Genomic DNA, 113,002 nt, shown 5'->3' with positions numbered 1-113,002 from the left:
CCGCACGTTTTTGTCCAACCGGCATGAAATCAGAACCTTGTGTCAGGCCCAATCTCAACAGCGAGGAGGACAATTCCTTCTCCGCATCTAAATCGAAGGTGATAAACACCCGCCTGAACTTATTAATCATGAAGCGAAGTAACGCTGTATTTTTCAGCGCATCCTTACCCTCGTAGGGCACAATCTCCACTTTATCTGGTATTTTGTATATGTTGGGATAATTATCTCTAAATAGCTCAAAATACTCCTTATCGATATCACCTTCTACAAGAATAACTTCTGAAGAGCTGGCTGAAAATGCTTGCTTCCAATCATGAAATTCGCTCTTTATGACACCAAGGTTCTCGGCAAATGGCGCCATCCAATCTTCGTCATCCGACTTAACTAGTATTGTTTCACGGGGCATTCTCCTGAAAAGGCGACGCTCAAGAAGAAAGTTAGCACGCGGATCACTTTGATTTAGCATATAAGGGCTATGCGTTGTTGCGACGATCTGCAGCCCAAACTCGTCAGCCAGATCATTCAGGATTTGACCAAATTCTGCCTGCGCAGAGGGGTGTAGGAAACTCTCCGGTTCCTCAACTAAAAATATAGGCGTAGACTTGTTTGTATCCGATGCAGTTTCTTTCGAATGCTGCGCGTCCAAAATTGACATGAAAACTCGAGTTCTATTTTGAGTTCCAGCCCCCCACTCCTGGAGCGCCACCTCCGAAACTTTGTCACTAAGCTTCATTTGCAGTGGAAATTTTGAAAGCTTCTCGCCACCTAGTGCGGTCAATTCAACATGAATTCGATCCTTGGTTTTTCCAAGAAGCTTGTCCAACTCCGCTTTGTGCTGTTTAGCCGCCTTTCGAACTCGGTTCTGGAGGTTCTTCTGCGCAGCCGCAATACTTTTTCGGTCGTCAATCGAAAAATGCGCTTCTAATATTTCGACAAATGAATCGCCAACGAAATAAAAACCTTTTTCATTCTTGGTAGAATTGTGGATAGTCAAATTATTTGTCGCCCGAAGCTTCTTAACAATCTCATCAGAACCTCGTTCATCTTGTGGCACGCCATCGATATAGCATGATAGTTTTACAGTTTCATCCTTTGAGAAGACAGCTCTGGACTTGAGCTCAATAGATTCTTTCTCACCCACGTCATCGCTGAAGCGTTCAACGAAACCAAATATCTCTGAGTCGTCCGACTTACTGATTAGTAGGTCTATTGAGACGTCGATGCTCTCACCGGCATCCGCCCACTGTGTGAAATCCCGATCATATTTTATCGAATTTTCTGAATTGTATGGAAAGCCATCATTAGCACCGCTTTTCAAAAAGTACTCAATTATTCGAAATACTGACGTTTTGCCGCAGTTGTTCATACCAGAAATGGCCGAATATCCCGGCCCTATTTCAAACTTGAAATCGACGAGTGTCTTAAAATTTCTAGCTGATATAGATTTCACTTGCATCAACAACCCCCGAGGACATTTCTGGATGTCGAACGGTCCACCTTCGCGACTTAAAAAACAATGCTTTGGTGAAATTTGCGTGTGGAAAATGTGGCTCTATTGTTTCGACCTGCGTGGCCGGTCCGTGTTCACTGGGGCCGGTCGGTCGGAATGCTTTATCACACCTGGAGTAATGTTTACCCGCCCCAAACGGCCCTCACATCGCGTTCCGCGCGCACCGCTGTGTGATCTTCTGCATCTCCGCTTGCTTTTCGCCAAAGGCGTCGGTCAGCTTGAGGCCGCGATTGTCGAATTCGCGTTTCATGCAGCCGCAGATTTGCGGGGCCTTGGCCTCCAGCTCAGCGGGGAATTGTGCGCGGGCGACGCATCGCGAGACGAAATCTTGGTCCAGCCGCTTGTCCACCTCCGCCCCGACCTCGTCGCTCGCGGAAAAACTGAAGGCGACCAGGAAGCCAATCACTGCGGCCCCGACTAATACCAGCCATTTCATCGTGTGTGCCCTCCCAAGCCGCTCCGATATTATGCCGGGAAGGATGCGCTGGCAAAGTTAAGATCGGGTTTGCCGGGGGCTTGCCCCGCCTTCAGGGGTTCTTCCAGTCGAACAGGTGCATTTGCTGTGCGGCGAAGCTGAACAATGCGGTGGCGCTCATCACGAACACCAGGATCACGGCCACCACGGCGTTGCCCGCGGGGGCATATCCCAGCGCCCCTGCGGTAAAGACGCCTGCGGACAGTGTCCCTGCCGACCAGGAGGTGACATTGTGCACCATCCCGATGGCGCGCCAGTTTGCCGCCCCCACCCTCAGGTAGAACAGGCCCATGGTCAGGCCGACCAGCACCATCATGCCCGCGCCCGCCAGGTGGAAGGCGAACAGGGCCTGCTGCTCGCTGGCCCCGTAATGAAGCGCGGCGATGGGGACCAGCGGGACAACCAACATGGGATAGGAGCCGATGAGCAGCGAGCGGCTGTGCATGCGGTCGGCCATGCCCACCTCGCGCCCGCCCATCACGAAGGTGAGGAATACGGTCACGAAGCCGATCAGCACGACGGCGATTTCGGCGGTAGTCAGGAAGAAATTCTCAAGCTGCATTGCGCGGCCCCCGTCGCAGGTTTGCGGCGCGGCCCTTTGTGCGATCCTATCGCTTTACGGGACGGCGTCAATCGGGGGCCTTGCAGTGCAGGCGGGGGCTACTCGGCGGCTTGGGCTTCGGGCTTGCTCGCGCGGGCCAGCATCGGCTTGAGATACTGCCCCGTATAACTCCCCTTCACCTTCGCCACATCCTCCGGCGTGCCTTGCGCGACGATCTCGCCGCCGCGCACGCCGCCGCCGGGGCCGAGGTCAAGCAGGTGGTCCGCGGTCTTGATCACGTCCAGATTGTGTTCGATCACCACCACTGAATTGCCCTGGTCAACCAGCCGGTGGAGCACTTCCAGCAGTTTGCGGACGTCTTCGAAATGCAGGCCGGTGGTCGGCTCGTCGAGGATATACAGCGTTTGCCCGGTGCTGCGCTTGGACAGTTCCTTGGCCAGTTTCACCCGCTGCGCCTCGCCCCCTGACAGGGTGGTTGCCTGCTGGCCGACCTTGACGTAGCCCAGCCCCACTTCGTTCAGCATGTGCATCTTGTCACGGATCGGGGGCACGGCCTTGAAGAATTCCTCCGCATCCTCGATCGTCATGTCCAGCACATCGGCGATGGACAGGCCCTTGAACTTCACCTCCAGCGTTTCGCGGTTGTAGCGTTTGCCGCCGCATTCCTCGCACGTGACATACACGTCGGGCAGGAAGTGCATTTCGATCTTGATCAGCCCGTCGCCCTGGCACGCCTCGCACCGGCCGCCCTTCACGTTGAAGCTGAACCGGCCGGGTTTGTAACCGCGTGCCTGCGCCTCCGGCAGGCCGGCGAACCAGTCGCGGATATTGGTGAAGGCGCCGGTATAGGTCGCCGGGTTGCTGCGCGGGGTGCGGCCGATGGGCGATTGGTCGATTTCGATCACCTTGTCGCAATATTCGAGGCCGGTGACCTTGTCGTGCGCGCCCGCGATCACCCGCGCCCCGTTCAGCGTGCGTGCGGCGCTGGCATAGAGCGTGTCGATGGTGAAGCTGGATTTGCCGCTGCCCGATACGCCGGTGATGCAGGTAAACGTGCCCAGCGGGATGGCGGCGGTTACGTTGTTGAGGTTGTTGGCCCGCGCGCCGTGCACGGTCAGCTGGTGGCCGTTACCCTTGCGGCGCTGCTTTGGCACCGAAATCTCGCGCCGCCCGGTCAGGTAATCGGCGGTCAGCGACTTCTTGGATTTGAGCACCTGTTTGAGTGTGCCCTGCGCCACCACCTCGCCCCCGCGCACACCGGCGCCGGGGCCCAGGTCGACCACGTGATCGGCCTGGCGGATTGCGTCTTCGTCATGCTCCACCACGATCACCGTATTGCCCAGATCGCGCAGGCGTTTGAGCGTTTCCAGCAGGCGGTCATTGTCGCGCTGGTGCAGGCCAATGCTGGGTTCGTCGAGCACATACAGCACGCCCGACAGCCCGCTGCCGATCTGGCTGGCGAGGCGGATGCGCTGGCTCTCCCCGCCGCTCAGCGTACCGCTGGTCCGGTCGAGGTTGAGGTAATCGAGCCCGACATTGTCGAGGAAACCCAGCCGTTCGTTGATTTCTTTCAGGATGGCCTTGGCGATCTGGCTCTGCGTGGGGTTCAGCTTGCTGTCGAGGGCGAGGAACCAGTCCTTCGCATCGGACACGCTCATCCGGGTCGGTTCGGCGATATCAGTCGGGTTGTCTTTCGGGCCGATTTTCACCGCCAGCGCTTTCGGGTTGAGCCGCGCGCCGCCGCAGGTCTCGCATGGCTGGCTGGTCTGGAACTTGCCCAGTTCCTCGCGCATCCACGCGCTTTCGGTTTGCAGAAGGCGGCGATTGAGGTTGCCGATCACCCCTTCGAACGCCTTGTGAACGGTGTATTCCTTGCGCCCGTCCTTGAACGTCAGCGGCACGCGGTTGCCGCCGGTGCCGTGCAGGATGATCATCTTCTGATCCGGCTCCAGATCTTTCCACGGAGTGGTCAGATCGAATTCATAGGCCTTCGCCAGACTGCCGAGCACCTGCATGTAATAGGGCGATGGCGGATTGCTTTTCGCCCACGGCACCACCGCGCCCTTTTTCAGGCTGAGTTCTTCGTTGGGGACTACCAGCTGCGGGTCGAACAACTGCTTTTCCCCCAGCCCGTCGCATGTCGGACACGCGCCCTGAGGGGAGTTGAACGAAAACAGCCGCGGTTCGATTTCCTCAATCGTAAAACCGCTGACCGGGCAGGAAAACCGCTCTGAAAACACGATCCGGTTGGCGGGCAGCCCGGCGCCTTTCATCTGGCCGCCGGAAGCGTCTTCATCCTCGCGCCCCGGCACCGTACCATCGGCTAGGTCGACATAGGCCAGTCCGTCGGCCAGCTTAAGCGCAGTTTCGAAACTGTCGGCAAGGCGCGTTTCCAGCCCTTCCTTTACCGCCAGCCGGTCCACCACCACTTCGATGTCGTGCTTGAACTTCTTGTCGAGCGCGGGCGCCTCCTCGATCGGGTAGAGCTCCCCGTCGATCCGCACGCGGGTGAAGCCCGCTTTCTGCCATTCGGCCAGTTCCTTGCGGTATTCACCCTTGCGGCCGCGCACGACCGGCGCAAGCAAATACAGCCGCGTGCCTTCGGGCAGTTCCATCACCCGGTCGACCATGTTGGACACGGTTTGCGCTTCGATCGGATCGCCCGTGGCCGGCGAGTACGGAACACCCACGCGCGCCCACAGCAGGCGCATGTAGTCGTAGATTTCCGTGACAGTCGCGACGGTCGAACGCGGATTGCGGCTAGTGGTCTTCTGCTCGATGGAAATGGCCGGCGACAAACCGTCAATGTGCTCCACATCGGGTTTTTGCATCATTTCCAGGAATTGCCGCGCATAAGCGCTCAAGCTCTCGACATAGCGCCGCTGCCCTTCGGCATAGATCGTGTCGAATGCGAGCGAGGATTTGCCGGAGCCCGACAGCCCCGTAATCACGATCAGCGCATCGCGCGGCAGGTCGATATCGACACCCTTGAGATTATGCTCACGAGCACCGCGGACTGAAATTTTTGTGAGAGCCATGACCTGCCAAGTGGGTATTGGGTGAGAGAGAGTCCAGTGGACTGGTGAATACCGCGCTCTTTAACCCAATGTTCTGCAAATGTTCAAGTGCTCGGCTGAGCGCTTGACGGGTTAACTTGCTTCCGTTCAGGGCAAGGAATCGGTCCGGCAACGACGCACCCGATCAGTGCGCCAACGCCTGAAGCGTGGCTGACGAACGCTGAAGCGTGGACCGATAACCCCGCCCGCCCGTTGATTAGGTGAATGTAAAGGCGGCGTTTTCCCCGGTTCGCCCATCAGGTCGCAGAACCGGACGCAACGCCCAATAGAAAGGAACACCTACATGCCATATGGCTATATCACCCCGTACCGCAGCCCATCCGACAGCCCGGAGAAACCGCAAGCCGATTCCGGTCAGGATCGGGACACAGAATTCAGGGCACCGCTTCTGGACGATGCAAACATCACCATCGAAGAGAATGCGTGATCGCCTATCCGTCAAAGACCAGATCACCAGCCCCGCAAATCCTGCCCAGATTACGGTTCGAGAACCGCCGGCAAGGTATCGCACCGCTTATTACCCGGCTGAAAGACCGCCGCAGACGCCGCCGGCAAGCCAAGCTGGCCCGCACGTTGAAAGGCGAACGGGTTCATATGCGCAAGCGCAAGATCGCGCTCGCGATGTCCGTCAGCGCAGCCGGCATACAGGCCGCAGCAAGTGGCGCGGTAGAACCCCAGTTTAGCAGCTCGGCGCCGCAGGCATGGATGATCGAGACACGCACGCAAACCGACTCCATGAGAGCCAGCGCGGAACTCAAGCGCGCCATGATGGAGGAGGAAGGCGTCCGGCACGACGTGTACCGCGATGTTGCGGGCAACTTGACTGTTGGCGTCGGCCACCTCGTGACCGCGTCGGATGGACTCAGCTTGGGCGATACTATCTCGGACGAACGGGTCATGGAACTGCTCGAAGCGGATCTCGAACACGCCGAAAAAACAGTTAGCGACCTTGTCGGCGATCTTCCGCTTTTCCAACACGAATTCGATGCGCTGGTCGATCTTGTGTTCAACGTGGGACAGGGAAGCGTCTCGCAAGAGCGTAGCCCAAAGTTGAACGAGGCTATTTCAGCCGGCGACCATCAATCCATAGCCGATGAACTGCATTATCATTCCGCAGGCGGCGCGACCGCAAAAGGCTTGATCTATCGCAGCGAAAGACGTGCAAATATCTTCCTGAACGGTTCGTATGAAGATCCGCGAATGACGGCCTGAGGCGGCCTGAAACTGGAAACAAAAAGAGGGGAAGGCAGCGACGCCTTCCCCTCTTTAGTGCAATCCGGATACGCGAAGATCAGTCTTTCTTGCCGACCGACACGCCTCTGAAAGTTGAGCGGCCGCTTGCGTCATCACGCAGCACGTCGAACACGGCACCATATTCCGCGGCATCTCTGCCGAAGAAGTGGCCCCTCATGCTGCCGCGGAACGGATCGTTTTGCTGCGTCGAACCGAAGAAGCCATTGGTGGCGATGCTACCGTCGAAAATCGCAGTGCCGATGAATGTATTGGCCGCATCAGCCTGACTCATGTCCAGCGTCATCACCAGCGAGCCAGCGGCAAAGTCGGCAGTAAGCGCGCTGGTTCCGCCGATTTCCCCGACATAGCCGGTTGCGGAGTTTTCGCCGTCACCGAACACGATGCCCGAATAGCTTGCTGACCCCGCCTTTGGCAGCGCCGCCGCAGCCGTTTCGACACCGAACACGAAGTAATAGCTTTCGTTACGGTCACCCTGCGCGCTGCTTTCCCGCAGGTTGAGCTGCGCGAACGAGGAATAGGTCAGTTCGAGTACGGGGTTGCTCGCACCCGGTGTAAAGATGAACCCTTCGACCGCAGTGTTGCCGGTCGTCCGGTAATAGGTCCGCGAAGCAGTGGATTCGGCCGCCACGATATTCGCATCGGACAGCGTGATAACCTCTTGCTCGTTCGGCGCGGCAAAGTTTTCTGTTCGGAAAACGAATTGCCCGTTGGCCGGATCGAAGGAAATACTGGCTTCGCCTTCGTAAATGCCGGCCCGCAGGCGGCGGCCCACCATGTCGAGCGGCTCAGTCGCGCCGGCCAGCGTCTGATCGCTGGAGAGGATGCTGTCATCTTCTTCACCGATGAATGTTCCGGCGGCGCGGTCAGTACCATCGCTCGCTTCCCAGGTCGCGCCGACTTCCTGTGCATCCGGGCCGTAGAACAAGCCGTCGAACGTGCCGGTGTAATTGCCCAGCCCGTCAAAGGCCAAGGTGCCGGAGAAATCGCGCGCGCTCGATCCGATTGCGCCAGTGCCGGAAAGCGAACCCGAGCCGGTAAATTGCGGGACACCGGACAGGAAAATCCGTTCCTCGAAGGTCAGCCCGCCGGACAGGTCCAGCGTCATCGAGCCGAAATCGACACGAAGGACACCATCACCGCTGATCCGGACCGGATTGGCGATGTCGTTATCGACCGCTGTTCCGCCAAAGCTGAGACGGTAAGCCGCGCTGCCGGTGGTCGGCACATCACCCGCCGGTGTCGCAAAGCCGTAGGTAAAGAAGGAATAGCGATAGTCAGGGTTTTGATCCGGGCTGAACAGGCGCCAGGCACCGGCCTGGACATAGGTCAGACCGCCAGAATCGAAACTCGCGGTATCCTGCGGGCCGAGCGTTTCGAACCGCTGGTTCTGTACCGAATACACCCCCGTGGTGTCGTCAGCGCTGAACACGAATTCGTTACGGTCTGCGTCATAGCGCAGCAGCAACGCGCTCTGCGTCACGTTCTGGGCAGAGAAACTGCCAGCTGGCTGCTGCCCGCCAACCGATCCGTTCAGTGCGAAATCAAGCACCCGTTCCTGAATCGAGAACGACTGGCTGTTGGTCAGGATGTTTCCGTTCGGGTTGAACTGGGAATTGGGCGGCGTTTCATCACGCCGGCCCATGATGGTGCCAGTGGCAACGCGGCTGTTGTCACCGTTCTGGGCCGACCATGCAGCGCCGATTTCCTCTGCCCCGGGGCCGAACAGGCGCCCGGCGATTGCACCGTCGAACTGACCGAAATCCTGCAGGGTGAATACGCCGCTGAAACTGTTGGCGCTGGCAGAAAGACTTGCCTGTCCACTGAAAGAGCTGGCTCCGTTCTGGAACGGTGCGAGCGTCAGACTGCCGATAAACACCAAATTGCCGCTGGCGAAATCAACGCTGGCCGTCCCGGTACCCGCAAGGCCCGAGACATTGTCGCCCGTGGTGATCGCGCCAATCAGGTCGATAGCATAGTCAGCAGATCCGGTGCGCGGCACGTCTGCATTGGGGGTTTCGACCCCGTAGACGATCGAATCAATCGAACCCGCACCAGATGTCGTGCCAACTTCTGTGCGCTGCCAAAACGCGCTGCCGACATATTGGTAGGTAATCGGGCCGGATGTGCCCGGCCGCGTCAGGGTCAGCGAATCCGTCCGGTCTCCATTGGTTTTCACATAAACGATCGACCCGGTGTTGCTTTGCGCATTGTCGATATCGCTGGCGGAGAAGGTAATCGTGCCGGTCGGTGTCACCAACTGGTAGCTGCTGTCGTTGGCGTTGTAGGTGATCTGCGCGGTGATCGCTTGCTGCGACACAGTGCGGTTCGTGCCGTTGACAGTCAGGGATGCGCGCGTCGCGGTGTTGGTGAAGTTCTCGCTCTGCAAAGTGCCGAGCAGGTCCGAATTGCCGCTGCTCGGTGGGGGAGTCGGTGTCGGGGTCGGGGTCGGGGTTGGCGTTGGCGTGCCACCACCACCACCGCCTGTCGGGGGCGGCGTACTGACTGTTCCGCCGCCTCCGCCGCCACAAGCAGCCAGTGTAAGCGACATTGCGCAGACCGTAGCCTGCAGTGCGACCCTGTAATTCTTCATGGTTTTTGCTCCCCAAAACCCTGGGCGGCGCAAGGTCCGCCCGCAATTATAGACCGGAAAGGATGGCATGTGCGCCGAACGCTCTGCCCCGCATTCACGGCAATTCGGTCAGTAATAGTCTGGAAAACAAGTGTCTCATTGTACCATAGCGTCATCGTTCAATCAGAATGCAGCAGCCACCCCGAATTCCGCTGCTAGGCGCTGATAGTCGTAAATTTCCACGGTCGAGAAATTCCGTTCGAAGCTCACTTTGGCGAGCGGCGCGAAGGCACCAATTCTCAAATCCCTGAACGTGCCGGACAGGCTCGCGCTGAACCGGTCATCGACCCGCCGCGTGGGATACAGGAACAGCCGCTTGTCGGCCTCGAGACGGTCATAACCTGCGCGCAGCACCGCCGTTGTCCGGCCCAATTCGCGGAACAGATAGGTGTTCAGGCTGCCGCTTGCGGTTGAGTACCCCGGATCGTTGGCGACTGCGCGATAGCCCGACAGGCCAATCCCGCCGCCGAACTTGCTGGTAAATGCACGGTCGAGACCGATTTCAAGCTGGTATCGATCGTTCGAACGCAGATCGTTCAGCCGGTCTTTCGTGCGGATCGCCGCGCCTTGCACATTGATCTGCGCCCTTTTGCCCACCGGATGCCGGTAATTGGCGGTCGCGCCATAGGACACGGTGTAAGGATCGCGCCCGAACCACCGCCAGCTGGCCGTGGCGGCGATGTCCAGACGGTCTTTCCCGATGGCAATCTGCGGCCCTGCCTGGATGGACGCGATATAATCATCGAAGTCGCCATTTTCGTAGAACCGCCCATTCGCGCTGGCCCGAACCAGCAGCTCTGCATTCTCTGCCAATCCGGCCTTGAGATAGGCCTGCCCGCGGGCAGCGATGCCGATGCCGGATTTTTCCTGCGCGTCTTCGGACAATTGGAAATCGCCGATGATCGTGCCAAGCGTATCGGACCGGGTCGCGCGGTTGATATTGCTGTCCGGCGCAATCGCGAAGTCGATATTGAACCCGAATGGCTTGCGGGCATTGAGCGCGCTGGCATAGAAACGAACCAGCCGCTCAACCTCTGGCGGGAGGCCCGCCGCCTGCGCCGCCCGCAGTTCCTTTTCTGCCGCGCCGAGATTGCCCATCATCGCCTGCATCCGTGCCAGCTCTACCCGCACACGCGCGGTATCGGGCTGTTCGTCGAGTATCTGGCGCAGCAGCACAGCCGCACCGCGATAGTCCTGCTGCTGATCGGCAAGCATCATTGCGTGCCGAAAACGCGCTTCGTTCCGCAGCGGCATATCCGGCAGTTCGGTAAGAGCGGTGTAAGCCTTCGCCGCGAGATCGAAATTCCCGGCAGCACGCGCTTGTTCTGCGAATTCGAACAGTTCCGCCGGGCTCAGCGTGTAAACGTCCTGCGCGGCTGGCGCGCTAACGCCTGCTGCCTCAGCAGCAGCGCCCCCGGAGTTTTCCTGGGCGGCAAGCGGCGGACTAATTGCACAGATTGCCGCAGCGGCAAGGCAAGGAAAAACGTTCCTGAACATATGGATGCGACCCCATGGAGAAAAACGGAGGCTCATTTGGCGGCCAAATCCGGCCTTGTCCAGCCGCGAAAAATGCTGGTTAAACAGAGCTTGGCAGCTCGTTTGCCCGTCGCGCGTAATTCAGCAGGGCGACCCCGCCCGTTCGACAAACGGCGTTCCTGCCTCGACCGACTATCCGCCTTTAGTTTGCAATTTCGGTCAATCTCCGGTTCAAGCAGTGTCAGTTATCAGGGGTTGCAATGGACCGCGCGGGGAATCCATCCCTGCTGCACCTACCCAGAAAATATGGAGAGTCAGATGAAGGCCCAACTTATGGCCGCAGTCGCTGCGAGCGCATTGCTTGCAGGATGTTCACAAGCCAACGGAGGCGACGAAATGGCCAGTGCCAACACCGCCGCACTTCCTGCAGAAAATGCCGTGCCCGAAGCGACAGGCTATTTCGCCGCTGAAAGCACTTTGCCGTTCGAAGCGCCCGATTTCAGCAAGATCTCCGATGATGATTACCGCCCGGCGTTCGAACAGGCGATGGCAATTCACAGCGCCGAGATCGATCAGATCAAGAACAATCCAGATGCACCGACTTTCGAGAACACGATTGTCGCACTGGAACAATCCGGCGCAATTCTGGGCCGCGTGGCCCGCGTATTCTTCGCGCTGACCGGTTCCAACACCAACGACACGCTCAATGCCGTCCAGACCGAGATGGGTCCCAAGCTTTCGGCCCACTCCGATGCGATAACGCTGGACCCCGTGCTGTTTGCCCGGGTCAAAGCGGTTTACGACAATCGCGCTGCGATGAGCATGACGGTTGAAGACGCGGCCCTGCTGGAAGACACCTACGAAGGTATGGTCCAGGCCGGCGCCATGCTGACCGCAGAGCAGAAGGATCAGGTCCGCGCGATCAACACCAAGCTGTCAGAAGTAACCAATGAATTTGGCAACCGCGTGCGCGAAGGCACCGTTGCCAGCGCGCTGATCGTCGATAGCGAAGAGGAGCTGGCCGGCTTGTCGCCTGCCGCGATCGAAGCCGCTGCAAAGCTGGCTGCTGAGAAGGGCATGGAAGGCAAGTATGCCATCGCGCTGCAGAACACCACGCAGCAGCCATCCTTGCCAGCGCTGGAAAACCGCACGACCCGCGAAAAGCTGTTCCGCCTCAGCGTCGACCGTAATGACCAGCCGGGTGAATACGACACCCGTATGCTGATCGCTGAAATCGCCCAGCTGCGCGCCCAGAAAGCCGCGCTGTTCGGCAAGCCCGACTGGGCCAGCTACGTCATGTATGACCGCATGGCGAAACAGCCGCAGACTGCGCTTGATTTCATGGAACAGATGGTTCCCGCACTGGCCGCAACCCAGCGCCGCGAGGCTGCGTTGCTCAACGAGAAGATCGCTGCCGAGGGCGGCGATTTCGAAGTGAAGCCATGGGACTGGTATCGCTATGCCGAAAAGGTGAAGGCTGAAAAATACGCGTTCGACGAAAGCGCGGTTGAGCCTTACTTCCAGCTCGACAAGGTACTGGAAGACGGCGTGTTCTACGCTGCAGAAAAACTTTACGGTCTGACATTCCAGAAACGCACCGATCTGCCGGTCTATCACCCTGACGTCAGCACCTACACCGTGTTCGACCGTGATGGCAGCGAATTGGGCATCTTCTATTTCGACCCATTCCAGCGCCCGTCCAAGCGTGGCGGCGCATGGATGAGCAATTTCGTGGATCAGAGCTATCTCAACGGCACCAAGCCGGTGATCTACAACGTGCTCAACATTCCGAAGGCTGCCGAAGGTGAAGTCCAGCTGGTCAGCTTCGACAATGTGAACACGCTGTTCCATGAATTCGGCCATGCGCTGCACGGTTTCTTCGCGGATCAGAAATACGCGTCGATTTCGGGCACTGCCACGGCGCGCGATTTCGTCGAATATCCCAGCCAGGTGAACGAGGTGTGGGCAACCCACCCCGAAATCCTGTCGAACTATGCCAAGCATTACGAAACCGGTGAAACCATCCCGGCAGAACTGATCGAGAAGATCGAACGCGCGGCCAAGTTCAACCAGGGCTATGATTTCGGTGAAGTCGTCGAAGCGGCTCTGCTCGACATGAAATGGCACGCGCTGAGCGCAGAAGAAGCCGCTGCGATCAAGACGCCCGAAGATGTCGACGCGTTCGAACGTAACTCGTTGGAAGAACTGGGCCTTGAAATCGGCCTGGTGCCGCCGCGTTATCGCAGCAGCTATTTCAACCACATCTTCTCCAGCCCGACCGGCTACAGCTCCGGCTATTACAGCTATCTGTGGACCGAGATGCTGGACCGTGACAGCCGTCAATGGTTCATGGACAATGGCGGTCTGACCCGTGAGAACGGCGATCACTACCGTGCCACCGTCCTCAGCCGCGGCGGGACGATGGACTATTTCAAGATGTTCGAAAATTTCGCCGGTCGTCAGCCGGACGTGACCCCGATGCTGGTTGCGCGCGGCCTGACCGGAGACGATTCTGCTGCCGACGCTGCCACCACTTCGGATGGCAAGCTGCCGACGAATACTGTTTCGAAGTAAATCAGGCTGATCCGGGCGGGCGCACCATCAGCGCGCGTTCGCCCGGACTACCGGCCCAATTTGCCGAGACATTCCAGACGCGCTCGACCACCCCGGTGGCGAGCGCGTTTTCGGGTGCACCGTCAGCGGCCAGTTTGCCGCGGTCCAGCACCAGCACCCGGTCGGCATGGTTCATCGCCAGCGACAGGTCGTGCAACACCATGATCACACCGGTTCCGGCGGCGGCTGTCTGCCTCAGATAGCTGAGCAAGGCCTGCTGGTGACCGATGTCGAGCGCGGCGAGCGGTTCGTCGGCAAGGACCCAGCGCGGCTGTCCGGCCAGCACGCGGGCCAGCAAAGCGCGCGCTTTCTCACCGCCTGAAAGTGTTGAGACCGGCCTGTTCGCATGGGCTTTGAGACCGAGCGCTTCAAGCGCTGCATCAACCATCTCGGGCGCCTCGTCACCATAAGGAAGCCGGCCCAGCGAGACGAGATTGCGAACCGATACATCCCACGCCGTCTCGCCGTCTTGCGGCAAATAACCGATGTGCTGCGCCCGTTCACGCGGGAGGCGGTTCTTCAGGTCTTCCCCATCGAGCACCGCCTTGCCTGAGGCTGTCTCGATCAATCCGGCAAGCGCCGCCAGCAGGGTCGACTTGCCCGCCCCGTTCGGCCCGCAGATGGCAGTGACCTGCCCCTCCTCGAACATGACCGAAAGTGGTTCCAGCCGGCCGCGAATTCCAAGATTATCAGCGCCCAGGCTCACAGCATTCCTCCTGCATGGCCGCGGCGCATCTTGAGCAGCAGCCACAGGAAGAACGGCGCTCCGATCAGGCTCAGCGCGATCCCCAGCCGCAGCTCGGTCACCAGCGGCAGGATGCGCACCGCGCTGTCCGCCACCAGCACCAGCAGCCCCCCGGCCAGCGCGCTCGGTATGATCAGCGAAGACGGGCGGCGGTCGGTAAAGGGGCGCACCAGATGCGGCACGATCAGCCCGACGAAACCGATAATCCCGGCCACAGAGACGCCGCTGCCCACGGTCAGCCCGACGCCGGCGATCAGCCACGCTTGCAAAACGCCCGGCCGCATCCCCATCGACCGTGCGGCGGCATCGCCCAGGATCAGCGCGTCGAGGTCTTTTCGGGCCATCCAGAAGCAGGCGATCCCGGCGGCGGTCAGCGGCGCGGCAAGATAGACCTCGCGCCAGCTGCGATCGGTTAGCGCGCCCATCAGCCACGTCACGATTTCGCTCATCGCAAAGGCATTGGGGGCTAGGCTGATGGCGAGGCTCATAAACGCCCCTGCAAGGCTCGCGATCATCATGCCCGCCAATGTGAACAGGGCGATCCCGCCCGTGCGCCCCGCGATCAGCGCGAGCAGCCCCATCGCGGCGGAAGCCCCGGCAAGTGCGAACAGCGGCAGCAGCCACGCGCTGGCCGCGTAACCGAACCAGAAACTGGCGACAGCGCCCAGCGCGGCGCCGGGGGCAATGCCGAACAGACCCGGATCGGCCAGCGGATTGCGCAGATATCCCTGCATCGCCGCGCCTGCGGAACCTAGCCCAGCCCCGACGATCACCGCCAGCAATGCACGCGGCAGCCGCAGTTCAGCGATAATAACCATGGCGTTCGGCGTGGCGGAAAAATCGAGCCAGACCCGGCCTGCAAACAGCGACAGGACGAATGCTCCGGGCAGCAACAGCAGCAGCATGGCATTGGCCCGGCTCATGAAACCTCGTCCCGTATGGCCTTGAGCCTTCGCGACGCCGCGATGATCGTCGGCCCGCCGCAATACAGCATTGAGGCATCCAGACTGGCCCGGTGCACCCCGCTCAGCCGGTCGAGCGCGGGATGCGCCTGCGAACGTTCCTGCCCTGCGATCAGCAACACGCGCGGCGGGCTTACAAGCAGCTGTTCAAGCGAGAGATAATCCGCCTGCCCCATGCCCAATGCTTGGCTATGGCTGGAGAAACCGGCGCGGCGCATCAGGTCGGCGATCAACGTCCCCTCGCCCGGCACGATACCAGACGGTTGCCACAGCACTGCGGGTATTTGCCCGTCTGCATCCCCCTGCGCGTCGGCCAGCGCAGCCTCGATACGCGCAACCAATTGGTCCCCCCGCGCCGCTTGCCCGGCGATTCCGGCGAGCGAGCGGATCTGTCCCACGCTTTGTTCCACATCGGCTGCCATGCCGAAGGTTTCGACGCGAATGCCCAGATCATCCAGCGCAGTGCGAGTGGACAGCGCAAGGAAACTGCCCGCCACAACGATGTCCGGCTGGAGCGCGATGATCTCCTCCACCGTGCCGCCGGTTACCGCGAATTGCCGCGCGCGCTTCATATCCATCGAACTCGCCGCGGGATCATGGCTGTAATGCGAGATCGCCAGCAGCTGACCCGGCTCCGTAACTTCGGCAAGAATGGCATCGGTGCACGGGTTTAGGCTGACAATCGTCGGCCCGGCGTTGCCCGCGTCCCCGATGACAGGTGCCGGCTGCGCGCACGCAGCCAGCATCATGCCAAGGAAAAGCGGGGCCAGCCGCATCAGAACCGCGTCCGCGCCCCGGCAAACGCCCCGCGTCCGGGAGAGCCGTAGCCGAGCGCTGTCTGGTAATCCTGATCGAACAGGTTTTCGACCCGGCCAAACAGCTCCACCTTGTTTCCTATCGGCAAGCTCCCGCGCAAGGTGACCAGCTGGTATCCGTCGAGCCGGTTGGAATTGCCCGCATCGTCGAAACTGTCGCTCACCATGCGCACATCGCCGCCCAGCGTGAAACCCGCAATCGGCGTCAACCAGTCAGCGGAAACCGTGACGGCATGACGCGGGCGGCGGGCCAGTGCGTTGCCCTGATTGGCGCTGCCCGGCGTGCGGTTTTCGGTGTCTGTCAGCGAATATACCGCACGAACGCCGAACCGGTCGGACGGGTTTGCCCCCAGCTCCATTTCCAGGCCTTGCGCGCGCACCTTGCCGACATTGTCATACGTGCCGAAGGGCCGGTCGATACAGATCGGGTCGGCCGATCCGAAGCAGGAGGCAAACTCGATCTGGTTTTCACTGTCGCGTTTGAACAGAGTAGCCCCGGCATAAAACCGGTCGTTTCGGTCGTTCCAGGCAATGCCTAGGTCAAAGCTGGTGCTCTGTTCGGCCTCAAGAGCCTGGTTGCCGAAATCGGAAAACAGCTGGAACAATGTCGGCGCCTTGAACCCCTCGCCCACGCTGGCGCGCAGGCGGATGTCAGGCACGATTTCATAGCTCAGATCAGCGCCGAAACTGGTCGCGCCGCCGAAACGCGCATGATCATCATGCCGGACACCCAGATGGCCCGAAATACCGCCAAACTCGATCCCCAGCTGCGTGTAGGCACCGCTGATCCTTGTATCATGCCGCAGTGCATCGAAATTGGTGATGTAGCTGGTCCACTCGCTTTCCCCGCCAAAGCTTACGATCAGCGGGCCGATCGCACGCCATTCACCGCGCAGTTCGACCCGGTCCGAATGGCCGTCGCTGGTAAAGCCGGGGGCAGTGCCGAACGCCGGATTGAAATTGCGCCTATCAGTATCGGCCAGCGAATAGGCCGCTTTCAGGAACAACGGTCCGCTGTCGTAAGATACCCCTGCAAATGCCGAATATTGGCGGGTTTTCTGGAATTCGTCAGTGTCTGTCAGGATAAAGGATGGTGCCGGGGTCCCGTCAATCTCCAGATCGCCTTCGCTGTAACTGCCGCCGGCAAACAGCGAGACTGCGTAGCTTACATTGGCCCGCCCGCGTGATGCAATCGCCCATTGCTGGAAACCATCATCCTCCGTGCCGCTGGCCGCCGAAGAGAATCCCTCGGTATCGTAAAAGCTGGCGACCACGCCGAAGCTGCCCCAGTCGCCTGACACCCCGCCCGTGGCAGATGCAGAGAGCGTTTCGCGCGATCCGTATTCAGCGCTTGCGGTGACACCGTCGAGATTGCGAGTGGTTACCGCCAGCACGCCGCCGATTGCGTCAGACCCCCAGATCGTACTGTTGGAACCGCGCAGCAGGTCCATTTTTTCAACATTTTGCGACAGCAAATTGCCAAAATCATATCCGCCCGCCGGGGATGCGGGATCGGCCACGCGAACCCCGTCGACAACCACCAGCAATTGTTCTGCCTCTGCACCGCGAACACGCACACCTGTGAAACTTCCGGCCCCGCCATTGCGGCTGAAGGTTACGCCGGGCGCACGCTCCAGCACGCGGGTCAGATCAGCGCCCTGGATATCCTCGATCTCGCTGCGATTGACAATCGTAACCGCCTGCCCGGTATCTTCGATTTCCGAACGAGTGCCGGTTGCCGTGACCGTGATCACATCTTCTGCGGCGCGGCAAAAGCCCTGCACAAACGACACCGGCTGGCCATCTTCGTAGACAACCCCGCTACACCCCTCGCCGACTTCTTGGGCTGCGGCGGGCACGGCCATCGCCCAGCCAGAAGACGACAAGGAAGCGCCTATAAACAGATATTTACGCATGGTTACTCCTATCACAAGCGAAGTCGCTCATGACGGAGGAAGCGCGCGAATTCGCACTTTCCCATCTGCCCTCGGTACACCCCGCCCGCCGGCTCGAACGACCATCATCGGCAGGTCTCCTGGCTCCCGGATCGCTGCGCTGCTTCCGCCTTCCCAGCCGCGCGAGCGTGGCCAGTGGCATTGTGGAGACAGCGCTCCCCGGTCACAGTTGCGGGGGCAGCGGATGATTTGGGGACACACCCCGCACATCCTTCCCTCTTAGGCCCGCTTTACGCGCGGCAACCCATGACGTCGCGGCCCCGATACTCCGCCGCGGTCAGCCATGCAACCAGAGCTTTCATGCTGCTGACTGCTCGGTAATCAATTATTCAGCACGGCGCTTAACTGCGTCTTGCAGCCTGTACCGCTAAGGGACGGTGCGGATTGATCCGTGGCGCAGCGCCGAGCCTGTCGGTACGCGCAAAGCGCGCCGTTTGCGCAAGGTAATCCAGGAAGCCGATTGAACGATAAGCCCGCCTTTTCTGCCGAACAGCGCACCGCGCGCTTTCAGGCGCGTATGCGCAGCAAGCGCAAGCCCTTGGCCGCGCGGGCGTGGGACCGGTTGGGCGCGCTGATCGGAACCCGGCATCGCGGACGCAGGATCGCTGCGCTGGCAGCGGCCATTGGCGTGCCCGCTTTTGCTGCGCCGGTTGACTGGAGCGAACTTGGCTCACCGGAGACGGCCGCTGAATATGCCAACATCGAACCCATGCCGTTCGAACAGGGCGGCAGCAGTTTTCCCGGCTCTGCGTTTTATTACCTCGAAGACGCTCCGCGATATGTCCCCGATCTGGGTGACAAGTCGCTGGCTCTGTTCGACATGTCGGGTACAGGCGGAACGCAGGCAGCCGAACTGGCCGCATCGCGCAATGCAGGTCCGGCTGCACGCGCGTTCCTCTCTAGCGGAGCAGGTCTGAGCAAGGCCCGTGCGCTGCAATGCCTCACCAACGCGATCTATTACGAGGCCGCATCGGAAGCGATCGGCGGCCAGCGCGCCGTGGCGCAGGTGGTGCTGAACCGGGTCGCCCACCCCAGTTATCCCAACAGCGTGTGCGGCGTTGTTTTTCAGGGTTCGGAACGCAAAACCGGCTGCCAGTTCAGCTTTACGTGCGACGGTTCGATGAAGCGCACACCGGGCGCAGGTGCCTGGGCCCGGGCGCAGCGAGTGGCGCAGGATGCCTTGTCCGGATCGGTCTACAATCCGGTCGGCCTGGCAACGCACTATCACACAGTCTGGATCTATCCGTACTGGGCGCCAAGCCTCGATCATATCGGCACGATCGGCGCGCACCGTTTCTATCGCTGGAAAGGTCTCGCCGGGAAACCCAACGCGTTCACTGCCCGCTATGCCGGGGTAGAACCTGCGGCTTCGTCGCGTGCATCCAAAGCCGCGCAAGCGGCAGATGCCGGTTCCAGCGAAGCGGCTGATCCGGTCGCTCTGGCTAAGGCCTATGAACAGGCGCGGCTTAAAGCGCTCGCTGAAAACAACGCCGGGCAGCGCGCGAAAACCCCTGCACCAACCTATTCACGCGAAGTGACCCAGCGCGGCGGAGAAGCATTGTTCGAGGCGGAGAACCTGCCTGAGAGCAGCGGCATCAAACCCGAATACGCCAATAGCGGGCGCTGGATCAACGAGCCGAAATAGGGTGAGAAAAATGCGCTCTGCCAGCAGGTTAACGCCTCCGAAACCTTGATTTCGAACCAGGCTTTAGCGCCTTGGGCGTAAAGGGCTGCCAACGCCCAAGCAAACAATTCAAGGTTTCAGCCCCGATGACCGTTCACTTTGCCGCTGCCCGAACTGCCGCGTTGTCGCCCGTTGCGCGCGCATTAACCCGCCGGGATGCGGTTTCGCCTGCAAATGACAATGGTGACACCGCCGGGAGCGACCATCTGCTGCACTCTGCCTTGCGCCATTTTGCCAAGCACGGCCTTGCCGCAGCAGCCGAAGCGCGCAAGCTGGCAGAGGATGCCTTTTTCGCCGGTGACCGGGAAACCTACGAGCATTGGCTCGGCGTTTGCCGTACGCTCGACCGGCGCATGGCAGACGCGATCGCCAAACAGCAGCAATTTCTCTAATATCATTAGAATGTTAGCGCCGTTTGCGCCTCGTTAGCCGGGCGTTAACTAAACGGTGACGTGTTCTGTCTATTGCAGACGTCATGGCAACGACTGCGCTTGTAACGGGGTTCAAGAAACTCCTCAAACGTCATCGGCGTAACGATGCGCTTTCGGAGCGCGTCCGGCGTACCCTCGTGCGTACGTTGTACACCCAGCCAACCAGCCTTGCGATCGGCGCCATCAACGGGATCGTGTCTACCGCTATTGCGGCATATGTCAGCGATTCCCCCTCGATTTTTATCGCGAGCATGATCCTCAGCGTGATCGCGATAGCGCGCGTTGTTGCAGCACTCGGCCTTTCCCCCGACGACCAAGGGCGCAGCACGCGCCAGCTCGAGGTGGTCTACGAAGTCGGCGCGTTCAGCTATGCTTTCGTAATCGGCTGCGTTGCCGCCATGACGCTGGTCATGGAAGCCGGCGCGGCGGTGGAAGTCCTGATGATCGCCAACGCCATGTGTTACGGCGTGGGAATCTGCGCCCGCAATGCAGGCCGCCCTGTCATTGCACTGGGCCAGCTATTGCTTGTCGTGTTCCCGGTGTTCGTCGCAGCACTGATTATCGGGACGTTGCCGTTCCTGTTTTTGGCCCTGAACATGCTTCTGCTGATCCCGGCCATGGCTTCCATCACCATGAACGTTTTCAAGGTTTTGCGCGATTCCATCGGCTCGGCCGAAACCAGCGCAAGGCTGGCAGAGAAAATGCGCGTCCTTGCGCGCACTGACGTAGTGACCGGCCTCAGCAACCGGGCCGGGCTCAACCATGACATGGTCGAGAAGCTGATGGATGTGGCCGACGACAAGATGCTGGCGCTGTTCTGGCTGGATCTCGACCGGTTCAAGGAAGTGAACGATCTGCTCGGTCACCCGGTCGGGGACAAGGTTCTGACAGAAATCGCTGCCCGTCTGACCGAGGTGTCACCCGATGGCGCGAGCGTTTCGCGTTTCGGCGGTGATGAATTCATCGTCTTCTGCGAAGTCGCTGACCGCCGTGAAAGCGAGCGTCTGGCAAGTGAAATTCACGCGGAAATCATGCGTCCGGTTCGTATCAATGGAGAGCGGATGGAAATCCACGCTTCCATTGGCATCGCCCTGCTGCCCGACGACGGGGTCGATGCCGATACCTTGATGCAAAACGCCGATCTGGCGCTCTATCATGCCAAGGTGAACGGCCGGAAACAGACCTGTTTCTACGACAAATCGATGAGCCGCGATCTTGCCCGCCGACGCGAGCTTGAGGCTGAATTGCGGATTGCAATCCAGCGCGACGAACTGTCGATTTTCTTCCAGCCGATTGTCGATCTCGAAACTGGCCGGATCCGCACATTCGAAGCATTGATCCGCTGGTTCCACCCGCAAAAAGGCGAATTGCGCCCGGACGAATTTATCCCCGTGGCCGAGGAAACCGGCGTGATCGTCACGCTCGGCAACTGGATTACCGCGCAGGCTGCGAAAGCCGCCGCGCAGTGGCCGGATCATGTTACGGTAGCGGTCAACCTTTCGCCGCTGCAGATTAAGGCACCCGGTGCCGCACTGGGTATCATGAACGCCCTGCGCGAGGCCAAGCTCGACCCGTCACGCCTCGAGCTGGAAGTGACCGAAAGCCTGTTCCTCGACGATCACGGTGCCACGGAAAGCTTCATTGCCGAACTGTCCTCCATCGGCGTTCGTTTCGCACTGGACGACTTCGGGACCGGCTATTCCTCGCTCGGCTACATCCAGAAATACCCGTTCAGCAAGATCAAGGTCGATCGCAGCTTCGTGTCCGGCCCCGATGTCGGCAAGAAGACGGACGCGATTATCCACGCGGTGGCCGAACTCGGCTCCAAGCTGGAAATGGAGATCGTCGCCGAAGGGCTTGAGACGATCGAACAGGTCCGCTCGGTCCGCAGTGCCGGCTGTACGCTGGGTCAGGGTTACTATTTCAGCCGCGCCGTGCCCGACTATCTGGCCGCCATGCTGCTGGCTCAGGAAGACGAAGACGGACAGGCACGCCAGGCCATCGCCTGACGGGCACATTACGCCGCACCAACCACAACTTGAGCCGAGCGCCGGGAACCTTACCGGCTGCCATGAATCCATTAGTTGAACTCGGGCCGTCCCGGCTCTGCTATTGCGCGCCCAACAGCGTGTTAATGCAATTGCGAACTATTTGCAAAGATAGTTGGCAGCTCTCCGGGATTGGCGGTTGCATTCGGCTGTTCAGCGGCCTAGTTCGGCAACCGTAATGGCCGGGCGTGACTTTCCCGCGGGACGTGGGTGCGCCATCCGGTTCGGTTCTTGAACGGTCCCGCATGGATTGAAGGACTCTTCCCTTTATGGCCCGCAATAAGATTGCCCTCGTAGGCGCCGGTATGATCGGCGGCACTCTCGCCCACCTCGCAGCGATGAAGGAAATGGGCGATGTCGTCCTGTTCGACATTGCAGAGGGCATGCCTGCGGGCAAGGCGCTGGACCTTTCGCAGTCCGGCCCCGTCGAAGGCTTCGACGCAAATCTCAAGGGTACAACCGATTACGCCGACATCGCTGGCGCTGACGTAGTGATCGTTACCGCTGGCGTTCCGCGCAAGCCCGGCATGAGCCGCGACGATCTGCTCGGCATCAACCTGAAAGTGATGAAGGCCGTTGGCGAAGGCATCAAGGCGAACTGCCCCGACGCATTCGTGATCTGCATCACCAACCCGCTCGACGCGATGGTTTGGGCACTGCGCGAATTTTCCGGTCTGCCGCATAACAAGGTGGTCGGGATGGCAGGCGTGCTGGACAGCGCGCGCTTCCGTCACTTCCTCGCTGACGAATTCGGCGTGTCGATGGAAGACGTCACTGCATTCGTTCTGGGCGGCCACGGCGACACCATGGTTCCGATCCTGGAATATTCGACCGTTGCAGGCATCCCCGTGCCGGACCTCATCAAGATGGGTTGGTCCACGCAGGAAAAGATGGACGCGATTGTTGCGCGCACCCGTTCGGGCGGCGGCGAAATCGTCAAACTGCTCGGCAACGGCTCTGCCTATTACGCCCCTGCAACCAGCGCGATCCAGATGGCGGAAGCCTATCTCAAGGACAAGAAGCGCGTTCTGCCATGCGCTGCCTATCTCGAAGGCCAGTATGGTGTGGACGGCCTGTATGTCGGTGTTCCCATCGTGATCGGTGCCGGCGGCGTTGAGCGGATCGTGGAAATCGAACTGAACGACGAAGCCAAGAAGGGCTTCCAGGTCAGCGTCGATGCGGTCGAAGAACTGCTCGAAGCGTGCAAGGGGCTGGATAGCTCGCTTGCATAAGCACTTCCGCCCCGTGTTTTCTGCAGTCGCAATTGTGTTGGCATCGTTCACCGGTGCCAGTGCTGCGCTTGCAGAAGGGGCGGAAAATGTTCCGGTGGCTGCGGTAGTGCAGGCTTTTGTCGAGAACTGCGCGGACTTGGAGGCTGAGGCAAATGTCCTTTCGGCCTTGGAAGCGAACGGATGGAGCCCTGCCGACATAAAGGGGCATGACGGACTTGCTGCAATGACAAGTCTGCATTCGGATCGCGAGGGCTACGACCTCGAAGCCGGAGCATTCGCGAAACCAGCCGTTCCTCACGTCTTTACGATGGTGAGCAGAACCAAAGCTGGCGGCGCGCATGTGCTAGATTGCCATGCGGTGACTTTCGAGCCGACAGATGACTTCCGCGGCAAAGAACTCGCCGGATTGGGCGCGAAGGCGATCCCGACCAAGGTGATCGACGAACCAGGAATGCACATGGCCATTTGGGACCCCGGCCTTTTTCCAGGCCACCGCGAGACATCGATTTCTTATCTGCCAGCGACCTCTGCTTTGCGTGACCACTTGCCTACCCCTTCGCCTTACATAATGATCTTAGGCAGATCGCCCTCACGCTCTGATGGCGCTGCTGTAAATTCTGAAGAGAGAGCCGAATAAATGTCCATTCTCGTAAACAAAGACACCAAGGTCATCACCCAAGGGATGACCGGTGAAACCGGCACGTTCCACACCCAGCAAGCGCTCGATTACGGGACTAAGATGGTTGGCGGCGTGACGCCCGGCAAAGGCGGCACCACGCATATCGGCCTGCCCAACTTCAACACCGTGCGCGAAGCCGTGGCTGAAACCGGCGCGACCGCATCCTGCATCTACGTTCCGCCTCCCTTCGCAGCGGACGCAATTTGCGAAGCGATCGATGCCGAGGTTGAACTGATCATCGCCATTACCGAAGGCATTCCGGTGCTCGACATGGTCAAGGTGAAAGCAGCCCTCGAAGGCTCCAAATCGCGCCTGATCGGCCCCAACTGCCCCGGCGTTCTGACCCCTGAAGAATGTAAGATCGGCATCATGCCCGGCAAGATCTTCCAGAAGGGCAGCGTCGGCGTTGTCTCCCGCTCGGGCACGCTCACTTACGAAGCCGTGCACCAGACCACGATGGTTGGCCTGGGCCAGACCACCGCAGTCGGCATTGGCGGTGACCCCGTCAACGGCACCAACTTCATCGACGTGCTCGACCTGTTCCTGGATGACGAGGAAACCAAGTCGATGATCATGATCGGTGAAATCGGCGGCAGCGCAGAAGAAGAAGCAGCCGAATTCCTCAAGAACGAAGCAGCTAAGGGCCGCAGCAAGCCGACAGTCGGTTTCATCGCCGGCCGCACGGCGCCTCCCGGCCGCCGCATGGGCCACGCCGGTGCAATTGTATCGGGCGGCAAAGGCGGCGCGGAAGACAAGATCGCAGCAATGGAAGCTGCGGGCATTCGCGTATCCCCCTCCCCCAGCGAACTCGGCACAACGCTCGACGCGATGCTGAAAGAACTGGCCTGATTTGATGCGGGCGCTTTCTCCTCCCCGGGAGCGCCCCATCACCTGAATTTTCATGCCGGAACTTCCGGCGGCAAAGGTGACCCCAATGGGTAACGAAAACCACGATTTCTCTCCCGGTGATCCGGCAACCGAACCGCAGGCGGGCCCATCTTGGGGCAACCCGTCATGGCTCGACACGATGGCCGGATCTGACGAGGATCTGACGCAGGCGCTCGATCCCACGCAGATGAAAATCGTGGTTGAAAAGGCCGCAGCAAAAGCGGGCAAATCGACCGACCCCAAGGCGGTCGAGGAAGCTGCCGGAGACTCCATCCGGGCGATGCTCTTGGTGCGGCTGTACCGTGTGCGCGGCCACCTTGCGGCGAACCTGGACCCGCTGGGCCTCAGCCACCGCGACACGCCCGAAGACCTGACGCTGGAATGGCACGGGTTCGCCGGGCAGGAAGACAAGGAAGTCTATGTCGGCGGCGTCTTCGGTTACGAATGGGTCAAGGTCGGCGTCCTTTATGACGTGTTGCGGCGGACCTATTGCGGCAATGTCGGCCTTGAATACATGCACATCACCGACACTGAAGAGCGGCGGTTTCTGCAGGACAAGTTCGAAAGCCCCGAAGACACGATCCAGTTCACGCCGGAAGGCAAGAAAGCGATTCTGGCATCAGTGATCCGGGGCGAGGAATACGAAAACTTCCTCGGCAAGAAATATGTCGGCACCAAGCGCTTCGGCCTCGATGGCGGCGAAAGCATGATCCCGGCACTGGAAGCCGTGATCAAGCATGGCGGCAGTGCCGGCGTGCGCGAGATCATTTACGGCATGGCCCACCGTGGCCGCTTGAACGTTCTCGCGAACGTGATGGGCAAACCGTACAAGGTGATCTTCCATGAATTTTCCGGCGGCAGTGCGACGCCTGACGAAGTCGGCGGTTCGGGTGATGTGAAGTATCACCTCGGCACCAGCACCGACCGCGCGTTCGATGGCATCGATGTGCATATGTCGCTGGTCCCCAACCCTTCGCATCTGGAGGCGGTCGACCCGGTCGTTTTGGGCAAGACCCGCGCGCAGCAGGCGATCCGCGATGACCTTGCGGCACACGCCGAAGTGTTGCCCGTCCTTATCCACGGCGATGCTGCCTTTGCCGGCCAGGGTATCGTGTGGGAATGCCTCGGCTTTTCCGGCGTCAATGGTTACAACACCGGCGGCTGTCTGCATTTCGTGATCAACAACCAGATCGGTTTCACAACCAGCCCGAAATTCGCGCGCAGTTCACCCTACCCGTCCGACGTTGCAAAGGGCGTTCAGGCACCCATCCTGCACGTCAACGGCGACGATCCAGAGGCAGTGACTTTCGCATGCAAGCTGGCGGTCGAATATCGCCAGACCTTCAAACGCGATATCGTGATCGACATGTGGTGCTATCGCCGGTTTGGCCACAACGAAGGTGACGAACCGAAATTCACCCAGCCGCTGATGTATGACGCGATCCGTTCGCACCGCAAAGTCAGCCAGATCTATTCCGACAAGCTGATCGGCGAAGGTGTAATCGAAGAAGGCACGGATACGCAGCTGCGCAAGGAATTCGAAAGCCTGCTGCAGGACGAATTCGACGCTGCGAAGACTTACGAGCCCAACCAGGCCGACTGGTTCGGCGGACGCTGGGCCGGTCTGAACAAACCCGCCGATCCGGAAAACGCGCGCCGCAACGTGGAAACCGCGATCGACAAGAAGCTGTTCGACAGTCTGGGCCGCACGCTGACCACCGTTCCGGGCGATCACGAGATCCACAAGACACTCGGCCGCGTACTCAAGGCGAAGGCCGATATGTTCGAAACCGGCGAAGGGTTCGACTGGGCCACCGGCGAAGCGCTCGCATTCGGCAGCCTCGTGACCGAAGGCTTCGGTGTCCGCCTCTCCGGCCAGGATTCGGGCCGCGGTACCTTCAGCCAGCGTCACGCCGTCTGGATCGACCAGAACAGCGAGGAGAAATACATCCCGCTGTGCCAGCTGCCGCACGGCAAGTTCGAGGTTTATGACAGCCCGCTGTCGGAATACGGCGTGCTCGGTTTCGAATATGGCTTTGCCATGGCCGACCCCAAGACACTGGTTCTGTGGGAGGCACAGTTCGGCGATTTCGCCAACGGCGCGCAAATCATGATCGACCAGTTCATTGCCAGCGGCGAGGCCAAATGGCTGCGTGCCAATGGCCTCGTGATGCTGCTCCCGCACGGATATGAAGGCCAGGGGCCGGAACATTCATCCGCAAGGCTTGAACGCTTCCTGCAGCTGTGTGCGAACGACAATATCCAGGTCTGCAACATCACCACCCCGGCGAACTATTTCCACGTTCTTCGCCGCCAGATGCTGCGCCCGTTCCGCAAGCCGATGGTCATCATGACCCCCAAAAGCCTGCTCCGTCATCCGATGGCGAAAAGCAGTGCCGATGAATTCATGGGCGAACATCACTTCATGCGGATCAAGTCGGATACGGCCGAAATCCCGGATGAGAAAATCCGCCGGCTCGTGCTGTGTTCGGGCAAGGTTGCCTACGACCTGATCGAGAAGCGCGACAAGCACGGTGTTGAAGATGTTTCGATCGTGCGTATCGAACAGCTCTATCCTTTCCCCGGCGAACCCCTCGCGGTTCGGCTGAAGCGGATGACGAACCTCAAGGAAATAGTCTGGTGTCAGGAAGAGCCGAAAAATAACGGCGCGTGGTTCTTCGTTGATCGCCTGATCGAGGAAGCCGCGCAGTCTGCCGGCAAGAACCTGCGGCCGATCTATGCTGGACGCGAAGTCGCGGCATCGCCTGCCACCGGCCTCGCCAAACGTCACGAGGCGCAGCAGGACGCGTTGACCAGCCTCGCTCTGGATCTCGCCAATGTCGGCGAAACAGCGAAAGTTACAATTTCACGCCCCAACAAATCGAAGAAGGGCTGAGGAAAACAAACATGGCTACTGAAATCAAAGTCCCCACTCTCGGCGAATCCGTCACCGAAGGTACCATCGGCGAATGGCTGAAACAGCCCGGCGACGCGGTTGCCGTGGATGAACCAATCGCCAGCCTGGAAACCGACAAGGTCGCGATCGAAGTCCCCTCCCCGATTGCCGGCGTGATGCAGGAACTGAAAGCTGAAGTCGGCGATACCGTCGAAGTCGGCGCAGTTATTGCGATTGTGACCGCTGGCGCTGCCCCTGCGGCGAAAGGCGAGGAAGCCGGGCGCAAAGAACAGCAAGCCGACGAAGGCAAGGAAGAGCGCAGCGACGCGGCGTCCAGCGATTCCTCGCAGACCCTTTCGCCTGCGGTCCGCCGCGCGGTTCTGGAACACGGGATTGACCCCTCCACCGTCAAGGGCACCGGCAAGGATGGCCGCCTGACCAAGGAAGACGTGATCGCCGCTGCGAAGGCCAAGGGCGATACTCCGGCCCCAGCGGCCAGCACTGCCAGCGAAGCCCCCGCACCCGCGCAGGCCGGTGCTCGCGGCACTGAGCGCGTCAAAATGACACGCCTGCGCCAGACCATCGCGAAACGTCTGAAAAGCGCGCAGGATACAGCCGCGCTGCTGACCACATTTAACGATGTGGACATGACCGCTGTCATCGAGGCGCGGACGAAGTACAAGGATCTGTTCGCCAAGAAGCACGACATCAAGCTTGGCTTTATGGGCTTCTTCGCCAAGGCCGCGCATCTCGCGCTGAAGGATGTTCCATCGGTCAACGCGCAGATCGACGGCGATGAAATCGTCTATCACGACTATGTCGATATCTCGGTCGCAGTCAGCGCGCCGAATGGTCTCGTCGTTCCTGTCGTTCGCGATGTCGACAAGAAGGGCTTCGCCCAGATCGAGAAAGACATTGCTGATTTCGGCAAGCGCGCACGCGACGGCTCGTTGACGATGGACGACATGTCGGGCGGCACCTTCACCATTTCCAATGGCGGCGTCTTTGGCTCGCTGATGTCGACACCGATCATCAACCCGCCGCAAAGCGCCGTTCTCGGCCTTCACCGCATCGAAGACCGCCCTGTGGTGGTGGGCGGCGAAGTGGTCGTGCGCCCGATGATGTACATCGCTCTCAGCTATGACCACCGCCTGATTGACGGGCGTGAAGCTGTGACCGCACTCAAGATTATCAAGGAAGCGATCGAAGATCCGACACGGATGCTGATCGATCTCTGAGGAAAGAATTATGGCTGAATACGATTACGATTGTCTGATTATCGGCGCCGGTCCCGGCGGCTATGTCGCCGCCATTCGCGCGGCGCAGCTTGGCCTGAAGACTGCTTGCGTGGAAAGCCGCGAGACTCTGGGCGGCACGTGCCTAAATGTCGGGTGCATTCCGTCCAAGGCGATGCTGCACGGATCCGAACTGTTCGAGGAAGCGACCGGCGGGCATTTTGCAACTTGGGGCATCGAAGCGACAGCCAAGCTGGATCTGGGCGCGATGCAGGCCGAGAAAACCAAGGCAGTCGGTGAACTGACCGGCGGTATCGAATTCCTGTTCAAGAAGAACAAGGTTACCTGGATCAAGGGCCATGCGACCTTCAAGGATGCGCATTCGGTTACCGTTGGCGGCGAAACCGTCACTGCCAAGGACATCATCATCGCCACCGGTTCCAGCGTTACCCCGCTGCCCGGTGTCGAGGTAGACAATGACAAGGGCCGGATCGTCGATTCGACCGGCGCTCTCGAATTTTCCGAAGTTCCCGAACATCTCGTCGTCATCGGCGGCGGCGTGATCGGTCTCGAGCTCGGTTCTGTATGGCGGCGCCTCGGCGCGAAGGTGACCGTGGTCGAATATCTCGACATGCTGCTGCCGGGCATGGACAAGGACATGCGCAAGGAAGCGGGCAAGATCTTCAAGAAACAGGGCATGGACCTGAAACTGAAGAGCAAGGTCACCGGCGCTACCGTCAAGGGCAAGAAAGTCACCCTGACTGTCGAGCCAGCCGCTGGCGGAGACGCAGAAACCATCGACGCGAGCCATGTGCTGGTATCGATCGGCCGCCGTCCCAACACCGACAAACTGGGCCTCGACGCGATTGGTCTTGAAACCAACAAACGCGGGCAGATCGAAACGGACCACGATTTCCGCACCAAGGTCGACGGCGTTTGGGCAATCGGTGACGTAATCCCCGGCCCGATGCTGGCGCATAAGGCCGAAGACGAAGGCATCGCCTGCGCTGAAAATGTTGCCGGACAAACCGGTATCGTGAACCACGCGGTCATTCCCGGCGTAGTCTATACGATGCCGGAATTCGCTGATGTCGGAATGACTGAAGAAGAGGCGAAGGAAGCTGGCCACACGGTCAAGGTCGGGAAATTCCCGATGATGGCCAACAGCCGGGCGAAGGCGAACCGCGACACCGACGGTTTTGTGAAAGTCGTTGCCGATGCGGAAACCGACCGCGTTCTGGGCGTGCACATCGTTGCCAGCCTAGCCGGAACAATGATCGCGCAGGCTGCGCAGGCGATGGAATTCGGCGCCACGTCGGAAGACATTGCTTACACTTGCCACGCCCACCCGACCCACGCCGAAGCCTTGAAAGAGGCGGCGATGGCGGTCACCGGCAAGCCGATCCACATTTAAGGCACAGGATATGCAAGCAAGGCCAGGACACCGCATTCCGGCCTTGCTTGCGCTCCTCCTGCCGGTGGGTGCCGGGCTGATCTATCTGGCGATTGCCGGAGCTCCGCAAACCTACATCATCACGAACAGCGTTGCGCTCATCATGGGCGGCATCTGGATAATGGTGGGGCGCGCTCCAGCAGGGTCCAGACTGCGCCGAATTCTCATTTGCGCTCTGCTATTCGCGCTGTTCATACCTTTGATCAGCGGCCCCTATGTGAACGGGATTGCGCGCTGGCTTCCAGCCGGTCCGTTTACGCTCAACGCTGGCGCACTGCTGTTTCCGGCGATCGCCGTGCTTGCCGCGCAGGACGATGATTTTGCCCCGCCCATGCTTCTGGCGGCCCTGCTGGCAGCAATGCTGCAACCCGATGCTGCATTGGGTTTTGCCGTCGTCTTTGCCGCGGTTGGCCTGCACGATGCCGCACGTGACTGGCGCATTGGCGTGACCTGCATCATCGGTTTCCTCGCCAGCATCGTCATGGCCCTGCGCGGCGAATTGCCGCCGCAACCCTTTGTCGAAAGGGTGCTGGTAACCCTGGCGCAGACGGGATCCCTGATTGCCCTGCTTCTGTTTGCGGCCTTGCTGGCAAGTTTCTGCCTGATGCTGTTTGCATTACCCCAGGACCGGCGCAGCAGAGCCGCACTGGCGGGATCCCTGTTCGGCTTTTCGATCATGTCCGTGCTGTCCCATTACCCGAGCGTACTCATCGGATACGGTGCCGCGCCCATCCTGGGATATGCGTTGGCACTTGGGCTTATCCCTCGCATCGGGGATGCCGCTCGAGCCAACTGACTCAGCCTCTCAATTTCCCCGCTTTGCGCGCAAGGCAAGTCGTGCCACGATGGCGCGACAAATGGGGAGAGGACCATGGCATACCCGAAATTGACACAGGAACCCGGCGCTCTTGAACTCGCAGCGATGATCGCACGATCCGAATTGTCGCCGCTCGAAGCGGTCGACGCAGCCATATCGCGGATCGAAAAGCTGGACGAAGCGATCAATGCCGTTCCGGTGCGTGATTTCGACCGCGCGCGAGAAACAGCGAAATCTCTGTCGGGCAGCTCGCCCGGCAACGCGCAGCCTCTGTTCGGCGTACCCATGACGATCAAGGAGAGTTTCGACGTTGCCGGCTTGCCAACGACCTGGGGCCATGAACAATTCGCGGGCAACATTGCGAAGCGCGATGCAAAGGTCGTCACGCAGCTCAAATCGGCTGGTGCAATCCTGCTCGGCAAAAGCAACGTCCCGCCGGACCTGTCGGATTGGCAGTCAAACAACCCGGTCTATGGCCGTGCACGCAATCCGCATGACACCGCGCGCAGCCCGGGTGGATCCTCTGGCGGAGCCGCAGCAGCGGTCGCAGCCGGGATGGTGCCGTGCGAATATGGGACGGACATTGGCGGATCGGTTCGCGTGCCTGCACATTTCTGCGGTGTGTGGGGCCACAAATCTAGCTGGGGCCTGATCAGCAAGCAGGGGCACGACCACCCGGCAATGGCGGGAAAGGATGCCCATGATGGAGTCCTTTCCATTGCCGGGCCAATCGCCCGCAACGCTGGCGATCTGGACGCGCTGCTTCGTCTGACAGCGACGCTGCCGCTGAAAGAGAGCGGCAAAAGCCTCATGGAATGCCGTTTTCTGCTTGTGGCGGATCAGGACGTAAGTCCGGTCGATGCGTCCGTACGCGGCCCGATGATGGAAGCGGTCGCCGAACTGCGCCGCGCCGGTGCTCAGATCGACGAGGTCAGCGCCCTGCTGCCCGATCTGTCCGCCCAGCATCGCAGCTATATGAAAATGCTCGGCATCGCCATGGCGCGCGGCGCGCCCGGACCCGACGGAAAACGCGCATCCGCCACCGACTGGTTCGATTTGCTCGATGCACAGGCTCAAGCTGAAATTGCTTGGGCAAATCTGTTTGCCGAATATGATTTCGTTATCGCCCCGCCCGCGCCAATTGTCGCGTTCGAACATGACGACACACCGGTCAGGGACCGCAAAGTCACTATCAATGGGAAGACCCGCGACTTTGCCGAGGTGTTCGCATGGGCCGGGATTTCTACGTTCCCGAACCTCCCCAGCACGGTTCTGCCGGTTGGCGAGAGTGCCGGCTTGCCCAGCGGGGTACAAGTGATCGGTCCGCGCTGGTCCGATCTGGACTGCATTGCTACGGCGCGTGCCATTGGTGAAATACTTCACCGCTAGGCACCGCAATGGGGAATCGCATGGCACGCAAAAGCTGGATGCAGCGGTTTGCAAAATGGCACATCTGGCTTGGCTGGCTGGTCGGTGTGCCAATCCTGATGTGGACGCTGACCGGCCTGTTCATGGTCGCGAAGCCGATCGATGAAGTGCGCGGCAATCACTTGCGCCAGCCTGTGGCGGAACAGGCGCTTCCCGCAGACATCAATATCGCGGTTTCACTACCTGATGATCCGGAACGCCCCGTCAAATCCGTCCGGACCATGATGTCACGCGGACAGCCGGTCACGATCATCGAATACATGGATGGCACTTCACAGCGCTACGGACCGGGCGGAACGCTGATAACTGCGGTAACCGAAATCGAAGCCCGGGCGATTGCCGAAGAACAGATCATCGGCGGCGAAAAAATCGTTAGCTCAACCCTGTTCCCTGCCGATCAGGTGCCATTCGATTTTCGCCGGCCGATGCCTGCCTGGCAAATCGTGCTGGAAGATGGAACACACGTCTACATCAGCGAGCAAACCGGCGAAATCGCAGCGGTTCGCACGCGCTGGTGGCGGGTGTTTGATTTCATGTGGGGCCTTCACATCATGGACCTGAAAACACGCGAGGACACCTCGCACCCAATCCTGATCCTGTTTGCCTTGCTCGGAGTAATCGGCGCACTGCTGGGGTGCGTCCTGATGTTTCGCCGCCGCAAGGCCGGGGTGAAAGCCTGACATGCCTGTTGATGAGGCAATCCTGACGCCGGTCATCAACCTGCTGGATCTGCTCGGGGTGGCGATATTCGCGCTATCGGGAGCGCTGCTGGCTGCAAAAGAACGGCAGACCTTCGTGACAATGGGCTTTTTCGCGCTGGTCACCGGCGTTGGCGGCGGCACGATCCGCGACTTGTTGATCGACGCGCCGGTGTTCTGGGTCGCCGACGCATGGGTCGCGGTGATATGCCTCGGGACCGCGCTCATCGCGTGGTTGACTCCGACCCGCTGGTGGGATGGTGAACTGCTCGATTATGCCGATGGTGCGGGGCTGACCGCCTATGCCGTACTCGGCTCTGCCAAAGCGATGTCGTATGGCATTCCGCCAATACCTGCGGTGTTGATGGGGATCATAACCGGTTGTGCGGGCGGCATTATCCGTGACGTTGTAGCAGGCAGGCCATCAATCATCATGCGACCAGAACTCTACGTCACCGCTGCCGCCTTGTCGGCTGGCCTGTGTGTCGCGGGCACATTGGCGAACGCGCCCGACGGCGTGACCTGGGTTGTGGCTGCTGCGGCCGGTTTCCTGCTGCGCAGCGCGGCAATCCGCTGGAACCTTGCCCTGCCCTCATATCGCGAAGGCAGGGAAGGTCTTGACGATATCTAGGGCCGCTTAGCCGCCGTAGGTTTCGCCGTCTTCGTCCTGATCGCCGTCGATTGGTCCGCCCGGATATGCGGGCAGTTTGTCATCCGAAAAGACCGGCGCATTGCCGCTATCACTGCGCGCACGTGCGGAAGTGTAGCGATCGTCGCTCCATTGGCGATCTTCTATTGCCCCGCCAAGAGCAGCCGAGCGTCCACCATACGTGATACCATCGACGGCGCCGTCATTGCCGATACGGCAGGTGAAACCATCGCCATTGTATATCCGGCCAGTCACACGCCAGCCATCACCCGAACGGTCCACGCTGTCGACACTATCGACGCGCACGTCGCGTTCGATCTCGCTGAGGCACATGTCCACGGCGCGGTCGATACCCTGACCGCTGTTTGAACGGCGATCGTTATCGGGGTAGCGGGGCGGAGGCGCAGGATAGCGGCGCTCATTCCGGCTGTTATTGGAAGCAGCGCTGGCAACAGCTGCAATCCCGCCCAGTATCAGAACACCGGCAATAACGTCTCCGGCATCAACGCCGCGGTGGCGGCGGTGGCGGTATCGGCGGTAATAATCGCCGCTTTCCTCCGCTTCGCTCCAGCCGTCATCGACCGGGATCGAAACGGCGGCCGGCTGTACACCGATATTCGCTGCAGCAACCGGAGAAGCTGCCATTGCAAGAGATGCGGTAAGCGCCGCTGCGGCGGAAAAAGTCTTGAAACGGGTCATAATCAATACCCCCTGATTTGAAACGGGCAGCACCCGGCCGCCACTGTGCTGGACATGACTAGACGGTCCAGGCTTGCGTCAGCCTGAACCGTCTGCCGGTGGTTAATTGGGCGGACTGGCGATCAACGCAGGCCCCGAATGCCGCTATAGTCGATATCTACGACCCGGCCTCTGCGGACATCACAGCTGAACTTGCCGGTATCCCCGCGATAGCGGCTATCGCGATAGCCATTGCGCCGGTCGTTATAGCGATAATTGTCACGGTAGCCGTAGCCACGCTGGCCATCGACGACCAAGCGGCCCTTCACTTCCCAGCCGCGCCGTTCACGGTCGACATCGCGGATCTGGGTAACGTCGGCAAACCGGTAGCCTGCGCGGCGTGCGTCACGCTCGACTGCACGGACACATTTTTCGACTGCCTGGCGGCTACCCTGCCCGCGGTAGTAATTGCGGTTGTACCCGCGACGGTCGTCATACCGGTAGTCGCGGTCGCGATATCGGTCGTTCTTGCCGCTCGACAGGACAGCAGCGATACCGCCAAGGATTACCGCTCCGGCGATTACTTCGCCGGCGGAAATGCCATCATTGTGGCGGTCGCGTGCTGCAGCGGGTGCTGCAGAAGTCATTGCCATCGCGCCTGCGGCGATGGTTCCTGCAAGTGCTTTGGAAATGGTCTTCATGAGAAGTTCCTCGCTTGTTCCCGGAACGGTAGTGCCCCGGCTTCAAACGTGGTTTAGATGATTCGCTGTGAGAGGACCCTGACTGAACCTTGCAGCAAATGTTCAGGAAAGTGCCTACTTATGTGAACGCGCCGACACTAGTCCAGATCTGCCAACACATCCCGCGTGAATGCAGCGATATCGAACCTGCTTCCGACCGGATCTTCTCCGCGCCGTACAATCACCACGTCACGGCTCGGTACGATCACCACGTACTGTCCGCGATTGCCCATCGCAGCAAAGGTATCGGCTGGAACACCCGGTGAATTGTTAAACAGCCAGAACCCGGCACCATAACCAAACGCCCGGCCTTCGGGTTGCGGGCCCGATGGGGCGGACACGTAGTCTCTCCACCCTTCGGGCAGCACGCGACTGTTACCCCGCATACCGTCGTTCAGGTAAAGCCTGCCGAGCTCCACCAGATCGAACGGACTGGCCCACACTTGGCTGGAAAGGATGAAGTTGCCCTGCCAGTCAGCCTCTGCCGTCGTATTCGTCATGCCGATATCCCACAGCTGCTCGGTCACAGAGGGGGCGGCCAAGCTGCTCTTGATCGCTGCAACAGCCATCAGCGTATCGTTATTGGCGTAGCGGTAAGCCGTGCCGGGCTTGTACATCAGCGGCCAGTTCGCCGCGCGTTCATCAACCGTTGCACCCCCGAAATAGATCGGGTCGGTGCGGTTGCCTGCGGTGTCCGAATATCTACCCGATGCCATCCGCAACAGATGGTCAATGGTGATCGTCGCGCGAGGATCGCCTTCACCCGCACCGAGACCTGCCGACGCGTGCACATCCGCTTCGCCCCGCTGAACCGCCATGCCGACCAGTGTTGCAGCGATGCTCTTGGCAACCGACCAGGTCCGCTGCGGCATGAACGGGCCAAATCCCTCGGCGGACATTTCATCGACCACCTGCCCGCCTTGATCGATGATGACGGATGTGGTGCGTGCACCCTTTCCGTAATCGTCCGTGAACGCGGCCTCTAGACGGCTGCGTACCGGAGTATCGATGCGGGTGTGCCAATTGCGGATCAACGCGTCCCCGTACTTGGGAAAACTATTACTGTCGGTTTCGGGAACCGTGCCGGGCGGCATGATCGCGCAGCCGGCACGGCCGCGATATTCTGCGACGCGCGGCGGCATGTCGTCGGCCCAGGTGACCGTGACATGATCGACGACACCGTTCGGATCGGTAACAATTTCATGCGGCAGCGTGCGGATTATGTCATCAAGCGGCGCCTGAATACCGGTCAGTTCCCATTGCTCGACATGCTCTGCAAGGCGGTCCTGGCCAACGCGGTCTGCATTGGCGATCGCGCCGCACAGGAACAGCGCCTTGTATCCCGCGGCAAGCGCCCGGTCATAACGGGCATCCAGTGCTTCTTGCTGGCTCTGGGCAGCGGCAGGACTTGCGGCGATAAGCAGCACGCTGGCTGCGAGGGTTTGACGGATCATCGCGGGAGTTAAGCGGCCTTCGCCCCGCCTGTCAAAACATCCGCCGGCTTGCCATGCGTTTCCTCGAACCGGTGCACGATCCCCAGCTTGGCCATATCATCTTCGAACTCGCTAAGGCACAGCAACCCGGCGCACACATGCGCGCCGGGTTCAGGCGGCCATCCATCGCGAAACCTGCGGATCATGCAAAGCGCGGCGAGCACAGGCACAAAAGGTCCTCGGTTGCTAATCGCTTCCAGGCTCCACCGCGCATTTATGGGCCGCCCCATCTGGTCCTCTCCGTTCGCGGAAACGATCATCGCGCCTCTATCCGACCCGAATGGCAGGAACAGTTTGGCCGCAGCCAGCATCACTTTCGAGAACGGAAGCAGACTGGCGATCCAGCCCCAGCGGACAGGCATCGACAGCATCGCGAGACCGTGGTGGAGCAGGCCCAATTCCAGCCCGGCGAAAAATTCCGCTGATCGGCGCGGCCTGTAACGCTGGACCAGCAAGTCCTGTTCAGGTGTATCACACACGCTGGCCCAGCGTTTTCCGCCGCCCGGAATTTGCTCGCTGTGGGTCAGGCCCCAGCCAGGGACTTGCTGCCATTCGCCTTCCCGGAATACCTTTACCGGCTTTCCAACATAGGAAAGGATCGCTTGCACAACCGACAGGCCGCGCGGCGCGCGGTTGCCCGGGAATATCCCTATTCGAATGTCCTCAACCGCACTCCACCTGCTCACCATGCGGTCCAGCACCGCGTGCGATAGTGCGGGGATCGAACTCGCCCCTGTAACCAGCGGCACTCCGCAGCGCTTGGCGGCATCATCGAAAGAAGGAAAATCGGCTACGAACCGCCGACCATCGGCAAGGTCGACATAGGGCGTGCCCGAACCCAGCGCTGCGGCGATGACTTGCGGCCTTGATGCCTGAAACGGACCTGCCGCATCGATCACCAGGTCGAACGGTTCCAGATCGCCCGGTTCGATCAAATCCCGGTCCAGCTGAAGCACCGAAGACTGCGGCACCAAAGCGTTGGCGATCTTTCCAAGCCGGTCCAAATTGCGGCCCGCGAGGGTCAGCGAAACTCCGGGTTCTTGCGCCGCCAGTTCCGCAAGCCTGCTCCCGAAAACGCCGCTGCCGCCGATTATGAGTACTCGTAGCGATTTGGGGATCTCAGACATCCTGAAATTCCGCATGTTGGTGCACCAGTTCTCCGAACAGAGGGTGGATCACGTCGAGATCGAAGGCAAAACGCCCCTCTCCAAGATCGCGGTGCCGCACCATAGTTCTGCCCGGCCCCATCCAGTGCGGCAGCTTCACACGCCTTCCGAACAGCATCAGGAAATAATGGGCGCTGCGAAACACCAGTTCGTTTGCCTCCGTACTGACCGACAAGGCCATGCCCAGTTTCCGCCCCAGATATTCCTCCAGCCCGGTCGGCCCGGCAAATCGTTTTGCGCTGTGTATGACCTGCGGGAAACCGTCCCTGCGTCCGTATATGCGGGTCCAGCATTGACCCCCGCTCTGCGCATCCTCGCTCACGCTTACGACAGCGGGAACATCGTTATCCCGGTAAAGGGGCAGCGGTGCCCCGATCACCCGGCATACCTGCGCCAGCATCCAGCCAAGGCGCGAATGACGGGTTTCGACCACACGGCCCTTATACAGTGCGGTTTGTGATGCACCCAGACGCTTGGAGAAGCGCCGCCGCACCAATTCCGGGAGCTGCGCCCAATCGCTTGCAGGCAACAAACGGCGGAACCTTGCATCGTATGCTGGTTGCGATGCCCCCGGGGGGAGTACTTCCGGCTGACCTCGGCTGATCCAAATTTGTCTATTTCCTGCCACCATCGCTCTTCCCCAATTCTCAAGAGCCTATATGTCTTTTGATTTGCTTCCCCAGTTGATCAGGCGCGTTATTCCCGATCCCATCCTGATCAGTGCCATCAATGCCGGCTTTGGCACCCTGAGCATTTCGTCGTGCCAGCTCGACATGGTGGTTACGAAGCTAAGCATACCTTCCAGTTTTTGCCGCGCTTCCACGCTGACCTGGGGATCGTGCTGGGCTTCCTGATTGCATTCGCGCAGCGCCGCTTCTGCAGGATCGATCTCTCGTTCCTTGCGCCCTTGGGCGATGCGGGTGGCCATTTCCCAGATGTCACCCTCAGCCGCATAATGATCGCGCCGTTCGCCCAGCATGGGCACGCGGTGTATCAACTTCCATGCAAGCAGTTCGCGCAGCGAATTGGAAACGTTTGACCGTGCCATCGAGAGCTTTTCCGCTATATCTTCCGCAGTTAGCGGTGCGTCGGAAATAAACAGCAGCGCGTGGATTTGCGCGACTGAGCGATTGACGCCCCACTGGCCGCCAAGGTCGCCCCAATGAAGCACGAACTTGGCGATCGCAGGCGATAAACGCGACTCGGCATTAATTTCTGTCATGACAGAAATGTCTGCCTGAACGGTCGGATTGTCAACTCAAAGTGCAGGCGGATTTAATTGGTGCAAACAAAAAGGGCCGAGCGTTACCGCCCGGCCCCCTTTGGTGATCTGGTTTGAAGTTCGCTCTTACGCGTCTTCGAGTTCTTCTTCGACAGCGTTCATGACCGGACCGCTATCCTGACCCTTGGCGTCCACATCGCGGTCGACCAGTTCGATCACTGCGAGAGGAGCGCTGTCGGAGGCGCGAATGCCGGCCTTGATGATGCGGGTGTAACCACCTTCGCGATCAGAATAACGCTCTGCCAGGACATCGAACAGCTTCTTGAGCTGTGTTTCGTCAAGCAGGCGGCTCTGCGCGAGACGGCGGTTCGAAAGACCACCACGCTTTGCCAGCGTGATCAGCTTTTCGATGTAAGGACGCAGTTCCTTGGCTTTAGGGGCCGTGGTCATGATCTGCTCGTGCTTGATCAGCGCAGCCGACATGTTGCGGAACAGGGCCTTACGGTGGCCCGATTTACGGCTCAGCTTACGCTGTGAAATTCCGTGACGCATTATATTCTTCCTTCAGTTCGATGAGGGGCCGTTTGAGGTACCCCAAAGCTGGCGGCGTTTGAGGTGCGCCGCCGAAACCTTTTAACCGAGCAGCTCTTGTTCGAGCTTCTTGGCCATTTCTTCGATGTTCTCAGGCGGCCATCCGGGGATGTCCATGCCGAGACGCAGACCCATGCTGGAAAGCACTTCCTTGATCTCGTTGAGCGACTTGCGGCCGAAGTTCGGCGTACGCAGCATCTCGGCTTCGGTCTTCTGGACCAGATCGCCGATATAGATGATGTTGTCGTTCTTGAGGCAGTTGGCCGAACGTACCGACAGTTCCAGCTCGTCGACCTTCTTGAGAAGGTAGCGGTTGAGCTGGTTGGCATCGTCTTCCTGCGGTGCAGCAGCGTGACCGATCATCGCGCTCTGCGGCTGAGGAATACCGTCTTCGAAGTGGACGAACAGCGTCAGCTGGTCCTGAAGGATGCGCGCAGCATAAGCCACCGCGTCTTCAGGAGTGACAGTGCCGTCGGTTTCGACATTCAGGCTCAGCTTGTCGAAGTCGAGTTCCTGACCAACACGGGCCTTCTCGACCTTGTAGCTGACCTGACGGACAGGCGAATAAAGCGAGTCGACCGGGATCAGGCCGATCGGCGCGTCGGCCGGGCGGTTCTGAACAGCTGGAACATAGCCGCTGCCAACGTCGGCGGTGAGTTCCATGTTGAAGGTCGCGCCTTCATCGAGGTGACAGATCACGAGATCCTTGTTCATCACTTCGATGTCGCCGGAAACGGCAATATCGCCAGCCTTGATTTCGGCCGGGCCAGTTGCGGAAAGCTGCAGGCGCTTGGGGCCTTCGCCTTCCATCTTGAGAGCGATTTGCTTCACGTTCAGAACGATGTCGGTCACGTCTTCGCGAACGCCGGCAAGCGACGAGAATTCATGAAGGACATTCTCGATCTTGATCGAGGTGATAGCGGCACCCTGCAGGCTCGACAGCAGAACGCGACGAAGCGCGTTACCGAGTGTCAGGCCAAAACCGCGCTCTAGCGGTTCTGCGATAAAGGTAGCTTTGCGAGCCTTGTCGCCGCCTTCCTTGATCTCGAGGGTGTTGGGTTTCTTAAGTTCCTGCCAGTTCTTGGTGTTGACGGACATGAAATTCCCCTGGTTCAGATGCGGGCTGGACCGAAGCGTTGAGTGCCTAACCCCAACGCGTCCGGTCCGGAAAAACTTGGCGACCCCGCAGGGCCGCCAGGCAGGTTCAGATCAGACGCGGCGACGCTTGGAAGGCCGGACCCCGTTATGCGGGATCGGCGTTACGTCACGGATCGAAGTGATCGTGAAACCTACAGCAGCAAGGCCGCGCAGTGCACTCTCACGACCCGATCCCGGGCCCTTCACTTCAACTTCCAGCGTACGGACGCCGTGCTCGGCGGCCTTCTTGCCGGCATCGTCTGCTGCGACCTGAGCAGCATAAGGTGTCGATTTACGACTACCCTTGAAGCCCATCGCGCCTGCGCTGGACCAGCTGATAGCATTGCCCTGCGCGTCGGTGATGGTGATCATGGTGTTGTTAAAGCTGGCGTTGATGTGCGCGACGCCGCTCGAAATATTCTTTTTGTCGCGTTTTCTAACCCGACCTGGTTCGCGTGCCATAATTTCGGTTTCCTATTTTCTGGAAGAAGACTGTGTAAGCTGCGGAAAACGCGCTTACTTCTTCTTGCCCGCGATGGGCTTCGCCTTACCCTTGCGGGTACGGGCATTGGTGTGCGTACGCTGGCCGCGAACAGGCAGGCCATTACGATGACGAAGGCCGCGATAGGACCGAAGGTCCATCAGGCGCTTGATGTTCATCGCAGTTTCGCGACGCAGGTCACCTTCGACCTGAAGATCGGCGTCAATCGTTTCACGGATCGAAAGGACTTCAGCGTCCGAAAGATCCTGCACCCGGCGGGCGTGATCGATGCCAAGCTTGTCAGCGATGCGGACAGCCGTTGTGCGGCCAATCCCGTGAATATAGGTGAGCGCGATGATTACACGCTTGTTTGTGGGGAGGTTTACCCCGGCAATACGAGCCACTTACTTCTCCATGCTCCACAGAGGATCACACTGATTTTCCGCGTATCGGAAAAGGGCGTGCCTCTATCTCATAGCGTTGTTTATTCAGCCGCCTCGAACTTGCTAACGCAAAAAGTCCGGATGGCGCAGAATGAAGGCTGCTGCCTGCCGGACGGATTCGAAACTGCCGAATGAGGGCGCGCTTAAATGGATTCGCCTGTTAGGTCAACAGGCAAACACCTTCCAAGGCACAACAAACCCGGGCCAGGCACACCAGATGGGGCTGCGTCCGGATAATGCAAGCCCCCTACCCCAGCTGGCCCGTTCAGTCATAAATCCGGCGCTTCAAACCAGCTCGCAAGTGTCAGACGACACCGAATGCCAGCATCGCGTCGGCAACCTTCTTGAAGCCTGCAATATTGGCCCCTTTGACATAGTCGACATAGCCATCGCCTGTGTCGCCATATTCAACGCATTTGCCGTGGATGCCTTCCATCAGTTCGGTCAGCATGTCGCCGAGGCGCTCCTGGTTCCAGCTGATGCGCTCCGAATTCTGGCTCATCTCCAGGCCCGAAACTGCGACGCCGCCAGCATTCGCGGCCTTGCCCGGACCGTACATGATCTTGGCATCGTGGAACACATGAACGCCTTCAAGCGTGGTGGGCATGTTCGCCCCTTCCGAAACCGCCTGAACGCCATTGGATACCAGCTCGCGCGCTTCCGCCTCGTTGAGTTCGTTTTGCGTGGCACACGGCAGCGCCACGTCGCAGGTCACATCCCATGGCCGCTTGCCTTCGTGGAAGGAGGCATTGGTGAAGTGATCAGCATATTCGCTGATCCGCCCGCGCCGCACGTTTTTCAGGTTTTTCACCCAGTCGATCTTTTCCTGATCGATGCCGTCGGGATCGTAAATGAAGCCGCCGCTGTCCGAGAGGGTCAGAACCTTGCCGCCCAGCTGGACGATCTTTTCCGCCGCATGTGTGGCGACATTGCCGGAGCCGGAGATGACAGCGGTCTTCCCTTCTACATCCTCACCTTTATGCTTGAGCATGTTCTGCAGGAAATAAACCGCGCCGTAACCGGTCGCCTCAGGCCGCATCTGCGAGCCGCCATATTCGATTGCCTTGCCGGTCAAAACGCCTTCCCAGCGGTTGGTAATGCGTTTGTACTGGCCGAACATGTAGCCAATTTCGCGCCCCCCGACTCCGATATCGCCAGCGGGGACATCGGTGTCCGGCCCGATATGCCGGTAGAGTTCCGTCATGAACGACTGACAGAAACGCATCACTTCGCTGTCGGACTTGCCCTTGGGGTTGAAGTTGGAACCGCCCTTGCCCCCGCCCATCGGCAAGCCGGTGAGCGAGTTCTTGAAGGTCTGCTCGAATGCGAGGAATTTCAGCACGCTTTCATTGACGCTGGAATGAAACCGGATGCCGCCTTTGTAAGGGCCGATCGCATTGTTGTTCTGGACGCGCCAACCGCGCTGCACACGGATGCAATGGTTGTCATCTTCCCAGCACACGCGGAAACTGACCACGCGGTCTGGCTCTGCAATCCGCCGCAGGATCTGTGCCGCGTGATATTCCTCTTTGTCGTCGATGAAGTCGAAAACGTCCTGCGCGACCTCCTGGACCGCCTGGATGAATTCGGTTTGGCCCGGATTGCGTTTCTTCACGCCTTCCATGAAAGTCGAAAGGTCTACGTGATCAGATACAGCCATGGTCGCTACTCTCCCCCTATCGCGTCCAGATCGATCGATCCGGAAACCAGAATTTTGCGACCTAGAAATGAATGCTGTCTGCGTCTTGCGGCGACTCGCATCAATCTCCTGGAAGGCACCTTAGCGGACGATCCGCTTCATCCAAGCATTTCGCGCACTTTCAGTTGCCGGGGTCGAGATCGCCAAACGCCTCATCCACCGAAATGCGGGGATCTTCTGCAGCTTCCTCGGCAGGGTTTTCGTCAGCATCACCGCTGTCCGCAGCTTCAGCCCCGTCTTCCGCGACGGCTTCATCTTCCGCTTCAGGCGCGGCTGCGACAGGCCCCAGTTGTTCAGAAAGCCCGTTCAGCTGCTGGCTGATCACGCCGTCCACCGCCTTGGCGATGGCAGCCGTTTCGAACCTCATGAAACCGGCAACTGCATATTCGAAATCAATCTTTGTCCCGGCGTCACTTTCGGACAGGGTGACGGTCAACACGGCCTTGACCGGCTCGCTCTGCAACGGCCCGAGCGCGCCTTCCATGCGCAGCGCCTGATCCGGGATAGCCAGCACGACCGACATATGCTCGACGCTTCCCGCAAGGCCGATGGTGGATGCAGTTTCCTTTGCCGGAATTCGCTCGCAGAAACACCCGCCAGCCTGCGGGGTGAGGGTCATATTCGCTGATTCGCCGGAGAATGTGTGCGCGGAATTCCACCACTTAGCGGGGGAGATCAGAAGCATCCAGGTCTCGCGCAAATCCGCCGAAACCGTCTGGCTGTCGCGAGTGACGAAGGCGCCCTGCGTTTCAGCGATCACCTCTGCCTGCGCCGGCGCAGAAAAGGCCAGCGCGCCCAAAGCCGCAATTTTCAGAAAACGTGTCATGATAACCCCTTGCATGCGCACCCTATCCCATGGCGAGCAATGCTTGAAAAGGGGTGTTGGACCAGCTTCAATCCTGTTTCAGGCCAAGCCTGCGTCAGACCAGCTCTATTTCAGTATCCCGTCGAGCGCTGCGGTGACATCTTCGATACTCGCCATTCCGTCGACCCGGCTGACAATGCCGCGCGCTTCGTAGATTGGCAGGATCGGGGCGGTCTTGGCCCGGTATTCCTGCATCCGGGTGCGCACCGTTTCCTCATTATCGTCGGCGCGCCGCTTGAACTCGGTCGAGCCGCATTTGTCACAAACACCCTCTGTCGCAGGCAGCTTGTGGCGATCATGATAACCGGCGCCGCATTTAGCGCAGGTGTAGCGTCCGGTAATCCGGTCAACCAGCGCGTCTTCGTTTACCTCAAGCTCGATAACGTGATCGAGCGTGCGGCCATGCTTGGAAAGAATCTCGTCCAGCGAAAGTGCCTGCGCCTCGGTCCGCGGGTAACCGTCGAAGATTGCGCCCGTGGTCTCTGGCATGTCTGCCAGTTTTGCGTCGATCATTGCCGAAACAATCTCGTCTGAGACGAGCGCACCGGAATCCATCACGTCAGCAACCTGACGCCCCAGTTCCGTATCCGCCTTGCGGGTTTCACGCAGCATGTCGCCGGTCGACAGCTGAAGCATGCCGTGGCGCGATTCTAGGCTGCTAGCCTGGGTTCCTTTGCCAGCCCCAGGAGGCCCCAGAAGAATGATGTTCACGCAGAAACCCCTGTTAGCTTAGTGTCTGTGTTGCCGGCGATTGCCGCGCTATCAGCGCAGCCGCCCCTTCAGCTTGGCCTTCTTGATAAGGTCACCATACTGGTGCGCAAGAAGGTGAGACTGGATCTGACTGATCGTGTCCACAGTTACGTTCACGACAATCAGCAGGCTCGTCCCGCCCAGGAACAATGGCACGCCTGTCTGGGCGATCACATATTCCGGAAGAACACAGACGAGTGTCAGATACAGCGCACCAACGACCGTGATACGGGTCAGTACATAATCGAGATAATCGGCCGTGCGTTTGCCCGGACGGATGCCTGGGATGAAACCGCCATTCTTCTTCAGATTTTCCGCAGTCTCCTCGGGGTTGAAGACAACCGCGGTGTAGAAGAAGCAGAAGAAGATGATGCCGACAGCATACAGCGTCATGTACAGTGGCTGTCCGTGCTGCAGATACTGAAGCACCTGCTGCATGAAGCCGCCTGCGCTGGTGCTGGTGTCCAGGTTGGTACCGGCGAACTGAGTGATCGTCAGCGGAAGCAGCAAGAGCGAGCTGGCGAAAATCGGCGGGATAACACCGGCGGTGTTGAGCTTGAGCGGAAGGTGCGAACGATCTGCCTGCATCATGCCGCGCGCACTGGCCCGCTTGGGATACTGGATCAGAAGACGGCGCTGCGCACGCTCCATGAAGCAGATGAACAGGATCAGGCCGACCACCATAAGCACGAAGCCAACGATAATTGCCGGGCCAATCTGACCGGTACGGCCGCCTTCAAACATGTTGGCGACAAAACTCGGGAACTGGGCGACGATGCCCGCCATGATGATCAGCGAAACGCCGTTGCCAATCCCGCGCGAGGTGATCTGTTCACCCAGCCACAGCAGGAACATGGTGCCGCCAACGAGGTTGATGATCGCGACGATGTAAAATAGCTGATCGCCGGTTACCGCGAACCCTTGAGTGACAGCGTTCTGCGCAATGAAGAAACCCTGGATCGAGCATAGCAGCACGGTGCCGTAGCGCGTGTACTGGTTCAGCTTCTGTCGTCCGGTCTGCCCCTCTTTCTTGAGGGCCGCGAGTGCGGGATGCAGCGACGCCGCCATCTGGATCACGATCGATGCCGTAATATACGGCATCACACCCAACGCGATGAGGCTCATATTTTCGAGCGCACCACCGGTGAAGGTGTTGAAAATGTCGAGGATCCCGCCCTGCGTGCGTTCGTTGAATGCCGCAAGCTCCACGGGATCAATACCGGGCAGCGGAACGAAGCTGAGGAAACGGAATACGATCAGCGCACCGATTGTGAACCAGATACGGTTCTTGAGCTCGGTGGCTTTCGAGAAATTGGCGAGGCTTAGATTGCTCGCGATATTGTCGGCGCGTGATGCCATGAGAACTTACAAATCCTGGTCAAACGCCGGGTCCTCAATGTGGTTGGCCCGACTTGAGGAGGATACATAGGGAGCGAGGCGCACGATGTCGAACCCCCGCCCCCTATTTAACCTGATTATTTGGACTTCTTACCGTCTTTACGCTCGAAAGCCTTGCCCTTGGGCGCTTTGTCGCCCTGGCCGCCATCGTGCTTCGGAGCCGGAAGAACTTCTACCGAGCCGCCAGCTTTTTCAACCGCTTCGATGGCACCCTTGGATGCACCGTTCACGATGAACTTGGCCTTTGCCTTGATTTCACCCTTGCCGAGCAGACGAACACCGTCTTTGCCGCCACGAGCGAGACCGGCAGCCTTGAGGGCTGCGTGATCGATGTCTTTCTTGGCGTCGAGCTTCTTGTCGTCGATGAACTTCTGGATCATCCCGATGTTCACTTCGGCAAAGTCCTTGCCGAACGGATTGTTGAAGCCGCGCTTTGGAAGACGCATGTGAAGCGGCATCTGGCCGCCTTCAAAGCCCTTTACGGCAACACCCGAACGGGATTTCTGACCCTTCTGGCCTCGGCCAGCGGTCTTGCCCTTGCCGGAACCGATACCACGGCCGACACGGGTACGCACCTTACGTGCGCCTGGGTTATCTCTGAGATCGTTAAGTTTCATGAGTGTGCACTCGCTTTCGCTTTTGTTCGCGCTGAATGGAAACGGCCCGGTACAAGACCGGGCCGCCTAAATCAATTGAGTTTAGATCAATCGACGACTGCAACAAGGTGCGGCAGCTTTGCTACCGCGCCGCGAACTTCAGGGGTGTCCTGCAGTTCGACGACCTTGTGCATCTTGTTCAGACCCAGGCCGATCAGCGTCTGGCGCTGGTCTTTAGGGCGGCGGATCGGCGAACCGATCTGCTTGATCTTGATGGTTTTCTTGTCAGCCATCTGTCTTACTCCGCTACAGCTGCGGCGTCGGCTTCTGCCTCTGCCTCGCTTGCGCCACCACGGCCGAGAAGGTCAGCGACCTTCTTGCCCCGGCGCTGAGCGACCGACTTCGGAGAAGTCTGGTTGGCCAGCGCGTCGAAAGTGGCGCGGATCATGTTGTACGGGTTGGACGTGCCGACCGACTTGGTCACAACGTCGGCAACGCCGAGGCTTTCGAAGACTGCACGCATCGGACCACCTGCGATGATACCGGTACCGGCCGGAGCCGAACGTACAGTGACCTTGCCTGCACCAAAGCGGCCGTTGCCGTCGTGGTGAAGCGTGCGACCTTCTTTCAAAGCGACGCGGATCATTTTCTTCTTTGCAGCTGCAGTCGCCTTGGTGATGGCTTCCGGCACTTCACGTGCCTTGCCGTGACCAAAGCCAACCCGGCCCTGGCCGTCACCGACCACTACGAGAGCGGCGAAACCGAAGCGCTTACCACCCTTAACCGTCTTCGAGACACGGTTGATGTGGACCAGCTTTTCGATGATGCCATCATCTTCTTCTTCACGGCGTCCACCGCGACGGTTGTCACGACCACCACGGCCACGGCCACCGCCGCCACCACGATTGTTGTCACGGCCACCGCGGCCCTGACGCTCGCGAGGTGCAGCATCGGAACCCGAAGGTGCCTGAGCAGTCGGTTCCGGCGGCGCGTCGGCCTTCGGAGTTTCGACAGTCTCGGCAGCCTTTTCCGCTTCCGGAGTAGCTTCGACCTTTGCTTCTTCAACCGCTGCTGCTTCGACCTTCACTTCGTCGGTCTTGGCTGCTTCGGCTTCAGGCGTTTTCTTTTCGTCAGCCATGATCAGAACTCCAGCCCGCCTTCACGGGCGGCATCGGCCAGCGCCTTGACGCGGCCATGGAAAAGGAAACCGCCGCGATCGAACACGACAGTGGTTACGCCGGCCTTCTTGGCAGCAGCAGCAATATCCTTGCCGACCGTTACAGCAGCATCGACGTTCGCACCCGAGTTCTTCGCACCGAGAGTCGAAGCGGATGCAACAGTGCGTCCGTCCTTGTCGTCGATGATCTGAGCGTAGATGTGACGGCCGGTGCGGTGCACGGACAGACGGGGACGATCGCCAGCGCGGCTGCGCAGTGCCGTACGAACACGGCGACGGCGGCGTTCAAAGAGAGATAGTTTTGCCATCTTACTTCTTCTTCCCTTCCTTGCGGAAGACGTATTCGCCCTGGTACTTGATACCCTTGCCCTTATACGGCTCAGGCTTGCGCCAGCGGCGAATTTCGGCGGCAAGCTGGCCAACGGCCTGCTTGTCCATACCGCTAATGATTACAGTCGTCTGATCCGGTGTCTTCACATCCAGACCCTGCGGAACGTCGATGTCGACATCGTGGCTGAAGCCGAGCTGAAGCTTGAGCTTCTGGCCCTGCGCCTGTGCACGATAACCAACGCCGGTGATTTCAAGCGTCTTGCTGAAACCTTCGGTGACGCCCTGGACGAGGTTCGAGACCAGCGTACGCTGCATGCCCCAGAAATCCCGGGCACGACGCGACTTGTTCGCCGGCAGTACCGAAATCTCGTCGCCTTCGACTTTGTATTCGATGTCTTCGGCCAGACCCATCGACAGGGTGCCCTTGGGCCCCTTCACGCTGAGTGTGCCATTCTCGATATTGGCGGTAACACCGCCCGGAATAGCAACAGCCCTCTTACCAATGCGGCTCATCAGAAGACCTCCGCAAGCACTTCGCCGCCGACATTTTCGTTGCGCGCTTCGTTATCCGAAAGCACACCGCGAGGTGTCGAGACGATGGTGATGCCCAGACCGTTACGTACGATCGGGAGTTCTTTCGAACCCGAATAGACGCGGCGGCCAGGCTTGGAAACGCGGGCAACATGCTTGATCGCAGGCTCGCCCTCGAAATACTTCAGTTCAATCCGCAGTGCGGGGTGCTTGCCGCTCTCGTCTTCGGAATAGCCACGGATGTAGCCTTCGCGCTGAAGCACTTCGAGAACATTTGCACGCAGCTTCGACGCAGGCGACAGGACGGAGTCCTTCTTCGCGCGCTGGCCGTTGCGGATGCGGGTGAGCATATCACCCAGTGGATCGGTCATAGCCATCTGTCAGATCCTTACCAGCTCGACTTCGTAACGCCGGGAATCATGCCACGGTTGGCAAGATTCCGGAGTTCGATACGATTGAGGCCGAACTTCCGGTAGTAGCCGCGCGGGCGGCCAGTGGTTGCACAGCGGTTGCGGACCCGGGTCGGGTTCGCGTTGCGGGGTATTTCAGCCATCTGGAGGCGTGCGATCATACGCTCGCTCTCGTCGAGCGACTTGTCATCAGCAATCGCCTTAAGCTTCGCGTACTTCGCCGCGTACTTCTTGACGAGCTTCTTACGACGCTCATTCTTGTTGATGGAACTCAGTTTCGCCATGGACTTAAGCTCTCTTCCTTAGCGGCTCACGCCGCAGCCTTTTCTTCGTCCTGCTTTTCGGCAGGGAACGGGAAACCGAACAGACGCAGCAGTTCGCGTGCCTCTTCGTCGGTTTTCGCGGTGGTAGTTACGATGATGTCCATCCCGCGAACGGTCTCGATCTTGTCGTACGAGATTTCGGGGAAGACGATCTGTTCTTTCAGGCCCATCGCGTAGTTGCCGCGGCCATCGAACGACTTGGCGTTCAGACCACGAAAGTCACGGATGCGGGGCATCGCGACCGTCACAAGACGATCTACGAATTCGTACATACGTTCACGGCGCAGGGTAACCTTGCAACCGATCGGCATGCCTTCGCGCAGTTTGAACTGTGCGATCGACTTCTTTGCCTTCGTGATAACCGGCTTCTGGCCGGCAATCAGAGCCATTTCTTCAGCAGCGGTCGCAACCTTCTTCTTGTCCTGGCTGGCTTCGCCAACGCCCATGTTGAGCGTGATCTTTTCCAGCTTGGGGACTTCGAGACGGTTCTTGTAACCGAACTTTTCAGTCATCGCCTTGACGATCTCGTCGTCAAAACGCTGCTTCATGCGAGGTGTGTAATCAGCCATCGATTTTCTCTCCGGATTTTACAGCAACGCGGACCTTCTTGCCGTCCTGTTCTTCAAAACGGACGCGGGTCGGCTTGCCATCCTTCGGATCAGCCACGGCAACCTTTGCGAGGTGCATCGGCGCTTCGAAGCGATCGATGCCACCCTGCGGGTTTTCCTGGCTGGGCTTGCGGTGACGGGCAGCGATGTTGATGCCCTCGACGACGACCTTGCCTTCTTTCGGCATGACCTTCTGGACGGTGCCGGTACGGCCCTTGTCCTTGCCCGAGAGTACGACGACGCTGTCGCCTTTCTTGATCTTAGCGGCGGCCATTAGAGCACCTCCGGAGCGAGCGAGATGATCTTCATGAACCCACGGCCGCGAAGTTCGCGGACCACGGGGCCAAAGATACGAGTGCCAATTGGCTCTTCGCTCTTGTTGACGAGCACAGCTGCGTTGCCGTCAAAACGGATCACGCTACCGTCGGGACGCCGAACGTCCTTGCGGGTACGGACGATCACAGCGCGGTGAACGTCGCCCTTTTTGACCTTTGCGCGTGGCTGCGCTTCCTTGACGGAAACGACGATTACGTCGCCGACGCTCGCGGTACGACGCTTCGACCCGCCCAGCACCTTGATGCACTGGACGCGCTTAGCGCCGCTGTTGTCCGCGACGTCTAGATTAGATTGCATCTGAATCATGGATTCAGTTCCTTCTCAATCGGCTTGCAGAAACCAGTCCTGCAGTTCCAAAAAACGTCTTACGAAGTGCTGCCAGCAGCCGCTTCGACTTCGATGTCAGCTTCAACAGCGACACCCTTGCTCGCTTGAACCGTGTCGATAACCTTCCAGGTCTTGGTCTTGGAAATCGGCTTGGTTTCTTCAATCCGGACGGTGTCGCCCATCTTGTAAGCATTCTCTTCGTCGTGAGCGTGATACTTCTTCGAACGACGGATGATCTTCCCATAAAGGGGGTGCTTCACCTTACGCTCGACCTTCACGGTCACGGTCTTGTCAGTCTTGTCGGAGGTTACGGTCCCGACGAGGATACGTTTAGGCATCGTGGCCTCCTTATTTCGCAGTCGCTGCGGACCGTTCGGTCTGCAGCGTCTTGATCTGGGCGATCGCGCGGCGGACTTCTTTAATCCGCGCAGGACGCTCCAACTGGTTAGTTGCAGCCTGGAAACGCAGGTTGAACTGTTCGCGCTTCAGTTCGGTGAGGTCAGCGTCAAGCTGGTCATCGGACTTAGTGCGGAGATCTTCGATCTTGCTCATGATCAACCCTCCAGGTGCGAGGTGTCACCCAGACGGGCAACGACCTTGGTCTTGATTGGCAGCTTCATGGCAGCGCGCTCGAAAGCAGCAGCAGCCAATGGGCCGGGAACACCGTCCAGCTCGAACAGGATGCGGCCGGGCTTAACCCGAGCTGCCCAATATTCGACCGAACCCTTGCCTTTACCCTGACGGACTTCGGCAGGCTTCTTCGACACTGGCACGTCGGGGAATACACGGATCCACAAACGGCCTTGACGGCGCATGTGGCGGGTAATCGCACGACGCGCAGCTTCGATCTGGCGTGCAGTGATACGCTCGGGCTCAAGAGCTTTCAGACCATAGGAGCCGAAGTTCAGCGTGGTGCCGCCCTTCGCATCGCCGTGGATCTTGCCCTTGAAGGCCTTGCGATATTTATGTTTTTTCGGTTGCAGCATGTTGCTTACTCTCGAATTCTATCAGCGAGCCGGACGGACGCCGGAAGTCTGAGCTTCCATCATCAGTCGGTCTTGTGCGGTCGGGTCGTGCGCCAGAATCTCACCTTTGAAGATCCAGCACTTGATGCCGATGATACCATATGCGGTCAGCGCTTCGGCTTCGGCATAGTCGACGTTCGCGCGCAGTGTATGCAACGGAACACGGCCTTCACGGTACCATTCGACGCGAGCGATTTCAGCACCGCCGAGACGGCCACCGCAAACGATCTTGATGCCTTCGGCACCCAGACGCAGAGCGGACTGAACGGCGCGCTTCATGGCACGGCGGAAAGCAACACGGCGGATCAGCTGATCAGCAATGCCCTGAGCGACGAGCTTCGCGTCGATTTCCGGCTTGCGGATTTCAACGATGTTCAGCTTCACTTCGCTGTCGGTCATGGTTGCCAGCTTGGAACGCAGCTTCTCGATGTCCGCACCCTTCTTGCCGATGATAACACCGGGACGGGCTGCATAGATCGAAACGCGGCAAAGCTTTGCCGGACGCTCGATCACCACCTTGGAAATCGCTGCCTGGGGCACCGTGTCCATGATGTACTTGCGGATTTCGATGTCTTCCTTGAGCAGCTGTGCGTAGTCGCGCCCTTCGGCGTACCAGCGGCTGTCCCAGGTGCGGTTGATCTGCAGACGCAGGCCGATCGGATTACTCTTCTGACCCATGGCTTACGCCTCCTCTGCTTCGCGAACCACGATACGCAGGCGGCTGAACGGCTTGAGGATCCGTGTGCTTTTGCCGCGACCACGTGTGTGGAAACGCTTCATTGTGATCGACTTGCCGACGCTGGCCTCTGCAACGACGAGCGAGTCGACGTCGAGGTCGTGGTTGTTCTCGGCATTGGCGATTGCCGAAGACAGAACCTTCTGAGCGTCACGAGCCATCGACTTCTTCGAGAAGGTGAGGATGTTAAGTGCATCTTCGACCTTCTTGCCGCGGATCAGTTCAGCAACAAGATTAAGCTTCTGCGCGGAACCACGGATGGTGGTGCCAACAGCCAGTGCTTCGTTTTCGCCAACACGGCGCGGGGATTTTGCCTTACCCATTAGCGCTTACCCTTCTTGTCGGCAGCGTGGCCCGGGAAGTTGCGCGTTGGCGCGAATTCACCGAGCTTGTGACCGACCATGTCCTCATTCACGGACACCGGAATAAACTTCTGACCATTATAGACGTTGAACGTCAGGCCAACGAACTGCGGCAGGACAGTGGAACGACGCGACCAAGTCTTGATCGGCTTGTTGCCACCACTTTCCTGTGCATCTTCTGCCTTTTTCAGCAGGTGGAGGTCTACGAACGGACCTTTCCAGACGGAGCGAGCCATCTCGGTTACCTCTTCTTCTTGGCGTGACGCGAACGGATGATCATCTTATCCGTCTGCTTGTTCTTGCGAGTGCGAGCACCCTTGGTCGGCTTGCCCCATGGGGTAACCGGATGACGGCCACCCGAAGTACGGCCTTCACCACCACCGTGAGGGTGATCGACCGGGTTCTTCGCAACACCACGTGTCAGAGGCTTGATGCCCATCCAGCGGCGACGACCGGCCTTGCCCAGGTTCTGGTTCTGGTTGTCGGGGTTCGAAACCGCACCAACCGTACCCATGCAGTCACTGCGCAGGTAACGCTGCTCGCCCGAGTTGAGGCGAACGATAACCATGCCGCGGTCACGTCCGACGAGCTGGACATAGGTGCCCGCGCTACGTGCGATCTGACCGCCCTTGCCCGGCTTCATCTCCACGTTGTGGCAGATGGTGCCGACCGGCATCTGGCCCAGAAGCATGGCATTACCAGGCTTCGTATCGACCTTTTCGCCGGCGATAACCGTGTCACCAACAGCGAGACGCTGCGGGCAAACGATGTAAGCCTGTTCACCGTCGGTGTACTTGAGCAGAGCGATGAAAGCTGTGCGGTTAGGATCGTATTCGATCCGCTCCACGGTTGCTTCCATATCCCACTTACGACGTTTGAAGTCGATAAAGCGGTATTTCTGCTTGTGTCCGCCGCCGATGCCACGCGAGGTGACATGACCTTTGTTGTTGCGTCCACCGGTCTTGCGCTTGCCCTCTGTAAGCGACTTGACCGGCTTGCCTTTGTACAGGCCGGTTTTGTCGACGAGGATCAAGCCGCGACGGGCGGGGCTTGTCGGTTTATAATTCTTGAGTGCCATAGTTCTTCTCTACGCCTCAGAGACCGCTGGTGACGTCGATCGAGCCGCCGTCTGCCAGTGTTACGATCGCTTTTTTGAAGTCGCTACGCTTGTAAGGACGACCCTTCCAGCGCTTGACTTTGCCCTTTTGAACCAAGGTGTTCACACCCTTGACCTTCACGTCGAACAGAGCCTCGACCGCTTCTTTGATCTGCGGCTTGGTGGCATCGTTCGCTACCTTGAAGACAACTGCGTCGTTTTCAGACAGCAGGGTCGACTTCTCGGTAATGTGAGGAGCGAGGATAACGTCGTAGTGACGCGCGTCGATTTCTTGCTTCTTAGCCATTGAAGCGCGCCTCCAGCTTTTCGACAGCGTCGGTCGTAAGGACCAGCGTGTCGTGGTTCAAAATGTCATAGACATTGGCACCCTGTGCCGGGAGCACGTTGACGCCCGGGAGGTTACCAGCTGCCTTGCGGAAACCGTCTTCAACGCTCTCACCGTCGATCACCAGGACCTTGCCGGCAAAACCGTGCTTGTCGAGGTGACCCTTGAGAACCTGTGTCTTGGCGTCCTTGAGCTTCAGGCTGTCAACGACCACGAGGCCGTCTTTCGCCTTGCTCGACAGAGCCATCTTCAGGCCGAGAGCGCGGATTTTCTTGTTGAGCGACTGCTCGAATTCACGCTTGCGAGCACCGTGAGCCTTACCACCGCCGATAAAGATCGGGGCGCCGCGGTCACCGTGACGGGCAACGCCGCCACCCTTCTGCTTGCCGTACTTCTTGCCCGTGCGGTTAACGTCGGAGCGTTCACGCGTCGGACGTGCAGTGCCACGGCGGTTTTCAAGCTGCCATGTTACAACACGGTGCAGGATGTCAGCGCGCGGCTCGACACCGAAAACGGCATCATTGAGCTCGACTTCGCCGGACGCCTTGCCGCCGTCGATTTTCTGGACCTTCACCTTCATCGGATCAGCCCTCCTTGCCAGCGTCGTCTGCAGGCGTGTTGCCTTCATCCGACTTCGGGGTTTCAGTATCAGCGCCCGATTCCTGCTCAGCCATCAGCTTTTCTTGCTGCTCGGCTGTCACTTCGGGTGTCACTTCATGCTCAGCTGCGCTCTCAACCAGACCTGGGGTCGCATCTTCCGAAGCGAATTCCGCTTCGTTACGACGCATCACACCGGGGAACGGCAGATCTTCAGGCATCTTGAGCTTCACGGAATCGCGAACGACAAGCCATGCGTTCTTGTGGCCAGGGACAGAACCCTTGACGAACAGAAGACCGCGATCGGCGTCGGTACGAACGATTTCAAGGTTTTGCTGTGTGCGCTGACGGTCACCCATGTGACCAGCCATCTTCTTGCCCTTGAACACGCGGCCCGGATCCTGACGGTTACCCGTCGAACCGTGCGAACGGTGAGAGAGCGAGACACCGTGAGTAGCACGCAGACCACCGAAGCCCCAACGCTTCATGGCGCCGGCGAAGCCTTTGCCCTGCGTGTGACCGGTGATGTCGACCTTCTGGCCTGCTACGAAGTGCTCAGCCGAGATACGAGCACCAACAGGAAGCAGAGCTTCCTCGGAGTCGACACGGAATTCAGCAACCTTCTGCTTCAGCGGAACTTCGGCTTTCGCGAAGTGCTCACGCTGAGGCTTTGCAACATTCTTTTGTTTGGCTTCGCCCGAACCAACCTGAAGCGCGAAATAACCATCGCGGTCAGCGGTGCGGTGCGAAACGACTTGGCAATCTTCAAGAGCAAGAACCGTCACGGGAACGTGACGTCCATCCTCCTGAAACAGGCGGGTCATCCCAACCTTCTTTGCGATCACGCCAGTGCGCATCGTCAAAACTCCTAACACAGAGGCACCAGAGGCCCATCCCCGGGTGCGTGCCAGCCCATTTTGTGATGCGTCGCCCCGTCCGGGCTGAGTGCTCCCCCAGGAAAAGCCCTGGGTTTGCGAGACGGGGGACGCAGACCCGGATCAGATCCGGCGGTATCCCTAAGTCTTCGCCCCGGCAGAACCGGGACCGGAAAGTTAAGCGAGCTTAATTTCCACGTTTACGCCAGCAGCGAGGTCGAGCTTCATAAGCGCGTCAACGGTCTGGGCGTTCGGCTGAACAATGTCGAGCAGCCGCTTGTAAGTGCGTACCTCGAACTGCTCGCGCGACTTCTTATCGATGTGCGGGCCGCGGTTCACGGTAAACTTCTCAATTCTCGTCGGCATCGGAATGGGGCCACGAATAAGCGCGCCAGTACGGCGAGCGGTGTCTGCAATCTCGCCAGTTGCCTGGTCGAGTACGCGGTGATCGAACGCCTTGAGGCGAATGCGAATATTCTGGGCTTCCATGTCCAACTACCAATGAGAAAGAGCAAACAACAAAAACCAGAGACCCGCCCTCTCCCGTCTCCGAGGGAGAGCAGGGCCACTGATCAAAACTAATTCCGAATGTGAGACGAATCTCGTTCGTTGAGGCGCGCTATATGGCCAACACCCCGACGTTGCAACCCCCGACACGTGTTTTTACCGTCGGTTTCGGACTTGGGCTGCAAAAGAAAACGCCCGGCGACCGATTGGCCGCCGAGCGCTTTCTGGAAAGTAACGAATTACTTCTTGATTGCGCCAACAACGCCCGAACCAACAGTACGGCCACCTTCGCGGATAGCGAAGCGGAGACCCTGGTCCATAGCGATCGGAGCGATCAGCTTGACGTCGATGGTTACGTTATCGCCAGGCATGACCATTTCGGTGCCTTCAGGCAGGATAACTTCACCGGTGACGTCGGTGGTGCGGAAGTAGAACTGCGGACGGTAGTTCGCAAAGAACGGCGTGTGACGGCCACCCTCGTCCTTCGAAAGGACGTAGACTTCTGCGCTGAATTCAGTGTGCGGATTAACCGAACCCGGCTTCGCGAGAACCTGGCCACGCTCGACATCTTCACGGGCAACACCGCGGATCAGTGCACCAACGTTGTCGCCAGCTTCACCGCGATCAAGCAGCTTGCGGAACATTTCGACGCCGGTGACGGTCGTCTTGGTGGTGTCCTTGATGCCGACGATTTCGACTTCGTCGCCAACGTTCACAACGCCGGTTTCGATACGGCCGGTAACAACGGTACCACGACCCGAGATCGAGAACACGTCTTCGATCGGCATCAGGAAGTCCTTGTCGACCGGACGGTCAGGCTGCGGGATGTTCGCATCAACAGCGTCCATCAGTTCCTTGATCGAGTTTTCACCGATTTCAGGATCGCGACCTTCGAGAGCGGCAAGAGCCGAACCCTTAACGATGGCGATGTTGTCGCCGTCGAAGCCGTATTCGCTGAGCAGTTCGCGAACTTCCAGTTCGACGAGCTCGAGGATTTCCTCGTCGTCAACCTGGTCAACCTTGTTCATGTAAACGACCAGAGCCGGAACGCCGACCTGACGTGCAAGCAGGATGTGCTCGCGGGTCTGCGGCATTGGGCCGTCAGCTGCGTTAACAACCAGGATTGCGCCGTCCATCTGGGCAGCACCGGTGATCATGTTCTTAACATAGTCAGCGTGACCCGGGCAGTCGACGTGTGCGTAGTGACGCGCGTCGGTTTCGTACTCAACGTGAGCGGTCGAGATGGTGATACCACGCTCGCGCTCTTCCGGAGCCTTGTCGATGTTTGCGAAATCAACAGCCGAACCGAGGACCTTGGTGATCGCTGCAGTCAGGGTAGTTTTACCGTGGTCAACGTGGCCAATGGTGCCGACGTTTACGTGCGGCTTATTCCGCTCAAATTTTTCCTTCGCCATTTTCAATAACCTCTAAGTCTATGACTAATACAAATGTGGGAATCGGCGGCACCCGCCAAGACAGGCGCCGCCCTTAGACACTCGCTCGCCCTTAAGCAAGCTTCTCCTTAACTTCGAGCGCAACCGCCTGCGGCACTTCGTCGTAGTGACTGAACTGCATGGAGTAGTTGGCCCGGCCCTGACTGAACGAACGGAGCTCGTTCACGTAGCCGAACATGTTGGCCAGCGGCACGAATGCCTCGACCGCCTGAGCGTTACCGCGGGTATCGGTGCCCTGGATCTGGCCACGACGCGAGTTGAGATCGCCGATAACATCGCCGAGGTAATCCTCGGGAGTTACGACTTCAACCTTCATCACCGGCTCGAGCAGCTTGATGCCGCCACGTTCCGCTGCTTCGCGCATCGCGCCCTTACCGCAGATTTCGAAGGCCACGGTGGAGGAGTCAACATCGTGATACGCGCCGTCATAGACGTGGATCGTGAAGTCGATGATCGGGAAGCCGATGAGATAGCCGCTATCGGCCTGCTCACGAATACCCTTCTCGAGGGACGGGATGTATTCCTTAGGAATGTTACCGCCCTTGATGCTGTCTTCGAACACAATGCCCTGACCGCGTTCACCAGGGATGAACTTGGCTTTGGCGCGTGCGAACTGACCGGTACCACCCGACTGCTTCTTATGCGTGTAGTCGACTTCGATCTCACGACCGAGCGATTCACGATAAGCAACCTGCGGCGCACCGACGTTAGCCTCGACTTTGAACTCGCGCTTCATACGGTCAACGAGAATGTCGAGGTGAAGCTCGCCCATACCCTTGATGATCGTCTGGCCCGATTCGTGGTCGGTCGTAACGCGGAACGAAGGATCTTCGGCAGCCAGACGGTTCAGGGCTACGCCCATTTTTTCCTGGTCGGCCTTGGTCTTCGGTTCCACCGAAAGCTCGATAACCGGCTCGGGGAATTCCATACGCTCGAGAATGATCGGCTTGGAAGCATCACACAGCGTGTCGCCGGTGGTGGTTTCCTTGAGGCCTGCAATAGCGACGATGTCGCCGGCAAATGCCTCATCGATGTCTTCACGATTGTTGGAATGCATCAGCAGCATACGGCCGATCTTTTCCTTCTTCTCCTTGACGGAGTTGAGCACGCTGCCCTTGGCCAGGTGGCCAGAGTAGATGCGCGTGAAGGTAAGCGAACCGACGAACGGATCGTTCATGATCTTGAACGCGAGAGCCGAGAACGGCGCGTCGTCGCTGGACGGGCGCGTATCTTCTTCGTCGCTATCAGGCAGAACACCCTTAATCGCAGGTACGTCGAGCGGCGAAGGCATGTAATCGACAACGGCGTCGAGCAGAGGCTGAACGCCCTTGTTCTTGAACGCCGAGCCACACAGCACGGGAACGAAGTCGCGCGCCATGGTACCCTTGCGGATGAGCTTCTTCAGCGTTGCTGCGTCGGGCTCGTTTCCTTCGAGGTATGCTTCCATCACGTCATCGTCCTGCTCAACAGCAGTTTCGATCAGCTTTTCGCGATATTCAGCAGCCTTGTCGGCCATGTCTTCAGGGATGTCGACATAGTTGAACGTCGCGCCGAGACCGTCATTTTCCCAGACGATGCCGCGGTTGTTCACGAGGTCGACTACGCCCTGCAGGTCGCTTTCCGCGCCGATCGGGAGATAGAGGACCAGCGGGTTCGCGCCGAGACGATCGATGATCGACTGCACGCAGTAATAGAAGTCTGCACCCGTACGGTCGAGCTTGTTGACGAAGCACATGCGCGGAACGCCGTACTTGTCAGCCTGACGCCAGACGGTTTCGGACTGCGGCTCAACGCCGGCAACGCCGTCGAAAACTGCAACCGCGCCGTCGAGCACGCGGAGCGAACGTTCGACTTCGATGGTGAAGTCAACGTGTCCGGGGGTGTCGATGATGTTGATCCGGTGCTTCGGGCCCTGGCCATCTTCGGCCGACCAGAAGGTGGTGGTAGCAGCGGAGGTAATCGTGATGCCACGCTCCTGCTCCTGCTCCATCCAGTCCATCGTCGCAGCGCCGTCATGCACTTCGCCGATTTTGTAAGACTTACCGGTGTAATAAAGAATGCGCTCGGTCGTAGTGGTCTTACCGGCGTCAATGTGCGCCATAATCCCGATATTACGATAGCGTTCCAGCGGATATTCGCGGGCCATGATGATACCTCAAGGAATGATAGGGCGGGCTGCCTGATGCAGCCCTTGGTTCCCTATATAGTTACGTTTGTGACCGGTTTAAGACGGCCCGCCACATGGCGAGCACGCCCTGCCCGATCCGATTACCAACGGTAGTGCGAGAACGCGCGGTTGGCGTCTGCCATGCGGTGCGTGTCTTCACGCTTCTTCACAGCATTGCCGCGGTTGTTCGACGCATCCATCAGCTCGCCCGAAAGGCGTGCCGACATGGTCGTTTCAGGGCGGCCACGAGCCGCACCGATCAGCCAGCGAATAGCCAGGGCCTGGGCACGCTCGGGGCGAACTTCGACTGGAACCTGGTATGTTGCACCACCAACACGGCGGCTGCGGACTTCCACCTGCGGCTTGATGTTGTTCAGCGCATCATGGAACAGCTGGATAGGATCGGCCTTGGCTTTCGCTTCGACCGTATCGAGCGCACCGTAAACGATACGTTCGGCAGTGGATTTCTTACCGTCGAGCATGAGGTTGTTCATGAACTTCGACAGGACCTGATCACCAAACTTGGGATCGGGCAGGATGACCCGTTTCTCGGGACGACGACGACGTGACATATTATAAAACTCCTTCGGAGTGCAGCGACCCTGTTCAGGGCCGCCCTGCGGATCCAGCCTGCTTCGCCAGCCACCTGATGTCAGGCAACCGGATCGAAGAACGCGCTGGCCCCGCGCCTAAACCTTACTTCGGACGCTTGGCGCCGTACTTCGAACGGCTCTGCTTGCGATCCTTGACCCCTTGCGTATCCAGCACGCCGCGCAGGACGTGGTAACGCACACCGGGAAGGTCGCGCACACGGCCGCCGCGGATAAGCACAACGGAGTGCTCCTGCAGGTTGTGGCCCTCGCCCGGGATGTAGGAGATGACTTCGCGCTGGTTGGTCAGACGGATCTTGGCAACCTTACGAAGCGCCGAGTTCGGCTTCTTCGGAGTAGTCGTGTAAACACGGGTGCAAACGCCGCGCTTCTGCGGGTTCTGTTCCATCGCAGGGACCTTGGATTTGGCCTTCTGCGGAACGCGGCCCTTGCGGACCAGCTGGTTAATAGTCGGCATGAAGTACTCTTCACCTGAATTGTGAAGCCAGCGGACAGGTAAGAATGCAAAAACTCGCGCGCGCCGCGTACACCCCATATAAAGAGGCAGACGGCAAATCCGCGCGAGCTGAAACACTCCACCTGGGCCGAACGGCTCCGGGTTACTTTGACGGCCGCCCCGAAACGAACGCATCCGGAAGGACGGTGTTCGCTCAATAGAAAAGAGCCTCATCGCATAAGCGACAGGCCCCCGAGGCTAAACCGGCAATGTTCAGCTCTATCTACCCGGTGTGGCGTAAACTCGGTGGAGGATGCGCACATCGGATGGCGGGCCTTTACGGACTTGCGCTGCATCCGTCAAGCGCGAGGAACGGGAGCCCTCCACGTTCGGCCCGCTTGACGGATGCATTGCAATTCCAGGTACCGCCAGTCAATTGCCAGGACGGTTCTTGCCCCGCGGATAGTTCGGCATGCGCGTGCCATCGCGCGGCGGGTTCATGCGCCGTTCGAACCGCTTGTAGTTCGGATTGCCATCCCTGTTCTCCCGGCGGAAATGACGCCGTTCGTCCTTGCGATAGCGCCGCGCCTGCGGCGTCAAACGGTACCAGAAATATCCGTCTACGCCCCAGTAACCGTCATAGAACGTGCCGTAATATCCATCATACCATCCATAATAGGGATAGCTCGACCAGACGAGCGTACCACGGCCGTAAACATCGTGGTGGCACGCTGCCGGAAGCGTGGCAGCGATTGCGAGTGTGAGGGCGGCGGCAATCGGTCTCATCTGGTTTTACTCCATTACTCTGGGTTCGGAGCGAGTGTCCGTTTGTTGCCCTTCCTGCGAAATCAGGGATTGTCCCTAGTCTTCAGATACATGCGCCAAGGCACTGTCTGCGGCTTGCTTTTTACTCTGCTGATGGTGCGATGCGTGCTAGACCTGATGCCACCATGACTTCGGCCCCGCCCTCTTCTGCAACCATCCACACAAGGCTGGAGAACGGGACACCGGTTTGCATCAGAACCCCCGGGCCCGGAGATTTGATGTTGATGCGCGAGGGCCTTGGCAAAATGTCTGCCCGCTCGCTCTATCTGCGGTTTTTTTCCGGCGCACGCACCCCGCCCGACTGGGTGATAGACAGGCTTCTGGATGTTGACGGCCATGACCATCTGGCCTGGGGTGCGATTGCATCGGACAGAGAAGGCAAGCCTGCCATCGGCGCAGTTCACGCCTTCCGTTCGGAAGATCACCCCGAATGCGCCGAATTCTCGGTCGCGGTTCTCGACGAATTTCACGGCTTGGGCCTTGGCAAACTTCTGACTGCCACCATTCTTCTTGATGCTGCGGGCGAAGGGTTGACCGATTTTACCGCCAACACCCTGTCCGAAAATGCCAGCGCAATCGACTTTACCAAATCGCTTGGCGGGCAGCTGACTGCCCGCGACGGCGCGGTCAACACATACTCCTTTGACATCGCCGAAGCAGTCGAGCGCTTGCGGCTTGAATGCGACCCGCCTGGCATCGCCGAAGTCTTCAACGTATTGGGTTGATCCCCAGCCCCCATCGCGGAACCAGTTCCGTGGTTCGGCGTCTAGTAGGCAACAGGGGAGAATTGCATGAGCCGCGATACGCGTTCGGGACTGAAGACGACCGGAATATGGGTTTTGCGCGCTCTAGCCGCATTGCTGATCATCGGCGTGCTTCTAAGCACGACCGATTCAAATCAGTGGTGGATCCGGGCGTGGGATTTCCCCCGTTTGCAAATCCTTTTTGCCATGCTCATTATCGGCGGTCTGTTATGGATTTTCGATCGCCATTGGCGGCCATGGTTCCCGCTGGCACTGATCGCTTTGTCGGCATATCAGGCTTATCGGATATATCCGTATAGCCCGATCGCCGCGACACAGGTTGCCCGCGCGGATGCAGAAACTCTTGCGACGGCCCAGTGTTTTTCCGTCCTCTCCCTAAATGTACTGCAGGATAATCGTGAATATGGCCGCACGATCGACCTGATCGAGCGGATTGATGCCGACATCGTCTTGCTGATGGAAACCGATCAGGCGTGGGCCGATGCTGTCCAGCCGGCACTGTCCGGCTACCCTGAGGTATTATCGCAGCCGCTCGATAACAAATACGGCCTTATGTTCGCTAGCAGGTTGCCGATGCGAGACGCCGCGATCCGCGACCTTGCCCAGAAAGACACGCCGTCCGTGATGGCGACGATCGGACTTGGCAAATCGGAATTCCGGTTGGTTGGTTTGCACCCGCGCCCTCCCCAGCCCGGTCAGGATACTGAAGAACGTGACGCAGAATTGGTAGTGGCTGCGCGCGAAGCACGCGGCGCGAAAATGCCGGTCATTGCAATCGGTGATTTCAACGATGTTGCATGGTCCGACACGACCCGCCTGTTCATGCAAATTGGTCAGTTCATCGACCCCCGTATCGGGCGCGGCACTTACGCCACCTTCCCCGCCGACATGACATGGCTTGGCTGGCCGCTGGACCACCTGTTCGTGACAGATGAATTCCTGATCGACGAAATGCAGGTCCTTGGCCCCGTCGGTTCGGACCACCGCCCGATCCTGGCACGCATGTGCCTCGACTGGGACCGCGCCCGTGCCAAGAACGAAGAGGCCGAAGACGCAACGAGCGAAGATATGCGCGATGCAGATACGGTGATGCAGGAATTTGAGGAAGACACGGAGAAAGACCGCGTCGAGGGAGAGTAACGGTCAGCCGCCGGTCAGAAACTCGACCAGTGATTTGACCTTCTTCTGGCGCCATTGCGGCGCAGGTGCCACCATCCAGTACGCTCTGCGGCCCTCGTCCGGCCCCTCCAGAATGTCCAGCCTCCCGGCATCGACAGCCTCGGAAACCAGCAGATAGGGCAAGATTGCCTTCCCCATCCCGGCCATCGCGCTGGATAGGGCCTGACCGGCATTACCGACTTCGACCGTCGGCGCCGCGCCATCGGGCAGCGGGGCACCTGGCCAGTCGATCCAGTCATCTGGCGCGCCATCGGTGGAAACAACCACCCGCTTTGCCGGGGCAAGCTCCACCCCGTTTAGATCCCCGGGCCCGTCGACCAGACGGATCGCCACATCAAGATTTGCCTCGGTGAAATCGGCGTTCTCATCCTCCACGAGATGATAACGGGTTTCCGGGTTTTCCTTGCGAAATGCCGCAAGCCTCGGAGCGAGCCATTGTGCGTAGAATTCGCGGGGCGCAGCGATGGTGTAGCTGTCGCTCGCCTGACCGGCCTGCATCGCCTGCACGCTCTCTTCAAATTTCAGGAAACCTTCACGCAGCGCATCCAGTCCGGCGCAGCCTTCTGGTGTAAGCTCCAGCCCCTTGCTGGTGCGGCGAAACAAGACCGTGCCCAGATGATCTTCCAACGCGCGGATTTGCTGGCCTACCGCCGCCGGCGTGACCGCAAGCTCATCTGCTGCACGGGTAAAGCTGAGATGCCGGGCCGCGGCGTCGTAAACGCGCAGGGCGTTAAGTGGCAGATGGGTGCGCTTCATAGTGCAGGCGATTTAGGCGCAGGTTGCGCCTGCTGCAACCGTGCGATTTGCCAATGCACCAATCCCCGGCACGAATTGGCAACACGACCGGTTTGCAAGACGGGCCGCCGACAAGAATTTGGCTTTGTCGAGTTTTTCCTATTATTATAAAACGAATCCAAAATAAAGAATCGCAAAAGTAATAAAAGTGGAGTCGCACGATAACGTAGTTAATTCGAAATTAAACATAGGAGAGAAATATGTCTCGTTCAGACCACCACGGCATGATGGAACTCGTCGGATTGCAAAAGTATTGCATCCGGGGGCAAGGAGTTCCTTCTCGGGAAGACCGGTTCGGACGTATGTTCCCTGACATTCCGCCCTCCTATGTTCATCCTGCGAAACTTCAGGCGGTTGGGGCCGCTGGAGGCCCAATGGATGCAGGGACGAAGAAATCGCGGACGAAGGGAGTTGACGTCGGCCAGATATTCTTCGGCCAGTTCGTTGATCACGACATCACGCTTGATGCGTCCACCAGCTTCCAACGGGTTGTGGACGATCCGGGCGAAGTTCCCAATGTGCGCACTCCGACATTGGACCTCGACTGCATCTACGGACTTGGGCCGGAAGCGCAGCCATATCTCTACACCGATGAAGACGACGATTTTCGCGGGGCGAAACTGCTGACCGGGGCTGACAGCGGCACCGGCGGGCTTGCCGATAGCGACCTTGCTCGCGCAGTAAATGGCCGGGCGATCATCGGCGACCCCCGCAATGACGAAAACCGCGTCATCAGCCAGCTGCAACTGGCGATGATCCGCTTTCACAACCACGTTTGCGACGACCTGCATACACACGAAGGCTTGAGCCGCGGCGAATTGTTCGAAGAAGCCCGCATCGAGACGACCTGGCATTATCAATGGAATGTCGTGAACGACTTTCTCAATTCGATTTGCGGTGCGCCCGTGGTGGACGACATCCTGGCTTGTGGGCGGCAATATTACTGCGGCGGGCATCCCTACATCCCGGTCGAGTTTTCGGTGGCAGCATACCGGTTCGGCCATTCGATGATCCCGCAAAAAATCCAGCTCCAGAAAAGCGGCGCACAGCACGATCTGTTCGGCAGCATATTGGGCGGCGGCTTCAAACCGCTGGCCAGCGCAGATGCGGTGGTGGATTTCCATGAATTGTTCGACACGCCAGCAAATCGATCAGTGCAGAAAGCGGACAAACTTGATGCGAAGCTCGCGCCGATCCTGCTAGCCTTGCCGTTCATCGATCCCGACGATGTCAACTCGCTGGCCACCCGCAATCTGTTGCGCGGCAATACTTTCCTGCTTCCCGGCGGCGACAAGATTGCCATCCATATGGGACGGCCCGATAGTGAGCTCGACAAGGTTCGCGACAAGGTGGAAAGCTTTGGCTTGCCGCGCGAGGGCATTCCGCTCTGGCTATATCTGCTGGTCGAAGCGGAGGAGATCGGGCGCGCTGAAACGGGCGGCAACCGAACCAAGGGCGAAGGCCTGGGGCCGGTGGGCGCGAGGATCGTCGCCGAAACCATCATCGGCCTCCTCGAACTGGATCATGAATCCTATCTCGGCGCGAACCGCAACTGGTCGCCCAGGCCAGAGTGGGACAGCGTCGGAAAGATGGTCACTGCCGCACAGCCTTGATGGGCGCGACGTACTAAAAAGAGAGGGCGGCGGGAAACCGCTGCCCTTTTTTGTTTCGTGTGACGCTCAGCCAGCCGTAGCCGGAGCAGCCAGCGGGAAGAACGGAATCCGGACCTCAAGCTGGTCGCCTTGCGGGGTGCTGAAAGTGTAAAACCCCTCCATCGTACCACTCGGTGTCGTAAGCGGGCAGCCAGACACGTAATCGTGCGACTCGCCGGGCTTCAGGACCGGGGTTTCTCCGACCACCCCTTCGCCGTCGACATGATTGACCATCCCCCGAGCATCGGTGATGCGCCAGTGTCTGGACTGCAGCTGCACGGTGCGGTCCGAACCGTTCTCGATCCGGATATGATAGACCCAGAACCATTTACCCGCCTCCGGGTGCGATTGTTCGGGCAGAAAATTAACCGCAACGCGAACAGCGATATCGTCGGTTATGGCAGCGTGCTGGAAAAGCTCTTTCATGGCTAACACAAGGTAACCATACCCGCGCCGAACTGCAATTGCCCGCTTGTGGGAAATTTTGCGGCCTTAGCGCTGTCACGATCACGCGCCCGCCAGCCGCCCATCAATCTGCGGGATTGTGCGTCTCAAGAAACCCGATCAACTTGTCATACCACGCCTTGATGTTCTCTGATGACGAGAACGAGTGCCCTTCATCTTCGATCACAAGGGTTTCCGGCGGCATCGGAGCCTTCGCCGCTTCCTTGCTCATCTTCTTGAACTGGCTGAAGGGTACAACGCTATCGTCTTCACCGTGCGCGATCAGCAGCGGAAGGTTGATGCGGTCCGCATTTTCCAGCGGCGATACCGCATCCAGATCGAATCCGTCTTCACCCTCGATCCTCGCGCGCCAGCTCTTGCTGCCTTTTCGGCTGAGGAAGCGGCGATCATATTTGAGCATGCTGTCCCAGTCGGTCACCCCGGCCCAGCTGGCCGCGCAGCGATAGCGTTCCGGATTACGGATTACCGCCCACATTGCAGCGTAACCGCCGTAACTGCTTCCCACGACGCAAACACGGGACGGGTCGGCAATGCCCTCTGCGACCGCCCAATCCATTGCATCGTCGATATCGTCCTGCATCTTTCGCCCGATCTGGCCTTTGCCAAGTTCGGAGAATTCCTTGCCGTATCCGTCAGAGCCGCGGAAGTTCGGCTGAAGCACCGCATATCCACGGTTGGCGAGGAGCTGAACATCGTCGTCGTACCGAAGTTTGTCCCGGACACCATAAGGCCCGCCATGCGGCAGCAGGATCAAAGGCAATCCTTTGGCATCTCGCCCGCGTGGCAGGGTAAGGTATGCCCGCATTGTCTTGTCATCACGCGTTTTGAATTCGACAGGCTTTGGTTTGGCAAGCAACCGGAAGTTCAGTTTCGGGCGCATCTCTGCAAATTGATCGATCCGCTTTTCTTCGGGAGTGTAGATGTAAATCGCCCCTGGATCGGCTTCCCCACCAGCCCATATCAACACCCGCGAATCGTCCTTTGCGCGCGAAGTCACCCAGACTTCATCTTCCGGCAAAGCTTTACCGATGGCTTTGTACTGGTTGTCCGTCTTTTCATCGAACCATACGACCCGGTCACGGTCGTCGGTGTAATAGGCCGCAACCGGTTTACCGTCCCGGAGTATGGCCGAATCGAGGTTCCACTCAGGATGCTCGTAAAACGTATCGACCACTTCGCGGGTAGCATAATTAAACAGCCGCAAGCCGATGCGGCCATCGTCGCCTTCTTGCAGGACATAGCCTTCGTCGGACCCGCTGACGATCTGGGAAATGTCCCAGAATTTTTCGTCCTCGTCGCCAGCCTTGATCTTGCCGATTAGTTTCAGGCTGTCATCCGGCCCTTTGCGGTAATAGACCCTGAGCCGTTTACGGTACCAGCCCGTGCCCATTCTCACCACACCGTCTTCGTCCGCATACCAGTTCCAGATACCCTGTTTCGGGCTCTGGATGTCGTCTTCGTCACCATTCTCTTTCAGTTCGAGACGGTAAACCGAGGGATAGTCATAGGGCGTGCGCTGCATCGAAACCAATGCGTAGGAGCCATCCTCTGCAACGAAGATTACATCGTCACCGATTACCGCACCGGTCCTCCGACCGACGAACGCCGTCGTTCCCGATTGCAGATCAAGCGCATACAGCCGCGTATACCGCATCTCGTCGCCAAAATAATCGTGAATGAACGAAATCGAGACCAGGATTTTCTGGTTTCCCGCCCATCGAAACCATTCGATCTGAGCCTTTTCTCCAAGGCCGTATCTCCCGGTTGCCTGCTTTGTTGCGGCATCGATGATTACGATCACCGGGTTCCCAGTCACGCGGGTCTGCAATGCCACCGAGCTGCCATCGGGTGAAAGCTTCGCCCCGTTGAAATTGTTGTACTGGGCAAACAGTTCTGTCGGGATGATCGGCGGCCGCCCCTCCTGCGTTCCAGCCGGCGGATCAGTCTGCACTGCGGGCTCGGCTGAAGAAGTCGACCGGGCTGGTGCCGCAGCCTCAGTCTGCCCGGCTGAGACTTGAGCGGCTTCTTGTTCTTGCGCCCAAACCACTTGTGAACCGCTCAGCAGCACAGCGCCGAGAAGCCATTTATTCAACCCGCCAATCATAACGTCCCCCGAATTCAATGGCACGAGACTAAACATAGCTCACCGCCAGTGGCAAGGCACTGTAAGCAAACAAGAGTTTCGCACCGCACATTTCGATTGCCGCCGATCAGGGGGATTGGCCGATTTCGGCAGCGATGGCTCGAAAAACTCGCGCAACCCTCAGCATTGGAGACAACTCGGCAGAAACGTTGCTGCTTTGGGATGCAAGCGCTGCGGCAGGGTGTGGACCTGATCCGGTTCGCGATTAACCACCACGATCCACAGCAAAGCGCCAAAGCGCATTATTGACGTCGCCCGCGCACTAACCACGGCCCGGGATGGTTAAAATCCGGTGAACCATTACTGCTGCGAAATATTTAGCAATTCGGGTGCTCTTTACCGGATTGTAACCACACAGAAGTGCGCAGACGCGCAATTTCAGGGGCAAGAGCAAGGGGCAGCATTATGCTGAAACAGTTGCAAAGACTGGTTCGAGACAAGAGCGCAAACGTGCTGATGGTGTCCGCAATCGGCGCGACTTCCATGGTCGGTGCGGCGGGCATGGGTGTCGACACGGTGCAATGGTATCTGTGGAAACGCCAGCTGCAGCAAGCTGTGGATTCGGGCGCGATGGCCGGGGCCTACAGCCTTCGCAGCGGCGCCGCGATCACCGCCCCCGCCACCGATGCCATCGACCGCAATTTTGTCGATGCGTTCACCATATCCAGCCTGACAAGCCCCCCGGCCAGTGGGGATTTCGCAGGCGACACCGGCGCAGTCGAAGTGATTGCCACTACAAGCCAATCGCTCCCGTTCTCCAGCCTGTTCGTCACTGCTCCGCCGACCATCCGCGTGCGCTCCGTCGCAGCGATTGTTGCTGGCGCTGAACACTGCGTCATCGCACTGGCGGAAAGCGGCGTCGGGATCGATGTTCAGGGTAATGCCAATGTGAACCTTGGCTGCGGCGCTGCGGCCAATTCTCGCGGCAATTCGGCGGTGACCCTGGGCGGAAGCAGCTATCTGGTTTCGGACCCGATCAGCAGCGTTGGCGGGATCAGCTATGACGACACCAATATTCCGTCCGGCACCGACCTGCTGCCTTACGGACTCCCCGTCAGGGACCCGCTCGCATCGCGCAACCTTACTTCGCCAACGTCACCGGCGGGCTGCACTGCAAACAATCTCAGCGTCCAGCCGAACCAGACGGTCACGCTCAACCCGGGCCGATATTGCAACGGGATGGCGCTTAGGGGCGACGTTACGCTGAACCCGGGCGTCTACATCATCGACCGCGGCAGTTTTTCGGTAAATTCGCAGGCGCGCGTATTTGGTGAAGGCGTGACCCTCATTCTCACCGGAACGACCAGCGCGAACGTTGCCACCATGTCGATCAATGGCGGCGCGGAGCTGGACCTTACCGCTCCTACCGAGGCGCAGGATGCTGACTGGCACGGCGTATTGATTTTTCAGGACCCGATGGGTTCGGACACGACCACAACGATCAATGGCGGGTCGGATCTGAACTTCAACGGCATCGTCTATTTTCCGAACGGTGATGTTCGTTTCAATGGCAATGCCGGCCAGCATGCCGATTGTCTCCTACTGGTGGCACAGCGGGTAAATTTCTCCGGGACAAGCTCGCTCGACAATGATTGCCCAACCGATATCGATAATCTGGACACGCGCTCGCGCATTGTCCGGGTAGTGGAGTAAACCGCATGAGCATCCTCTCCCTCGCAAAGCGTCTGCGCAATGACCGCGCCGGCTTCGGAGCCATGGAACTGGGCCTCGCCCTGCCCTTTCTCGTCCTCCTCAGCCTCGGCATGGTCGATGCATCACGGCTGATCGGCACCAAGATCGATTTCGAACAGGCAGCCCAGCGAACAACCGATTTCGCACTGGCGCGCCGCGATGTGCTGGCCAGCAATGGCGCCACGCTGAAAGCCGAGGCCGCAGAAGCAGCCGGAGTTTCGCAAAACGACGTGACGGTGCAGATATTCCTTGAATGCAACGGCACGAAGCAATCCGATTTCACATCGGTTTGCCCATCGGGGCAGGTTCCGGCCCGCTTCGTCAACATCAACATCACCAGCGATGTGGATACTGAATTCGACTGGAGCGGCTTTGCCAGGGTTCTTGGCGTCAAGGCGTTCGATCAGGCGGTTTCGGTCAGCGGCGACAGCCTGGTAAGGTTCCAGTGATGCGAACTCTTCTGACGAACCGGGATGGTTCAAGCACGATTGATTTCGCCTTTGCACTGCCAGTGCTGGCAACGCTGATGATCGGCATGGTTCAGATGGGCGTTACCCTGCACACATCAGGCGCGCTGCGTCATGCCGCTGGCGAAGGCATCCGCCTTGCCAAGGTCAATCCCGACGCAACCGAAACCGAGGTACTGGACGAGGTGCGCGACGAGCTCGTCGCGATGAAGGCAGACAACATCACCGAACTCACATTCGAACGCGGCACCAGCAATGGTGCGGATTACGGCGAGGTATCGATCAGCTACCGTGTCGATCCGATCATCAGTTTCCTGCCGGTTCCGCCTGTCACATTGACGGAAACCAAACAGGCCTATCTGCCGGAATAAACCGGCCAGCAAGATCAGTGCGGAGCGAGGCCGATTTCCAGGCCGGTGCGGTCCTCCAGTGCGAAGCGGTCAAACAGGTCCGCACTGGCCGTATTCAGCCCGACGATACGAGTATGCCGGCCATTGCGGCGCATCCTGTCGACGACTTTTTCAAGCGCCTCGATGGCGGAAATGTCCCAGAAATGCGCGCCGGACACGTCGATTACGACATGATGGGCGGCATCTTCAAACTGGCTTTCCGGCCCCAGAGCATCGATAAACCGGTCAACGCTGGCAAAGAAAATCTGCCCGGTAACCTTGTACACTGCACTGTGCGGCCGTCGCACGCGTTCGACGTCGAACATGGTGCGAACCTTGCCGGCGAAGAATATCCCCGAAAGCAGGACCCCGGCAAGCACGCCCATCGCAAGATCGTGCGTCCACACGACCACGATCACCGTGGCCAGCATGACAGCTGACGAGGTTGGCGGATGGCGGCGCAGATTGGGAATGGAATTCCAGCTGAAAGTACCGATGGACACCATGATCATCACTGCAACGAGCGCAGGCATCGGCACGCTGCCAACATAGGGGCCAAGCACGGTCAGCAGGAACAACAGGAAAGCACCTGCGACAAATGTCGACAGACGGCCGCGGCCACCCGATGCGACGTTGATCACCGACTGTCCGATCATTGCGCAGCCGCCCATACCGCCGAAGAACGCAGCGCCGATATTGGCGACGCCCTGACCCCAGCTTTCACGCTGCTTGTTGCTTTCCGTGTGCGTCATATCGTCAACGATCTGCGCGGTAAGCAGGCTTTCCAGCAGACCCACGGCAGCCATTGTCAGCGAATAGGGGGCGATGATCCGCAGCGTTTCCCAGCTGAGCGGGACATCGGGAATGCCGAATGTCGGCAGGCCGTCGGGCAATTTGCCTTCACCGGCGACATTGTTGACCGGCAGGTTCCAGAACACTGCAACCATGGTCAGAAGAACGATCGCGACCAGCGGGCTTGGCACAGCCTTGCTCAGGCGCGGGAAGCCATAAATGATCGCAAGGCCAGCAGCCACTAATGCATAGGTGTACCAGGTGACGCCTTCTGCCGTCGGATCGAGCTGAGGTATCTGGGCGAGGAAAATCAGGATTGCGAGCGCGTTTACAAAGCCGGTAATCACGCTGCGGCTGACAAACTGCATCACCAGGTCAAGCCGCAGCAGCGCGGCGATACCCTGGAAAATACCCATGAGGATTGTCGCCGCGAAAAGGTATTCCACCCCGTAATCCCGGACCAGCGGAATGACCACCACGGCCACTGCGGCAGTCGCGGCGGAAATCATCCCCGGACGGCCGCCGGTAAGCGCGATGATCATCGCGATCGCAACCGAAGCATACAGGCCGACACTCGGGTCGACACCGGCAATCAGGGAGAAGCCGATAGCCTCTGGAATGAGCGCCAGCGCAACGACAATACCCGCCAGGATATCCGCCTTGGGCTGCGCGAGCCAGTCACGCCGAAAAGTGGCCGCGAAGCTGCGGTCTACAGTCATAATCAGTCCAAATTCTGCTGGATGCGCGCGAAGTGCCCGCCAATAGTTCGCCCGCCATCTAGGCGTTTATGCTGCGATGCACAACCGCCCACCAGCGGCAGGGGAGGATGACCGACTGTGCCCTGTCGCTTGAAAGTCGTTCTGGCGCCGCTAGACAGTCCGGATAGGGAGACCATGTTCATGAAGTCACTTTCCGCCTCGCTTGCAGCAGCACTCTATCTGACCGCCGCTCCGTTTGCCTATTCGCAGGAGCGGGCATCCGAAGCCGCCAGCGCGCAGCAAACCGATGCCGATGCGGCGCTCCAGATGCTTTACGGTGAATATCACGATTGGCGGATGACGGAGTGGGGATTTACCAAATCCGAAGACGGTGACTACACGCGCGGCGGGACGCTGCCTTCGGTCAAACCGGCGGAAATGCGCCGCCGCGCCGCCGCAGCGACCGACTTTCTGGCACGGCTTAATCAGATTGGTCATGCATCGCTGTCACCCGAAGAACAGGTCAACGCAGCCGTCCTTCGCAGCGTGCTCACCGAACAGATCGGAGATGCCCGTTTTGCCGAATGGGAAATGCCCTTCGACAGCGATTCCAACTTCTGGAGTTACCTCAATCCGCGCACCGGATTTCAGTCGGTCGAGGAATATGACGCGTATATCGCCCGCATGCGGCAGGTGCCGCGCTATTTCGAAGAGCAAATTGCCAACTCGAAAGCCGGGCTTGCTCGCGGATTCTCCGTCCCCAGGGTCACGCTGGAAGGGCGCGATGCCTCGCTGGTCCCCTACGCTGCGGAAGATTATTCGCAGAACCCGTTCTGGAGCGCATTCGAACAGATGCCCGACCGGTTCGCTGAAGAGGACCGAAAGCGGCTGAAGGAAGCAGGACGCGCCGCAATTGAACAGGCAATTGCGCCGTCATACGCCAACCTGCTCAAGTTTCTTCGCGACGACTATTTCCCCAATGCGCGCGGCACAATCGCGGCGGAGAAATTCCCTGACGGAGAGGCGTATTACGCCCAGCAAATCAGACAGTACACGACGCTCGACCTGACAGCTGACCAGATCCATGCAATCGGCCTTGATGAAGTGGCGCGGATCGAAGCGGCCATGCGCGCAATCATGCAGGAACTGGCTTTCGAAGGCAGCATCTCGGAATTCAACGAGCGCTTGCGCACAGATCCCCAATTCATCGCCCGTACGCCCGAGGAATTGATGGGTGTATCGGCCTATGTGGCGAAGCGGGTTGACGGGAAGCTGGGCGAATATTTCGGTTTTCTGCCGCGGCACCGCTTCACCATTCGACCTGTGCCTGACGCCATTGCCCCGTTCTACACTGCGGGCCGCGGTGGATATGAGAGTTGCCTGATGAACACGCACGACCTCTCGTCGCGGCCGCTCTACAACATTCCCGCACTGACTATCCATGAATGTGCGCCGGGCCACAGCTTTCAGGCGGCGTTTCAGCGCGAGCAAGGGGAAACCGCCGAGTTCCGGCGAAGCATTTACTTCTCGGGCATGGGCGAAGGCTGGGGATTGTATACCGAATTCCTCGGCGAGGAGATGGGCATTTACCGGACGCCTTATGAACGTTTCGGCCGGCTTTCCTACGAAATGTGGCGCGCAGCCCGGCTGGTGATCGACACCGGTATTCATTCGCAAGGATGGAGCCGTGATCAGGCGGTTGAATATCTTGCAGACCGCACCGCCTTGTCGCGCCACGAGGTCGGTACCGAGATCGACCGCTATATCAGCTGGCCGGGTCAGGCACTCGCCTACAAGCTCGGCGAAATGCAGATCCGCCGTTTGCGGGGCGAGGCGGAAGCGGCGCTGGGCGACGATTTCGACATTCGAAAATTTCATGACGTGATCCTCGCGATGGGATCGGTGCCCTTGCCTGTTCTCGAAAGCCGGATCGGTGGATTTATCGCCGATGGCGGCAAGGGGCTGGAAGGTGTCGACTACTGATATCGGGTAATACCGCACTTCATTATTGCGAATTGCTGCGCCCCGAAAATGACGCTGGACGAAGGGCTGGCGCTGGAAGCGTTCGCCCTGTCGTGCCGCAAGCCTGACCGGACCCGGCGCAATATGGATATTCTCACCGGCGGCGGACAGACTTCACGCGCGATTACCGTGGCCTGTGCGCTCCAAGTTTCATTGGAGAACGCCGGATCCCCGCTGGAAGGCTAGCCTTCGAGTTCATCCTCGATCTGACCAAGGCGTTCCTTGCCGAAGAACATTTCTTCGCCAATGTAAAAGGTCGGGATGCCGAATGCACCGCGCTCGACCGCCTTGTCGGTGTTATCCATCAAAGCCTGTTTCACTGCCGGGTCGGTCGTTTTCAAAAGCAGTTCTGCCGCTTCGTAGCCTGCATCCATCAACACCGGGCCGATAGCCTCTGGATCGGTTGGATCGACCCCGTCATGCCACACCGCAGGCAGCAGAATATCGAGAAGCTTGAGTCGCTCTTCATTACCGACTGCACACAGCAATCGCTGGAGCATGATCGAATTGAACGGAAATTTCGGATTCATTTTCCAATCGGTCATGCCGTGATGAGCAATAAACCGGTTCATTTCGAGCATTGCGTACTCGTTTTTGCCTTTAACCTCTGCGTCGCGGATGAACGGCGGGGCATTTCCCGTCAGCTTGTGCATTCCGGCAAGGAAAACCGGGATAATCTCGATCGCCGCGCCGTGTTTCGCGGCGATATCCTTCAGCGGGTAATACGCGAAATACGCGTTCGGGCTGACAATATCGAAAATCATTTCAATGGTCTTGCTCACGTCGACAACTCCCTAAAGTCCCGCAGCTTTCATCGCCTGGTCCATATCTTCGATCAGGTCTTCCACATCTTCCAGCCCGACATTGATCCGCAGCATCCCTTCTTGGACGCCCATCTCCAATCTTTCCTCGGCGCTCATTCCAGCATGGGTGGTGCTCGCCGGATGACACATCAGGCTGCGGGCATCGCCAATATTGTTGGAAATGTCGATCAGGTTCAGCGCATCAAGGATTGCATGTGCCTGTTTCCGCCCTTCCACCACAAAGCTGAAAATCGGCCCGCAGGCATCCATCTGTTTCACGGCCAGATCGTAGCGCGGATGGCTCGCGAGTCCGGGATGCAGCATGGTCCCGCCCGATTGCGCAATCCGGTCCTCCATAAACTGCCCCAGCGTGAGCGCATTCTCGCTTTGCTTGTGCGCCCGCAGACTGAGCGTTTCGAGCCCCTTCAGGACGACCCACGCGTTGAACGGCGCGCAATTCGGCCCGGTGTTGCGCTGAAACGGGAGCAGGATTTCATTGATGAATTCATCGGTCCCGCACACAGCACCGGCCAATACCCTGCCCTGCCCATCCATCAGCTTGGTCGCGGAATATGCGACTACATCGGCCCCGAATTCCATTGGCCGTTGCAACGCAGGCGAGCAGAAGGCGTTGTCGACAACCGTGGTAATCCCGCGCGAACTGGCGAGGCCGCAGACAAAGTCCAGATCGACAATGTCGAGCGTCGGATTGGCCGGACTTTCGAAGAAGAACACTTTTGTATTGGGGCGGATCGCCTGCTCCCAGGCAGCATTGTCCGCACTGTCAATAACGGTGGTTTCGATGCCGAAACGCGGCAGCAGGTGATCCACCAGCCAGCGGCACGAACCAAACGCAGCCCTAGCCGCAACGCAGTGATCGCCGGCTGATAGCTGGCACAGCAGCGCCGCCGTCATCGCAGCCATCCCGCTGGCCTGCGCGCGGCATGCCTCTGCGCCTTCCATCAGCGCGATCCGTTCTTCCAGCATGGCCACGGTTGGATTTTGCAGCCGGGAATAGGTCATCCCGTCCTGCTCACCAGCGAACCGGGCCGCAACCGTTGCTGCGTCATCGTAAGTGTAACCCGAAGTCAGAAACAGTGCTTCGCTGGTTTCGCCGTGTTCGCTGCGCCATGTTCCGCCGCGGATTGCCTGCGTTGCGGGGCGCCATGCCTGAGTGATTTTGCGATCTGTGCCGGTGGTCTTTTTCATATTGCGCGGCTTAAGCGGCAGCGACCGGCCCCGCAAGCAAACTAAATTTCAGCTGCTGCAAGCGGTCTGGCTGCCGCACCTGCTGCAAACTCTCCTATTGCAAGGCCGCAACCGGATGCGCGCCTAAAATTTCGCCATGCTCATTCCAACGCCGCACCGATCATGCGATCTCGCCGGTTCTCGGATGCAATTCGCGCGCCTCGCTGGCGTCCTCCTGAAGGTCGAATTTGCGCCAATTGCCGTGATCACGGAGCAGAGGTTTCGAGCAAACCGTGCAGCGGCTGCGGTAATTCCTGCCATCGTGCCACACTCTATTGCGATTCACACTGTGCCCCTTTGCCAGACACATCAACGGCTTGATCACGGCTATTACCCTCATTTCACAGCGCATTGGATGCGCGTTTCGCTCGATGCTCTCCCGAATGCGGTCTTCTCGCCGCGTAATTGTTATCGCCCGATTGTTACGTTCAGCGGGCAAAGCGTTATTGGATGATTGCGTCAAACAAGCAGTCTTGCGGCATTCTGTGGCGCGCACTAATCGAGTGCGATGAACCACCGACACGTTCCCGATTCCGATCCAGTCGGTTGGATAGCCCTGCTTTGCCTTGGCTTTTTTCTGCTCGGCCTCGTCAGATTGACCGTGCCAAGCATCCCCTATTTTGACGAGGTTCACTACTTGCCCGCAGCTCGCGGATGGCTGGAATCGGGCGCCTGGCTGAACCGCGAACATCCACCGCTGGGCAAACAGATTATCGCTGTCAGTATTGCGGTCTTCGGCGACAACCCGACCGGCTGGCGCCTGCCCTCGCTGATATTCGGCACGCTCACGCTGTATTCGGCGATGCGGGCGCTGTGGTTCGCCAGCTTCTCGCGGTTTGCCTCGATCGCTTACGGCATTCTCTTTGCCACAGGATTTGCGCTCTTCGTCCATTCGCGGATCGCGATGCTTGATATATTCATGGTTGGCTTTTTCGCGTTTGCATTGTGGCAATGCGTTGCCGCGATGCGAGAGCCGGAGACTGGCCGAAAAAGGCTTGCGGCCGCTGGCGTTGCGCTGGGTCTTGCGATGGCGTCCAAATGGAATGTGGTGATCCTCGCGATGATCCCCGGACTTGCATTTCTGGCCCTCAGGGCAAGCGCGGGCCGGCGGCGTCTTCTGACCAGCCAGCGCGGGTTGCCGGTGCCGGGCATTTCCTTGCTCGAAGCTGCCGTATGGCTGGGCGCTGTGCCGCTAACAGTATACTCGGCAACGTATCTGCCAGCGTTTTTCGCGCCTGAGCAGCCGCTGGAGCCGGGCGGTTTCATCGCGCTCCACCGCACGATCCTTGAGATGCAAAGCTCTGTCGTCACCCCGCATCCCTACCAGTCGAACTGGATGGATTGGATGCTGAACAAACGCGCGATCTGGTATCTATATGAAGCGGTCGACGGGGCGCAGCGCGGTGTGTTGCTGATCGGAAATCCGCTGACGATGCTGCTTGGCCTTCCCGCTCTTGCATGGAGCGTTTGGGTCGGGCTGACCCGCCAGCGATGGGACGCGCTGGCAGTTGCGCTCATGTTCGCAGTCAGTCTTGGCATGTGGATCGTCGTCAACAAGCCAATCCAGTTTTACTACCACTATTTCTTGCCAAGCGCGTTCCTTCTGGCCGCGCTGGCCCTGGCACTGGCAGAATTGAAGGAGAGAGGCTGGAAGTGGCCCGCCTTTGCAGTGCTTGGTGCGAGCGTAGCGGTGTTCGTGTATTTCCATCCCATTCTCAGCGCAGCGGAATTGCCGGGCAAGCAGAGCTTCACAGCATGGATGTGGCTGGAGGGCTGGCGTTAAAAGCGGCCCCATACGAAGCGGCTGGACAGCGCGTAATTCCACACCGCGCCGATCACGATGCCGGTCAACGCGGCCAGCACCCAGTGGAGCCCGCGCGATTCCAGCAGCGTAGCTACCGCAACATTTGCGAATGCCCCAACCGCGCAGGTCAGGCAGAACCCGGCCCAGCCAGCCAGCACCGCCAATAACCCGCGCAGCCGCTGATCATGATAGGTCAGCCAGTTGTTGAGCCAGAAATTGAAGCTCATGGCCACTAGCACGGCCAGCGTTTGCGCCTTCCAGAATGTCGCGGTCATTCCGGGAAACAGGCTTGCAAGCACTGCCATATGCACAAGAACACCCAGCGCGCCGACAGTGCCGAACATGGCGAACCGGGTGGGAATGATTTTGCCGAAAAATCTCTCGTAAAGTCCGACAAGAAACTCAAACGCAACCGCCCGGTCGAGTTTGCTTTCGCCTGCCTTTCGCCGGCCGAACTCCAACGGGAATTCCTTCACCGACAGCGTACCGCGCGACGTGGCGAGAACATCGAGCAAAATCTTGAACCCGATACCTGAAAGCGACGGTGCGGCTGCGCGGAAGCGGGCGCTTTCCATCAAGAAATACCCGCTCATCGGGTCGGTCAGTTCGGTGCCGGTGATCCGGCGCGCCATCCAGTTGGCAAGACCCGATGCTTGCTCCCGCCGGGCGCTGGAAAGGCCGGCCGTGCTGCCACCTTCAACATAGCGGGAAGCGATCGCGACATCGCTGTCACCGCCCGCCACACACGTCAGCATTCGCGGCAGCAGCGCAGGATCATGCTGATGATCGGCATCCATAATCGCCGCATAGGGGGCCGCAGTGGCGCAAATCCCCTCGATTGCGGCAGATGCGAGACCGCGGCGCCCGATTCGTTGGATGACACGGATGCGCGGGTCAGAACGGGCGAGCACGCGCGCCTCGTCAGCGGTTCCGTCTTCGCTGTTGTCATCGACGATAATCGCTTCCCAACCGGTATCGCCCATTGCGGCAGAAATACGATCGATCAGCGGAGCGAGATTCTCACGCTCGTTCAGGGTTGGCAGAATAATGGCCAGTTGCAGCGTCACAGCCGCTCCAGCACCGCATCCCCGATTGCCTCTGTGCCCAGATCGCCTCCCAGATCGCCGCCGCGCACGCCATCGGAAAGCGCCCGGGCCACGGCCGTCTCGACTTTGCATGCCTGATCCTCGTCTCCGAAGGAATGGCGCAGCATCATCGCCACCGACAGGATCGTCGCCATTGGATTGGCCTTCCCCAGCCCGGCAATATCGGGCGCGCTGCCGTGGATCGGCTCGTACAGTCCGAAGGTACCGTATTCGGTCTGCCGCTCGCCCAGAGAAGCGCTGGCGAGAAGCCCGATTGAGCCGACGCACATGCTTGCGAGGTCCGACAGAATATCGCCGAACAGATTGCCGGTAACGACGACATCGAATTGCCCCGGGTTCTTCACCATCTGCATCGCGGCGTTGTCGACATACATGTGAGTGAGTTCGACGTCGGGATATTCGGCGGCGACCTCGATCATCACGTCGCGCCAGAGCTGGCTGGTTTCAAGTACGTTGGCCTTGTCGACACTGCACAGTTTCGATCCCCGCTTGCGCGCGGCGAGAAAACCGGAATGGGCGATCCGGCGAACCTCGCCTTCGCTGTAGGACATCATGTCCCACCCTTCGCGCTGGCCGTCGGCGGTTTCGCGCATACCCTTGTCGCCAAAATACACGTCGCCGTTCAGCTCGCGCACGATCAACAGATCGATTGCCCGCGCCAGTTCGGGGCGCAGGCCGGACAAGTCCTCCAGCCCTGCAAACACGGTTGCCGGGCGCAAATTGGCGAATAGCCCAAGTTCGGATCGCAGGCCCAGCACAGCTTGTTCCGGTCGAAGATGCCGCTCCAGATTGTCGCATGACGGATCGCCGACAGCGCCGAACAGTATGGCATCACTGACCCTTGCCATATCCAGCGTCTCCGCAGGCAGCGGGCGGCCATGCCTGTGATAGGCGGCCGCACCGACATCACCTTCCAGCAGCGTCAATCCGGGCAGCTTCAGAGCCTCAAGCACGCGCACAGCTTCGCGCGTTACTTCAGAGCCAATTCCATCACCCGAAAAAATCGCAATTTTCATGTGTCAGTGTGTCCCGCAATCCTGGCAAGGCGTGCCCTCAACAGGTTCCGCGCGGACATAACATCGCCGTATGTCCCGACAAGCAAGTGTTTCTCTATCGGCTTAAACAATCGGTCGAATGCGGCAAATGCATCATCGAAATCCGCGAATACCGGGGCAGCCCCGCCGCCATATCCCAGATCGCGCAGCAGCAGCGTTTCGTAAACGACCATCGCCCCCAGCCAGCCGCGCGCGGACGGAGCATTGCAAATTGCGTCGAGAAGCCCGGACATTGCCTCGTAAAGCGCCGGATAGGGGTTTCGCTCTGGCAGGACCGTGGCGGTTAGCGCTGCGGCATAATTGATTGCCGCAGCGGGTAACGGTTCGGTTAGCCAGGGTCCCCGGCTCTGAAGCAATTCCAGTCTCGCGAACGGCAACTGGCTGTCGGATTTCGAACGCAGTTCAACCTCCACCAGATTGCCGGGGATGACCACGGGGCGCAGCTGCCGCCCGCGTCCACCGGCAATATACCCGGCGACCATCCCGTATTCCTCTGTCAGGAAACGCCCGATCACCGCCGTTTCGCCGTGCGGGCGAGCAGACAGGAAAATGGCAGGGGCGCGCAGGTTCATTGCGCTGGTTTGTCGGACGTAGGCCGCGCCTGCAAGAGGCCGCGGACCTTGCGCAAATTACTTGGCCAGTTTCGCTTCGAGAGCCGCCAGCCGTTCAGCCAGTTTCTCGTTTTCTTCGCGGGCCTTGGCAGCCATGTCTTTCACCGCGTCGAATTCCTCGCGGCTGACGAAATCCATTCCGCCCATCGCTTCTTTCAAACGTTCACGCGCACTTTCGCGGGCCTCACGGGTCATACCCGCAAAGGTGCCCGCCGCGCTGTTGGCGAGTTTGACGAAATCGGCGATCATCGGATTCTGGCTTTGCATGGGCGCTATTTGGCGCTTTCGTGCCCGGCTTACAAGTCTAGATCTCTATTCGCTGGACCGCGCGATTTGGGTCCTGTCCATCTGCGTCGGGGTTCAGCAGCAGGAATTCGTAATTGAGCAGCGTGGCGAAGCACACCCATGCAAGATACGGTATCAGCAGCAGGGCCGCGAGCCGCCGGACACGCCAGAACAGCACCATGACCACCAGCAACGTCACGACCACTGCAGCCAGCACATACAGCGCGATGCTGAGCTGATGGGCACCAAAGAAAACCGGCGTCCACGAAAGGTTGAGTGCGAAATGTACTGCAAACACGAACAGGGCGGCGGTTCGCCCGCGCGCGCCCCAGGCCGAACAGATCAGGGCGAGCGAAATGCCGATCATCACATACAGGATGGTCCACACGATCCCGAACCATTTGGGTTCAGGGAATATGTCCGGTTTGATCAGGCCCTGAAACCAGAGCGAATTCGGGCTTCCGCCGAACTGGCCTGAAAGAAACCCCAGCAAAACTATGGCCGGGACAGTGAACAATGCCCAGCGCAAGAAGCTGGCCCTCAGCTGGCCCTTGGAAGCGAGTACGGTCATCAAGTTTCCCAAATCGATTCGGTTTTGCCGGATAGTGGCGATGCATGGCCCATGCCGCAATGCCCCGCTTTGCGCTGTACCGCAGCGGGATAGCGATGCGGGATTGTCAGGATGACCGGCGCGCCGAAATGAGAAATTCGACATTCCCTTCCGGCCCGGTGATCGGGCTGCGTGTGATGCCGTCAATCTGCCAGCCTTCACCTACCAGCCAGTCGCGAACTTCGTCGCAGACCCGCTGATGCAATTTATCGTCGCGCACGACGCCGCCCTTGCCAACCTCTTCCCGGCCGACTTCGAACTGCGGCTTGATCAGCGCGACGAGCTGGCACGCGGCATCGGCCAGCTTGAGCGGCACCTCCAGAACCTTGCGCAGCGATATGAACGATGCGTCGCAAACCACCCAGCTATAGCTGCGCCCCACCATTTCCGGCGTCAGGATCCGCGCGCTGGTCTGCTCAAGCACGGTCACCCGATCATCCTGCCGCAGTTTCCACGCGAGTTGATTGGTCCCGCTGTCCACCGCGATAACGTGATCCGCGCCGTTTTGCAGCAGCACATCGGTGAAGCCCCCGGTCGAGCTGCCCACATCCATCGCCGTGACGCCAGCCGGATCGAGACCGAATTCCTCCAGCGCATGGGCAAGCTTGATACCGCCGCGGCTGACCCAGGGATGATCGCGCCCGCGCACGTCGAGCGGCGCATCTTCCGGCAATTGCTGACCCGGCTTGGCCAGCTTGGTCTCACCTGAGAAAACCAGTCCGGCCATCACCAGCGCCTGCGCACGGGTGCGGCTTTCGACCAGGCCCCGGTCGACAAGCATTTGATCGAGACGGCGTTTTTTCGGCATGACCCCTGTCAGTTCTATGGACCCAAATGCCGATAGCGCGCATTGTAGGGATAAGAAACCGTATCAACCGACAAAACCGCGATTGTCTGGAGAAGCTGTGAAATATCTGCGTGCCCTTGCCGCCCTGCCCCTGTTTACTGCCGCATGCTGTGTACCTGTGCCGGAACCTGAGCCGTCACCTGCACCGGCCGCGACACAGGCACCCGCGCCAGCCCGCCCGGCGCCGCAGCCAATCGTGCAGCCAACCTACGATAATTGGCTTGATGCTCCGCAGACAGAGGGTGACTGGACCTATGGTCAGGACCCGGATGAAACCATGGCGGTTTTCGCCCAAAGCGGAACAGAAAACACCGCGCCGTTCATCATTCGGTGCGACGTTATGCAGCGCACAATATCGCTCGCTCGGCGGGGGACAAATGCGGCTAGCACGCCGATGCGAATCCGTACGGAAACCGCGCAACGATTGCTGATTGCCCAGCCGGTCCCAGGGCAGAGGGAGCTGGTTGCCGCGACGGTTCCTGCAAACGACCGATTGCTGGAAGCGATTGCGCTCAGCCGCGGCCGCTTCGCTGTCGAGACAGGCGGGCTTGAAACGCTTTACCTGCCTGCCTGGCCGGAAATTACGCGGGTGGTGGAGGATTGCCGCTGACACCCGTCGGCGGAGCGCATTATTCTGACGTGGAAAAAGAATAATACAAGCCTTGTGTTCGCGGCTGAAAAGAATCAGATTGGCATCAAGATCAGCGGCGAACGCGGTCTTGGACCCCCGGTGAAACGCGGGTTCTGGCTTTCAAGCGCGAAAGGAGGTGATCCGATGTCTCATGGTTCAGCAAGGGGGTCGGTAAAGTTCCACGCGAGGCATTATCGGTAAGCATTCCTAACCGATAAAGGTACTCGTGGGCGGCACTTCCGGCCGCTGACCATGTTAAGGGCGGCACCTCCTACGGGCGAGGGCCGCCCTTCTCATTTCCAGCCTTCTCGTTTCCGGCATTATCTTTGCGACCTCACCGTTCGCAAAACACAATCTTCCTCTGGTTCAATCACAGAGCGCTTGCCCTGCCGGACCTGCGCCATTAACCGGACGGAATGGACTTCAAGACGCTTCCCCACCCCTCGCCGACACCTGCTGCTCAGCGCGATGCAGCCTTGGCCGATCCCGGCTTCGGCACGCTGTTTTCCGACCACATGGTCACGATCGACTATGTGGAGGGGAAAGGCTGGCACAACGCCGTGGTCGGCCCGCGCCAGAATATCAGCCTCGATCCGGCTGCATCGGTGCTGCACTATGCGCAGGAAATTTTTGAAGGAATGAAAGCATACAAGCACGCCGATGGCAGTGCTGCGCTGTTCCGTCCTGAAGAAAACGCGCGCCGTTTCAATGCCAGCGCAGACCGCATGGCCATGCCGCACGTGCCCGAAGACCTGTTTATCGAGGCGGTCCGCCAGCTGGTCGCAATCGACAAGGACTGGTTCCCGAGCGTGGAAGGCGGCTCGCTGTATCTGCGCCCGTTCATGTTTGCATCCGAAGCGTTTCTGGGTGTGCGTCCGGCCAAGGAATACAAGTTTATCGTCATCGCCTCCCCCGCGGGGAATTATTTCAAATCGGGTGTGCCGGCGGTCAAGATCTGGGTCGCACAGGATTATGTCCGCGCCGCGCCAGGCGGGACAGGCGCTGCCAAGACGGGCGGCAATTACGCCGCCAGTCTGGTGCCGCAAGCAGAGGCTATCGCGCAAGGGTGCGATCAGGTCGTGTTTCTCGATGCGGTCGAACGCAAATGGATCGAGGAACTGGGCGGAATGAACCTGTTCTTCGTGATGGAAGATGGCAGCGTGATCACACCGCCGCTGACCGGCACGATCCTGCCCGGCATCACCCGCAATAGCCTGATCCAGCTGCTGCGCGAAGAGGGGCTAACCGTGCGCGAGGAACCTTACAGCATCGACCAGTGGCGCGATGACGCGAAGAGCGGCAAACTGTTGGAGACGATGGCCTGCGGCACAGCCGCCGTGGTGACACCGGTTGGCACTGTGGCTGGCGGTGACGGAGAGTTCACCATCGGCAGCGGAGGCCCCGGCCAGATCACCAGCAAGATCCGTGAAAAGCTGGTCGGCATCCAGCGCGGTACGGTGGACGACACCCACGGCTGGGTGATGAAGCTTTGATCGCAGCCGCAGCGGCGCTGTTATCGCTGGCTTCACTGCCAGCGGCAGAGGTCGTCGATAACGACCGTATCAAGGTGACAGCTCATCTTGGCGAAAACGCCAGCATACGAAAACATACAAAAGCGCATTTGATGCTGCGCAAGCTCGCAAAAAGGGCCTGCAAGGGTAAAGGTAAGCCCGTTTCCGAGGGCACGCTTCACCTCGAAACAATGCCGGTCGATGGTTATCCGGCTTCGCAACTTGTCGTCAGCGAATATTATCGCTGCATTGCGGACTGACTTCAGAAATCCCCCAGCTTCTCCCGCATCGCGTCGATCAGCCAGCTTGTCGCCGGGCCGGGCCGTGCGTCACGGCGCCACATCGCGCTGAGCGGATAGAAACCGCCCGGCCGCTCCGGCAAATCCAGTTCGACCAGCGCGCCGCTGGAAAGATCGTCCAGAACAGCATGGCGCGGCATGTTGCCCCAACCGATTCCTTCCTTAAGCAGCGAATGTTTCGCGCCCAGATCGGCCAGCCGCCAACTTTCCGGACTGAGAACGGAAAATTCGCGTCCCTCGGTCAGCGGCGAACGGTCAGTCAGCACCAATTGCAGATGCCTGCGGCTTTCGCCCGGAGCAATTTCGGGATCTGTGAGGGGATGGCCCGGTGCCGCCACGGGCACCAGTTCCACCTGTCCGATAGCCTGCCGTTCCAATTCATCGTGATCGCCGATTACCGGGCCGCCAATCGCAAGCCTCGCATCGCCTGAAAGAAGGCAAGCGGCAACAGCGCCCAGCGCCTCCACATGCAGGCGCAGGAACACGGTCGGGAACATCGTGCGGAATTCACGCAAGACCGCAGCGGTCACTTCGCCGGGCACCATGACGTCCACCACCAGCGAGACATCGCTTTCCAGGCCAGAATGCAGGCTGCGCGTTTTTGCCAGCAAGGCGTCAACTTCGTCCGCGACATTGCGCGCTTCGACCAGCAAACCCTTGCCGGCATCGGTCAGCACCGGTTTGCGCGACCCTTGCCGTTCGAACAGTGTAACGCCCAGCTGCGCCTCGATCTGCGCAATGGCGTAACTGACCGCCGAAACCGCCTTGCCCATTTGCCGGGCCGCGCCGCCAAAACTGCCTTGTTCGGCCACCGCAAGGAACACGCGGAGCTGATCGATAGTTGGCTCACCAAGTTTCACAATCACATCCTGTTCTGATTATTCGAACATTTCGGTACTTTTTATCTCACTTATCCGCACCGCTCGCAATCGCTATCTGTCCAGTAACGGAAAACAACGGGAGACTTCCCATAATCGAATTACGGCCATTCAACACACTGGGCGCGGCCAATCACGGCTGGCTCGACGCGCATCACCATTTCTCGTTCGCCAGCTATCACGATCCTGAGCGGGTCCACTGGGGCGCGCTGCGCGTCTGGAATGACGACAAGATCCAGGCCGGAACCGGATTCCCTGCCCACCCGCATAACGACATGGAAATCATCACCTATGTCCGAACCGGCGCGATCACCCATACCGACAGCATGGGCAATGAAGGCCGGACCAAAGCTGGCGATGTTCAGGTGATGAGCGCCGGCAGCGGAGTCCGCCATTCCGAATTCAACCGCGAGGATGAAGACACGACGCTGTTCCAGATCTGGATCATCCCCGACGAACGCGGCGGCGAACCCTATTGGGGCGCTGCGCAGTTTCCAAAGGGCGATCGAAGCGGGAAATTCGTGGCACTGGCTTCGGGTCGTGGAGGAGACGACGCCCTGCCCATCCGCGCCAATGCCAGAGTTCTGGGTGCCACTGTCAAAGCCGGCGAGAGCGTAACTTACGACGCCTCTGCCGACCGGCACCTTTATTTGGTTCCAGCGACTGGAAAGATCCAGATCGAAGATGTGGAAGCAAACGCAAGAGACGGGATCGCCATCACGCAAAAAGACAGCATCACGATCACCGCGCTCGAAGATAGCGAGTTGGTGCTCGTCGACGCCGCCTGAAAACCCCTTTTGAACACCCCCTAGGCCCCGTTCCGCACCCTCCCCCTCACATCGGGACGGGGCCGACCAATACGGAGTATTTTCATGTCCAATATCCTGCACATCACCGCCAGCATTCGCGGCGACGAATCCGTATCTCGCGGCCTGAGCACCAAGCTGGTAGAGCGCCTTGCCAGTGGCGGCGGCGCAGCCGTGGTCACACGTGATCTGAGCGCAAACGACATCCCTTATGTCGATGCAGACCGTTTCTCTGCCAACCTTGCCCCCCATGCAGAGCGCACGGGCAGCCAGCACGAACTCGCCGCCATCGCCGATACGCTGATCGACGAACTGAAGGCTGCGGACACTATCGTTTTTGGCGTTCCGATCTACAATTTCAGCGTGCCTGCCACGGTCAAGGCCTGGGCCGACATGGTGGCCCGTGCAGGCACGACCTTCCAGTATACGCCGGAAGGTCCCAAGGGACTTCTCGAAGGCAAGAAAGCCTATCTGGCAATCGCATCAGGCGGCACCCCGGTGGACAGCGAAATGGATTTCATGACCCCATGGCTGCGCTTCTTCCTCGGCTTCCTGGGTATTCACGATGTGGAAACCGTCGCTGCCGATGCGATCATGGGCGAAGGCGGCGAAGAAAAGATCGCCGAAGCGCACCAGCGTGTAGAGACGATGGCAGTATAAGGCCGGACCGGACCGGGGCCAGTTTGCAAATGCCCCGGCCAATCGCTGGGCGGCGTGGCGGAGTTAGCTCTCCGGCACGCCGCGGCGCATTTCCTCCAGCCATACATCGGCAACTGCGTCGCTGGGTGCGCGCCAGTCCCCGCGGGGTGACAAGGCCCCGCCCGAACTGACTTTCGGCCCGTTTGGCAGCGCGCTGCGCTTGAACTGGCTGAACTGGAAGAACCGCCAGAGGAATTTTTCCAGCCAGAAACGGATCGCCGCCAGATCGTATTCGTTCTTCTTCGCCTCGGGGAAGTCGCAGGGCCATTGCCCCTGCTGCGCATCATTCCACGCGTGATAGGCAAGGAAGGCAACCTTGCTCGGCTTCTGCCCCCAGCGGATGATGTGGTGCAGGAAGAAATCGTTGAGCTCGTATGGGCCGATCTTCTCCTCCGTGCTCTGCATTCCGCCTTGCTCGTCAGCGGGCACAAGTTCGGGCGATATCTCGGTATCGAGAATTGCCTGCAACACATCGTCGGTTGCCGGGTCAAACTGGCTGGTCTGGATCGACCAGCGGATCAGATACTGGATCAGCGTCTTGGGAACCCCGGCATTGACGCCGTAATGGCTCATCTGATCGCCGACGCCGTAGGTGCACCAGCCCAGCGCCAATTCCGACAGGTCCCCGGTCCCCAGCACGAATCCGCTATGGTGGCCCGACAGGCGGAACAGGTAATCTGTGCGAAGGCCCGCCTGCACATTCTCGAACGTTACATCGTAAACTGGTTCGCCATCGGCGAAAGGATGGCCGATATCTTCAAGCATTCTGGTCGCCGCGGGGACGATATCGATTTCCTCCGCCGTGATCCCCATAGCTTCCATCAGCTTCCACGCGTTGGATTTTGTATGGTCCGAAGTTCCGAATCCGGGCATCGTGTATCCACGGATCATCGAGCGGTCGAGGCCGAGCCGGTCGCATGTTTTCGCAGCCACGATCAGCGCATGGGTGCTGTCCAGACCGCCCGATATTCCGATCACGATCGACTTCGCCTTGGTCGCGGTCATCCGCCGCATCAACCCATCGACCTGGATGTTGAAGGCTTCATAGCAATCCTCATCCAGCTTGTGTGCGCGGCCGGGCACGAAGGGAAAACGGCGAATAGGCCGTTGCAATCCAATATCAGCGCCGACCGATGCACATTCGAACGTCACCGTCCTGAACCAGTTTTCCGGGCAAGCCTGCGCCTCTGCGGCATCGTTGAATGTCTGGTTGCGCATTCTTTCGGACAGGATGCGGTCGCAATCGACATCGGCGATACAAAGCTGCGGATCCAGGCTGAAACGCTCGCTATCCGCCAGCAAGTCCCCCAATTCATAGATCATGCCCTGACCATCCCACGCAAGATCGGTCGTGCTTTCGCCGTGTCCGCTGGCGGAATAGGCATAGGCGGCAATCGCCCGGCTCGATTGCGCGCGGGCAAGCATGTGGCGTTCGTCCGACTTGCCGATCGTGACGTTGGATGCTGACAGGTTCGCCAAAATCGTCGCCCCCGCCAGCGCTCCCAATGTCGAGGGCGGGTTCGGGCTCCAGTAATCCTCGCAGATTTCGACGAACAGGCAGAATCCTGGCAGGTTCGAGGCGCTGAAAATAAGGTCGGTCCCGAATGGCACGCTGACCCCCGCGACAGTGATTTCCTGCCCCTGAACACTGCGCCCATGGGCAAACCAGCGTTTCTCGTAATACTCACGGTAATTCGGCAGGAAGCTCTTGGGGATTACGCCCAACAGCTGGCCGCTGCATACAACCAGCGCGCAATTGTAGATCTTGCCCCCGCGCCGCAGCGGGGCACCGATCAGCAGAACTGGCGAAAGCGAGGTCGATTCTGTCACGATCCGGTCCACGGCTTGCTCAACCGCATCCAGCAGCGCGCCTTGCAGATGAAGATCGTCAATCGCGTAACTGGACACGCACAGCTCGGGATAGACCACCAGATCCACAGACGCCTCGTGCGCGCGCCTCGCCTCGGTCAGGATCGCTTCCGTATTGAAAGCCACATCCGCCGTCCGTACTTGCGGCGTACTGGTCGCGATGCGGATGAAACCGTGCGAATGCGCACTGAAAAACGGATGGGCATCGCTTTTGCCGAGCGAAGAAGTTTTCATCGATGAAGAGCTTTCGGTTTTTCGGGGCGGCGCGGCTGCAGTGAGCCAATCGGATGGCTGGCAAATCCCCAGTTCGGCAAGCCGCATCTGGACCGCCGGACGGGCAATCTTGCCCTTGGTTTCCCAGCCATACACAGTGCGGCTGGGCCACGGTTTGGGATCGCCAAAACGCTGGCCGAATTCCTCGGCGTTGAGGGGCGGCGACTGGGCCTCCCTCCATTGACGGATTTTCTGACCTGCCAAATGCATGACGGCAAGGTATCCCTAAAGGATACTACGCTGCAAGTGATTCCTCGCAAGACGGCGCTTCTTCTAAAAACGCGATCAGACCCCGCTCTTCGCGGGACTGGTATTTGGTTTTGCGCGGCAGCTCCAGCCGGCTGCGCCATTCTTCCTGACACTCGATCACATCGATAACGGCAGGATGGATATAACTGCTGCGCGTAACGGCGGGTGTATTGCCCAGCTTATCTGCGACGGTTTCAATCACCGTCTTGATCGTCAGTTTCTCTTTCGCACAAGCAAGCACCTCGAACGCCATCACGCTCGCATGCCACGTCCTGAAGCTCTTCGCTGTGAAGTCTTCGCCCATCGCATCACGCAGATAGGCATTTACATCTGACGAGCCGACCGGATGGCGCTGGCCATCATCGTCCACGAACTGAAACAGGTCCTGACCCGGCAGGTCCTGCAATTCCTCGATCGCCTGTCTGAACTCATCATCCTCGACCACGATTTCGCGTTCCTGACCGGACTTGCCCCGGTATTCCAGGTGCACAGTGCTGCCGTCAATTTCGGCGTGTTTCTGCCTTAGTGTTGTCGCACCATAACTCTTGTTTTGTTTCGTATACCGGTCATTCCCGATCCTCACGAAGCCCAGATCGAGCAGCCTGACGACACTGGCAATGGCCCGCTGTTTGGTCATCCCGGCCGATGTCAGATCTTCGGCCACTTTCTTCCGCGCCAGAGGCAGGAGTTTCCCGAAGGCGATACAGCCATCGAACTTCTCGCTTTCTTTCCGGGCGCGAAAATCCGGGTGGTAACGGTATTGCTTGCGGCCCTTGTCGTCATAACCCGTCGCGAGAATATGCCCGTTATGGGCTGGGCAGAACCAGGCATCGACATACGCCGGTGGCAGCGCAATCGCGTTGAGCCGACTTTTTTCCGCACGGTCGCGGATCAATCCGCCCTTGGCATCATAATATGCCCAGCCGCGGCCGGCGCCCTTGCGCGTGATACCCGGCAGGCTATCGTCGACATAGATGAGCTTCTCGGCTGACATGGAAAGATAACCCGCCGCCTTGCTTGCGGTTCCGTAACCCGGCCACCAATTCGAACGAACAGCACGCTGGACAAGCAGGAGAATTCCAATGGCAGACCCAACCTACACCCCGCCCGAAGTCTGGACCTATGACAGTGAAAGCGGCGGCCGGTTCGCCAACATAAATCGGCCAACCGCAGGCGCCCAGCGGCAGGAAGATCTGCCCAAAGGCGATCATCCCCACCAGCTTTATTCACTGGCCACGCCCAACGGTGTGAAGGCCAACATCATTTTTGAAGAACTGCTGGAAGCTGGCCATTCGGACGCCGAATACGATGCCTGGATCATCAATATTGGCGAGGGCCAACAATTCACCAGCGGGTTTGTCGATATCAATCCCAATTCAAAGATCCCGGCAATGGTCGACCATTCCGGCCCCGCACCGATCCGGGTTTTCGAGAGCGGCGCCATCCTGATGCATATGGCTGAAAAGTTCGGAAAATTTCTACCGACGGACGCGGCGGCGCGTGCGGAAACGCTCAGCTGGCTTTTCTGGCAGGTCGGCAGCGCGCCATTCATCGGCGGCGGGTTTGGCCATTTCTACGCCTATGCGCCGGAAAAATACGAATATCCGATCAACCGCTATGCCATGGAAACCAAGCGCCTGTTCGACGTCGCCAATAACCGCCTGAAGGAAACCCGGTATCTGGCGGGCGACGAGTATACCATCGCCGACATGGCTGCAGCCCCGTGGCTGGCGCCCTTCACGACTGGCGAGATTTACAACGAGGCAAAAACCTTCCTGTCGATCCACGAATACGAAGCGGTCGGGCGCTGGGCCGATGAGGTCATGAACCGCCCCGCGGTCAAGCGAGCAAAAATGGTCAACCGCAGTTGGGGCGATGAAAACACGCGTGTTCCCAACCGCCACTCTGCCAGCGATTTCGCAGGTAAAGCGGCCTGAAGTCAGGAAAGGTGGCAATTGTTTGAGATTGCCCCCTTCCCTTACAGATTTGTCGCGCTATACGGGGCGCGCCCAACGCAGGATCACCTGCTAGGGCTGCTGGGGTGTGGCCAAGTGGTAAGGCACCGGTTTTTGGTATCGGCATTCGCAGGTTCGATCCCTGCCACCCCAGCCATTTCATCCTGAATCACAATCGCTGCCGCCAACGGCCCTCGCAGGCTTTGGCTGAGGATTATTCTGCTGCGGCGCCTTCGGCCTCGGCCTCTTCGGCAGCATCGTCCTCAGCGGATTCACCATCCATTTCGACGGTAATCTCGCTGGTCGATGGATAATCCTTGGAAAGACGATCCTTCACCGCGCTGCTCAAATCCGCGATCCGCTGGGCATTTACACCTAGATCGCTGGTGCCAAGCCGCGAGACGGAGCGGAAATCGATCAGCACCCCGTTTGCACTTTCGCGGACACGTGCGACGACATCATCCTGGAAACCGTACCAGAAAAGTTCATCGGTCCCTTCAACGGTGCCCGTTTCCTGATCCACTTTTACGCCGTCAAATCCGCGCATCTTCATGGCTGCTTCGATTGCGGCCAGAGCGTCTTCGGCGGACTGGGTCACTCTCAGAGTTTCCAGATCCGGATAACCATCCGCGATCACCTGGGCTGCGGTCGTGCCCGACAGATCCTGGTTCTCGGCCCATTTGTCGTACTCGCCGAGTGGGCGGCTGTAGTCGAGCACTTCGTTGGCATCAGCCTCCGCCCGCGCGGCCATCATTTCTGCAGAGAAAACGGGCGCGTCGGACGTGTCAGTCGCCACGTCATAGATGAACGGAACCGAACCCGCCTGCGTGCGAAGCTGGTTGAAACCGGCCAGCACCGCCAGCGGTATTGCGATGGCGATCAGTGATGCCAGCCAACCTTTGCGCGGCTTCACAACCAGCGACACGATCAGTGCCAGGGCACCCAGCCCGGCAATCGCCATAGCGGCCATCGGGCCGATGCCTGCAGTCATGGTCGCAAAGCCGAACATCTTGCTCCAGAGCCCGAATTTCGCACCAAGCGATGCGACAAGGAACCAGACAGGCAACAGAAGCGCGAGGATCAGCGCAAGGCGGGGAAGGAAGCTGAGTTTTTTCATGCGCGGGTGATGCACCAGCCCGCTCATTGCTGCAAGCGCGGTAACTTTTAAGGTGCTGCGGTTTTCAGAACCGGCTGCGGATTGTTCGGGGTCAGGATCATCGTGCCGCCTTCAACCCGCCAGCCTTTCAGCCGCGACAGGAGGTTCATACCGATCACGCTGGTGTCGCCAAGATTGGGGGCGATGACGGCATCCAGCCCGCGCGCAGCGACATTGCCGAAACGCAGTTCATCCATGGTCGCAATCTGCGCTGATATCGTTCCGTTTGCGGTATTGAGCGTTATCGGGATTCCGCCCCGGCGCGGCTCCAGCCCCACGCGGTCCGCAACCTTTGAAGACACTGCGGTCAGCGTCGCACCGGTGTCGATCATGAAATTGACCGGCTCCCCGTTCACTTCCGCCTTGAGCCAGTAATGGCCATCTGCGGCGAGCGGTATTCGTGTTTCGCCGCCTTCCACGACCTGCTGAGGCAAGCCCATATCGGGCAGCGCCATTTCGAGCCGCGGATCGAAGCGGGATAGCTGCAGGACTATCGTCACCAATATGCCTGTAAGCACGAGAGTGCTGGCTGTCCGTATCAGGCGCCCTGTGGGAACGCGCTGGCGAATCATGACAGATCCGATCCACCCGCCAGCAAGCGCGGCAATTGTCGCAACCAATATGCCCGATCGCGGAACCGACCGGATTACGGCGGCCGCCGAATTCCATATCTCTGCCAGTGCGCCCGGGTTATCCATCAGGCCGATATAGGCACCGGAATGCTACTGGTCCATGAACGGCGGCCAATCAGGCCAGGTTGCCAGTCTGCTACGGTGGGTCCGGTCACAGCGAAGCGATGACCATTTCAGCCAATGCACGCCCTGAACGCCATGCACCCTCTACCTTCGGGTTGACCAGCCAGTCACCTGCCGCACCGATCCGGGCATCCGCATCCCATAACGCGAGCGGCCCATCGCCGGCTGGTCGCTGAGCTTTGGCATAGCGCCAACGATGCGCGGTCAAAAACTCGGCTGGTTGCGGCTCGATACCCTGCTGCTCGAAGAATTCTTGCAGCAATTGTTTTGCCGCGTGATCGGCATCGAGTTCCAGGATGGCGCGCGAATGGTCCGGTGATGCATGCAAGACCCAGCATTCGCCCGTGCCGCGCCCGGGTTTGGCGCTGTTGCGCGCCGCCCAGGAGATTTTCCCTTGCCTGTCTGCGATTGCATCCTGCTCTATCGGTAGCGGCTGCGCAAAAGACACCATCACCGCCCAACATGGCTCCGACACGGACGCAGCGGCCTGCGCTGAAAATTGCGGCGCTGCACCGACAAGAATATCGGCCGCTTGTTCGGCTGGCAGCGCAATCAGACAATGGCTGAACGTCTCGGTCCGATCTTCGAATTCTACCTGCCATGCGTTTTGCTGGGCGTTCAGCGATGTGATCCGCGTAGCCCAGTCGACATCTAGCTCGCTGGCCATGAATTTAAGCGGCGCGTTCATTCCCGGCACACCGACATAGGCGTTGCTGCCCGCTGCTGGCCAGGGTGCGACAACTCCGCGGGCCAGCCATTTGCCGATGGTGGCCGTGAATGCGGGATCGCTATCGGTGAAATATTGCGCGCCGTGGTCGAAGCGCAGTTGTTCACCATCATTACCGGCGCGGCGCGTTGCCATACGCCCGCCAGGCCCCCTGCCCTTGTCGAACAGATGTGGCTGCAAACCATGGCTGGCGAGCGCGGTTCCGCAAGCTAGACCAGCCATTCCCGCCCCGATAATTGCAATTTTCGGTTCGGTCATGGCGCGCTGCGCGGGATGCTGGCCTCTGCAAGGATCAGCGAAAAGCGTTCCTTGCTGTCGAGCCACCTCGATACCGGCGTCCAGCCGCCAGCGAGCAACAATGTGTTGGCACTGCGCTTGCCGAACTTATGGCTGTTCTCGGTGTGTATCGTTTCGCCGCGTCTCAGAGTGAATTTGCGCCCGGCCACTTCGAATTCCATGTCGCGCTGCGCCACCAGGTGCATTTCGATACGCGCAAAATCATCGTTCCACCGCGCCTCGTGCTTCAGACTGGCAACATCCAGATTGCCGTCCAATTCGCGGTTGATCCTGCGCGCAAGGTTCAGATTAAATTCTGCGGTCACTCCGGCGGCGTCATCATAGGCCGCTTTCAGCACTTGCCGGTCCTTTATCAGGTCGAAACCGATCAAAAGCTGTGATCCTTCGCCGAGTGTTTCACGCATCGTCCGAAGCAGATCGACCGCAGTACGCGGAACCATGTTGCCGATGGTCGATCCGGGGAAGAAGCCCATCTTTGGCATGTCTGCGACCTCCTCCGGCAATTCGACCCGCCGCATGAAATCAGCCTCTACCGGGAAGACCGGCAGGCCAGGAAACTTTGCAGACAGATCCGCTGCCGCCGCACGCAGGAAATCGCCCGCTATATCGAGCGGGACATAGGCGGCGGGCGAAATACTCTCCAGAAGCAAGGGCGTCTTGACCGAACTGCCCGAACCGAATTCGACAACCGCCCGACCGCTCCCGATCACCTCGGCAAAATCCTGCCCGCGATCGCGGAGAATCTCGGTCTCGGCGCGGGTCGGATAATATTCCGGCACCTTGGTTATGTCTTCGAACAGCTGCGAGCCTGCATCGTCATACAGCCAGCGCGCAGGGACGGCTTTCTGCGGCTGCGACAATCCTTCCAGCACGTCACTGCGGAAAGCCTTGTCGACACCGGTTTCGTCCAGATCGACTAGCGCAAGGCCCTTGGTAGAAGTCATCAATTGTCCTTTGCGAGCCGCAAGCCGGTGAATTGCCAACGCTGGTGCGGGTAAAAGAAATTGCGGTATGATGCCCGCGAATGGCCCCGCGCCGTGGCGCAGCTGGCCCCGCGCAGGACAAACTGTCCGCTCATGAATTTGCCGTTATATTCGCCAATTGCGCCCTCTGCAGGCCGAAAGCGGGGGTATGGCAGATAGGCGCTGCGGGTGAATTGCCAGCAATCGCCGAACAGGCCGGGCCTCCCCTCTGGTATCAGATGGTTCAGGCAGCCGAGTTGGTTACCGCCCGCCGGATCATGCGCCGGTGCGCTGTCGGCATGTTGCCCGCGTGCGACCGCTTCCCATTCGAATTCGGTCGGCAAACGCGCATCTGCCCAAGTGGCGAAGGCATCGGCCTCGTAATACGAGATATGGGTGACGGGAGCGTCCGAATCACGGCCTTGCCAGCCGTAGTGGGTAAAATGCTGATCGCCGTGCCAGTAAAGCGGTGCAGAGATCGCATTTTCCTGAACCCAGCCCCAACCGTCGGATAGCCACAAGGAAGCAGTCCGGTAGCCGCCATCATCGATGAATTGCTGCCACTGCCCGTTGGTGACCAGCCGCCGCGAAAGGGCAAACGGTTCCAGCAAAACCCTGTGGCGCGGACCTTCATTGTCATAGGCGAAGCCACTTGAAGGGCCGTCATCGGGATGCCCGATCAGAGCGATCCCGCCAGGATGCGCATCCCAGCCGTCCTGCGCATTTGCCGCGGGAATTGTCCCCGCATGGTCCAGCATCGCGGGGCCAAGCGGGTTCTGAAACAGCGCGTGTTTGATGTCGGTCAGCAGCAATTCCTGATGCTGTTGTTCATGTGCGATACCGAGCGCGATCAGATCGGCAAAACGCGGGTCATCCAGCATCGGTTCGATGGCATCGTCCACCTGCGCACGCCAGCCCAGTATCTGCTGGACCGTGGGGCGCGACAGCATACCGCGTGAGAACCGCGCGATGCGTTCACCCTCCGCCTCGTAATAGGAATTGAAAACGAACGGCCAGCGCTCGTTATACAGCGTGTAACCCGGCATGTGGTCACGCAGCAGGAACGTCTCGAAAAACCAGTTGGTATGGCCAAGGTGCCATTTCGCCGGCGATGCATCTTCCATCGACTGCAGGGTGGCATCGGCCTCTGACAAAGGTTCAAGCAATGCCTGTGTCAGCGCGCGGGTCGCACGATATTGTTCACCAATCGTATCGCCTGCCGCGTTCGGCAGTGCGGTCTCGGGCTGCGGCACGGGGCCCTCCTCTCGCGTCCGGTCTCCTCCCACATTGGCGGGAAAGGGCTACTTATTAAAGACCCGAGAGGGAATTTCTTTCCGAGATTTCAGAGCGAAACCGAATTTAAATGCGATCAGGCTGCATTTGCCTGCGATTGCCCGGCTTCCATCGTCATCATTTCAGCCAGCAGGAAAGCCAGCTCCAACGACTGCGCCGCGTTGAGGCGCGGGTCGCAATGCGTGTGATAACGGTCGCCCAGCGCCTCGTCGGTGATCGCAACGGCGCCGCCGACGCATTCGGTCACGTCCTGTCCGGTCATCTCTATATGGATGCCCCCAGCGTGCGTGCCTTCTGCGCGGTGCACGGCGAAGAAGCCTTTCACTTCGCTCAGAATACGGTCGAACGGGCGGGTTTTGTAACCGCTGTCCGATTTGATGACATTGCCGTGCATTGGATCACAGCTCCACACGACCGGATGCCCTTCCGCCTTCACCGCACGAACCAGCCGGGGAAGCCCGGCCTCCACCTTGTCATGGCCAAAGCGGCTGATCAGCGTGATCCGGCCCGCTTCCCGAGCAGGGTTGAGCGTGTCGAGCAGCTTCAGCAGAACGTCAGGCTCCATCGAAGGGCCGCATTTCATGCCTAGCGGATTGCCGATGCCGCGCGCGAATTCGATATGCGCGCTGCCTTCGAAACGGGTCCGGTCGCCAATCCACACCATGTGTGCGCTGGTGTCATACCAGTCACCGGTCAGCGAATCCTGACGGGTCAGATTTTGCTCATAAGGGAGCAGCAGCGCCTCGTGACTTGTGTAGAAGCTGGTGCGCTGCAATTGCGGCACGGTGTCGGGGTCGATGCCGCACGCTTCCATGAAATCAAGCGCTTCACCAATCCGGTCGGCAGTCTGCGCGAACTTGTCCGCCCACGGGCTGCGGCCCATGAAATCAAGCGTCCATTTGTGAACCTGGCGCAGGTTTGCGTAACCGCCGCTGGCAAAGGCCCGCAGCAGGTTGAGCGTAGCGGCCGCTTGCGAATAGGCGCGGACCATGCGTTCGGGATCATTGGTCCGCACCGCCGGGTCAAATTCGATGCCGTTGACGTTATCGCCGAAATAGCTGGGCAGCGTGATGCCGTCCTTCGTCTCGGTATCGCTGCTGCGCGGCTTGGCAAACTGGCCCGCCATGCGGCCGACCTTCACCACCGGAACCTTGCCCGCATAAGTCAGGACAACCGCCATCTGCAGCAGCACGCGGAAGGTATCGCGAATGTTGTTCGGGTGAAATTCCGCGAAGCTTTCAGCGCAATCGCCGCCTTGCAGCAGGAACGCCTTGCCCTGCGCGACATCGGCCAGATCGGCTTTCAGCGCGCGCGCTTCACCAGCAAACACCAGCGGCGGATAGGTGGACAGGGTCTTTTCCGCATCCGCCAGCGCCTGCGCATCGTTATAGCGCGGCAGATGCCGTGCCTCGTGCGCCTTCCAGCTTTCGGGGGTCCAGTTCTGTGCCACTTTAAACCTGTCTTTCATCAAAATATCGGTGCGGTAATGCGCCCATCTGCCCGCGAATTAGGCGACGCGGCATACAAAAGCAAAGCCGCATCGACCGCAAGCGCAAGAAACATTCAGCCCGGCCAAGCGCTGCTTCGCCGGCCCGGCAGTTGGCCAGACGGGATTAGCGCCCGGTGATTTCCGCAGCCCGTGCCGCGCCTCCGCCGGCCAACTCCTGACCATCGGGCAGTATGGCTAGCCGGTATGCAGGCCGATTGGCGAAGTATTTCTGCGCCAACTCCTGCATCCGTTCGGGCGTTGTCTGACTGTAATCGCTCAGCAGTGTCTGCAGGTATAGCAGCTTGCGCCGGTCCTTGCTCGACCCCTCGATCTGGTACAGCCAGAACTGGTTGCTGGTCATGATCCGCGTCACCAATTGCTTCAGCGGTTCGGTCACGCGCGCCAGCTCGTCAGCGGTTGGCGGGTTCACCGCCAGATCGCGGGCAATTGCATCGGACGCGGCGAAGAATACCGGCACGTCTTCTGGCTTAAGCTGCGCCAGCGCCATAATTCTGCCGCCAGCATCCAGATCGACTGGCCAGCTGGCGTTCACGCTCGGCGAATAGCTGGCCCCCGCACGCTCGCGCATCGCATCAAGCAAACGGTTGTTGAACAGGTCGGTGAGTATTTCCAGCTGGCGGGATTCGCGCAGCTGTTCGACACCGGCCCCGCTTGGCCACGCCACCACTGCGGCTGCACTGGTCGCATCACCGCGATGAGTGATGATCTTCGTACCCTCACCCGCCGCCGGGAATGTCGGCACGCGGCTGGCGATTTCCGCCGGGATCGGTGTCCGCTGGGGCAGCGCGCCGACTGTGTTGCGTAGCGCTTCCACCGCAGCGTCGCGCTCGAAATCGCCGAAAATAATGACTTCGACATCGCCTTGCGTCAGCAGCGGCGCCCACACTTCGCGGAAGCGTTCCGGCGTGGTTGTATCCACTTCGGTCGGGGTGAAGGTCTTGAACCGGGCATCTTCGTTGCGCAGGTAATATTCCAGATCGCGGGTCAGAATACCGCCTGCATTCGCGGCATAGCTTTCATAGCTCAGGCGCTGCGCTGCTTTCATCCGGTTGACGGGGTTCGCATCCCAGCGCGGCATCGCCAGTTTTCCGGCGAACAGGTACAACTGATCTGCCAGATCGGCATTGCGCGTCTGAGCGGAAAAACTGAACACCGCATCTTCAACCGCGAAATCGAAACCCATGACCCGGCCGGTCGAAATGCGGTCGAGTTCTTCCTGACCAAGCTCTCCGAAGCCCTGCCCGACAAGCGCGCTTTCCCCGAGCGAGATATACGGCGCGTCTTCCTGATCGAAGGCGCGCATCCCGGCGCCGAAGCGCATTTTTACAGAAACCCTGCCCGGCTCCCCGTCATTGGGCCAGAGCAAGGCGCGTGTGCCGTTGTCAAATTCGATCCGCTCGATGCCAAGCACCCCAAGCGGGCCCGTCGACACGATCGTGCCCGGCTCCCCGATTGGTGGCAGGTCTGCGAACAACAGCGTTTCCGCAGCGAGCCGGACGTCGGAATTCGGTGCCACTTCCTGCAGCATCGCGGCGCGAACGGCGGCATCGGTGGCTTCGTCTGCGGCGGGCGTTATGTAAGTCGTACGGATCACGTCGCCTTCGAACAGTGCTCGTGTCCGCTCAAGAATGCGTTCGGGTGTGATCCGTTCACGCATTCCGCGAAACACCTGCAGCACGGTTTCCGGCGCAGCAACCGCCTCGCGAATATCGACCGCATTGATGATGTCATCGGCCAGCTTTGAACCTTGCATCACCGTGCGCTGTTCGACCTGGCTTTCGTAAATCTTTTCAAATTCGGCAAACTCGCGGGCAATTTCTTCCTCGCTCGGGGCGGCGGCCAGCGCATCCTCGATCACGCCGCGCACGTCCTTCAAGGCTGACTGCCAGTCGCCAGTCAGCGGAGCAAAAGCGACAAAGGTTGAATCTGTAGACCGGCTGACATCTTCCTGCCGGACCTGAGCGTATAGATAGGAACCGCCCGCCCGTGCGCGTGCTTCCAGCCGGCGATTGATCAGCGCCTGCGCGAGCGCATCCATCAGCAACCCTTCATTGTACACGATCGTGTCCTGTACCGGCCGCCATGGACGCATGACCGTATAGGTCATCGAACGCGGCAGGTCCGGTTCGACAATCACCGCCACTTCGCCAACCGGGTTGTCCGGATCGGCACCGGCGGGGGCGACAGGATCGCCAAAATCTGGCGCCGGAGTCAGCGGCCCCTTGCCTTCCCAGTCGCCGAAATATTTCTCGATCAGGCTAGCGAATGTTTCCGCCTCGAAATCACCGGCAACCGAAATCACGACGTTCTCTGGACGGTACCAGCGGTCGTGAAATGCGGAGATGCTTTCAGCGGTTGCCCCGTTCAGCGTTTCGCGCGTGCCAATCGTCAGCCGGTTGGCGAGACGTTGTCCGGCAAAACGCGTCTGGAGCGATTTTTCGAATGCGCGAATGGACGCACCGCTTCGTTCGCGCATTTCCGCAAGGACAATCGGCACGTCGAGCGCCAGATTTTCCTCCGAAAGCACGGGCTCCTGCATCATCCCGGCGAGAAGTTTGAAGCTTTCTTCAACCGATGCAGGGGTCGCGGCGGGCAGGTCCAGCTTGTACACGGTATGCGTCGGTGTCGTCTCTGCATTGGTATCGCTGCCGAATGACGCGCCGAGCCGCTGCCAGGTCGGTATTGCTGCGCCCTGCGCCAGATATTTACTTTCGCGGAAGCTCATATGTTCGAGCAGATGGGCAAAGCCGCGCTCGCTGTCTTCTTCGTGGAGCGACCCTGCATCGATCCGGATGCGGATGGAAACCTGGCCTGGCGGCACCCCGTTTTCGCGCGTGGCATAGCGCAGGCCGTTATCCATTTCACCGAAAAGCCACTCGGTATCGCGCGGGACATCGCTGCCTTCGTATATCCACGGTGTTTCGCTGCCGATCTGCACCGCCTTCGGCGCAGGCAGCGACGACAAGGCCGCCGCCTCTGTCCCCGCCTCTGCCGCAGTCTGAACACCCTGCGCCTGCGCACTCTGCTGCGCGGAAGCCTGCGGGGCCAGATAGAGAAGCGGAAGAAGAAGCGCGAAATGGCGTGCGGCACGCGAAAATTTTGTCATATCCTGCATATAGAGGCGGCAGGGATGAAGCGATAGTGAATAGGCTGCAACAAACGCTGTCACGGTGCGGCTTGTTAGTCGCGGCGCCGGTCCCTACATCGCTGGCATGTTCATAGAGACCGAAACCACACCGAACCCCGCCAGCCTCAAATTCCTGCCCGGCCAGCAGGTCATGGCCAGCGGCACCCGCGAATTTGCCAGCCCCGAGGCCGCCGAAGCATCGCCGCTGGCACAGGCAGTGTTCGATACTGGCGAAGTCGTGAATGTATTTTTCGGCAGTGATTTCATTTCGGTAACCGCCGCGCCAGGTGTGAACTGGTCCGACCTGAAACCGCAGGTCGTATCGATCTTGCTCGACCATTTCGTATCCGAGGCACCGCTGTTCACCGGCGGAAGCGCGGCTGGCATTTCCGTTCCGCCAGAAGAATCAATGGTTGTGGAAGACGATCCGGCACACGCCGATATCATCGCGCAAATCCACGAACTGCTGGAAACCCGCATCCGGCCCGCTGTTGCCGGTGATGGCGGCGATATTGCCTATCGCGGTTTCAAGGACGGCATCGTCTATCTCACGATGCAGGGCGCCTGTTCAGGCTGCCCGTCTTCGACTGCCACGCTGAAGCACGGCATCGAAGGTTTGCTGAAACATTATGTGCCGGAAGTCGTTGAAGTCCGTGCAGCCTGATTTCAGGCACGACCAACAGACTTCAAGGGGCTTAAATGACCAAACAATTCCATGATAACGTCCTTGGTGGCGACATTCTCGATCAACTCTACAACGAAGCCCGGACCTATAATGGCTGGCTCGACAAGGAAGTGAGCGAGGAACAGATCAGGCATATCTATGATCTGATGAAGATGGCGCCGACATCGGCCAACATGCAGCCAGGCCGGTTCGTCTGGGTCACATCCGAAGAAGGCAAGGCCAAGCTGGCCGAATGCGCTTCGGAAGGCAATGCAGACAAGATCAAGGCTGCTCCGGTTACCGTCATCATCGGTTACGACATCGATTTCCACGAAGAATTGCCATGGCTGTTCCCGCACACCGATGCGAAGAGCTGGTTCGAAGGTGACGAAGAAGGCCGCAAGGAAGGCGCATTTCGCAATTCTGCCTTGCAAGGCGCGTATCTGATTCTGGCCGCGCGCGCGGTCGGTCTCGATTGCGGCCCCATGTCCGGCTATGACGCCGATGCAGTGAACGACGCATTTTTCGGTGATGATCCGAAGGTCAAATCGAACTTCATCTGCTCGCTCGGTTATGGGGATCCGTCGACCATCTTCGAACGCAGCCCGCGGCCGGAATTCGGCAAGTTCAACCGCATGGCGTAATTCATCGGGCCCGGCATGACCGGGCCCTTTCTCTTTGCCCTTGCACCCTTGTGCCGCATCATGCCAACGCGGCCAGACAATTAATCAATTCAAGACGGGGCTGACGGCGCGATCATGCGAACACTGGCGATAGAATGCGCGACGGAGGCGTGCTCTGTGGCGCTGTTCGATGGCAGCTCGCTTGCCGCGCACGATCACCGCGAACTTGGCCGCGGCCATGCTGAACGGCTTGTCCCGATGATTTCCGCCCTGCCCGGCAAGGGTAAGGCCGAACGAATTCTGGTGTCCCGCGGTCCAGGCAGCTTCACCGGAGTGCGAATTGGTATCGCGGTCGCGCGTGCGCTCGCTTTCGCCTGGCAGGCAGAGATAAAATCCTATCCGACGCTGGCCCTGGTGGCGGCAATGGCCATCGCAGAAAGCAATAAGCAGCGTGTTCTTTCCTGCATGAGCGGCGGCCACGGCGAATGGTTCGTCCAGCCGTTCGATGCTGACTTGAATCCGGAATCGAGACACGCATCGCTCAAGCCGGACGATGCCGCCAGCCGCTTCGATATACCGCTGGTTGCCGGATCGCAGGCTCAGCAAATGGTCGACCTGCGCGGAACCGGATACGCCATGCAGTTTCTGCCCGACGCGCGCTTTGCCTTGCATCTGCCGAACGGCTTGCTGTCGGCAGACACCGCCCCGCTCTATGGCAGAGCGCCGGATGCAAAACTGCCGGGCGGAAAAGCTCCCGCATGATGGACGATATCGACCGCATCATGGAGGTGATGGAGGCGGCCTTTGAACCCAGATGGGGCGAGGCATGGAACCGCCGCCAGATCTCCAGCTCGCTGGCATTGCCGCATACCGACTACACCTTGGTTGGGGAAAAAGGCGGGACGCCTGAAGAAGGTAAACCCGCAGCCGGCTTTGCCTTGATCAAGATCGCACCGGGCGAAGAAGAATTATTGCTTATCGCGGTGCGTCCCGAACACCGCGGACGCGGACTTGGCAAACGTTTACTGGATATCTTCGCCAATCAGGCCCGAAAGCGCGGAGCGGAACGTATATTTCTGGAAATGCGGGCGAACAACCCCGCAAGGGCGCTGTATGAATCGCATGGATTCGAGCAGATCGGAACCCGCAAGAATTACTATTCAATGGATAATGGCGACAAGATCGACGCGATTACATTTGCGCGTACACTCTAAGTAAAACAGCCCCATTTTGGTTACGATACTATTAGCGATGTCGCGTAACCACGCTTGAAACACATGCACGGTTGGTTCATAAAGAGTCTACCTGCAATAGCAGATAATACTGTGGTCGCACACATGATGAGGACACCAATGGATAATTTTCAAGACGATATGACGGAGACGCTAATAACGCTCACGTCAGACATCGTTGCTGCTCACGTGAGCAACAACAATGTCGACGTGGGCGAAGTGCCTTCGCTGATAACCACCGTTTATGGTGCTTTGGCCGGACTTGGACAGGATGAGGACCCTGTCGAAGAACTGCCGGACCCAGCGGTTTCGATCCGTTCATCAGTCAAGAAAGACCACATCGTCTGTCTCGACTGCGGTAAGAAGATGAAAATGCTGAAACGTCACTTGATGACCGAACACGGCATGACCATCGACGAATACCGCGCTCGCTGGAGCCTGGGCGCAGATTATCCGATGGTTGCACCAAACTACGCTGAAACCCGCCGCGACCTTGCCAAGAAAATTGGCCTGGGCCGCAAGCCGGGTCAAAAGCGCGGACGCAAGAAAAAAGCCGCCTGAACGGTCGCACGATAGCAGCGCTGTGATTTAATCATCCGGTCATGCTTGAGAAGAACGCCCCGCCCTACTAAGGGTCAGGGGCGTTTTTCACATGTTCAACCGCAATCAGGGATAGATCTTGCAGCAACGTATCGACCTCGAACAGCTATGCGCCGAACGCGGCTTGCGGATTACCGAACAGCGCCGGATCATTGCGCGCGTCCTGTCGGAAAGCGACGATCATCCCGATGTGGAATTGCTGCACGAACGCGCGTCCGCGATCGATCCGAAGATCTCCATCGCCACAGTCTATCGCACCGTCCGGCTGTTCGAAGAAGCAGGCATTCTCGACCGGCACGATTTCGGCGATGGCCGGGCCCGCTACGAAGCGGCACCGGAGGCCCATCACGATCACCTGATCGATGTGGAAAGCGGTGACGTGGTCGAATTCGTCGATCCGGAACTGGAAGCCCTGCAGAAACAGATCGCTGAAAAACTGGGCTACCGCCTGGTTGACCACCGAATGGAACTTTACGGTGTGAAACTGGGGCGTCCGAAAGACCAGGCCAACTGATGAACGCGGAGCTTCGCGCCGCTGCCGAGCGCGGGGAAGACACTCCGCTTTCCGCCGCCGGCTGGTTGCGGTTCGGATCCAGGCTTGCCGGTCTCCTCTTGCTGCTGCTGATCTTTGTGCCGCTGCATTATCTCTATCGCATTTTCAAATACGGTTCTCCGTTCCCGATGCTGTTCTTGCGCTTTGCCGGATGGATCGCGGGCGCACGTGTAAAGCCGATCGGCGCGCACTTGAAACGCGACGTTTTCTACATCGCTAACCACGTCAGCTGGATCGACATACTCGCACTGGCCGGGGCAAGCGGGACCGCGTTCGTCGCCAAGGCCGAACTGGCAGAAGTGCCGATTATCGGATGGCTATGCAGCCTGAACCGAACAGTCCATGTAAAGCGCGAAAACAGGCTGGGCGTTGCCGAACAGATCAACGCCCTGCGCGAGGCGCTCGAAGACAATTGGTCGGTCACGGTCTTTCCGGAAGGCACCACCACCGACGGTCAGTCATTGCTGCCGTTCAAAACATCGATGCTCAGCGTGCTGGAGCCGCCGCCCAAGGATGTGCTCGTCCAGCCGGTGCTGATCGATTACGGCGATGTTGGCGAGGAAATCGGCTGGATCGGTGAGGAAAGCGGGATCAACAACGCGAAACGAATTCTGGCCCGCAAGGGCAGCTTCGAAGTAAAGCTTCATTTTCTCGAACCTTTCAGTCCGGAAGAATTCCGCGGACGCAAAGCCGTTGGCGCGCGCGCCCGAGCAGCCATCGAAGCGGCCCTCTTGACCTCGCTGGGCAAGCCTCTGCGTGAGTTCAAGCACGATGTAGTGCCTGTGCGCTACGCCGCACCCAGGGATTATATCCCGATCGAATAATCCCTTGCCGGCTATCCCCCGGAAGGCATCCGGCTAAGCGTGTAGCGTCCCGGTTCTTGCAGCCCGCCTTCTCCGCGATAGACCTCAGAGCGAAGAATTGTGCCGTCATCGGCCTGGGCAAACCACAGATCGTGGGTGTGGCTTTCTCCCGCATCAAGATCGGTAACATCGCGGAATGTGAAGCGGATTTGTCCGTCCGCTCCTGCAAGACTTTCGAGGCGCGGCTGATTACCCTGCGGGCAGTAATGGGTCGCGACCAGCGCATCACCGTCCAAGTGATAAACGGTCATCGAATGCAGCCCCGAGGCTGTCTCCCACCTTTCAACCATCACGCTCCCACGGGCGGTTTTTTCAAAGACGATCTCAAGAGCGGGCGTTTCGGCAACCTGCCAGCGTCCTTCCCATGAACTGATCAATTCCAGCTGCTCGGAGGGGCTGAGCGCGGCGGCATTCTCCTGCGCATGAGCGTGAAGCGGAACCGCAAACGCCAACAGCGCGAGAAGCGCGATTTTTCTGACATTTTTCATGGAGAATCCTTAGCGAAACAAAAGCGCATCGCAAAATCCGACCATCGTTGAATTGCAGGCCATCTGCGGCTAAGTGCGCGCTCATGCAAAAAACCGCGTCTCCCAAGACCTACCGGGTCAAAAGCTTCGGCTGCCAGATGAACGTCTATGACGGCGAACGTATGGCGGAAATGCTGGCAGAAAAAGGCATTACCGAAGCGCCCGAGGGCGAAGACGCTGATCTGGTGGTGCTAAACACCTGCCACATTCGCGAGAAAGCCGCCGAGAAGGTCTATTCGGACATCGGCCGGCTTACCAAGGGCAAGACCCAGAAAAAAGCCCCGATGATTGCGGTGGCCGGCTGTGTTGCACAGGCTGAAGGCGAAGAAATCATGGCACGCGCGCCTGCCGTGTCGATGGTTGTCGGTCCGCAGGCTTATCACCGGCTTCCCGGCATGATCGACGACGCGGTTGCAGGCAAACGCTCGACAGACACCGATATGCCAGCCGACGCGAAATTCGCCGCGCTGCCCAAACGCCGCAAATCCGCCCCAAGTGCATTCCTGACCATTCAGGAAGGCTGCGACAAGTTTTGCACATACTGCGTCGTCCCTTATACCCGCGGGGCCGAGATTTCGCGCCCTTACAGCGCCTTGGTCGACGAAGCGAAGAAACTGGTAGAAGCGGGTGCGAAGGAAATCACCCTGCTGGGCCAGAATGTCAGCGCATGGACGGGCGAGGATGACAGGGGCCGCAAACTGGGCATGGCCGGCCTGATCCGCGAACTGGCCAAAGACCCCGATCTCAAGCGCATCCGGTACACGACCAGCCACCCTGCCGACATGGATGACGAGCTCATCGACACCCACGGCGAAGTCGGCAAGCTCATGCCCTATCTCCACTTGCCGGTTCAGAGCGGCAACGACCGCGTGCTGAAGGCCATGAACCGCAGCCATACCGCGGAAAGCTATCTGCGTTTGCTGGAGCGTTTTCGCGCCGCGCGGCCAGACCTTGCGCTCTCGGGCGATTTCATCGTCGGCTTTCCCGGCGAAACCGATGCCGAGTTTGAAGACACGCTCAAGGTCGTCGATCAGGTGCGTTACGCGCAGGCCTACAGTTTTAAGTACTCACCGCGCCCCGGAACACCTGCAGCGACGATGGAAAACCAGATCGAACCGCAGGTGATGGATGAACGCCTGCAACGCTTGCAGGCCGCGCTTCGCCGCGATCAACAGGCGTTCAATGAGGCAAGCATCGGCAAAACCTGCGAAGTTCTGGTCGAACGGCGCGGCAAGCTGGACGGTCAATGGCTCGGCAAATCGCCGTGGCTGCAATCGGTTCACTTCACTGGCGACGCAGAGATCGGCGACCTGATCGAGGTAAAGCTGATCCAGGCAGGTCAAAATTCGCTCGCCGGTGAAATCGTCGCCTGATTATTCGGCGCTAGCGACCGGCTTCAGTTCCCCCTCGGGGATGATTACCAGATCGATACTTCCAACCTTCGTCGCGGGTTCCACCGTGGGGTTTGACGCATATTTGGCCCCGTCAAACGGCACCTTCATGATCCCGGGCTCTTGCCCGCCGCCATAAACGCTGACGCCCAGATCCTTCATGCCATTTGTCGATGTGCTCAAAACGCCGACAGGCAACTGGCTGACAGTAAGGCTGCCAAGCTTCGTGAAACCGCCATCTGCGGTTTTCAGGACCAGCAGGTTGCAGCCGCCGCTGCCGCACATCATCGGGCCGCCAGCATATACCAGGTATTCCTCGTCACCCACCCCGTCCAGATCAGCCCTGCCATAGCTGTAGAGCACGGTTGCGGTATCGGGATATTCCGATCGCAGGAACGCTTCGACCAAACGATCGGTATCCGCTGCCACTTCGATCGGGCCGGATTGTTGCGCCGTATCGCCGGTTACTGCCGCAGGTTCGGCGCAGCCGGCAAGCCCGAACGCACACAGCATCGCTGACACCGCCAACACCTTGTTAGAAATCTGGTTCTTCATGGTTCTTGATCCTGTGATTTGTCCGTGATGAAATCGGTTACACTTGAAAGACGCTTTCCACCGTTGATTGTTTCCAGCCAGCTTGCCTCCGGCGGATATCATCCTACATTCGGAAGGAAGAGATGAAAGGAATGCATGGGACGTAAACCCTCAAGGGCCGCTGATCCGGCCCTGTCACCAGACCCGGTCGCACAGCGCGAAATTCGCCGCGCCCAGATCGACATGTCGTTCGACAACCAGTCGTTGCTGGTCCCCCTGTTCGGACAATTCGATGCGAACCTGGTTCAGGTGGAAAACCGGTTAGGCGTATTCATTTCCGCCCGCGGAGATACCCTGCATATCGAAGGCCCCGAAGACAGCGTCGCAAGAGCGCGCGACGTCCTGCAGGCCCTGTATGACCGGCTGGCGATGGGGCAGGATCTTGATAGCGGTGCGATAGAATCGATCATCGCCATGACCAACGAACCGACATTCGACGGCATTGTGGACGCGGACCAAAACGCTCCGCCGATCATGATCCGCACGCGCCGCAAGACTATCGTCCCCCGCTCCAAAGCACAGGCGCATTACATGCGGCAATTGGCGCGCGACGATGTGATTTTCGCGCTCGGTCCTGCGGGCACGGGTAAAACCTATGTCGCAGTGGCACAGGCTGTAAGCCAGTTGATCACCGGCAGCGTGCAGCGGCTGATCCTGTCGCGCCCGGCGGTAGAGGCTGGCGAGCGGCTGGGCTTTCTGCCCGGCGATATGAAGGACAAGGTCGACCCCTATCTACGCCCGCTCTATGATGCTTTGTATGACTGCATGCCGCCAGAGCAGGTGGAACGGCGTATCGAAAGCGGCGAAATCGAAATCGCGCCTATCGCTTTCATGCGCGGCCGTACTCTTGCCGATGCGTTCGTGATCCTCGACGAGGCGCAGAACACGACCAAAGAACAGATGAAGATGTTTCTGACCCGGTTCGGGCAGAACAGCCGGATGGTCGTGTGCGGTGACCCCAGGCAGATCGACATTCCCGGTGGGGACCGGATGAGCGGGCTAGCCGATGCAGTCGGCAGGCTGGAAGGGGTCGAAGGCATCGCCGTGGCCCGCTTCACCGCAGCCGATGTCGTGCGCCACCCGATCGTGGGCAGGATCGTCGACGCGTATGAAGGAACGGGCGCTTAAGACGCGCGATGGACCTCGATATCGATCTTGAAGACTGGCCCAACGGTTCTTGGGAAGACCTGGCTGAACGCTGCAGCATGTCTGCGGCCAAACAGGCACCGGAACTCGCCAATGAACGTCTGACCGCAAGCCTCCTGTTCACCAGTGATGCAGAGGTTCACACGCTCAACCGCGAATGGCGGCAACGTGACAAACCGACCAATGTCCTGTCTTTCCCCATGCTGGAACGAGAGGAACTGATCGGTCTGGATCCGGATGGCCCGCCAGTCATGCTGGGCGATCTCGCCATGGCGTATGAAACCTGCGCCCGCGAAGCAGCTGAAAAAGGCATCGCGCTGGAGGATCATGCTGCCCACCTGATCATTCACGGATTGCTGCATCTCGCGGGCCATGACCACGAAATTTCCCCCGAAGATGCCGATGCAATGGAAGCATTGGAGATTGCGGCTCTTGCATCTATGGGGATAGCGGACCCATATGGGGACCGACATTGACAGGTTACGCTTAGGAGTACCCACGAAGGGCCATGCCCGATATCGACAATTCCGCCGGAGACGCGGACAGTAGCAACGGGCTGTGGCCCGCCATCAAGAAAATTTTCGGCGGTGAAGAAACCGACCGCTCGCTGCGTGCCCAGCTCGAAGAGGCTATCGACGAGCATGAGGATGAGAATCCGTCAGATGACGATGACAGCAGCGCCAATGGCGACCTGTCCGGGGTCGAGCGGCAAATGCTGCGCAATCTGCTGCATTTCAGCGAACACGACGCCGATGATGTTTCGATCCCGCGCGGCGAGATCGTGGCGGTTTCGGCTGACATAAGCTGGAATGAATTGATCGAAGTGTTTTCCGAAAACGGCCATTCGCGCATGCCCGTCTATCGCGGACAACTGGATCAGGTGATCGGGATGATCCACATCAAGGATATCTTCCCGTTTCTTGCCAAGGGGACACCGCCGCCGAAAGACTGGACCACGCTGATGCGTCAGCCGCTCTATGTACCGCAATCGCGCGGCGCACTTGACGTTCTGGCCGATATGCGCGCGCGCCGGGTGCATCTGGCGATCGTGGTCGATGAATTTTCCGGCACCGACGGGATCATCACCATCGAAGATCTGGTCGAAGAAATCGTCGGCGACATCGAAGACGAACACGATGACCTGCCCGAAGAACTGATCACCCCGATCGGCGAGGGTATGTGGGATTGCGATGCCCGCGCTGAGCTGGACGATGTGGCCGAACGGGTCGATCCGCGCCTCGGGGAAGTCGAGGAATCGGTCGATACGCTGGGCGGACTTACGTTCATCCTAGCAGAACAGGTCCCGCCGGTCGGTACAATCGTGAAACATCCCAGCGGCTGGCATATTGAAGTGACCGCGGCCGATGACACCCACGTCAAACGGCTCCGGCTTCACCCTGCGCCTGATGCACCCGACGCGCCCGACACGAACTGAATTCAGGCTTACTTCGATTTTTTGCAACAAAAGTCTAGCTCACGCGTTGGCGGCGTAAGCAGGAGAAAAACATGCCCACCCGCCGTTTACCGCCGCTTCGCGCACTGGAAGCGTTCATGCGCACCGTGCGACTCGGTTCGGCGCGCGCCGCGTCCGAAGAGCTTGGCCTCAGCCCGTCGGCGCTGTCGCGCCGAATAGCCAATCTGGAAGAATTCACCGGCAAGAAGCTGTTTACCCGCGCAAAACAGGCAATGCAGCTGACCGACGAAGGACAGGCATTTCATGACGCAGTGGCCCCTCACCTCGAGGCGTTGGCGCTGGCGATTGAAAACCAGTCGGAAAACATCTCGCTCCTGCGACTGAGGCTTGGCGTCCTGCCCTTGTTCGGCAGCCAGCGCCTG

118 protein-coding genes, 1 tRNA gene and 1 riboswitch (2 of these 120 only partly in view) are annotated in these 113,002 nt (G+C 59.3%); of the genes, 44 read left to right on the top strand and 75 right to left on the bottom strand.

All coding sequences use genetic code 11. The features are described from left to right. The 4 genes from GRI43_RS02700 to uvrA all read right to left on the bottom strand — a co-directional run. Positions 1-1,456, bottom strand: the 5' portion of a protein-coding gene (locus GRI43_RS02700; RefSeq protein WP_160729553.1) for an ATP-dependent nuclease. Its footprint begins 227 nt before the window's first position; 1,456 of the gene's 1,683 nt are visible here — the first part of the coding sequence; the start codon lies at positions 1,454-1,456; its stop codon lies off the left edge, out of view. A 196-nt stretch (positions 1,457-1,652) separates the two neighbouring features. After that, complete coding sequence (locus tag GRI43_RS02695; protein ID WP_160729552.1) at positions 1,653-1,946, bottom strand: hypothetical protein; 294 nt, start codon at positions 1,944-1,946, stop codon at positions 1,653-1,655. A 91-nt stretch (positions 1,947-2,037) separates the two neighbouring features. After that, positions 2,038-2,547: a hypothetical protein gene (locus GRI43_RS02690; RefSeq protein WP_160729551.1), complete on the bottom strand. Its 510-nt coding sequence runs from the start codon at positions 2,545-2,547 to the stop codon at positions 2,038-2,040. 98 nt (positions 2,548-2,645) lie between these two features. Then, entirely contained in the window at positions 2,646-5,585 is a 2,940-nt protein-coding gene (uvrA, locus tag GRI43_RS02685) for an excinuclease ABC subunit UvrA (RefSeq protein ID WP_160729550.1), read from the bottom strand. A gap of 322 nt (positions 5,586-5,907) precedes the next feature. On the opposite strand from uvrA, the gene GRI43_RS02680 reads away from it, so the two are divergent. Both GRI43_RS02680 and GRI43_RS02675 read left to right on the top strand, forming a co-directional pair. Beyond that, on the top strand, positions 5,908-6,051 hold the full coding sequence (locus GRI43_RS02680; protein WP_160729549.1) for a hypothetical protein: 144 nt from the start codon (positions 5,908-5,910) through the stop codon (positions 6,049-6,051). A 167-nt stretch (positions 6,052-6,218) separates the two neighbouring features. Next, positions 6,219-6,836 carry a lysozyme gene (locus GRI43_RS02675; protein WP_235903582.1) on the top strand — a complete coding sequence of 206 codons (618 nt, stop codon included), beginning with the start codon at positions 6,219-6,221 and terminating at the stop codon, positions 6,834-6,836. Positions 6,837-6,915: 79 nt separating this feature from the next. Here GRI43_RS02675 and GRI43_RS02670 read toward each other — a convergent pair whose 3' ends face one another. Both GRI43_RS02670 and GRI43_RS02665 read right to left on the bottom strand, forming a co-directional pair. Beyond that, a complete protein-coding gene (locus GRI43_RS02670) occupies positions 6,916-9,468 on the bottom strand; it encodes a transferrin-binding protein-like solute binding protein (RefSeq protein ID WP_160729548.1) in 2,553 nt (850 codons plus the stop codon). Between the two features lie 162 nt (positions 9,469-9,630). Beyond that, complete coding sequence (locus tag GRI43_RS02665) at positions 9,631-11,004, bottom strand: surface lipoprotein assembly modifier (RefSeq protein WP_160729547.1); 1,374 nt, start codon at positions 11,002-11,004, stop codon at positions 9,631-9,633. A 297-nt stretch (positions 11,005-11,301) separates the two neighbouring features. Here GRI43_RS02665 and GRI43_RS02660 point away from each other — a divergent pair, with 297 nt between their 5' ends. Continuing rightward, positions 11,302-13,557: a M3 family metallopeptidase gene (locus GRI43_RS02660; RefSeq protein WP_160729546.1), complete on the top strand. Its 2,256-nt coding sequence runs from the start codon at positions 11,302-11,304 to the stop codon at positions 13,555-13,557. A 1-nt stretch (position 13,558) separates the two neighbouring features. Here GRI43_RS02660 and GRI43_RS02655 read toward each other — a convergent pair whose 3' ends face one another. From GRI43_RS02655 to GRI43_RS02640, 4 genes are read right to left on the bottom strand one after another with little or no spacing between them, the layout of a single operon-like run. Further along, positions 13,559-14,302: an ATP-binding cassette domain-containing protein gene (locus tag GRI43_RS02655; protein ID WP_160729545.1), complete on the bottom strand. Its 744-nt coding sequence runs from the start codon at positions 14,300-14,302 to the stop codon at positions 13,559-13,561. Further along, a complete protein-coding gene (locus tag GRI43_RS02650; RefSeq protein WP_160729544.1) occupies positions 14,299-15,264 on the bottom strand; it encodes a FecCD family ABC transporter permease in 966 nt (321 codons plus the stop codon). Before GRI43_RS02650 ends, GRI43_RS02655 begins: the two co-directional genes overlap by 4 nt. Next, positions 15,261-16,079 carry an ABC transporter substrate-binding protein gene (locus GRI43_RS02645; protein ID WP_235903581.1) on the bottom strand — a complete coding sequence of 273 codons (819 nt, stop codon included), beginning with the start codon at positions 16,077-16,079 and terminating at the stop codon, positions 15,261-15,263. Before GRI43_RS02645 ends, GRI43_RS02650 begins: the two co-directional genes overlap by 4 nt. Further along, the gene (locus GRI43_RS02640; RefSeq protein WP_160729543.1) at positions 16,079-18,034 is read right to left on the bottom strand and encodes a TonB-dependent receptor plug domain-containing protein; all 1,956 of its coding nucleotides are present in this window, start codon (positions 18,032-18,034) and stop codon (positions 16,079-16,081) included. Before GRI43_RS02640 ends, GRI43_RS02645 begins: the two co-directional genes overlap by 1 nt. Positions 18,035-18,126: 92 nt before the next feature. Beyond that, a riboswitch (cobalamin riboswitch) is annotated at positions 18,127-18,336 on the bottom strand. A 197-nt stretch (positions 18,337-18,533) separates the two neighbouring features. On the opposite strand from GRI43_RS02640, the gene GRI43_RS02635 reads away from it, so the two are divergent. The 13 genes from GRI43_RS02635 to GRI43_RS02575 all read left to right on the top strand — a co-directional run bounded on the left by GRI43_RS02635 (position 18,534) and on the right by GRI43_RS02575 (position 34,193). After that, the gene (locus GRI43_RS02635; protein ID WP_235903580.1) at positions 18,534-19,718 is read left to right on the top strand and encodes a cell wall hydrolase; all 1,185 of its coding nucleotides are present in this window, start codon (positions 18,534-18,536) and stop codon (positions 19,716-19,718) included. Positions 19,719-19,843: 125 nt separating this feature from the next. Then, positions 19,844-20,149 (top strand): hypothetical protein, encoded by a 306-nt coding sequence (locus GRI43_RS02630; RefSeq protein ID WP_160729542.1) that lies wholly within the window; start codon positions 19,844-19,846, stop codon positions 20,147-20,149. An 83-nt stretch (positions 20,150-20,232) separates the two neighbouring features. Then, the gene (locus GRI43_RS02625; RefSeq protein WP_160729541.1) at positions 20,233-22,197 is read left to right on the top strand and encodes a putative bifunctional diguanylate cyclase/phosphodiesterase; all 1,965 of its coding nucleotides are present in this window, start codon (positions 20,233-20,235) and stop codon (positions 22,195-22,197) included. Positions 22,198-22,505: 308 nt separating this feature from the next. After that, on the top strand, positions 22,506-23,468 hold the full coding sequence (gene mdh, locus GRI43_RS02620) for a malate dehydrogenase (RefSeq protein WP_160729540.1): 963 nt from the start codon (positions 22,506-22,508) through the stop codon (positions 23,466-23,468). A gap of 13 nt (positions 23,469-23,481) precedes the next feature. After that, positions 23,482-24,105 carry a hypothetical protein gene (locus GRI43_RS02615; RefSeq protein ID WP_160729539.1) on the top strand — a complete coding sequence of 208 codons (624 nt, stop codon included), beginning with the start codon at positions 23,482-23,484 and terminating at the stop codon, positions 24,103-24,105. Further along, positions 24,106-24,996, top strand: a complete 891-nt coding sequence (gene sucD, locus GRI43_RS02610) for a succinate--CoA ligase subunit alpha (protein WP_160729538.1) — start codon at positions 24,106-24,108, stop codon at positions 24,994-24,996. Between the two features lie 85 nt (positions 24,997-25,081). Continuing rightward, positions 25,082-27,931 (top strand): 2-oxoglutarate dehydrogenase E1 component, encoded by a 2,850-nt coding sequence (locus tag GRI43_RS02605; RefSeq protein WP_160729537.1) that lies wholly within the window; start codon positions 25,082-25,084, stop codon positions 27,929-27,931. Between the two features lie 11 nt (positions 27,932-27,942). Beyond that, the gene (gene odhB, locus GRI43_RS02600) at positions 27,943-29,169 is read left to right on the top strand and encodes a 2-oxoglutarate dehydrogenase complex dihydrolipoyllysine-residue succinyltransferase (protein ID WP_160729536.1); all 1,227 of its coding nucleotides are present in this window, start codon (positions 27,943-27,945) and stop codon (positions 29,167-29,169) included. Between the two features lie 10 nt (positions 29,170-29,179). Further along, on the top strand, positions 29,180-30,580 hold the full coding sequence (lpdA, locus tag GRI43_RS02595; RefSeq protein ID WP_160729535.1) for a dihydrolipoyl dehydrogenase: 1,401 nt from the start codon (positions 29,180-29,182) through the stop codon (positions 30,578-30,580). 10 nt (positions 30,581-30,590) lie between these two features. Beyond that, a complete protein-coding gene (locus tag GRI43_RS02590) occupies positions 30,591-31,415 on the top strand; it encodes a hypothetical protein (RefSeq protein ID WP_160729534.1) in 825 nt (274 codons plus the stop codon). A gap of 75 nt (positions 31,416-31,490) precedes the next feature. Then, positions 31,491-32,825 (top strand): amidase family protein, encoded by a 1,335-nt coding sequence (locus GRI43_RS02585; RefSeq protein ID WP_160729533.1) that lies wholly within the window; start codon positions 31,491-31,493, stop codon positions 32,823-32,825. A gap of 20 nt (positions 32,826-32,845) precedes the next feature. Then, entirely contained in the window at positions 32,846-33,544 is a 699-nt protein-coding gene (locus tag GRI43_RS02580; protein ID WP_160729532.1) for a PepSY domain-containing protein, read from the top strand. A gap of 1 nt (position 33,545) precedes the next feature. Further along, a complete protein-coding gene (locus GRI43_RS02575; protein ID WP_160729531.1) occupies positions 33,546-34,193 on the top strand; it encodes a trimeric intracellular cation channel family protein in 648 nt (215 codons plus the stop codon). A gap of 6 nt (positions 34,194-34,199) precedes the next feature. Here the strand turns inward: GRI43_RS02575 and GRI43_RS02570 are convergent, their stop codons facing one another. The 40 genes from GRI43_RS02570 to GRI43_RS02375 all read right to left on the bottom strand — a co-directional run bounded on the left by GRI43_RS02570 (position 34,200) and on the right by GRI43_RS02375 (position 62,510). Continuing rightward, positions 34,200-34,910, bottom strand: a complete 711-nt coding sequence (locus GRI43_RS02570) for a hypothetical protein (RefSeq protein WP_160729530.1) — start codon at positions 34,908-34,910, stop codon at positions 34,200-34,202. A gap of 122 nt (positions 34,911-35,032) precedes the next feature. Continuing rightward, complete coding sequence (locus GRI43_RS02565; protein WP_160729529.1) at positions 35,033-35,590, bottom strand: hypothetical protein; 558 nt, start codon at positions 35,588-35,590, stop codon at positions 35,033-35,035. Between the two features lie 137 nt (positions 35,591-35,727). Continuing rightward, positions 35,728-37,083, bottom strand: a complete 1,356-nt coding sequence (locus tag GRI43_RS02560; protein WP_160729528.1) for a serine hydrolase domain-containing protein — start codon at positions 37,081-37,083, stop codon at positions 35,728-35,730. An 8-nt stretch (positions 37,084-37,091) separates the two neighbouring features. Further along, on the bottom strand, positions 37,092-38,249 hold the full coding sequence (locus tag GRI43_RS02555; protein WP_160729527.1) for a saccharopine dehydrogenase family protein: 1,158 nt from the start codon (positions 38,247-38,249) through the stop codon (positions 37,092-37,094). After that, a complete protein-coding gene (locus tag GRI43_RS02550) occupies positions 38,242-38,817 on the bottom strand; it encodes a DUF4166 domain-containing protein (protein WP_235903579.1) in 576 nt (191 codons plus the stop codon). The genes GRI43_RS02555 and GRI43_RS02550 overlap by 8 nt, the downstream gene beginning before the upstream one ends. Positions 38,818-38,943: 126 nt before the next feature. After that, positions 38,944-39,510 carry a GbsR/MarR family transcriptional regulator gene (locus tag GRI43_RS02545; RefSeq protein WP_160729525.1) on the bottom strand — a complete coding sequence of 189 codons (567 nt, stop codon included), beginning with the start codon at positions 39,508-39,510 and terminating at the stop codon, positions 38,944-38,946. Positions 39,511-39,636: 126 nt separating this feature from the next. Continuing rightward, positions 39,637-40,062, bottom strand: coding sequence for a 50S ribosomal protein L17 (rplQ, locus tag GRI43_RS02540; RefSeq protein WP_160729524.1), 426 nt, complete (start codon positions 40,060-40,062; stop codon positions 39,637-39,639). An 81-nt stretch (positions 40,063-40,143) separates the two neighbouring features. Beyond that, complete coding sequence (locus tag GRI43_RS02535; RefSeq protein WP_160729523.1) at positions 40,144-41,199, bottom strand: DNA-directed RNA polymerase subunit alpha; 1,056 nt, start codon at positions 41,197-41,199, stop codon at positions 40,144-40,146. Between the two features lie 111 nt (positions 41,200-41,310). Continuing rightward, positions 41,311-41,700: a 30S ribosomal protein S11 gene (gene rpsK / locus GRI43_RS02530; protein WP_115366457.1), complete on the bottom strand. Its 390-nt coding sequence runs from the start codon at positions 41,698-41,700 to the stop codon at positions 41,311-41,313. A gap of 54 nt (positions 41,701-41,754) precedes the next feature. Further along, complete coding sequence (rpsM, locus tag GRI43_RS02525) at positions 41,755-42,123, bottom strand: 30S ribosomal protein S13 (protein ID WP_160729522.1); 369 nt, start codon at positions 42,121-42,123, stop codon at positions 41,755-41,757. A gap of 343 nt (positions 42,124-42,466) precedes the next feature. Further along, positions 42,467-43,822, bottom strand: a complete 1,356-nt coding sequence (gdhA, locus tag GRI43_RS02520; RefSeq protein WP_160729521.1) for an NADP-specific glutamate dehydrogenase — start codon at positions 43,820-43,822, stop codon at positions 42,467-42,469. Positions 43,823-43,982: 160 nt separating this feature from the next. After that, the gene (locus GRI43_RS02515) at positions 43,983-44,687 is read right to left on the bottom strand and encodes an SRPBCC family protein (protein ID WP_160729520.1); all 705 of its coding nucleotides are present in this window, start codon (positions 44,685-44,687) and stop codon (positions 43,983-43,985) included. Between the two features lie 105 nt (positions 44,688-44,792). Beyond that, the gene (locus GRI43_RS02510) at positions 44,793-45,437 is read right to left on the bottom strand and encodes an adenylate kinase (RefSeq protein WP_160729519.1); all 645 of its coding nucleotides are present in this window, start codon (positions 45,435-45,437) and stop codon (positions 44,793-44,795) included. 51 nt (positions 45,438-45,488) lie between these two features. Next, positions 45,489-46,835 (bottom strand): preprotein translocase subunit SecY, encoded by a 1,347-nt coding sequence (secY, locus tag GRI43_RS02505; RefSeq protein WP_160729518.1) that lies wholly within the window; start codon positions 46,833-46,835, stop codon positions 45,489-45,491. Positions 46,836-46,951: 116 nt separating this feature from the next. Next, on the bottom strand, positions 46,952-47,491 hold the full coding sequence (rplO, locus tag GRI43_RS02500; RefSeq protein ID WP_160729517.1) for a 50S ribosomal protein L15: 540 nt from the start codon (positions 47,489-47,491) through the stop codon (positions 46,952-46,954). 86 nt (positions 47,492-47,577) lie between these two features. Then, positions 47,578-47,763, bottom strand: a complete 186-nt coding sequence (gene rpmD / locus GRI43_RS02495) for a 50S ribosomal protein L30 (RefSeq protein WP_160729516.1) — start codon at positions 47,761-47,763, stop codon at positions 47,578-47,580. Between the two features lie 5 nt (positions 47,764-47,768). Further along, positions 47,769-48,611 (bottom strand): 30S ribosomal protein S5, encoded by an 843-nt coding sequence (rpsE, locus tag GRI43_RS13940; protein ID WP_160730594.1) that lies wholly within the window; start codon positions 48,609-48,611, stop codon positions 47,769-47,771. Then, positions 48,611-48,955 carry a 50S ribosomal protein L18 gene (gene rplR / locus GRI43_RS02485; protein WP_160729515.1) on the bottom strand — a complete coding sequence of 115 codons (345 nt, stop codon included), beginning with the start codon at positions 48,953-48,955 and terminating at the stop codon, positions 48,611-48,613. Before rplR ends, rpsE begins: the two co-directional genes overlap by 1 nt. Before the next feature lies 1 nt (position 48,956). Beyond that, the gene (rplF, locus tag GRI43_RS02480) at positions 48,957-49,490 is read right to left on the bottom strand and encodes a 50S ribosomal protein L6 (RefSeq protein ID WP_160729514.1); all 534 of its coding nucleotides are present in this window, start codon (positions 49,488-49,490) and stop codon (positions 48,957-48,959) included. Continuing rightward, positions 49,490-49,885 carry a 30S ribosomal protein S8 gene (gene rpsH, locus GRI43_RS02475; protein ID WP_160729513.1) on the bottom strand — a complete coding sequence of 132 codons (396 nt, stop codon included), beginning with the start codon at positions 49,883-49,885 and terminating at the stop codon, positions 49,490-49,492. The genes rplF and rpsH overlap by 1 nt, the downstream gene beginning before the upstream one ends. An 11-nt stretch (positions 49,886-49,896) precedes the next feature. Beyond that, on the bottom strand, positions 49,897-50,202 hold the full coding sequence (gene rpsN / locus GRI43_RS02470; RefSeq protein WP_160729512.1) for a 30S ribosomal protein S14: 306 nt from the start codon (positions 50,200-50,202) through the stop codon (positions 49,897-49,899). A 26-nt stretch (positions 50,203-50,228) separates the two neighbouring features. Then, positions 50,229-50,810: a 50S ribosomal protein L5 gene (gene rplE / locus GRI43_RS02465; RefSeq protein ID WP_160729511.1), complete on the bottom strand. Its 582-nt coding sequence runs from the start codon at positions 50,808-50,810 to the stop codon at positions 50,229-50,231. Next, positions 50,803-51,123 (bottom strand): 50S ribosomal protein L24, encoded by a 321-nt coding sequence (rplX, locus tag GRI43_RS02460; RefSeq protein ID WP_160729510.1) that lies wholly within the window; start codon positions 51,121-51,123, stop codon positions 50,803-50,805. The genes rplE and rplX overlap by 8 nt, the downstream gene beginning before the upstream one ends. Next, the gene (gene rplN, locus GRI43_RS02455) at positions 51,123-51,491 is read right to left on the bottom strand and encodes a 50S ribosomal protein L14 (RefSeq protein ID WP_160729509.1); all 369 of its coding nucleotides are present in this window, start codon (positions 51,489-51,491) and stop codon (positions 51,123-51,125) included. The genes rplX and rplN overlap by 1 nt, the downstream gene beginning before the upstream one ends. Before the next feature lie 59 nt (positions 51,492-51,550). Next, on the bottom strand, positions 51,551-51,850 hold the full coding sequence (gene rpsQ / locus GRI43_RS02450) for a 30S ribosomal protein S17 (RefSeq protein WP_160729508.1): 300 nt from the start codon (positions 51,848-51,850) through the stop codon (positions 51,551-51,553). A gap of 10 nt (positions 51,851-51,860) precedes the next feature. Then, the gene (rpmC, locus tag GRI43_RS02445) at positions 51,861-52,064 is read right to left on the bottom strand and encodes a 50S ribosomal protein L29 (protein ID WP_160729507.1); all 204 of its coding nucleotides are present in this window, start codon (positions 52,062-52,064) and stop codon (positions 51,861-51,863) included. Positions 52,065-52,066: 2 nt separating this feature from the next. Next, positions 52,067-52,498, bottom strand: a complete 432-nt coding sequence (gene rplP / locus GRI43_RS02440; RefSeq protein ID WP_160729506.1) for a 50S ribosomal protein L16 — start codon at positions 52,496-52,498, stop codon at positions 52,067-52,069. Between the two features lie 21 nt (positions 52,499-52,519). After that, the gene (gene rpsC / locus GRI43_RS02435; protein WP_160729505.1) at positions 52,520-53,215 is read right to left on the bottom strand and encodes a 30S ribosomal protein S3; all 696 of its coding nucleotides are present in this window, start codon (positions 53,213-53,215) and stop codon (positions 52,520-52,522) included. A gap of 3 nt (positions 53,216-53,218) precedes the next feature. Next, entirely contained in the window at positions 53,219-53,596 is a 378-nt protein-coding gene (gene rplV, locus GRI43_RS02430; protein ID WP_160729504.1) for a 50S ribosomal protein L22, read from the bottom strand. Next, entirely contained in the window at positions 53,596-53,871 is a 276-nt protein-coding gene (gene rpsS / locus GRI43_RS02425) for a 30S ribosomal protein S19 (protein WP_160729503.1), read from the bottom strand. The genes rplV and rpsS overlap by 1 nt, the downstream gene beginning before the upstream one ends. Positions 53,872-53,876: 5 nt before the next feature. Continuing rightward, entirely contained in the window at positions 53,877-54,713 is an 837-nt protein-coding gene (gene rplB / locus GRI43_RS02420) for a 50S ribosomal protein L2 (protein WP_160729502.1), read from the bottom strand. A 16-nt stretch (positions 54,714-54,729) separates the two neighbouring features. Continuing rightward, positions 54,730-55,038 (bottom strand): 50S ribosomal protein L23, encoded by a 309-nt coding sequence (locus GRI43_RS02415; protein WP_160729501.1) that lies wholly within the window; start codon positions 55,036-55,038, stop codon positions 54,730-54,732. Then, the gene (gene rplD, locus GRI43_RS02410; RefSeq protein WP_160729500.1) at positions 55,031-55,657 is read right to left on the bottom strand and encodes a 50S ribosomal protein L4; all 627 of its coding nucleotides are present in this window, start codon (positions 55,655-55,657) and stop codon (positions 55,031-55,033) included. Before rplD ends, GRI43_RS02415 begins: the two co-directional genes overlap by 8 nt. A gap of 4 nt (positions 55,658-55,661) precedes the next feature. Continuing rightward, complete coding sequence (rplC, locus tag GRI43_RS02405) at positions 55,662-56,531, bottom strand: 50S ribosomal protein L3 (protein ID WP_160729499.1); 870 nt, start codon at positions 56,529-56,531, stop codon at positions 55,662-55,664. A 195-nt stretch (positions 56,532-56,726) separates the two neighbouring features. After that, positions 56,727-57,038, bottom strand: a complete 312-nt coding sequence (rpsJ, locus tag GRI43_RS02400; RefSeq protein WP_006831877.1) for a 30S ribosomal protein S10 — start codon at positions 57,036-57,038, stop codon at positions 56,727-56,729. A 257-nt stretch (positions 57,039-57,295) separates the two neighbouring features. Then, positions 57,296-58,471 (bottom strand): elongation factor Tu, encoded by a 1,176-nt coding sequence (tuf, locus tag GRI43_RS02395; protein ID WP_160729498.1) that lies wholly within the window; start codon positions 58,469-58,471, stop codon positions 57,296-57,298. 91 nt (positions 58,472-58,562) lie between these two features. Continuing rightward, positions 58,563-60,656: an elongation factor G gene (fusA, locus tag GRI43_RS02390; RefSeq protein ID WP_160729497.1), complete on the bottom strand. Its 2,094-nt coding sequence runs from the start codon at positions 60,654-60,656 to the stop codon at positions 58,563-58,565. Positions 60,657-60,778: 122 nt separating this feature from the next. Next, positions 60,779-61,249 carry a 30S ribosomal protein S7 gene (gene rpsG / locus GRI43_RS02385; RefSeq protein WP_160729496.1) on the bottom strand — a complete coding sequence of 157 codons (471 nt, stop codon included), beginning with the start codon at positions 61,247-61,249 and terminating at the stop codon, positions 60,779-60,781. Between the two features lie 124 nt (positions 61,250-61,373). Then, entirely contained in the window at positions 61,374-61,745 is a 372-nt protein-coding gene (gene rpsL / locus GRI43_RS02380; RefSeq protein WP_160729495.1) for a 30S ribosomal protein S12, read from the bottom strand. A 411-nt stretch (positions 61,746-62,156) separates the two neighbouring features. Next, entirely contained in the window at positions 62,157-62,510 is a 354-nt protein-coding gene (locus tag GRI43_RS02375; RefSeq protein ID WP_160729494.1) for a hypothetical protein, read from the bottom strand. 263 nt (positions 62,511-62,773) lie between these two features. On the opposite strand from GRI43_RS02375, the gene GRI43_RS02370 reads away from it, so the two are divergent. Together GRI43_RS02370 and GRI43_RS02365 are read left to right on the top strand one after the other, a co-directional pair. Further along, positions 62,774-63,274 (top strand): GNAT family N-acetyltransferase, encoded by a 501-nt coding sequence (locus tag GRI43_RS02370; RefSeq protein ID WP_235903577.1) that lies wholly within the window; start codon positions 62,774-62,776, stop codon positions 63,272-63,274. A 66-nt stretch (positions 63,275-63,340) separates the two neighbouring features. Then, complete coding sequence (locus GRI43_RS02365; RefSeq protein WP_160729493.1) at positions 63,341-64,453, top strand: endonuclease/exonuclease/phosphatase family protein; 1,113 nt, start codon at positions 63,341-63,343, stop codon at positions 64,451-64,453. 3 nt (positions 64,454-64,456) lie between these two features. On the opposite strand, the gene GRI43_RS02360 is transcribed toward GRI43_RS02365, so the two are convergent. Beyond that, positions 64,457-65,248 carry a LysR family transcriptional regulator gene (locus tag GRI43_RS02360; protein ID WP_160729492.1) on the bottom strand — a complete coding sequence of 264 codons (792 nt, stop codon included), beginning with the start codon at positions 65,246-65,248 and terminating at the stop codon, positions 64,457-64,459. Between the two features lie 413 nt (positions 65,249-65,661). On the opposite strand from GRI43_RS02360, the gene GRI43_RS02355 reads away from it, so the two are divergent. Next, positions 65,662-66,900 (top strand): peroxidase family protein, encoded by a 1,239-nt coding sequence (locus GRI43_RS02355; RefSeq protein WP_235903576.1) that lies wholly within the window; start codon positions 65,662-65,664, stop codon positions 66,898-66,900. 66 nt (positions 66,901-66,966) lie between these two features. Here the strand turns inward: GRI43_RS02355 and apaG are convergent, their stop codons facing one another. Further along, entirely contained in the window at positions 66,967-67,365 is a 399-nt protein-coding gene (apaG, locus tag GRI43_RS02350) for a Co2+/Mg2+ efflux protein ApaG (RefSeq protein ID WP_160729491.1), read from the bottom strand. Between the two features lie 103 nt (positions 67,366-67,468). Beyond that, positions 67,469-69,355: an alpha/beta fold hydrolase gene (locus GRI43_RS14065; RefSeq protein WP_160729490.1), complete on the bottom strand. Its 1,887-nt coding sequence runs from the start codon at positions 69,353-69,355 to the stop codon at positions 67,469-67,471. A gap of 597 nt (positions 69,356-69,952) precedes the next feature. Here GRI43_RS14065 and GRI43_RS02340 point away from each other — a divergent pair. From GRI43_RS02340 to GRI43_RS02330, 3 genes are read left to right on the top strand one after another with little or no spacing between them, the layout of a single operon-like run. Beyond that, positions 69,953-71,200 carry a DUF7305 domain-containing protein gene (locus tag GRI43_RS02340; RefSeq protein ID WP_160729489.1) on the top strand — a complete coding sequence of 416 codons (1,248 nt, stop codon included), beginning with the start codon at positions 69,953-69,955 and terminating at the stop codon, positions 71,198-71,200. 5 nt (positions 71,201-71,205) lie between these two features. Beyond that, positions 71,206-71,688 (top strand): TadE/TadG family type IV pilus assembly protein, encoded by a 483-nt coding sequence (locus GRI43_RS02335; RefSeq protein WP_160729488.1) that lies wholly within the window; start codon positions 71,206-71,208, stop codon positions 71,686-71,688. After that, entirely contained in the window at positions 71,688-72,077 is a 390-nt protein-coding gene (locus tag GRI43_RS02330; protein ID WP_160729487.1) for a TadE family protein, read from the top strand. Before GRI43_RS02335 ends, GRI43_RS02330 begins: the two co-directional genes overlap by 1 nt. Positions 72,078-72,091: 14 nt before the next feature. On the opposite strand, the gene GRI43_RS02325 is transcribed toward GRI43_RS02330, so the two are convergent. Continuing rightward, a complete protein-coding gene (locus GRI43_RS02325; protein WP_160729486.1) occupies positions 72,092-73,606 on the bottom strand; it encodes a SulP family inorganic anion transporter in 1,515 nt (504 codons plus the stop codon). Positions 73,607-73,780: 174 nt separating this feature from the next. On the opposite strand from GRI43_RS02325, the gene GRI43_RS02320 reads away from it, so the two are divergent. Both GRI43_RS02320 and GRI43_RS02315 read left to right on the top strand, forming a co-directional pair. Beyond that, a complete protein-coding gene (locus GRI43_RS02320; protein ID WP_160729485.1) occupies positions 73,781-75,568 on the top strand; it encodes a DUF885 domain-containing protein in 1,788 nt (595 codons plus the stop codon). Positions 75,569-75,616: 48 nt separating this feature from the next. Beyond that, entirely contained in the window at positions 75,617-75,793 is a 177-nt protein-coding gene (locus GRI43_RS02315) for a hypothetical protein (RefSeq protein ID WP_160729484.1), read from the top strand. On the opposite strand, the gene GRI43_RS02310 is transcribed toward GRI43_RS02315, so the two are convergent. From GRI43_RS02310 to GRI43_RS02300, 3 genes are all read right to left on the bottom strand, one after another. Further along, complete coding sequence (locus tag GRI43_RS02310; protein WP_160729483.1) at positions 75,790-76,389, bottom strand: DsbA family protein; 600 nt, start codon at positions 76,387-76,389, stop codon at positions 75,790-75,792. The genes GRI43_RS02315 and GRI43_RS02310 overlap by 4 nt on opposite strands. Before the next feature lie 12 nt (positions 76,390-76,401). Then, entirely contained in the window at positions 76,402-77,619 is a 1,218-nt protein-coding gene (locus GRI43_RS02305) for a trans-sulfuration enzyme family protein (protein ID WP_160729482.1), read from the bottom strand. Between the two features lie 160 nt (positions 77,620-77,779). Then, complete coding sequence (locus GRI43_RS02300) at positions 77,780-77,944, bottom strand: hypothetical protein (RefSeq protein WP_160729481.1); 165 nt, start codon at positions 77,942-77,944, stop codon at positions 77,780-77,782. 222 nt (positions 77,945-78,166) lie between these two features. On the opposite strand from GRI43_RS02300, the gene GRI43_RS02295 reads away from it, so the two are divergent. After that, the gene (locus GRI43_RS02295) at positions 78,167-79,441 is read left to right on the top strand and encodes a glycosyltransferase family 39 protein (RefSeq protein ID WP_160729480.1); all 1,275 of its coding nucleotides are present in this window, start codon (positions 78,167-78,169) and stop codon (positions 79,439-79,441) included. Here GRI43_RS02295 and GRI43_RS02290 read toward each other — a convergent pair. From GRI43_RS02290 to GRI43_RS02265, 6 genes are all read right to left on the bottom strand, one after another. Continuing rightward, positions 79,438-80,529 (bottom strand): glycosyltransferase, encoded by a 1,092-nt coding sequence (locus tag GRI43_RS02290; RefSeq protein WP_338089996.1) that lies wholly within the window; start codon positions 80,527-80,529, stop codon positions 79,438-79,440. The genes GRI43_RS02295 and GRI43_RS02290 overlap by 4 nt on opposite strands. Beyond that, positions 80,526-81,584: a 3-isopropylmalate dehydrogenase gene (gene leuB / locus GRI43_RS02285; protein WP_160729478.1), complete on the bottom strand. Its 1,059-nt coding sequence runs from the start codon at positions 81,582-81,584 to the stop codon at positions 80,526-80,528. The genes GRI43_RS02290 and leuB overlap by 4 nt, the downstream gene beginning before the upstream one ends. After that, on the bottom strand, positions 81,581-82,195 hold the full coding sequence (recO, locus tag GRI43_RS02280) for a DNA repair protein RecO (protein WP_160729477.1): 615 nt from the start codon (positions 82,193-82,195) through the stop codon (positions 81,581-81,583). The genes leuB and recO overlap by 4 nt, the downstream gene beginning before the upstream one ends. A 57-nt stretch (positions 82,196-82,252) precedes the next feature. Then, positions 82,253-82,501, bottom strand: coding sequence for an accessory factor UbiK family protein (locus GRI43_RS02275; protein WP_160729476.1), 249 nt, complete (start codon positions 82,499-82,501; stop codon positions 82,253-82,255). Between the two features lie 37 nt (positions 82,502-82,538). Beyond that, positions 82,539-83,090 carry a TspO/MBR family protein gene (locus GRI43_RS02270; protein ID WP_160729475.1) on the bottom strand — a complete coding sequence of 184 codons (552 nt, stop codon included), beginning with the start codon at positions 83,088-83,090 and terminating at the stop codon, positions 82,539-82,541. A gap of 106 nt (positions 83,091-83,196) precedes the next feature. Continuing rightward, complete coding sequence (locus GRI43_RS02265) at positions 83,197-83,937, bottom strand: TlyA family RNA methyltransferase (protein WP_160729474.1); 741 nt, start codon at positions 83,935-83,937, stop codon at positions 83,197-83,199. Positions 83,938-84,034: 97 nt separating this feature from the next. On the opposite strand from GRI43_RS02265, the gene GRI43_RS02260 reads away from it, so the two are divergent. The 3 genes from GRI43_RS02260 (at position 84,035) to GRI43_RS02250 (ending at position 86,378) form a co-directional block, all read left to right on the top strand. Further along, the gene (locus tag GRI43_RS02260; protein ID WP_160729473.1) at positions 84,035-84,586 is read left to right on the top strand and encodes a hypothetical protein; all 552 of its coding nucleotides are present in this window, start codon (positions 84,035-84,037) and stop codon (positions 84,584-84,586) included. A gap of 437 nt (positions 84,587-85,023) precedes the next feature. After that, entirely contained in the window at positions 85,024-86,100 is a 1,077-nt protein-coding gene (locus tag GRI43_RS02255; RefSeq protein ID WP_160729472.1) for a branched-chain amino acid aminotransferase, read from the top strand. After that, the gene (locus GRI43_RS02250) at positions 86,097-86,378 is read left to right on the top strand and encodes a hypothetical protein (protein ID WP_160729471.1); all 282 of its coding nucleotides are present in this window, start codon (positions 86,097-86,099) and stop codon (positions 86,376-86,378) included. The genes GRI43_RS02255 and GRI43_RS02250 overlap by 4 nt, the downstream gene beginning before the upstream one ends. Positions 86,379-86,380: 2 nt before the next feature. Here GRI43_RS02250 and GRI43_RS02245 read toward each other — a convergent pair whose 3' ends face one another. Next, positions 86,381-87,277 carry a LysR substrate-binding domain-containing protein gene (locus GRI43_RS02245; RefSeq protein ID WP_160729470.1) on the bottom strand — a complete coding sequence of 299 codons (897 nt, stop codon included), beginning with the start codon at positions 87,275-87,277 and terminating at the stop codon, positions 86,381-86,383. 110 nt (positions 87,278-87,387) lie between these two features. Between GRI43_RS02245 and GRI43_RS02240 the strand changes: the two genes are divergently transcribed. Together GRI43_RS02240 and GRI43_RS02235 are read left to right on the top strand one after the other, a co-directional pair. After that, a complete protein-coding gene (locus tag GRI43_RS02240) occupies positions 87,388-88,083 on the top strand; it encodes a pirin family protein (RefSeq protein WP_160730591.1) in 696 nt (231 codons plus the stop codon). Between the two features lie 84 nt (positions 88,084-88,167). Continuing rightward, the gene (locus tag GRI43_RS02235; RefSeq protein ID WP_160729469.1) at positions 88,168-88,761 is read left to right on the top strand and encodes an FMN-dependent NADH-azoreductase; all 594 of its coding nucleotides are present in this window, start codon (positions 88,168-88,170) and stop codon (positions 88,759-88,761) included. A 63-nt stretch (positions 88,762-88,824) separates the two neighbouring features. Here the strand turns inward: GRI43_RS02235 and GRI43_RS02230 are convergent, their stop codons facing one another. After that, positions 88,825-90,903 (bottom strand): NAD(+) synthase, encoded by a 2,079-nt coding sequence (locus tag GRI43_RS02230; RefSeq protein ID WP_235903665.1) that lies wholly within the window; start codon positions 90,901-90,903, stop codon positions 88,825-88,827. A gap of 274 nt (positions 90,904-91,177) precedes the next feature. After that, the gene (locus tag GRI43_RS02225; RefSeq protein ID WP_160729467.1) at positions 91,178-92,185 is read right to left on the bottom strand and encodes a DNA topoisomerase IB; all 1,008 of its coding nucleotides are present in this window, start codon (positions 92,183-92,185) and stop codon (positions 91,178-91,180) included. 88 nt (positions 92,186-92,273) lie between these two features. Here GRI43_RS02225 and yghU point away from each other — a divergent pair, with 88 nt between their 5' ends. Together yghU and GRI43_RS02215 are read left to right on the top strand one after the other, a co-directional pair. Further along, positions 92,274-93,128 (top strand): glutathione-dependent disulfide-bond oxidoreductase, encoded by an 855-nt coding sequence (gene yghU / locus GRI43_RS02220; RefSeq protein WP_160729466.1) that lies wholly within the window; start codon positions 92,274-92,276, stop codon positions 93,126-93,128. Positions 93,129-93,228: 100 nt separating this feature from the next. Further along, a tRNA-Gln gene (locus GRI43_RS02215) sits at positions 93,229-93,303 on the top strand. Positions 93,304-93,360: 57 nt separating this feature from the next. Here GRI43_RS02215 and GRI43_RS02210 read toward each other — a convergent pair. The 7 genes from GRI43_RS02210 to GRI43_RS02180 form a co-directional block, all read right to left on the bottom strand. Further along, positions 93,361-94,263 carry a DUF1499 domain-containing protein gene (locus GRI43_RS02210; protein WP_160729465.1) on the bottom strand — a complete coding sequence of 301 codons (903 nt, stop codon included), beginning with the start codon at positions 94,261-94,263 and terminating at the stop codon, positions 93,361-93,363. 47 nt (positions 94,264-94,310) lie between these two features. Beyond that, complete coding sequence (locus tag GRI43_RS02205) at positions 94,311-95,000, bottom strand: retropepsin-like aspartic protease family protein (RefSeq protein ID WP_160729464.1); 690 nt, start codon at positions 94,998-95,000, stop codon at positions 94,311-94,313. An 85-nt stretch (positions 95,001-95,085) separates the two neighbouring features. Further along, positions 95,086-96,042: an NAD(P)/FAD-dependent oxidoreductase gene (locus GRI43_RS02200; protein ID WP_235903574.1), complete on the bottom strand. Its 957-nt coding sequence runs from the start codon at positions 96,040-96,042 to the stop codon at positions 95,086-95,088. Further along, positions 96,039-97,025: an L-histidine N(alpha)-methyltransferase gene (gene egtD, locus GRI43_RS02195; RefSeq protein ID WP_160729463.1), complete on the bottom strand. Its 987-nt coding sequence runs from the start codon at positions 97,023-97,025 to the stop codon at positions 96,039-96,041. The genes GRI43_RS02200 and egtD overlap by 4 nt, the downstream gene beginning before the upstream one ends. Further along, positions 97,025-98,296: an ergothioneine biosynthesis protein EgtB gene (gene egtB, locus GRI43_RS02190; RefSeq protein WP_420849965.1), complete on the bottom strand. Its 1,272-nt coding sequence runs from the start codon at positions 98,294-98,296 to the stop codon at positions 97,025-97,027. The genes egtD and egtB overlap by 1 nt, the downstream gene beginning before the upstream one ends. Positions 98,297-98,412: 116 nt before the next feature. Then, positions 98,413-99,786, bottom strand: coding sequence for a class II 3-deoxy-7-phosphoheptulonate synthase (locus tag GRI43_RS02185; protein WP_160730588.1), 1,374 nt, complete (start codon positions 99,784-99,786; stop codon positions 98,413-98,415). A gap of 163 nt (positions 99,787-99,949) precedes the next feature. After that, a complete protein-coding gene (locus GRI43_RS02180) occupies positions 99,950-102,952 on the bottom strand; it encodes a M16 family metallopeptidase (RefSeq protein ID WP_160729462.1) in 3,003 nt (1,000 codons plus the stop codon). Positions 102,953-103,058: 106 nt separating this feature from the next. Between GRI43_RS02180 and GRI43_RS02175 the strand changes: the two genes are divergently transcribed. From GRI43_RS02175 to GRI43_RS02145, 7 genes are all read left to right on the top strand, one after another. Then, the gene (locus tag GRI43_RS02175) at positions 103,059-103,637 is read left to right on the top strand and encodes a NifU family protein (protein WP_160729461.1); all 579 of its coding nucleotides are present in this window, start codon (positions 103,059-103,061) and stop codon (positions 103,635-103,637) included. Between the two features lie 35 nt (positions 103,638-103,672). Further along, on the top strand, positions 103,673-104,281 hold the full coding sequence (locus tag GRI43_RS02170; protein WP_160729460.1) for a malonic semialdehyde reductase: 609 nt from the start codon (positions 103,673-103,675) through the stop codon (positions 104,279-104,281). A 114-nt stretch (positions 104,282-104,395) separates the two neighbouring features. Next, positions 104,396-105,022 (top strand): tRNA (adenosine(37)-N6)-threonylcarbamoyltransferase complex dimerization subunit type 1 TsaB, encoded by a 627-nt coding sequence (gene tsaB / locus GRI43_RS02165; RefSeq protein ID WP_160729459.1) that lies wholly within the window; start codon positions 104,396-104,398, stop codon positions 105,020-105,022. Beyond that, entirely contained in the window at positions 105,019-105,474 is a 456-nt protein-coding gene (gene rimI / locus GRI43_RS02160; RefSeq protein WP_160729458.1) for a ribosomal protein S18-alanine N-acetyltransferase, read from the top strand. The genes tsaB and rimI overlap by 4 nt, the downstream gene beginning before the upstream one ends. A 138-nt stretch (positions 105,475-105,612) precedes the next feature. Beyond that, positions 105,613-106,053 carry a Ros/MucR family transcriptional regulator gene (locus tag GRI43_RS02155; RefSeq protein ID WP_160729457.1) on the top strand — a complete coding sequence of 147 codons (441 nt, stop codon included), beginning with the start codon at positions 105,613-105,615 and terminating at the stop codon, positions 106,051-106,053. Positions 106,054-106,171: 118 nt separating this feature from the next. Further along, the gene (locus tag GRI43_RS02150; protein WP_160729456.1) at positions 106,172-106,606 is read left to right on the top strand and encodes a Fur family transcriptional regulator; all 435 of its coding nucleotides are present in this window, start codon (positions 106,172-106,174) and stop codon (positions 106,604-106,606) included. Next, positions 106,606-107,469 carry a lysophospholipid acyltransferase family protein gene (locus tag GRI43_RS02145; RefSeq protein ID WP_160729455.1) on the top strand — a complete coding sequence of 288 codons (864 nt, stop codon included), beginning with the start codon at positions 106,606-106,608 and terminating at the stop codon, positions 107,467-107,469. Before GRI43_RS02150 ends, GRI43_RS02145 begins: the two co-directional genes overlap by 1 nt. Before the next feature lie 11 nt (positions 107,470-107,480). Here the strand turns inward: GRI43_RS02145 and GRI43_RS02140 are convergent, their stop codons facing one another. Continuing rightward, complete coding sequence (locus GRI43_RS02140) at positions 107,481-107,996, bottom strand: hypothetical protein (protein WP_160729454.1); 516 nt, start codon at positions 107,994-107,996, stop codon at positions 107,481-107,483. Positions 107,997-108,079: 83 nt separating this feature from the next. On the opposite strand from GRI43_RS02140, the gene miaB reads away from it, so the two are divergent. Beyond that, positions 108,080-109,408 (top strand): tRNA (N6-isopentenyl adenosine(37)-C2)-methylthiotransferase MiaB, encoded by a 1,329-nt coding sequence (gene miaB / locus GRI43_RS02135; protein ID WP_160729453.1) that lies wholly within the window; start codon positions 108,080-108,082, stop codon positions 109,406-109,408. Here the strand turns inward: miaB and GRI43_RS02130 are convergent, their stop codons facing one another. After that, positions 109,409-109,981, bottom strand: coding sequence for a hypothetical protein (locus tag GRI43_RS02130; RefSeq protein WP_160729452.1), 573 nt, complete (start codon positions 109,979-109,981; stop codon positions 109,409-109,411). A 222-nt stretch (positions 109,982-110,203) separates the two neighbouring features. Here GRI43_RS02130 and GRI43_RS02125 point away from each other — a divergent pair, with 222 nt between their 5' ends. From GRI43_RS02125 to GRI43_RS02110, 4 genes are all read left to right on the top strand, one after another. Beyond that, positions 110,204-111,148: a PhoH family protein gene (locus GRI43_RS02125; RefSeq protein ID WP_420849993.1), complete on the top strand. Its 945-nt coding sequence runs from the start codon at positions 110,204-110,206 to the stop codon at positions 111,146-111,148. Between the two features lie 8 nt (positions 111,149-111,156). Further along, positions 111,157-111,642, top strand: coding sequence for an rRNA maturation RNase YbeY (gene ybeY, locus GRI43_RS02120; protein WP_160729450.1), 486 nt, complete (start codon positions 111,157-111,159; stop codon positions 111,640-111,642). A gap of 32 nt (positions 111,643-111,674) precedes the next feature. Continuing rightward, the gene (locus tag GRI43_RS02115; RefSeq protein ID WP_160729449.1) at positions 111,675-112,601 is read left to right on the top strand and encodes a hemolysin family protein; all 927 of its coding nucleotides are present in this window, start codon (positions 111,675-111,677) and stop codon (positions 112,599-112,601) included. 71 nt (positions 112,602-112,672) lie between these two features. After that, a protein-coding gene (locus tag GRI43_RS02110) for a LysR substrate-binding domain-containing protein (protein WP_160729448.1) crosses the window boundary here: on the top strand, positions 112,673-113,002 show its beginning. It continues 555 nt past the right edge of the window; only the first 330 of its 885 coding nucleotides appear in the window; the start codon lies at positions 112,673-112,675; the stop codon falls past the right edge of the window.

It is taken from the genome of Pontixanthobacter luteolus (assembly GCF_009828095.1).
GTDB lineage: Bacteria > Pseudomonadota > Alphaproteobacteria > Sphingomonadales > Sphingomonadaceae > Pontixanthobacter > Pontixanthobacter luteolus.
This window is presented reverse-complemented; position numbering and strand designations above follow the sequence as displayed.

Excerpts from the sequence above, each read along its gene's own strand:
- GRI43_RS02695 (WP_160729552.1), bottom strand. The coding sequence starts at position 1,946 with ATGAAATGGCTGGTATTAGTCGGGGCCGCAGTGATTGGCTTCCTGGTC.
- GRI43_RS02690 (WP_160729551.1), bottom strand. The coding sequence starts at position 2,547 with ATGCAGCTTGAGAATTTCTTCCTGACTACCGCCGAAATCGCCGTCGTG.
- uvrA (WP_160729550.1), bottom strand. The coding sequence starts at position 5,585 with ATGGCTCTCACAAAAATTTCAGTCCGCGGTGCTCGTGAGCATAATCTC.
- GRI43_RS02680 (WP_160729549.1), top strand. The coding sequence starts at position 5,908 with ATGCCATATGGCTATATCACCCCGTACCGCAGCCCATCCGACAGCCCG.
- GRI43_RS02675 (WP_235903582.1), top strand. The coding sequence starts at position 6,219 with ATGCGCAAGCGCAAGATCGCGCTCGCGATGTCCGTCAGCGCAGCCGGC.
- GRI43_RS02670 (WP_160729548.1), bottom strand. The coding sequence starts at position 9,468 with ATGAAGAATTACAGGGTCGCACTGCAGGCTACGGTCTGCGCAATGTCG.
- GRI43_RS02665 (WP_160729547.1), bottom strand. The coding sequence starts at position 11,004 with ATGTTCAGGAACGTTTTTCCTTGCCTTGCCGCTGCGGCAATCTGTGCA.
- GRI43_RS02660 (WP_160729546.1), top strand. The coding sequence starts at position 11,302 with ATGAAGGCCCAACTTATGGCCGCAGTCGCTGCGAGCGCATTGCTTGCA.
- GRI43_RS02650 (WP_160729544.1), bottom strand. The coding sequence starts at position 15,264 with ATGAGCCGGGCCAATGCCATGCTGCTGCTGTTGCTGCCCGGAGCATTC.
- GRI43_RS02645 (WP_235903581.1), bottom strand. The coding sequence starts at position 16,079 with ATGCGGCTGGCCCCGCTTTTCCTTGGCATGATGCTGGCTGCGTGCGCG.
- GRI43_RS02640 (WP_160729543.1), bottom strand. The coding sequence starts at position 18,034 with ATGCGTAAATATCTGTTTATAGGCGCTTCCTTGTCGTCTTCTGGCTGG.
- GRI43_RS02630 (WP_160729542.1), top strand. The coding sequence starts at position 19,844 with ATGACCGTTCACTTTGCCGCTGCCCGAACTGCCGCGTTGTCGCCCGTT.
- GRI43_RS02625 (WP_160729541.1), top strand. The coding sequence starts at position 20,233 with ATGGCAACGACTGCGCTTGTAACGGGGTTCAAGAAACTCCTCAAACGT.
- mdh (WP_160729540.1), top strand. The coding sequence starts at position 22,506 with ATGGCCCGCAATAAGATTGCCCTCGTAGGCGCCGGTATGATCGGCGGC.
- sucD (WP_160729538.1), top strand. The coding sequence starts at position 24,106 with ATGTCCATTCTCGTAAACAAAGACACCAAGGTCATCACCCAAGGGATG.
- GRI43_RS02605 (WP_160729537.1), top strand. The coding sequence starts at position 25,082 with ATGGGTAACGAAAACCACGATTTCTCTCCCGGTGATCCGGCAACCGAA.
- odhB (WP_160729536.1), top strand. The coding sequence starts at position 27,943 with ATGGCTACTGAAATCAAAGTCCCCACTCTCGGCGAATCCGTCACCGAA.
- lpdA (WP_160729535.1), top strand. The coding sequence starts at position 29,180 with ATGGCTGAATACGATTACGATTGTCTGATTATCGGCGCCGGTCCCGGC.
- GRI43_RS02590 (WP_160729534.1), top strand. The coding sequence starts at position 30,591 with ATGCAAGCAAGGCCAGGACACCGCATTCCGGCCTTGCTTGCGCTCCTC.
- GRI43_RS02585 (WP_160729533.1), top strand. The coding sequence starts at position 31,491 with ATGGCATACCCGAAATTGACACAGGAACCCGGCGCTCTTGAACTCGCA.
- GRI43_RS02580 (WP_160729532.1), top strand. The coding sequence starts at position 32,846 with ATGGCACGCAAAAGCTGGATGCAGCGGTTTGCAAAATGGCACATCTGG.
- GRI43_RS02575 (WP_160729531.1), top strand. The coding sequence starts at position 33,546 with ATGCCTGTTGATGAGGCAATCCTGACGCCGGTCATCAACCTGCTGGAT.
- GRI43_RS02570 (WP_160729530.1), bottom strand. The coding sequence starts at position 34,910 with ATGACCCGTTTCAAGACTTTTTCCGCCGCAGCGGCGCTTACCGCATCT.
- GRI43_RS02565 (WP_160729529.1), bottom strand. The coding sequence starts at position 35,590 with ATGAAGACCATTTCCAAAGCACTTGCAGGAACCATCGCCGCAGGCGCG.
- GRI43_RS02560 (WP_160729528.1), bottom strand. The coding sequence starts at position 37,083 with ATGATCCGTCAAACCCTCGCAGCCAGCGTGCTGCTTATCGCCGCAAGT.
- GRI43_RS02555 (WP_160729527.1), bottom strand. The coding sequence starts at position 38,249 with ATGTCTGAGATCCCCAAATCGCTACGAGTACTCATAATCGGCGGCAGC.
- GRI43_RS02545 (WP_160729525.1), bottom strand. The coding sequence starts at position 39,510 with ATGACAGAAATTAATGCCGAGTCGCGTTTATCGCCTGCGATCGCCAAG.
- rplQ (WP_160729524.1), bottom strand. The coding sequence starts at position 40,062 with ATGCGTCACGGAATTTCACAGCGTAAGCTGAGCCGTAAATCGGGCCAC.
- GRI43_RS02535 (WP_160729523.1), bottom strand. The coding sequence starts at position 41,199 with ATGTCCGTCAACACCAAGAACTGGCAGGAACTTAAGAAACCCAACACC.
- rpsK (WP_115366457.1), bottom strand. The coding sequence starts at position 41,700 with ATGGCACGCGAACCAGGTCGGGTTAGAAAACGCGACAAAAAGAATATT.
- gdhA (WP_160729521.1), bottom strand. The coding sequence starts at position 43,822 with ATGGCTGTATCTGATCACGTAGACCTTTCGACTTTCATGGAAGGCGTG.
- GRI43_RS02515 (WP_160729520.1), bottom strand. The coding sequence starts at position 44,687 with ATGACACGTTTTCTGAAAATTGCGGCTTTGGGCGCGCTGGCCTTTTCT.
- secY (WP_160729518.1), bottom strand. The coding sequence starts at position 46,835 with ATGGCATCACGCGCCGACAATATCGCGAGCAATCTAAGCCTCGCCAAT.
- rplO (WP_160729517.1), bottom strand. The coding sequence starts at position 47,491 with ATGAAACTTAACGATCTCAGAGATAACCCAGGCGCACGTAAGGTGCGT.
- rpmD (WP_160729516.1), bottom strand. The coding sequence starts at position 47,763 with ATGGCTGACAAGAAAACCATCAAGATCAAGCAGATCGGTTCGCCGATC.
- rplR (WP_160729515.1), bottom strand. The coding sequence starts at position 48,955 with ATGGCAAAACTATCTCTCTTTGAACGCCGCCGTCGCCGTGTTCGTACG.
- rplF (WP_160729514.1), bottom strand. The coding sequence starts at position 49,490 with ATGAGCCGCATTGGTAAGAGGGCTGTTGCTATTCCGGGCGGTGTTACC.
- rpsH (WP_160729513.1), bottom strand. The coding sequence starts at position 49,885 with ATGGCTATGACCGATCCACTGGGTGATATGCTCACCCGCATCCGCAAC.
- rpsN (WP_160729512.1), bottom strand. The coding sequence starts at position 50,202 with ATGGCGAAACTGAGTTCCATCAACAAGAATGAGCGTCGTAAGAAGCTC.
- rplE (WP_160729511.1), bottom strand. The coding sequence starts at position 50,810 with ATGGCTGATTACACACCTCGCATGAAGCAGCGTTTTGACGACGAGATC.
- rplX (WP_160729510.1), bottom strand. The coding sequence starts at position 51,123 with ATGGCCGCCGCTAAGATCAAGAAAGGCGACAGCGTCGTCGTACTCTCG.
- rplN (WP_160729509.1), bottom strand. The coding sequence starts at position 51,491 with ATGATTCAGATGCAATCTAATCTAGACGTCGCGGACAACAGCGGCGCT.
- rpsQ (WP_160729508.1), bottom strand. The coding sequence starts at position 51,850 with ATGCCTAAACGTATCCTCGTCGGGACCGTAACCTCCGACAAGACTGAC.
- rpmC (WP_160729507.1), bottom strand. The coding sequence starts at position 52,064 with ATGAGCAAGATCGAAGATCTCCGCACTAAGTCCGATGACCAGCTTGAC.
- rplP (WP_160729506.1), bottom strand. The coding sequence starts at position 52,498 with ATGCTGCAACCGAAAAAACATAAATATCGCAAGGCCTTCAAGGGCAAG.
- rpsC (WP_160729505.1), bottom strand. The coding sequence starts at position 53,215 with ATGGGTCAGAAGAGTAATCCGATCGGCCTGCGTCTGCAGATCAACCGC.
- rplV (WP_160729504.1), bottom strand. The coding sequence starts at position 53,596 with ATGGGTAAGGCAAAATCCCCGCGCCGTGTTGGCGAAAACGAAGCACTG.
- rpsS (WP_160729503.1), bottom strand. The coding sequence starts at position 53,871 with ATGGCTCGCTCCGTCTGGAAAGGTCCGTTCGTAGACCTCCACCTGCTG.
- rplB (WP_160729502.1), bottom strand. The coding sequence starts at position 54,713 with ATGGCACTCAAGAATTATAAACCGACAAGCCCCGCCCGTCGCGGCTTG.
- GRI43_RS02415 (WP_160729501.1), bottom strand. The coding sequence starts at position 55,038 with ATGGCTAAGAAGCAAGAAATCGACGCGCGTCACTACGACGTTATCCTC.
- rplD (WP_160729500.1), bottom strand. The coding sequence starts at position 55,657 with ATGAAGGTGAAGGTCCAGAAAATCGACGGCGGCAAGGCGTCCGGCGAA.
- rplC (WP_160729499.1), bottom strand. The coding sequence starts at position 56,531 with ATGCGCACTGGCGTGATCGCAAAGAAGGTTGGGATGACCCGCCTGTTT.
- rpsJ (WP_006831877.1), bottom strand. The coding sequence starts at position 57,038 with ATGGAAGCCCAGAATATTCGCATTCGCCTCAAGGCGTTCGATCACCGC.
- tuf (WP_160729498.1), bottom strand. The coding sequence starts at position 58,471 with ATGGCGAAGGAAAAATTTGAGCGGAATAAGCCGCACGTAAACGTCGGC.
- fusA (WP_160729497.1), bottom strand. The coding sequence starts at position 60,656 with ATGGCCCGCGAATATCCGCTGGAACGCTATCGTAATATCGGGATTATG.
- rpsG (WP_160729496.1), bottom strand. The coding sequence starts at position 61,249 with ATGTCACGTCGTCGTCGTCCCGAGAAACGGGTCATCCTGCCCGATCCC.
- rpsL (WP_160729495.1), bottom strand. The coding sequence starts at position 61,745 with ATGCCGACTATTAACCAGCTGGTCCGCAAGGGCCGCGTTCCGCAGAAG.
- GRI43_RS02375 (WP_160729494.1), bottom strand. The coding sequence starts at position 62,510 with ATGAGACCGATTGCCGCCGCCCTCACACTCGCAATCGCTGCCACGCTT.
- GRI43_RS02370 (WP_235903577.1), top strand. The coding sequence starts at position 62,774 with ATGCGCGAGGGCCTTGGCAAAATGTCTGCCCGCTCGCTCTATCTGCGG.
- GRI43_RS02365 (WP_160729493.1), top strand. The coding sequence starts at position 63,341 with ATGAGCCGCGATACGCGTTCGGGACTGAAGACGACCGGAATATGGGTT.
- GRI43_RS02360 (WP_160729492.1), bottom strand. The coding sequence starts at position 65,248 with ATGAAGCGCACCCATCTGCCACTTAACGCCCTGCGCGTTTACGACGCC.
- GRI43_RS02355 (WP_235903576.1), top strand. The coding sequence starts at position 65,662 with ATGGATGCAGGGACGAAGAAATCGCGGACGAAGGGAGTTGACGTCGGC.
- apaG (WP_160729491.1), bottom strand. The coding sequence starts at position 67,365 with ATGAAAGAGCTTTTCCAGCACGCTGCCATAACCGACGATATCGCTGTT.
- GRI43_RS02340 (WP_160729489.1), top strand. The coding sequence starts at position 69,953 with ATGCTGAAACAGTTGCAAAGACTGGTTCGAGACAAGAGCGCAAACGTG.
- GRI43_RS02335 (WP_160729488.1), top strand. The coding sequence starts at position 71,206 with ATGAGCATCCTCTCCCTCGCAAAGCGTCTGCGCAATGACCGCGCCGGC.
- GRI43_RS02330 (WP_160729487.1), top strand. The coding sequence starts at position 71,688 with ATGCGAACTCTTCTGACGAACCGGGATGGTTCAAGCACGATTGATTTC.
- GRI43_RS02325 (WP_160729486.1), bottom strand. The coding sequence starts at position 73,606 with ATGACTGTAGACCGCAGCTTCGCGGCCACTTTTCGGCGTGACTGGCTC.
- GRI43_RS02320 (WP_160729485.1), top strand. The coding sequence starts at position 73,781 with ATGTTCATGAAGTCACTTTCCGCCTCGCTTGCAGCAGCACTCTATCTG.
- GRI43_RS02315 (WP_160729484.1), top strand. The coding sequence starts at position 75,617 with ATGACGCTGGACGAAGGGCTGGCGCTGGAAGCGTTCGCCCTGTCGTGC.
- GRI43_RS02305 (WP_160729482.1), bottom strand. The coding sequence starts at position 77,619 with ATGAAAAAGACCACCGGCACAGATCGCAAAATCACTCAGGCATGGCGC.
- GRI43_RS02295 (WP_160729480.1), top strand. The coding sequence starts at position 78,167 with ATGAACCACCGACACGTTCCCGATTCCGATCCAGTCGGTTGGATAGCC.
- leuB (WP_160729478.1), bottom strand. The coding sequence starts at position 81,584 with ATGAAAATTGCGATTTTTTCGGGTGATGGAATTGGCTCTGAAGTAACG.
- recO (WP_160729477.1), bottom strand. The coding sequence starts at position 82,195 with ATGAACCTGCGCGCCCCTGCCATTTTCCTGTCTGCTCGCCCGCACGGC.
- GRI43_RS02275 (WP_160729476.1), bottom strand. The coding sequence starts at position 82,501 with ATGCAAAGCCAGAATCCGATGATCGCCGATTTCGTCAAACTCGCCAAC.
- GRI43_RS02270 (WP_160729475.1), bottom strand. The coding sequence starts at position 83,090 with ATGACCGTACTCGCTTCCAAGGGCCAGCTGAGGGCCAGCTTCTTGCGC.
- GRI43_RS02265 (WP_160729474.1), bottom strand. The coding sequence starts at position 83,937 with ATGCCGAAAAAACGCCGTCTCGATCAAATGCTTGTCGACCGGGGCCTG.
- GRI43_RS02255 (WP_160729472.1), top strand. The coding sequence starts at position 85,024 with ATGGACTTCAAGACGCTTCCCCACCCCTCGCCGACACCTGCTGCTCAG.
- GRI43_RS02235 (WP_160729469.1), top strand. The coding sequence starts at position 88,168 with ATGTCCAATATCCTGCACATCACCGCCAGCATTCGCGGCGACGAATCC.
- GRI43_RS02230 (WP_235903665.1), bottom strand. The coding sequence starts at position 90,903 with ATGAAAACTTCTTCGCTCGGCAAAAGCGATGCCCATCCGTTTTTCAGT.
- GRI43_RS02225 (WP_160729467.1), bottom strand. The coding sequence starts at position 92,185 with ATGTCAGCCGAGAAGCTCATCTATGTCGACGATAGCCTGCCGGGTATC.
- yghU (WP_160729466.1), top strand. The coding sequence starts at position 92,274 with ATGGCAGACCCAACCTACACCCCGCCCGAAGTCTGGACCTATGACAGT.
- GRI43_RS02210 (WP_160729465.1), bottom strand. The coding sequence starts at position 94,263 with ATGAAAAAACTCAGCTTCCTTCCCCGCCTTGCGCTGATCCTCGCGCTT.
- GRI43_RS02205 (WP_160729464.1), bottom strand. The coding sequence starts at position 95,000 with ATGGATAACCCGGGCGCACTGGCAGAGATATGGAATTCGGCGGCCGCC.
- GRI43_RS02200 (WP_235903574.1), bottom strand. The coding sequence starts at position 96,042 with ATGACCGAACCGAAAATTGCAATTATCGGGGCGGGAATGGCTGGTCTA.
- egtD (WP_160729463.1), bottom strand. The coding sequence starts at position 97,025 with ATGACTTCTACCAAGGGCCTTGCGCTAGTCGATCTGGACGAAACCGGT.
- GRI43_RS02180 (WP_160729462.1), bottom strand. The coding sequence starts at position 102,952 with ATGACAAAATTTTCGCGTGCCGCACGCCATTTCGCGCTTCTTCTTCCG.
- GRI43_RS02175 (WP_160729461.1), top strand. The coding sequence starts at position 103,059 with ATGTTCATAGAGACCGAAACCACACCGAACCCCGCCAGCCTCAAATTC.
- GRI43_RS02170 (WP_160729460.1), top strand. The coding sequence starts at position 103,673 with ATGACCAAACAATTCCATGATAACGTCCTTGGTGGCGACATTCTCGAT.
- tsaB (WP_160729459.1), top strand. The coding sequence starts at position 104,396 with ATGCGAACACTGGCGATAGAATGCGCGACGGAGGCGTGCTCTGTGGCG.
- rimI (WP_160729458.1), top strand. The coding sequence starts at position 105,019 with ATGATGGACGATATCGACCGCATCATGGAGGTGATGGAGGCGGCCTTT.
- GRI43_RS02155 (WP_160729457.1), top strand. The coding sequence starts at position 105,613 with ATGGATAATTTTCAAGACGATATGACGGAGACGCTAATAACGCTCACG.
- GRI43_RS02145 (WP_160729455.1), top strand. The coding sequence starts at position 106,606 with ATGAACGCGGAGCTTCGCGCCGCTGCCGAGCGCGGGGAAGACACTCCG.
- GRI43_RS02140 (WP_160729454.1), bottom strand. The coding sequence starts at position 107,996 with ATGAAAAATGTCAGAAAAATCGCGCTTCTCGCGCTGTTGGCGTTTGCG.
- miaB (WP_160729453.1), top strand. The coding sequence starts at position 108,080 with ATGCAAAAAACCGCGTCTCCCAAGACCTACCGGGTCAAAAGCTTCGGC.
- GRI43_RS02130 (WP_160729452.1), bottom strand. The coding sequence starts at position 109,981 with ATGAAGAACCAGATTTCTAACAAGGTGTTGGCGGTGTCAGCGATGCTG.
- GRI43_RS02125 (WP_420849993.1), top strand. The coding sequence starts at position 110,204 with ATGTCGTTCGACAACCAGTCGTTGCTGGTCCCCCTGTTCGGACAATTC.
- ybeY (WP_160729450.1), top strand. The coding sequence starts at position 111,157 with ATGGACCTCGATATCGATCTTGAAGACTGGCCCAACGGTTCTTGGGAA.
- GRI43_RS02115 (WP_160729449.1), top strand. The coding sequence starts at position 111,675 with ATGCCCGATATCGACAATTCCGCCGGAGACGCGGACAGTAGCAACGGG.